The following is a 113,775-nucleotide window of genomic DNA, read 5'->3' on the forward strand; positions in this document are numbered from 1 at the left end:
GTGCGTGGAGTTCGTGCCGTAGATGAACGACACGTCGCGGAACTCGACCTCGCCGCGCGCGTGAGCGAGCGGCTTGCCGCCGCCTTCCGGCTCGGCCGGCTCGTCGATCAGGCCGAAGATCAGCTCGGCCGCGGTCATGCCGCGCTGCAACGGCTGGTTCACGTCCATCAGATGCTTGAGCGGCGAGATGATCAGGAGCATCGACGTGACGAACGCGACGAAGCCGCCGACCGTCGTCTGATCCGACGACGACTGCACCACCGCGATCGTGATCACGACCGCGAGCGCGATCGACGCCAGGAACTGCGTCAACGGCTGCGCGAGGCCACCGGAGACCGTCATGCGCATCGCGTAGCCGCGCAGGCGCCGGCTCATCGCGGTGAAGCGGTCCGTCTCGTATTGCTCGCCGTTATGCACCTTGACGACCTTGTAGCCGCCCACCGTTTCTTCGACGATATACGACAGCTCGTTGGTGAGCAGCTGATGCTCGCGGTTCAGTCGCCGCAGCCGGCGATTGATCTTGCCGACCAGCCAGCCGATGCCTGGCAGCAGCACCGCGACGATCAACGTCAGACGCCAGTTCAGATAGAACAGATAGCCGAGCAGGAAGATCACCGTCAGCGAGTCGCGCACGAGCGTGACCATCACGCTCAGCAGCACGTTCAGGATCTGATTGACCTCGAAGACGATCGCGTTGATCACCGTGCTCGCGGTTTCGCGCTGGAAGAACGCGACGCTCGTGTGGATCATGCGGTCGAACATCTTCAGACGCAGCTCGAGCAGGATCTTGTTCGACACGTACGCGAGCAGATAGCCGGACGCGTACTGTGACACGCCGCGAATCAGCGCGAGGCCGATCACCGCGATCGGCACGAGCCACTTGGTCTTGTCGACTGCGTGCGAGCCGAAGCCCTTGTCGAGCAGCGGCTTGAGCAGCGCGGGAATGGCGGCGTCGGTGCCGGCGCTCACCGCCATCGCGATGATCGCGCCGACCCCGACCCACAGCAGCGGCTTGATGAAAGGCCACAGGCGCCGCAGGACGACGGCCGGCGACGACGCATCGCCTGCCCCCATGGGTTTGCTTAACGTTGGCTTCGCGCTCAAGGAATCCTCTGGAAATGCGGAACGGCGAGCACGCGGCGCATGATCGGGCGGCCACGTGAAATATCAAAAAAGAGCATTGTAATCGGTTGCAGATGACGGCCGGCGCTCGGCGCGCGACGGCATGCGCGCAACGCCTGGCGGATCGGCGCCGTGGTGTGGGGACGGATGAGATGTGTATACTCGCTGCTCGATTGCCGGGTCGCGACCCGCTCCGTCACTTCGTCCTCCACGCAACTCAGGTATGCAAGAAACCACTCTTGGCGTTGCCATCATCACCCGGAACGCGGCGGCGCGGCTGGCCGAATGCCTGCAAGCCGTGGCCTTTGCCGACCAGATCGTCGTGATCGACGGCGGCAGCACCGACGGCACCGCCGACATCGCCCGCGCGCACGGCGCTCGCGTCATCGAACAGACGGACTGGCCGGGCTTCGGCCCGCAAAAGAACCGCGCGGTCGATGCACTGACCACCAGCTGGATCCTGTCGCTCGACGCCGACGAAATCGTCACACCGGAACTCGCCGCATCGATTCGCGCGACGCTCGCCGCGCCCGTCGCCGACGTCTATGCGGTGGACCGTCTGTCGAGTTTCTGCGGCCACTGGGTCCATCACAGCGGCTGGTATCCGGACTGGATTCCGCGCCTCTTCAAACGCGGCACCGCGCGCTTCTCCGACGACCTCGTGCACGAGCGCCTCGTGTTCGACACGCCCGCGCAACGCCTGACCGGCAAGCTGATGCACTACTCGTACGAGGACTACGAGGGTGTGCTGCGCAAGCTCGACGCGTATTCGACGGCCGGCGCGCGGCAGCGTTACGAGGCCGGGCAGAAAGGCAGCATTCGCCTCGCGCTCGGGCGCGGCCTGTGGGCGTTCGTGCGGACTTATCTGCTGCGGCGCGGTTTTCTGGATGGCCGCACCGGGCTGATGATCGCGCTGTTCAATGCGGAGACCGTGTACTACCGGTTTCTGAAGCTGGCGCGCCTGGAAAAAACGGGCGGGCGGTAAGGCTAGCCGGTACACGCGGCACTGGCCCATCCATACCGCGGACCTCGCTCAATACACGATTTCGATCGAGCTTCCCGCAAACTCGCCGCGCAGCGCGGCGAGCAGTTCATCGGTCGGCTTCACGCGCCACGCGTCGCCCAGACGCATTTCGCCTTGCGCATGCTCGCTGCGATAAACGACCTGCACCGCGAGCCCGTTCGGAATCTGCACCGCTTGACGCTGACGGCCGCCGTCGCCGCCGAAGCCGCCACGCCCACCGCCATTGCCGCGCGGCGCGGCCGCCGGCGCGGCTGTGGCGGACGGCTCGTCCTTGCCGGCGGTGTGCGCTTCGAGCACCCGGCGCAATGCCTGCGCGTCCGCGTTGCCGTTCATCTGCACCTTCAGCGAATCCGCGTAACGGCAGCGCGCGCGGCCGAGATCCATCACCGTTTCGACCGTGAAGCGGATGCCGCCCGTGAACGCGTCGTTGCGCGCCTGGCCCTGCACGACCAGCAGCTCGTCTTCCTTGAACAACTGCTTGTGCTCTTCGAAGACCTCGTTGAACACCGTCACTTCGCACTGGCCGGTGCCGTCGTCGAGCAGCGCGATCAGCATCTTGCCGCGCTGGGTCATCTGCGTGCGCAGCGACACGATCACGCCCGCGACCAGCTTGTCGCGCCCTTCCTTCAGCTCGCCGATCTTCTGGCGCACGAAGCGACGCACTTCGTCCTTGTATGCATCGAACAGATGGCCCGACAGGTAGAAACCGAGCGCGGCCTTCTCTTCCTGCAGCTTGCGCTTTTCCGGCCACTCCGGTTCGTCGACGAGTTCGTGGCCTTGCGACGGCGCGTCGCCCATGTCGAACAGGCCAGCCTGCAGCGCATTGGCCGCCGCCTGCTCGGCCGCTTCCATCGCGAGCGACACCGACGCGATCAGCTGCGCGCGGTTCAGATGCAGCGTGTCGAACGCGCCGGCGCGAATCAGCGCCTCGATCGTGCGACGATTGACGATGCGCCGATCGACGCGGTTGCAGAAATCGAAGATGTCGATGAAGCGGCCTTCCTCGCGCGCGCGCAGGATTTCTTCGATCGCGTTCTGGCCGCTGCCCTTGATCGCGCCGAGACCGTAGCGGATCGTGCGCGAGCGCTTGCCGTCGGCTTCGGCGACCGGCTCGAAGCGATACGCGGACAGGTTCACGTCCGGCGGCAGCACGGCCATCTTGTTCGCGAGGCAGTCTTCGAACAGGATCTTGACCTTGTCCGTGTCGTCCATCGCGAGCGACATGTTGGCCGCCATGAATTCGGCCGGATGGTGCGCCTTGAGCCACGCGGTGTAGTACGCAAGCAGCGCGTAGGCGGCCGCGTGCGACTTGTTGAAGCCGTAGCCCGCGAACTTCTCCATCAGGTCGAAGATTTCGTCGGACTTCTCGCGCGTGAGGCCGTTGGTGGCCGCGCCTTCCGCGAAAATTTCGCGGTGCTTGGCCATTTCCTCGGGCTTTTTCTTACCCATCGCGCGACGCAGCAGGTCGGCGCCGCCCAGCGAGTAGCCGCCGATGATCTGCGCCATCTGCATCACCTGCTCCTGGTAGACCATGATGCCGTAGGTCTCTTTCAGAACAGGTTCGACGCGCGGGTCCGGATATTCCACCACCTCGCGGCCGTGCTTACGCGCACAGAAGCTCGGGATCAGGTCCATCGGACCCGGGCGGTACAACGCGACGAGCGCGATGATGTCTTCGAAGCGGTCGGGCTGCGCGTCCTTCAGCATGCCCTGCATGCCGCGGCTTTCCAGCTGGAACACGGCGACCGTATTCGCTTTCTTCAGGATCGAGAACGACGCCGGGTCGTCGAGCGGCACCTGGGCGAGCGACCAGTCCTGCTTCGACGGATCGAGGCGGCGGATGTAGCGCTCGGCCCAATCCAGAATGGTCAGCGTGGTCAGGCCCAGAAAGTCGAACTTCACGAGGCCGACTGCTTCGACGTCGTCCTTGTCGTACTGGCTGACGACGCCGCTTTCGTCGCCCTGCGTGTACAAGGGGCAGAAATCGGTCAGCTTGCCCGGCGCGATCAGCACGCCGCCCGCGTGCATGCCGACGTTACGCGTCAAGCCTTCGACGCGCTGCGCGAGTTCGAGCAGCTGGTGCACTTCGTCTTCGTTGTCGAAGCGCTCCTGCAACAGCGGCTCTTCCTTCATCGCGTCGGCGATCGTCACGTGCTTGCCCGGCTTGAACGGGATCAACTTCGCGATGCCGTCCGTGAACATGTAGCCGAGATCGAGCACGCGGCCGATGTCGCGCACCGCCGCCTTCGCCGCCATCGTGCCGAACGTCGCGATCTGCGACACCGCGTTCGCGCCGTATTTCTCCTTCACGTACTGGATCACGCGATCGCGGCCGTGCTGGCAGAAGTCGATATCGAAGTCGGGCATCGACACCCGCTCCGGATTCAGGAAACGCTCGAACAGCAGGTTGTAGCGCAGCGGATCGAGATCGGTCACGCCGAGCGCATAGGCGACCAGCGAACCCGCGCCCGAACCCCGGCCCGGCCCGACCGGCACGCCGTTGTTCTTGGCCCAGTTGATGAAGTCCGCGACGATCAGGAAGTAGCCCGGAAAGCCCATCTTGATGATCGTGCCGCATTCGAATTCGAGGCGCTGGTAGTACGTCGGGCGTTGCGAGTCGCGCTCGGCCTCGTCCGGATACAACTGTTCGAGCCGCTTTTCGAGGCCCTCTTTCGACAGCTGCACCAGGTAGTCGTCGAGCGACATGCCGTCGGGCGTCGGAAAGAGCGGCAGCTTCGGCTTGCCGAGTTCGAGCGTCAGATTGCAGCGCTTGGCGATCTGCACCGTGTTCGCCAGCGCCGAAGGAATGTCCGCGAACAGCGTGGCCATTTCCTGTTGCGTGCGGAAATACTGCTCGGCCGTGAAGCGCTTCTGGCGACGCGGATTCGCGAGAATGTCGCCTTCGGAAATACACACGCGCGCTTCGTGCGCGGTGAAGTCGTCCGGCGTCATGAACTGCATCGGGTGCGTCGCGACGACCGGCAGTTTCAGCGATGCCGCGAGCGCGACCACCTGCTGCACGTACTGCTCGCCGCCAGGCTGGCCGTAGCGCTGCAGCTCGATATAGAAGCCGCCTGGGAACACCTTCGCCCAATGCTGCGCGTGGCGCTTCGCCGCCTCTTCGTTGCCGGCCGCCAGCGCGAGACCGATGTCACCCTGCTGCGCGCCCGACAGCGCGAGCAGCCCTTCGCCCAGACCGGATTCGAGCCAGCCGGCTTCGATTTCCGCGCGGCCGCGATACTGGTTCGTCAGCGAGGCCTTGCTGAGCAATTCGCAGAGGTTCAGGTAACCGCGGCGGTCCTTGACCAGCAGCAGCAGGCGGGAAGGCTTGTCGCGGTCGTCAGGATTGGTGATCCAGACGTCGCAGCCGGCAATGGGTTTGATCCCTTTGCCACGCGCTTCCTGGTAGAAACGGACGAGGCCGAACGCGTTGCCGAGGTCGGTAAGCGCGAGCGCGCCCTGACCGTCTTTGGCCGCCGCCGCGACGATGTCGTCGAGACGCACGATGCCGTCGGCAATCGAGAATTCGGAGTGAACGCGGAGATGAACGAAGCGGGGATCTGACATGGGCGACATTGTAACTCCACCCTTCCGCGGATTTCAGGTCAAAACGGCGCGTTGGCCATCCGGCCAGGACGAGGTCGGAGCGAGCGCTGTTTGCGCTAGCGCAACTCGTTGGCCATTCGGCCAGGTCGGGGAAAATGCCGGGTTGAGGGATAATAGGGGTTTCGCCTCTCTCGACGTGGCCATTTAACCGGCAAACGCACGGCAAACGCACGGCAAACGCACGGCAAACGCACGGCAAACGCACGGCAAACGCGCGCGAACCCGCGCGGCAAACCCCGGGTCTCATACGGGGCGCAACAGCGGCGGCACATCCCGCCGCCCCTCGCCACGCCGGCCATCTTTACCGCAGAACACACATGAGTATCGTCAATCTCGCCGCGTATCAATTCGCAACCATCGAAGACACCGCCGCCTGGCGCCCGTTCGTCACCGAACGCTGCAATGCGCTCGGCCTGCGCGGCACCATCCTGCTCGCGCCGGAAGGCATCAACCTGTTCATCGCCGGCACGCGCGAGAGCACCGACGCATTCATCGACTACATTCGCCACGACGCGCTGTTCGAAGGCAAGTTCGCGAATCTGCAGTTCAAGGAAAGCCTGTCGGACAAGCAGCCCTTCACGCGCATGCTGGTCAAGCTCAAGCGCGAAATCATCACGATGAAAAAGCCGGCGATCCGCCCCGAGCTCGGCCGCGCACCGTTCGTCGACGCGCCGACGCTGAAGACCTGGCTCGACCGCGGTCACGACGACGAAGGCCGTCCGGTCGTGATGCTCGACACGCGCAACGCGTTCGAAGTCGACGTCGGCACGTTCGACAACGCGCTCGACTATCGGATCACGAAGTTCAGCGAATTCCCCGAGGTAATCGAGAACAACCGTGCCGATCTCCAGGACAAGACGGTGGTGTCGTTCTGCACGGGCGGCATCCGCTGCGAGAAGGCCGCGATCCATATGAAGGAGGTCGGCATCGAGAACGTGTACCAGCTCGAAGGCGGCATCCTCAAATACTTCGAGGAAGTGGGCGGCGCGCATTATCACGGCGACTGCTTCGTGTTCGACTACCGCACCGCGCTGAATCCGCAACTCGAACCGACCGCGACCGCGCAATGCTTCGGCTGCCGCGCGGTGGTCACGCCCGAGCAACAGCAATCGCCGATGTACGTCGCGGGCAAGACCTGTCCGGCGTGCCACCCGGACAGCAAGGCCGCGTGCGCCGCGTAATGACAGCCGGGGGGCTCCGTGACGCGGGCGCCTCACCTGTCGTCCCCAAACCATGACCTATCGCGGACGCTTCGCGCCGTCGCCGACCGGCCCGCTGCATTTCGGCTCGCTGGTCAGCGCGCTCGCGAGCTGGCTCGACGCGCGCGCGCAGCGCGGCGCGTGGCTCGTGCGCGTCGAAGATATCGACGGACCGCGCACGGTGCCGGGTGCCGCCGAGGACATCCTCGCGACCCTCGAACGCTTCGGCATGCGCGCGGACGAAACGCCGGTCTGGCAAAGACAGCGCATGGCGCGCTATCAGCACGCGCTGGAGCAGTTGAAATCGACCGGTCTCGTCTATCCGTGCGGCTGCACGCGCAAGGAAATCGCCGATTCGCTGCTGCACGCGCACGCGCGCAACACTACACTCGCCTACCCCGGCACCTGCCGCACGGGTCTGCATGGCAAGCCGGCGCGCGCGTGGCGCCTGCGCGTACCCGACGGCGAGCCCGCCGTGATCACGTTCGACGACCGCTGGCAGGGTCCGCAGACGCAAAATCTCGCGACCGAGGTCGGCGATTTCGTGCTGCGCCGCGCGGACGATCAGTGGGCATATCAGCTGGCGGTGGTGGTGGACGATGCGGACGCGGGCATCACGCACATCGTGCGCGGCGCGGATCTGATGGATTCGACGGCGCGGCAGATTTATCTGCAGCGTTGTCTGGGTGTGGCAACGCCCGAGTATCTGCATGTGCCGGTCGTCACCAACGAGCACGGCGAGAAACTGAGCAAGCAGAACGGCGCGACCGCGCTCGATAGCGACAAGCCGCTCGAAGCACTAGGCGCGGCGGCACGGCATCTGGGGCTGAAGTTGGGAAGCGAGCCGCCCACGACGCTGGAGCAGTTCTACAGCGCCGCGACCGCGGCCTGGGCAAAACGGATGAACATTCGCGCATCCCGATGATGCGCACGCGTGAAGCCTGCTGCGTTTTCCGAGACATCGAACCGCGCGGCCCCACCGTTTTTACGCTCGAGGCGTTGCACCCCGAGCTCTGAACCCGACAGCCCGTCTTACGACGACGAAGGCGTCTTCCTCGGCATTCCGAAGCCACCGAGCAACGCTGCCAGTGGCCGCTTCGGCGCCGTCTTTTGCGGCGCGGAGTTCGACGCGGCCGTCTCCTCGATCTTGCGCACCGATGCCGGCGACGGCTCGTACGGCTTCAGGAAGAAATCGTCGACCGGTTGCGCGCGATGATGATGCGCACGGTCATACGAACCCGACGCCCCGCCCGTGCGACGGCGGCTGCGCTCGTCGCGCGATTCGCTGCGCTCGCGGCGCGGCGGACGGTCCTCGTGATGATGGCGCACCGGCGCCTCGACGGTCAGGCGCTGCAAGTCGAGCGGACGCTTGATCAGCTTCTCGATGTCGGCCAGTTGCTTGCGCTCGTTCGGGCTGCACAGCGACAGCGCGTCGCCCGATGCGCCCGCGCGGCCCGTGCGGCCGATCCGGTGCACGTAGTCTTCGGCGTTGAACGGCAGGTCGAAGTTGATCACGGTCGGCAGTTCGACGATGTCGAGACCGCGCGCGGCGACATCCGTCGCGACGAGCGCCTCGACTTCGCCGCGCTTGAACGCATCGAGCGCCTGCATGCGCTCGCTCTGCGTGCGGTCGCCGTGAATCGCGGTCGCGACCACGCCGTCGCGTTCGAGACTGCGCGCGAGCCGGCTCGCGCCGATCTTGCTGTTGCAGAACACGAGCACCTGCTTCAGGCCACGCTCGCGAATCAGCTGCACGACCGCGCCGGTCTTGTCGCCCTCGGCGACTTCGTAGACGATCTGCGTGACATTGGTCGCGGTCGAGTTGCTGCGCGCGACTTCGATGGTCTGCGGGTTGCGCAGATACGTCGCGGCGAGCTTCTTGATTTCGCCCGAGAACGTCGCGGAAAAGAGCAGCGTCTGGCGCTCTTTCGGCAGCAGGTTCAGGATGCGCTGCAGGTCGGGCAGGAAGCCCATGTCGAGCATGCGGTCGGCTTCGTCGAGCACGAGCATCTGCACCTGGCCCAGGTTCGCGGTTTTCTGCTGCACGTGATCGAGCAGACGACCCGGCGTCGCGATCAGGATTTCGACGCCGCGGCGCAGCTGCTCGGACTGCGGATTCATGTCGACGCCACCGAACACGACCGCGCTGCGCAGCGCCGTGTGCTTCGCGTAGGCCTGCACGTTCGCGGCGACCTGGTCGGCCAGTTCGCGGGTCGGCGTGAGGATCAGCGCGCGTACCGGATGGCGCGCCGGCGACGCGCTCGTACTGGCCTGCGGCAGCAGGCGCTGGATGATCGGCAGCGAGAAGCTCGCGGTCTTGCCGGTGCCGGTCTGCGCGGCGCCCATCACGTCACGGCCCGCCAGCACGACCGGGATCGCCTGCGCCTGGATCGGCGTGGGCGACGTGTAGCCCGATTCCTTGATGGCCTTCAGGATGTCGGGCGCGAGGCCGAATTGATCAAAAGTCTCGGTACTGGGCGTGACGGCTGTGTCGGACATGGTGGCTTTCGCTAAAAAGGCGCGTGGCGCGATGCGCGCGGCAGCGGTCGGGACCGCTGAGGGCATCAGGATGAAGGCGGAGCCACGTCGTTCCGCGCGAGACCCGTCTGAGTTCGGATAATGCGGCCGGCTCCGGCTGGCGGAAGCATCCGCCGAAAGCCGAGTATTGTAGCACTTCAGCAAAAACGCTCGTGACGGCTGGCCGGCCGGCGGCTCGCGGCCGTTGCTTCGGTCGCAGCGTAGTGCGCACAGACGACAGTGGCGTGACAGCCGGGCCCTTCGGCGGGCGGCGCGCGGCGTTCGTCAGCCGTCCCGGCGCCCGCACTGGCCCCATTGCGAACGGTCGCCCGCCCCCGCTCACGTCAGATCGCCCCTCACCACGTCTCGCGCATCACCATCAGCCGCATCTCGGTCATGTCCTCGATCGCGTAGCGCACGCCCTCGCGCCCGAGCCCCGAATCCTTGACGCCGCCATACGGCATGTTGTCGACGCGGAACGACGGCACGTCGTTGATCACGACGCCGCCCACTTCGAGCGCATCCCACGCGCGATGCGCATGCGCGAGCGAATCGGTGAACACGCCGGCCTGCAGGCCGAAGTCGCTGTCGTTGACCTGCGCGAGCGCCGCCTCGAAATCGTCGAAGCGCTCGAGTATCGCAACCGGCCCGAACGCCTCCTTGCGATACAGATCGGTGTCGCGCTTCACGCCTTCCAGCAGCGTCGCCTCGAACATCGCGCCGTCGACCTTGCCGCCCGCGACGATCTGCGCGCCCGCCTGCACCGCCCCCTCCATCCAGCCAGCGAGCCGCTTCGCTTCCGATTCGGAGATCATCGGCCCGACGAAGGTCTCTTCGTTCTTCGGATCGCCCATCACGAGCGACTTCGTCTTCGCGATCAGCTTCTCGCGCAGCGCGTCGTAGACGCTCGTGTGCGCGAGAATCCGCTGCACGCCGATGCAGCTCTGCCCCGACTGATAGAACGCGCCGAACGCGAGCCGGTCGACCACGTAGTCGAGCTTGCCGCCCTGGTCAGCGTCGACGATCGCCGCCGCGTTGCCGCCCAGCTCCAGAATCACCTTCTTCTTGCCGGCTTTGCGCTTCAACTCCCAGCCGACCGCGGGCGACCCGGTGAACGACAGCAGCTTGAAGCGCTCGTCGGTCGTGAACAGGTCGGCGCCGTCGCGATGCGCGGGCAAAATCGAGAACGCGCCCTTCGGCAGATCGGTTTCCGCGAGAATTTCGCCCATGATCAGCGCACCGACCGGTGTGCGGCTCGCCGGTTTCAGCACGAACGGCACGCCGGCCGCGATCGCCGGCGCGACCTTGTGGGCGGTCAGGTTCAACGGAAAATTGAACGGCGAGATGAACGAGCACGGCCCGATCGGCACGCGCTTCACATAGCCGTGATACCCGTTCGCGCGCGGCGAAATCTGCAGATTGATGATCTCGCCGTCGATCCGCACGCTCTCCTCCGCGGCGACCTTGAACGTATCGATCAGGCGCGTGACTTCGCCCTTCGAATCGTTGATCGGCTTGCCCGCCTCGATGCACAGCGCGAGGGCGAGTTCGTCGTAGCGCTCGCGAAAGCGCTTCACGCAATGTTCGAGCACCGCCTGGCGCTTGAACGGCGGGTACGCTCGCATGGCCGGCATCGCATCGACCGCCAGACCGATCGCCTTGTCGATCGCGGCCGCGTCGGCCATTGCGACGCGCGTGGCGACTTCGCCGCTGAATTTGTCGGTGACTTCGAGGTCGGTGTTGGCGGCCACCGGCTCGTTGGCCAGGTAGTACGGATAGGTTCTCTGCAACATGTCGCACTCTCCTTGATTCGATGCACGGCTGCTCAAAGCCGCGCGGACAGCCGCTTGATCTCGCGATTGAGCACGCGCTCGTTGTCCGAATAGTCGATCGGCACGTCGATCACGTGCACGCCGGGCGTCGCGAAGCACTCGCGCAACAGCGGCGCGAACTGCTCGGCCGCCTCGATCCTATGCCCCTGCGCACCATAACTCTGCGCATAGGCGACGAAATCCGGGTTCGCAAGCGTCATGCCGTAGTCCGGGAAGTTCATGTTCTCCTGCTTCCAGCGGATCATGCCGAACGCGTCGTCGCGCAGAATCAGGATCACCAGATCGAGCTTCAGCCGCACCGCCGTTTCGAGCTCCTGCGAGTTCATCATGAAGCCGCCGTCGCCGCACACGGCGATCACCGTGCGCTCCGGATGCACGATCTTGCTCGCGATCGCAGACGGCAGCCCCGCGCCCATCGACGCCAACGCGTTGTCGAGCAGCAGCGAATTCGGCTCGTGCGCGCGGTAGTAGCGCGCGAACCAGATCTTGTACATGCCGTTATCCAGACACACAATGCCGTCGACCGGCGTGGTCTCGTACACGTCGTTGACGATCCGCACCGGGTACATCGGGAAGCGATCGTCGTGCTGGCCCTTCACCAGATGCGCCTCGAAGTGCTCCTTGATCTCCTTGAAGCGCGTGAAGTCCCAATGCTCCTGACGTGTCTTCAGGCTCTCCTTGAGCTGCCACACCGCGTTGGCGATATCGCCGACCACTTCGATCTGCGGGAAATACACCGGATCGACTTCGGCGCCGAGGAAGTTCACGTGGATCACGGTCTTCTCGCCCGCCTCGCCGCTGCGCATGAAAAACGGCGGCTTTTCGATCACGTCGTGACCGACGTTGATGATGCAGTCCGCGAGCTCGATCGCGCGGTGCACGAAGTCGCCGTCGGACAGCGTCGCGTTGCCGAGCCACATCGGATGCGATTCGTCGATCACGCCCTTGCCCATCTGCGTGGTGAAAAACGGAATGCCGATCTGGTCGACGAACTCGCGCAGCATCTTCGTGGTGGTTTTGCGGTTGCCGCCCGCGCCGATCATCAGCAGCGGATGCTTCGCGGCGGTGATCGCCTCGACCGCGCGCGCGACCGCTCTCTCCTCGGCGACCGGACGGCGGCTGTAGCTCTTCGGAATCGGCTTGCCGTCGCCCTCTTCGTGCGCGACGTCCTCGGGCAATTCGAGGTGGGTGGCGCCGGGCCGCTCCTCCTCGGCGCGGCGCACCGCCTCGCGCACCGTCGCAGGAATGTTGCCGATCGACACGATCTGCCGTGTGTACTTGGTGAGCGGCTCCATCATCCGCACCACGTCGACGATCTGGAAGTGCCCCTGCTTGCTCGACTTGATCGGCTTCTGGCCCGTGACCATCAGCATCGGCATGCCGCCCAGCTGCGCGTAGGCGGCCGCGGTCACGAAGTTGGTCGCGCCGGGGCCGAGCGTCGCCAGACATACTCCCGTGCGGCCGGTGAGCCGCCCGTAGGTGGCGGCCATGAAGCCGGCCGCCTGCTCGTGGCGCGTGAGGATCAGACGGATTTTCGAGCGGCGCAGCGACTCCAGCAGATCGAGATTTTCTTCACCGGGGATGCCAAACACATACTCGACACCTTCGGCTTCCAGCGATTTGACGAACAGGTCCGATGCTTTCATTGAGGGTCTCGCTTGATGACTCGGGGAACGGACAATCGAAGACGACAACGACGGCTGCGCGCGAAACACCGCTCCGCGCGCGCGGCATGGCAAACGGCATGGCGAACGCCATGCCGGACAGCTTACTACTCGAACGGAAACGATGCGCGCGAGCGCACGAGGCGGCGCGGGACAGGAAGCCAGGCGCGAGAAGAAGAGGCGGCGGTATGGAATGAAGCCGCCGCATGCGGTGCACGTGTCCGCCGATCAGCAAATCAGCGAATCACGGTCACGCAGTCGGAGAGAATCGGCGGCGCGTTCTCGCCGCTCGTCAGGTCATATAGATTGGCGCGCGGACCCTTGGTCCACCAGGTGTAGCTGCCGGCCTGGTACTTCGCACCGGACCCCGAGATCGTGTTGACGAACAGCATCGACGCGCCTTTCACCGGCAGCACGGCGAAGCTCTGGCCGTTCTGCGCGTTCCAGTAGGTGACTTGCAGGATCTTGCCGGTCGCGCAGGTGTATTTGCGCGTCTGATGGTTCTTGCCCTCGATGTGCTTGAATTGCAATGGCGCGGCCGATGCGCCGCCGGAAGATGCCGCCAGCCAGGCCACCGTCCATGCTGCCGTCGAGAGGATTGCAACACGCCATGTCTTCATCGAACACCTCGATTGTTGCGGGGGTCAGGCAGGGAGGGCAACACCGGCCGCGACGCCGGTCACAGCCGAGTCACGGCCGAGTCACGGCCGAGCCACGGCCGAGTCACAGGCAGCTCATGGGCGATTCACGGACAGCTCAACGACGCTTCAAGGATCGATCACGCCGGCACACGCATCGGTCGGCGCAGCGGCGACGTGGCCGACCACCGGCACGATCTTCAGTCCCGCCGAAGCGATCCGGCACGGCGCGGCCGCGAGCCCGCAGCCGCTGATGCCGGCGCACAGCGCGAACGCCACGCCGAGTGCGCCGACCCGGCGAAGCGCGCCGCGCCATGGATTGCTGCGAGATTCAAGCGCCATACGATCCTCCTCCGATCTCTTTGCTTCGATAAGCCAGAAACGAATGCGGTGGGCTCTTTCGTGTGCGTCCCGCACACTTTTGCGCCGCGCCTCGCCGCCTGCCCGTTACTTCGCCGACACCGGCCGCACCGCTGCCGCTGCCTGCCTGGCACGCGAGCGCGCTTCCCCGATGTTCCCGCCGGTCGCGAGCGCGACGCCCATGCGACGTTTGACGAAGCTTTCCGGCTTTCCGAACAGGCGCAGATCCGCATTGGGCACCGCAAGTGCGGCCGCGACGCCTTCGAACGCGATGCCGGCCTCGTCGCGACCACCGTAGATCACCGCCGACGCGCCCGCCGCCCGCAACGACGTATCGACCGGCAGGCCGAGGATCGCGCGCGCATGCAGTTCGAACTCCGAGAAGCGCTGCGAGCACAGCGTGACGAGCCCCGTGTCGTGCGGACGCGGGCTGACTTCCGAAAACCATACGTCGTCGCCGCGCACGAAAAGTTCCACGCCAAACAGGCCGCGGCCGCCGAGCGCCGCCGTCACCTTGTGCGCGATCTCGCGCGAACGCTCGAGCGCGAGCGGGCTCATCGGCTGCGGCTGCCACGATTCGACATAGTCGCCCGCGACCTGCACGTGGCCGATCGGATCGCAGAAGTACGTGCCGACCGCGCCGCTCGCCGGGTCGATCGCGCGCACGGTGAGCTGCGTGATTTCATATTCGAAGTCGATGAAACCCTCGACGATCACGCGCCCGAAATTCACGCGGCCGCCCGCCATCGCGTACTGCCAGGCGGGTTCGACGTCGGCGTCGCTGCGCAGCACCGACTGCCCCTTGCCCGACGACGACATCACCGGTTTCACGACGCACGGATAGCCGACCTTCGCGATGCCCGCGCGCAGCTCGTCGAGCGAATCGGCGAATGCGTACGGCGAGGTCGCGAGGCCAAGCTCCTCCGCAGCGAGGCGGCGGATGCCTTCGCGGTTCATCGTCAGTTGGGTGGCACGCGCGGTCGGGATCACCTCGGCAAGCGCCTCGGTTTCGATCGCGGCGAGTTCGTCGGTGGCGATCGCCTCGATTTCGGGGACGATCAGATGCGGGCGCTCCTGCTCGACCAGCGCGCGCAGCGCGGCGCGGTCGGTCATGTCGATCACATGCGCGCGATGCGCGACCTGATGGCCCGGCGCGTTCGGGTAACGGTCGACGGCGATCACTTCGACGCCCAGCCGTTGCAGCGCGATGATCACTTCCTTGCCGAGTTCGCCGGCGCCGAGCAGCATCACGCGCGTCGCGGATTCAGAAAGGGGCGTGCCGATCCGTTGGCCGATCTGCATGGGAACTCCAGATAAAAGTCGGGATGAGGGTGGGATTGGATAGACCGCGATGTTAACATGCGGGCCCCTTGCCGCGCGGCGCTCAGGGTGCGCTTTGGGTGCGCTCGCGAGGCCGTGGCGGTCGAGCGGAACCGTGCCGCCGCGTCGACGTTCGCAGCCGCGATCACGTCACCGCGAGCATCGCTCGCGCACGACAAGCTTAGTACGTTACCCTTACGCCTTCGCCAGTTTGAACAGGAACGACGCCATGCTCATCCGCTCCCGCCCGCGACCTCTTGCGCGCATCATTCCGTGCCTGCGCACGGCCGTCGCCGCGTTGAGCATCGCCGCGCTGCTCGGTGCGTGCGCGATCCCGAAGCATCCGGACTCGTCGGCGCCGCCGCCTGATCCGTTCAATCCCGCCGCCGCGCAACTGCTCGACGACACCAGCTGGGTGCTGAGCTCGTGGAAGAACGCCGACGGCACGGCGCGCGCGGTGCCGTCGAAAGATCAGAAGCCGCTCACGCTGACGTTGTCGACCGAAGGCGGCCGGCGCCACGCGAGCGGCTTTTCCGGCTGCAACCGCTTCATGGGTTCGTACACGCTGAAGGACGGCAAGCTGAGCTTCGGTTCCCTCGCCGGCACACGCATGGCGTGCGTCTCGCCGGGCGGCGACATCGAGAAGCCGTTCCTCGACGCGCTCGAGCGCATCGATCGCACCGGCGTGCAGATGCGAGCGCCGCAGCAGATGCAGCTGATCCTCGACAACGGCGACACCCTGATGTTCGATCGCAGCGACAAGTGATGCGAGTTTGCGCCGCGTTCGTGATTCGCGCCGGCCTTCGAAGCCGCGCGCTGCGCCGTTTAAACTCGACGGATTGCGCTTCTCGCGCGCTCCGTCATTCGTAGATGTCTGGTATGCACACGGTAGTTTTCGGCTGGTTCGGCGGGTCGGCCGTCTGGTTCATTCCTCTTTTGTGGCGCCTCGTGAAGTCGATGCTGCCGGGCGGCGCGGGTCTGCGCGGCCCCGGCACGATCCGGCTGTGGCTCGGCTTCGTCTGCGTGCTGATCGCGAGTTGCACGCTCGAGGGCTCGCTGATCGGCATCGCCGGCATCAATGGTTTCGGTCATGCGCTCGCCGCGGGGCTTGGACATCTGCTCGGCCATGTCGGCACGCCGCTCGCGGCGCTCGCGCTGCTCGTGATCAGCCTGCCGTGGCTCGTCGACTTCCGCTGGAGCGACGTCGCCGTTTGGGCCGACGGCGCGTTCGGCCTCGGTCTATCGCGGGGACTCGCGAAGCGCGACGAGGATGCGCGCCGCCACCGCAGCGTCGACGACGGCGCGCCGTCGCATGTGTCGCCTGCTACCAACACGATGGCGCCACGCAATAACAAGGGTCGCTACGCGCGGCCGACGGTGTGGCGTCCGCCCGCGAGCGGGCGCGGCGCGGGCTCCGCCGCTGCTGCCGGCACCGCGGCGACTGGCATCGCGGGTAGCAAGGACGCTTCCGCCCGTGGCGCCGGCGCAAGCTGGCGAGCCGATGCGGCCGCTGACGCGGCGCGCGGGCCGGTCAAGCAGACCGAGCCGGTGCAACGCACGGGGTCGAGCGCGTCGCCGCGCCCGGCAACGTCGACGGCAACGCAGGCGCTGCATGCGGACAAGGCTGCGGACAGATCCGCCGCACCATTCGTGCCGACCGAGCCGATCGCGCCGGCCGGGTGGCTGCGCACCACGGAGCCGCGCGCGGCGACGGCGGCGGCATCGCTGGGTGCGGCGGGTGCATCGGCCGCATCGGGCATGTCGGCTCGTGATGGTGCTGCGCAGATCGGGCGGCGTTCGGTCGGAGATCAGCGTGCGGCCGCGTCGTTCGGCTCCAGTGCCGCGTTGGCGGCGACGGCCGCCAACGCGGCCGGCGTGTCGGCGCGAGCGGCACAGGCAATGGCGGGCCGCGCCGCCGCGTCGGGCGCCGGTATCGGCATCACAGCGGGATCGATGAATGCCGCGGGCCGCGCAAGCCGCCCGTCGTCGCTGCCACGTCCGGCCGACGGCAGCGCGCCGCTCAATCGCGGCGCGACCCCCCGTCAACCATTCCCGGCCGCTTCGCGCGCCAACAGCGTGACCTCGCCGTCGACCGTGCGCCGGCCTACACCGAACTTCACTGGAACGATGACGAACGCGTCGACGGTCGCGCCGCCCGCGAGCGTCGAGGAAACGCTGCGCAGCATCGCGGAAAACGCCGCGCGCTGGACCGACATGGCCGGCGTGAGCCTGGCGCGCAGCCGTGGCGCCGATAGCGCGAAGATTGGCGATGCGGAGCGTGCGTCGACGACGTTCGATGTGCCACCGGCGCAGCGGGACGTGCTACCTGTCGAAAACGGCGAGACGGTTGCGGCGCCGCAGGCGCAGAGCGTGGAGAGTTCGGCGCGGATGGTGTCGCCGGCGCAGTCGCAGCAAGAGACCGCATCGGTCGAGTTGCCGGCTGAGCGTGCGGTGGCCGAGTCCGAGAGGTCGGTCGAGGGCGGCAACGAAGCGGTTGCGCAATGGCCGACCGAACCGCCCGTCATTCATGCGCCGCTTACGGCTGCGCCGCAGACGACGACTGCAACCGAGTCGGTGGCCGACGTGGCTGCTGCGGCTGTCGAATCCGCGGTTGTCGAGCCATCGGCATCCGCTGTGGCTGAGCCTGCCGCCACCGAACCCGCCGCAAGCGCGCCGCAACATGAGTCGCCGACGGCGACGCCATTCGAGCGCTTCGCAGCCAGCCTACGAGACGATGCTTCGCAAGAAGACGCACCGGCGGTCCAAAACGATTCGACGCAGACAGCAACAAACACCAGCGTCCCGGCATCGCAGAGGGAGGAATCCGCGCGAACCGTCGAACCGGCCAGCGCCGACACCGCGACGCCTCCGCGAGCGCTGGCTCCGGCAGCCGAAATCGTCATCGACAAGACGCTCGTGCCTTGGGAGAGCAAGCTCGGCCCCGCCGCGGCTCAACGCGCGGCCGCGTCGGCGAACTCGCCGCAGACGGAGGCCGCCGCGCCGTCGAGCGCAAGCGTGCCGCCGTGGTCCGGCGCGACGGTCTCGGAGCTCGCCAGCGAACGTGCGCAGTCAGGTGAGCCCGCGACGTCGCAAGCCCCTGCCCTGCCCGCTGTGAACGAGCCCGCGAACGAGCCCGCGACCCCCCCCGCAAACGACTCGCCGTCGTCGACTTCGACGAGTGCGGCGAACCTCGCTATGCCGGCAACCGCACCGGCCGTCGTCTCGAACGTAGTCCGTTTCCCGGGCTTCGCCGCGCCGGCGACCAGCATCGAGCCTTCGGTCGGCGCAAGCGCAACGCCTGTCGCGAACACGCCGGCCGCCGAACCGTCGCCCGCTCCGTCGCCCGCTCCGTCGTCTTCGCCCGCGCTAACACCGCAACCGCAGGTTCAATCCGCCGACCAACCCACTGCCGAGCCCGCCGCCCGCCCGCCGCTGCCCGGCCACGCGCCGGTCAACGGCTTCGAGTTCCATGCGCCGGCCGCATCGATGGTCGAACTGCCGACGCTCGATCTGCTCGCCCCCGCCGATGCCGACATCGAACCGATCCCGGATGAAAAGCTCCGCGAAACCGGCCTGCTGATCGAGCAGCGCCTGCAGGAATTCAAGGTGCCGGTGACGGTGGTCGGCGCATCGGCGGGTCCGGTCATCACACGCTTCGAAGTCGAACCGGCGCTCGGCGTGCGCGGCAGCCAGATCGTCGGTCTGATGAAGGACCTGTCGCGCGGTCTCGGTCTCACGTCGATCCGCGTGGTCGAAACGATTCCGGGCAAGACCTGCATGGGCCTCGAACTGCCGAACGCGAAGCGCCAAACGATCCGCCTCTCGGAAATTCTCGAGGCGAGCGTCTACCAGAACTCGCACTCGCGACTCACGCTTGCGATGGGCAAGGACATCACCGGCCATCCCGTCGTCGCCGATCTCGCGAAGGCGCCGCACATGCTGGTGGCCGGCACGACCGGCTCGGGCAAATCGGTCGCGATCAACGCGATGATCTGCTCGCTGCTGTTCAAGGCGACGCCAGAGGAAGTGCGCCTGATCATGATCGACCCGAAGATGCTCGAACTTTCGGTTTATGAAGGGATTCCGCATCTGCTCGCGCCGGTCGTCACCGACATGAAGCTCGCGGCCAACGCGCTGAACTGGTGCGTCGGCGAAATGGAAAAGCGCTACCGGCTGATGTCGGCCGTCGGCGTGCGCAATCTCGCCGGCTTCAACCAGAAGATCCGCGACACCGAGACGAAGGGCAAGAAGCTCGGCAACCCGTTCTCGCTGACGCCCGATGCGCCCGAGCCGCTGGCGCCGCTGCCGCTGATCGTCGTCGTCATCGACGAGCTCGCCGACCTGATGATGGTCGCCGGCAAGAAAATCGAGGAGCTGATCGCGCGGCTCGCGCAGAAGGCGCGTGCGGCCGGCATCCACCTGATCCTCGCGACGCAGCGGCCGTCCGTCGACGTCATCACCGGTCTCATCAAGGCGAACATTCCGACGCGCGTCGCGTTCCAGGTGTCGTCGAAGATCGACTCGCGCACGATTCTCGACCAGATGGGCGCCGAGTCGCTGCTCGGCCAGGGTGACATGCTGTTCCTGCCGCCGGGCACCGGCTACCCGCAGCGCGTGCACGGCGCGTTCGTCGCCGACGAGGAAGTGCATGCGATCGTCGAATATCTGAAGCAGTTCGGCGAGCCACAATACGAGGAAGGCATTCTCGACGGCCCGGCCGCCGATGGCGGCGCGGCCCAGGACCTGTTCGGCGAAGCGCCGGATGCGGAAGCCGATCCGCTGTACGACGAAGCGGTCGCGTTCGTCGTACGCACGCGGCGCGCGTCGATCTCGTCGGTGCAGCGGCAGTTGCGCATCGGCTATAACCGCGCGGCGCGGCTCGTCGAGCAGATGGAGACGGCCGGCCTCGTGTCGGCGATGAGCATCAACGGCAGCCGCGAAGTGCTGGCGCCGGGGCCGGCGGAATGAGCGCCCGGTGAATCGCTAACCGGGTCGGCGATGATCCGGAAGAAAAAACGGACAGCCTCACGATGTGAGCTGTCCGTTTTTCATTTACCCGCGCGTGCCGCGCATCACGACGGTGATACCAGCTTGAAGTCGACCGGCGAGCCGAGGTCGAAATGCTGCTTCGGATTTGGATCGAGCAGCCCCGTCTGCGGATCGCGCTTGAACACATAGACCGTGTCGCTCAGCTGATTGCCGACGATCAGCCAGTTGCCGGTCGGATCGATGGTGAACTCGCGCGGTGATTTGCCGAGGCTCGACTGCCGGCCGATCTGCTTCAGGTGTCCAGTGGCGGGATCGACCGAGAAGATCACGATCTCGTTCGCGTCGCCGCGATTGGACGCATACACGAAGCGTCCGTCCGGCGACATATGGATCGCCGCCGCGCCCACCTTCCCCTTGAAGTCAGGCTCGCTCAATGGCAGCGTCTGCACGAGCTTCAGCCTGCCGTCGTGGTAGTCGAACGTGCTGACGGTCGCCGCGAGTTCGCTCGTCAGATACGCGTGCTTGCCGTCCGCGCCAAAGATCAGATGGCGCGGACCCGTGCCGGCCTTCTGCTGCGTGTAGCCCCAGTCCGTCGCGATGAATGGGCCCGCGCCGGCGCTGCTCTGCGGCGCGTAGCGGTACGAGTACAGCTTGTCGGCGCCGAGGTCCTGCGCGAACAGATAGCGGCCGTCAGGCGAGAACACGGTCGAATGCACGTGAGAGTTGTCCTGCCGCCCTTTCACCGGACCGCCGCCCTCGTGATGCACGGTCTGCACCGAGGTGCCGACCTGGCCGTTCGCCTGCAGCGGAAACACCGCGAAACTGCCGCCCGGATCGGGCGCGACCGAATAGTTCGCGCCCAGCAGATACTTGCCGTCCGCCGAGATGCTCAGATAGCACGGATCATTGCCGTCCGACGACACCTTGTTCAGAAACGTCAGCTGCCCGCGCGCGGCATCGAAGCCGAACGCGCTGATCCCGCCGCGCTGCGTGGCCGGGCCGTTGTCACCGGGCAGTTCGTTGACCGAATAGACGAAGCGGCGGTCGCGGCTCACGACCAGAAACGACGGATTGACCGTCTGCGCGACCGACACCTGGGTCGCCGCGCCCGTCTTCGTATCGAAGCGAAAGACGTAGATGCCCTCGCTCTTGCCGCTGGTGTAAGTACCGACCAGCATCGTATAGACGCCGTCCGCGGGGACCGGGCCAGAATCTTGCGCATACGCGTGCGAAGCAACAATCGAAACCATGAGCGCGAAACCTTTTATTATCGAACGGGCGGCGCGGTCAGCGCCACGCGGACGGGAACCCTGAAAGGCAACACTGGCAAGAACAGAAGTAAAAACGGAAGTCGGAACTGGGCGCACGGCAATACGCCCGACGGCACGGCGACTGTGAAGCATGAGACCTCCTCGACATCGGTTGTCTGGTACGGGCTCGCGTATGAGCCGGGGTACGAGCGGTTGTAACGGAGTCTGGTCTGCCGCGCCGCGAATCGAGCGTCGTTCCACGTTGTTGTTGTCGAAGTCAGTATAAGAGCGTCAGGTCGGATCATGCAGTGAATCTACCGCTGCGGCACGGTCTGCGCCAGCGGCTTGGGTCCCGCGCGGCGGGACGTTTTTCAATCGTTTTCTCAATCGCGCATCACGCGTCTCAACCACGGAGTCTCCATGAACGTCACTCTCAGCCTGGGCCCGCTCGTTTCGCTGATCGCCGGCATCCTGATCCTGATCATGCCGCGCCTGTTGAACTACATCGTCGCGCTCTACCTGATCATCATCGGCATCATCGGGATCTTCGGCGTGGGCTCGTCGCATCTGTGAGCGACAGGCGCCGCGACGCCGGGCGCGAGATTTGCGTCCGGTATCGAGGTGGTTTCGCACGAAGGGAAGGTTCGCTGGGTGCCAGCGCCACTCGCCCGTGTGAGAGCGCGGTAAATGTCACGCCATGACATATGCGGGAAGCGGGCATCGCGCGCAAGATGGACGCGCGCGACCGCCCGCGCCACGCGAACGATCGACCTGACGCGACGCGGCGTGAAGATACGGATAGGAAATGCGAAGGCGCGGTACGAAGGGATGCGGCGAATGGCCGGCGCGGATACGCCAGGAACCTGCGCTACGAACGCTCGGCCCTACCGCTCAACCGTTCGCCAGCTGTTCGAGCCGCAGGCGCCCCTGCAATGACAGCGCGCCGACCGCATAATGATCGGCATCCTGCTGATAGCGCCGGAAGCAGGCCCGCTCGACCAGGAAGGAGGCGGCAGCCAGCATGCCGTTGCGGCTCAGGCCGAGCCGGCCATGATCGAGCGGCAGCATGGAGTCGCCGGCAAGCTGGCTGGCGGCCGAGAGAATCGTGATGCAATCGGATTTCGAAGGGTTCAGCATGGCTTTCGTCCTCGGAAACGGCGTCTGCAACCGCCATGAGCAAGGCCGATTCGCAGTCCGGCAGCTCGCTGGACATCGGCATGAAATTTGATTGTATGCATGGATTTGACAATTTTCCAACCCGCGTTTTGCCGCACTGTGCGGTGAACCAAACACTGCCGATCGTGGTCCGGTAATAACGCCCACTCGAAGCGCGGCTGCTGTGGCCGTCCGTAATAACGACTCGTTTTCCGACACGCTTTCCATGCCTGCACACATCGAAGACTACGCACTCATCGGCGATGGCCATACCGCCGCGCTCATCTCCCGCGAGGGTTCCGTCGACTGGCTCTGCTGGCCGCGCTTCGACTCGGGCGCCTGCTTCGCCGCGCTGCTCGGCTCGCCCGACAACGGCCGTTGGCTGATCGCCCCCGCCACCGAGGGCGAGCACGGCGCGCCGACCATCACGCGGCGCTATCGCGGCGAAACGCTGATCCTCGAAACCGACTTCGAAACGCCCGACGGCGCCGTCACGCTGATCGATTTCATGCCGCCCGGCAACGGCTGGTCGGAGCTGATCCGCATCGTCGTCGGCAAACGCGGCACCGTGCGCATGAAGATGGAACTCGTGCTGCGCTTCGACTACGGTTTCTCGATTCCGTGGGTCGACAAGCTCAAGCACGACAGCGGCATCAAGGCGATCGTCGGTCCCGACAACGCGGTGCTGCGCACGCCGGTCGAACTGCACGGCGAAGACATGAAGACCATCGCGGAATTCACGGTAACCGAGGGCGAGCGCGTGCCGTTCTCGCTCGCGTACGCGGCGTCGCATCTGCGCATTCCGCCCGCGCGCGATCCGCACACGTCGCTCGCGCGCACCGAAAACCACTGGCTCGAATGGGCGGCGCGCGGCACCGTCGAAGGACGCTGGGCCGGGCCGATCCGCCGCTCGCTGATCACGCTGCGCGCGCTCGCCTACGAGCCGACCGGCGGCATCGTCGCGGCGCCCACCACGTCGCTGCCCGAGCGGCTCGGCGGCACGCGCAACTGGGACTACCGCTACTGCTGGCTGCGCGACGCGACCATCACGCTGCTCGCGATGATGCGCGGCGGCTACTACGACGAAGCGCGCGCCTGGCGCAGCTGGCTCGGCCGCGTGATGGCGGGCGCGCCGGACCAGTTGCAGATCATGTACGGCATCGGCGGCGAGCGGCGCCTGCCCGAATCCGAAATCGACTGGCTGCCCGGCTACGAGGGCGCGAAACCGGTGCGCATCGGCAACAATGCGGTCGGGCAGCGTCAGCTCGACGTCTACGGCGAGGTGATGAACGCGCTGCATCTGGCGCGCGTCGGCGGCCTGCAGGCGGACGTCACCGCGTGGAGCGTCCAGCGCGCGCTGCTCGAGCACCTGAGCACGATCTGGCGCGAACCCGACGAAGGCATCTGGGAGACGCGCGGCGGCCCCGAGCATTTCACGTTCTCGAAGGTGATGGCGTGGGTCGCGTTCGACCGCGCGATCCGCTCGGCCGAAATGTTCAAGCTCGACGGCCCCCTCGACGAATGGCGCGCGACGCGCGACACGATCCACGCCGAGGTCTGCGAGAAGGCGTGGAATCCGCAGCTCAACGCGTTCTCGCAGTACTACGGCAGCGATCAGCTCGACGCGAGCGTGCTTCTGATGCCGCTGGTCGCCTTCCTGCCGCCGCAGGATCCGCGCATCAAGGGCACGGTCGAGGCGATCGAGCGGGACCTGATGCACGGCGGCTTCGTGCTGCGCTACCGCACCACGGAATACGACGACGGCTTGCCACCGGGGGAAGGCACCTTTCTTGCGTGTTCGTTCTGGATGGTGGATAACCTTGCGCTGCAGGGACGCGTGCAGGAAGCAACCGAGATGTACGAGCGGCTGCTCGCGCTGTGCAACGACGTCGGCCTGCTGTCCGAGGAGTACGACCCGGTCGATAAACGTCTCGTCGGCAATTTTCCGCAGGCGTTCTCCCACGTGGCGCTCGTGAACACCGGACTGAACCTGATGAAGCACGAGCAGGAGATGGCGCAGGCGACCGGCCATCCGGCGCATGACGGCATCCGCGCGATGGAGCTCGAGGTTCAGGCAAGCCCTGATAGCGGCGAAGCAGCATCGCCATTAGCATGACGCAGTGACAATTTGCGTACACTGAATGCGAATATTGTTGCATTGCACAAATTTGCCTTATTCGATATTATCGATCTGACTGTCGGCCGACAATAATGTGCCTACAACCACAATGGCCCGCCGCAACGCCTCACGCGTGTTTGCGAAGCCCCATGCGAACCGCTTAAAACGGAGCAAACATGCTCTATCAATTTCATGAATTCCAGCGGGCGATGTTGAGCCCCCTCACCGCCTGGGCTCAGGCCGCATCGAAATCATTTGCGAATCCGGCCAGTCCGCTAGCCTATGTTCCGGGCGCCACGCGCCTTTCCGCCGGCTACGAACTGCTTTACCGGCTCGGCAAGGACTACGAAAAGCCCGAGTTCAATATTCACCAGATTGTCAAAGACGGCCATAACATTCCGATCGTCGAGCAGACGTTCATCGAAAAGCCGTTCTGCCGCCTGATGCGCTTCAAGCGCTTCGCGGACGATAGCGAAGCTGTCAGCCAATTGAAAGACGAACCGGTCGTGCTCGTCTGCGCACCGTTGTCAGGACACCACGCCACACTGCTACGCGATACCGTGCGCACGTTGCTGCAAGACCACAAGGTCTACATCACCGACTGGCTCGACGCGCGCATGGTGCCGCTAGAAGCCGGCTGGTTCGGTCTGAACGACTACATCGCGTATATCCAGGAATTCATTCGCCATATCGGCGCGAAGAATCTGCACGTGATCTCGGTGTGCCAGCCGACCGTGCCGGTGCTCGCCGCCATTTCGCTGATGGCGAGCCGCGGCGAGGACACGCCGCGCACGATGACGATGATGGGCGGCCCGATCGACGCACGAAAGAGCCCGACCTCGGTCAATTCGCTGGCCACGCAGCACTCGTACGAGTGGTTCGAGAACAACGTGATCTTCACGGTGCCGCCGAACTATCCCGGCGCGGGCCGCAAGGTCTATCCCGGCTTCCTGCAGCACACCGGTTTCGTCGCGATGAATCCGGAGCGTCATGCGGCGTCGCACTGGGATTTCTACCAGAGCCTGCTGCGCGGCGACGAGGACGACGCCGAAGCGCACCGCCGCTTCTACGACGAGTACAACGCGGTGCTCGACATGGATGCCGATTATTACCTCGACACGATCCGCGTCGTGTTCCAGGAGTTCCGTCTTGCCGAGGGCACGTGGGTCGTCAACGGCGAACCGGTGCGGCCGCAGGACATCACGACGACCGCGCTGTTTACGATCGAAGGTGAACTCGACGACATTTCCGGCGACGGCCAGACTTACGCGGCGCACGACTTGTGCAGCGGCATTCCGACGAAGAACAAGCGTCACTTCACTGCGGAGAAATGCGGCCACTACGGCATTTTCTCGGGCCGCCGCTGGCGCACGATCATTTACCCGCAATTGCGCGACTTCATTCTCGAGCACAACAAGGCAGCAAAAACGGCGAAAGAAAAAGTCGAAGCCTGAGCATCAAACTTGCACTAGCATATAAAAAGCCAACGGTCCCGTTCGAGGCCGTTGGCTTTTTTATCGCGCTTTGTTCGTGATACTGATTTTTTGCCACGGCCATGATCACCGCGGCACTGCCCGTTACTTTCTCAACAAATACGCGAGCAGCAGTTCGGTATTCATCTGAATCACCTCGCTGCGTTCGGCGGCGCTGCTGAAATCGCGGCCGAGCGTCGCCTCGAGCGTGAAACGGTTCGACACGATGTAGTAGCCCATGCCCGAGAGCGTCACGTAAAAGCGCAGCGGGTCGATGTTCGTGCGAAACAGCCCCGCGCGCTGCCCACGTTCGAGAATGCCGCCGAGCGTGGCGACGATCGGCGAAATCATTTCGCGTATGCGCGTGGACTTCTGCATATAGCGTGCTTCATGCAGATTCTCGTTGTTGATGAGCCTCAACAACTCGGGATGATCGCGGTAGTAGTCCCACACGAAATGCGCGAGACGCGTAACCGCCTCGACCGGCGCGATTCCGTTGAGTTCGAGCGTGCGTTCCGCTTCGTTGAGCGCGCTGAACGCGTGCTCGAGTACCGCGGTGAATAGCTGCTCCTTGCTACCGAAGTAGTAATAGAGCATTCGTTCATTGGTTTCCGCGCGGCGAGCGATCTGATCGACCCGCGCGCCGAACAGCCCTCCATTTGCAAACTCTTCCGCCGCCGCGAGCAAGATGCGGCGCCTCGTGCCTTCAGGATCTCTTTTGATTTTCGGCTGATTCATGGTGGCATCGTCTTCGTGAGCCGCGTTCTCCGGATCGCGCCGCCGGCCTCTCCTCGAGCCTTTTTGTGGCGGCGTTTAGCGGGCGCGTCATGGTTGGGAAACACACCCTTTTCTGCGGTCTTTCGAATGAAGCGCTTCGATTATGGCACATGGATTGCGAATGGCAATCCGGGAAATCGGCGATAATGTGCTATTTAGTTCAGGTCGTGCGATCGCACGGCAAACCCCCGCGCCGCAACCGTGACAGACGTCAAAACACTCGCGGATCGCATCGAAGATCTGCTGCCCCAAACGCAATGCACGAAGTGCGGTTATCCCGCATGCCGTCCGTATGCCGAAGCCATCGCCAATGGCGAGGCGAACTATAACCAGTGCCCGCCCGGCGGCGCCGAGGGCATCGCGCGCCTCGCCGCGCTGCTCGGCAAACCGGTGATTCCGCTCAATTCGGCCAATGGCGTCGAACGTCCGCGTCCGTTGGCGGTTATCGACGAGCAGGTGTGCATCGGCTGCACGCTGTGCATGCAGGCCTGTCCGGTCGACGCGATAGTTGGCGCACCGAAACAGATGCACACCGTGGTCGCCGAGCTATGCACCGGCTGCGACCTGTGCGTGCCGCCCTGCCCGGTCGACTGCATCACGATGCTCCCCGTGACCGGCGAGGCCACCGGCTGGGATGCATGGAGCCAGAGCCACGCGGACGCGGCGCGGGCGCGTCATAACCGCCACGAGACCCGTCTCGCGCGCGAGCGCGACGCCGCCGAAGCGCGCGCTGCGGCGCGGCGAGCCGCAAGCGCGCCGCCGGCTGCGCCGGACGCGGTTGCGGCAAACGCCGCGACAGTGCCGTCCGAGGCTCCCGCCGCCCCGATTGCGGACGACGCGGAAGCGAAGAAACGCGCGATCATCCAGGCCGCGCTCGAACGCGCGCGCAAGAAGAAGGAAGACTTGGCCGCGAAAGGCGAGGGACCGCTGAACACCGAGAACGTCAGCGCCGACGTGCAGGCACAGATCGACGCCGCCGAAGCGCGCCGCCGTCGTCTCGGTCTTGCCAGCGGTGGCGACACGCCCGGCTCGGAGCAGCAGTCCGACGAGTCAAATGAGTCAAACGAGTCCAATCCACCGTCCAACTCGCCGCCAACCGCGCGCTGACCGCGCCGACGCAACCCGGCCCACTCACACGGACCCGCTCCGCATGAACGCGAACAAACGCCGCGCGATCTACGAAACGCTTCAGAGCCTCAATCCGCATCCGACCACCGAACTCGAGTACACGACGCCGTTCGAACTGCTGATCGCGGTGCTGTTGTCTGCGCAGGCGACCGACGTGTCGGTCAACAAGGCGATGCGCAGGATGTTTCCGCTCGCGAACACGCCGCAGAAGGTGTTCGACCTCGGCGAGGAAGGCGTCGCGAGCTATATCAAGACGATCGGTCTGTATCGCACGAAGGCGAAGAACGTGATCGCGACCTGCCGCATTCTGCTCGACCAGTATGGCGGCGAGGTGCCGGAGGATCGCGAGGCACTCGAAGGGCTGCCCGGTGTCGGCCGCAAAACGGCCAACGTGATCCTGAACACCGCATTCGGCCATCCGACCATTGCGGTCGACACGCACATTTTCCGCGTCGCCAACCGCACCGGCCTCGCGCCCGGCAAGGACGTGCGCGCGGTCGAAGCGGCACTCGAAAAATTCACGCCCGCCGAATTCAGGCAGGATGCGCACCACTGGCTGATCCTGCATGGACGCTACGTGTGCAAGGCGCGCCGCCCCGAATGCTGGCATTGCGCGATCGAGCCGCTGTGCGAGTTCCGGCCAAAGACCCCGCCACCCGATCTATAAGGCCGGCCCAGCTCGAAACCCAAGGCCGTGCAGCGCGCCTGCGGCCCACGCGGCCGCCGCGTAAAATAGTGCCTTACGCGCAGCGCGCACTGCGGACCCGCACCGTCGCGCTCCGCGCCTCCACTCCCACGCACCGGTTCCACGATGTTCAATCCCAGCCGCGACGAAGTTCGCCTCTTTTTCACCGACACCTGGCGCAAACAGCGCCAGGGCGAGATTTTGACGCCGCTCGAGGCGATCGCCGCCGACTGGATCGTCGAGCATCCCGAATATCACGCCGATCTCGCCGATGGTCCCGCCGCCCAGGCGCGGGACTATTCGCCGGAGCGCGGCCAGACCAATCCGTTCCTGCACCTGTCGATGCACCTGGCGATCTCCGAGCAGTTGTCGATCGATCAGCCGCCCGGCATTCGAGCCGCGCATGAGCGGCTCGCCGCGCGCCTCGGCTCGACGCACGAGGCCCAACACGCGATCATGGACTGCCTCGGCGAAACCATCTGGGAAGCGCAGCGCACCGGCACGCCGCCGGACACGGACGCGTATCTGCAGCGCATCGAACGGCGCGCGACGCGCGACTGAGGCGACTGGAAACGCCGGCGCGGCACGACGCCAGCACGCCGAGGTACGACGCCCTCAAAGCAAAACACCCCGCCAAGGCGGGGTGTTTTGCTTTTGAAGCTTAGGCGCGAAACCGGCGCCCGACGCTTACTTTTTCTGCACGAGATCGCCTGGCAGCGATTCGATGTAAGCGGCGATGTCCTTCATGTCGCCTAGCGACAGGCTCTGCACCTGTGCCTGCATGATCGCGTTGTTGCGGCCGAGGTGTGGATTGCCAGTACCCATCTGGTACTGACGCAGCGCCCAGTAGACATAGTCGGCGTACTGACCGGCCAGCTTCGGATACTCCGGGCTCACCGGCTTGTTCAGGTTGGGCCCGTGGCAGGCCGCGCAGTTGTGGCTGTCGGCGAGCACCTTACCGTTGCCGGCGTCGGCCGCGTGGGCTGCGTTCGCTGCGGCCAGACCGATTACCGCCGCCGCGCCGACCGCCTTGAATACCGTGTGGAGTGCCTGTTGGGGCTTGATCATGAAATCTCCTATCCCGCGAATTGGATGTGCTGGTGACCGACGCCGATCACTTGTCGGGATTGTTTTTCGAAGCGGCAGTTTGCGCTGCGTAGTACGCGGCGACATCGGCAATGTCCTGATCCGACAGCGTCACCGCGATCGCATGCATCGTGGCGAAATGGCGGTCGCCCTTCTTGTAGGCGCGCAGCGCGTTTTCGAGGTACGCCTGATTCTGGCCACCAAGCTTCGGCACGCGGAAAACCTCTGGATAAGCCGTGCGGTATTCGGGGATGCCGTGGCAGCCGATACACATCGCGACCTTGTCCTGGCCCGCCTTGGCATTGCCTACGACATCCGCTGCCTGCGCATTGGCCGCATACCCCGCGAGCACCGACAGCGCTGCGATCACGACGTGTTTGCCGACGAATTTATTCATAGATGTAACCTGGCTTGAGGGGAAACGGGTGCCCACAAAGGCAGCGGTCCGCGCCGTTCTTCTTGTAGGGTAGCCACGCAGGCCAAAAAAATCGGGCTAATTGTACCGCGCCGCCGCGCCGAACGTCCACCGGACACGGGGGCCGCGCAACGCCCGCCGGGACGGGCGCCACGCCATGACCGCGGCGGCTTCGCAACGACGCCACAGCGGCACCGCCGCCGCGTCACTGCGCGGCTGACACCATACGTGAGCCGGTTTCAGGCCAACAGGCCTTCTGACTTATACTGGGTTTTTTCCCGCACAAGAGCATCTCGTCATGCGTTTCGAAGGCTCATCGCAGTACGTCGCCACCGACGACCTCAAGCTCGCGGTCAACGCCGCGATGACGCTCAAGCGTCCGCTGCTGATCAAGGGCGAACCCGGCACCGGCAAGACCATGCTTGCCGAGGAAGTCGCCGCCGCGCTCGGCATGCCGCTCTTGCAATGGCACATCAAGTCGACCACCAAGGCACAGCAGGGGTTGTACGAATACGACGCGGTGTCGCGTCTGCGCGATTCGCAGCTCGGCGACGAGCGCGTGAAGGACATCCGCAACTACATCGTCAAAGGCGTGCTGTGGCAGGCGTTCGAATCGGACGAGCAGAGCGTGCTGCTGATCGACGAGATCGACAAGGCCGACATCGAATTCCCGAACGACCTGCTGCGCGAACTCGACCGCATGGAGTTCTACGTGTACGAGACGCGCGAGCTGGTGCGCGCCAGACATCGCCCGCTCGTGATCATCACGTCGAACAACGAGAAGGAGTTGCCCGACGCGTTCCTGCGCCGCTGCTTCTTCCACTACATCAGGTTTCCGGATGCGACGACGATGCAGCAGATCGTCGACGTGCACTACCCCGGCATCAAGAAGGATCTGCTCGCCGCGGCGCTGCAGAGCTTCTTCGAGCTGCGCAACGTCGCGGGGCTGAAGAAGAAGCCGTCCACCTCCGAACTGCTCGACTGGCTCAAGCTGCTGCTCGCCGAAGACATTCCGCCCGAAGCACTGCGCTCGGCCGATCAGAAGCAGATCGTGCCGCCCCTGCACGGCGCGCTGCTGAAGAACGAACAGGACGTGAGCCTGTTCGAGCGGCTGCTGTTCATGAACCGCAACAACCGTTGAGCCGGCGCCGCGCCGCAGGACATCCAGCATGCTGATCGACTTTTTCTACTCGCTGCGCGCCGCCCGCCTGCCGGTCTCGGTGAAGGAATACCTGACGCTGCTCGAAGCGCTGAAGGCCAACGTGATCGCGCCGTCGCTCGACGAGTTCTACTACCTCTCGCGCATCACGCTCGTGAAGGACGAGCAGTACTTCGACAAGTTCGACCAGGCGTTCGGCGCCTTTTTCAACGGTGTCGCGGCGACCTCGGAGCTCGCGTTCGAGATTCCGCCCGACTGGCTGAAGAAGAAGCTGCAACGCGACCTGTCGCCCGAGGAAAAGGCGCAGATCGAGGCGATGGGCGGCATCGACAAGCTGATGGAGCGCCTGAAGGAACTGTTCGACGAGCAGAAAGAGCGCCACGAGGGCGGCAACAAGTGGATCGGGACGGGCGGCACGTCGCCGTTCGGTCACGGCGGCTATAACCCCGAAGGCGTGCGCATCGGCGGCGACGCGGCCGGCAATCGCACGGCCGTCAAGGTATGGGAAGCGCGCGCGTATCGCGACTACGACGACCAGGTCGAAATCGGCACGCGCAACATCAAGGTTGCGCTGCGACGGTTGCGCCGGTTCGCCCGCGAAGGGGCGGCGGAAGAACTCGACCTGCCCGACACGATCCGCAGCACCGCCGCGAACGCCGGCTGGCTCGATCTGAAGATGGTGCCCGAGCGGCACAACAACGTGAAGGTGCTGATGCTGCTCGACGTCGGCGGCTCGATGGACGATCACGTGAAGCGCACCGAGGAGCTGTTCTCCGCCGCGAAGGCCGAGTTCAAGCACCTCGAGTTCTACTACTTCCACAACTGCGTGTACGACTTCCTGTGGAAGCACAACCGCCGCCGCCACGCCGAGCGCACACCGACGTTGGACGTGCTGCACAAGTTCACGCCCGACTACAAGCTGATCTTCGTCGGCGACGCGACGATGAGCCCATACGAAGTGTTGCAGCCCGGCGGCTCGGTCGAGTACAACAACGCCGAGGCCGGCGCGGTGTGGTTGCGCCGGCTCGCCGATCACTTCCCGCACTTCGCGTGGCTGAACCCGGAACCGGAAGCGCTGTGGCCGTACCGGCAGTCGGTCAGCGCGATCCGCGAAGTGCTGGGCCACCGCATGTATCCGCTGACGCTCGCGGGCCTCGAGACGGCCATGCGGGTGCTGAGCAAGTAACGCCCGCCGTTCCAGAATCCACGTCCCGACGCTTCAACTTCCACAACAAGAAAGCCTTCGCATGAGTTCGTCCCCGTCGCCCCAGCTGTCCCCCGCCGCCACGTCGCCCAGGCGCTTCAATCCGCTCGCCGATACGTCGCTGTCGACGATCGTCGCGGGCTTCGTCGCGGCGATGACCGGCTACACGAGCTCGCTCGTGCTGATGTTTCAGGCGGGCCAGGCCGCGCATCTGAGCGACGCGCAGATTTCGTCGTGGATCTGGGCGCTGTCGATCGGCATGGGCCTGTGCACGATCGGCCTGTCGCTGCGCTTTCGCGCGCCGATCGTGATCGCGTGGTCGACGCCGGGCGCGGCGCTGCTGGTGTCGTCGCTGCCGCATGTCGTGTATGCGCAGGCGATCGGCGCATTCATCTTCTGCGCGGCGCTGCTGACGCTGGTCGGCGTCACCGGCTGGTTCGACGCGCTGATGAAGCGGATTCCGTCCGGCCTTGCGGCAGCGCTGCTCGCGGGCATCCTGTTCGAGATCGGCATCGAGATTTTCCGTGCCGCGCAGTACCAGACCGCGCTCGTGCTGACGATGTTCTTTACCTACCTGATCGTCAAACGGTTCGTGCCGCGTTATGCAATTCCGACCACGCTCGTGGCAGGCACCGCAGCCGCCGGCGGCCTCGGGCTGCTCGACTTCAGCCACTTTCACGTCGCGCTCGCGCACCCGGTGCTGACGATGCCGTCGTTTTCGGTGGCGGCTTGCGTGAGCATCGGCATTCCGCTGTTCGTGGTCGCGATGGCCTCGCAGAACGTGCCGGGCATCGCGGTGCTGCGCGCCGACGGCTATACGACCCCGTCCGCGCCGCTGATCGCGACGACCGGCGTCGCGTCGCTGCTACTCGCGCCGTTCGGTTCTCACGGCATCAATCTTGCCGCGATCACGGCGGCGATCTGCACCGGCCCTGAAGCGCACGAAAACTCCGCCAGGCGCTACACAGCGGCCGTATGGGGCGGCATTTTCTATCTGCTCGCGGGCGTGTTCGGCGCGACGATCGCCGCGCTGTTCGCGGCGTTCCCGAAGGAGCTGGTCGTGTCGGTAGCGGCGCTCGCGCTGTTCGGCTCGATCATGAGCGGGCTCGCCAACGCGATGCAGGATACGAGGCAGCGCGAGGCGGCGCTCGTCACGTTCATGGTGACCGCCTCGGGACTCACGCTGCTGTCGATCGGCTCGGCGTTCTGGGGGCTCGTCGCCGGCGTGGTGACGCAAGTCGTGCTGAACGCGCGCCGCGTGTGAACGGATCGCCACGCCCGGCTGTCCATACGCGGTGTTCATACCGTCCTCGGCGATCCGCCATAGAATAGACGTATCCGGCAGCGTTTCCCAAGCCATCGTGGGACGCGCTGCGGCTTGACCCGCGGCCGCCGGCGCCGGCTGATTCCTCCTGCCGGCGCGGCGGCGTCCTCACTTCTCCTGAACCATGGCGCACACGCGCCCTGAAGGCCCGAACATGACAACCGCACTCGACCAACTCAAGCAATACACCACCGTGGTGGCCGACACCGGCGACTTCCAGCAGCTCTCGCAGTACAAGCCGCGTGATGCGACCACCAATCCGTCGCTGATTCTGAAGGCCGTGCAGAAAGACGACTACCGGCCGCTGCTCGAAAAGACCGTGAAGGCGCATGCGTCGAAGCCGGCCGGCGCGATCATCGACCAGTTGCTGATCGCCTTCGGCACCGAAATCCTGAAGATCATCCCGGGGCGGGTGTCGACCGAAGTCGACGCGCGCCTGTCGTTCGACGTCGAAGGCTCGATCGCGAAAGGCCGCGAGCTGATCGCGCTGTACAAGGAACACGGCATCGAGCGCGACCGCGTGCTGATCAAGCTTGCGTCGACGTGGGAAGGCGTGCGCGCGGCCGAGGTGCTGCAGAAGGAAGGCATCCACTGCAACATGACGCTGCTGTTCTCGCTCGTGCAGGCCGCCGCCGCCGCGGAAGCTGGCGCGCAGCTGATCTCGCCGTTCGTCGGCCGCATCTACGACTGGTACAAGAAGAACGCCGGCAGCGCGTGGGACGAAGCGAAAGACGGCGGCGCCAACGATCCGGGCGTCAAGTCGGTGCGCCGCATCTACGCGTACTACAAGAAGTTCGGCTACAAGACCGAGGTGATGGGCGCGAGCTTCCGAACGACCTCGCAGATTCTGGAACTGGCCGGCTGCGATCTGCTGACGATCAGCCCCGACCTGCTGCAGAAACTGCACGAGAGCACCGACAAGGTCGAACGCAAGCTGTCGCCGGAGACATCGCACGACGCGGACATCGAGCGCGTGCCGGTCGACGAGAAGTCGTTCCGCTTCCTCCTCAACGACGAAGCGATGGCGACCGAGAAGCTCTCCGAAGGCATCCGCACGTTCGCCGCGGACGCGGTGAAGCTGGAAAAGCTGATCGACACGCTGCGCTGAGGCGCCGGAGGCCGCGGGCGTGGCTGGCTGAGTGACGCTCACGCTCGCCGCGCGGCTCCGCGCGAGTCCCATCCATGACAGGCGGCGCTGGACCTCACGGTTCAGCGCCGCTTTTCGTTTACGCTGCGTCGCCACTGGCGACATAGCGTCACAAGCGACGCGCCGCCACCGACTACAATCGACTCCACGCCCCTCCCGCCGCCGCTGGCGAGGAACGACGGCGCCCGCCCAACGCCTGACCATGGAGACGATCATGTACGTTCAGCCCTATGTGTTCTTCAACGGCCGTTGCCAGGAAGCGCTCGATTACTACACCGACAAGCTCGGCGCCCAGGTGACCTTCAAGATGCTGTTCAAGGAAGCGCCGCCGGACGCGCACAATCCGCCACGCCCCGAACTCGCCGACAAGATCATGCACGCGAGCGTGCAGCTGGGCTCGAGCACGTGGATGGCTTCCGACGGCAACTGCGATCCGGCGGCCGGCCCGTTCAATGGCTTCAGTCTGTCGCTGACCGTCGATGACGGCGCGTCGGCGGAAAAATGCTTCAACGCGCTCGCCGATGGCGGCCAGGTCGTGATGCCGTTCCAGCAAACGTTCTGGAGCAAGGGCTTCGGAATGGTGGTGGACCGCTTCGGCATGATGTGGATGGTCACGCTGCCGCCGCAGGTTTGAGGCTTAGGGGCAGGCCAGCGCTAGCACCTACCTGCCACGCGTCGCCCGCTCGTGCCGCTCGATGTTCCAGTTCGGCTCGGTCTCCAGCAATAGCGCGCGCAACCGGTCTACCTGCTCCGCGAGCCGCTGACCGAGCCAGTACGGCCCTTGCCAGTCGGGCGGCAACGCGGTGGCCACGTCGCCGTGCCCCTTCGCGAGCGGCGCCGCGGCCGGAATGCCAAAGCGCGACGGACGGCCAAAACGCAGCCCGCGCGCGGTGGACAACAGGATCGCCCGCACGGCGCGCACCTCGGCGCCGCAATGCGCTGCATAGGCGGTCCGCGCGGCGGCATCGGCGTTCATCAGCGGCCCCGTGGCAAGCAGTTCCAGCGAGCTGAGCACCGAGCGATGCAGCCGCTGGATCTCCTCGAGCCTCGACTGCGGCACGTCGATTTCCTTCGCGACCGACGGCATCAGCGAGCGCAGTTGCACGAGCCGCTTGTTGATCCGCAGGAAGCGCTTGATCTGCTCCTCCTCGGTGATCGTTTCGCCGTCGAGCAGCCGCGCGTAGATGCCCGCGCATTCGCGCAGATTGGCGGCGAGGCCGTAGCGCCACGAATACGTCGCGTGCAGCGGAAACGCGAACGAAAACGCCAGCGCGATGACGATACCGATCAGCACGTTCAGCGTGCGCCACAGGCCGACGTCGATCAGATTGTCGCCGTGGCCCGCGACGATGCACATCGTGATGGCGGTCAGGAGCCCGATATAGCCGGACGAGCCAATCGCGAACCACGCGCAGATCGACGCGATGATCGCCTCCAGCACATAGGTGAGCGGCAGCGAACCGATGAAGTGCTGTTGCACGATCAGCAGGAGCCCGATCGATGCCCCGAGCAGCGTGCCGGCCGCGCGTTCGGCCGCTTTCTTGCGGATATTGCCGTGATGCTGCAAGCCGCCGATCACGACCAGCAGCGTTACCGACGACCAGATGCCGTGCGGAATATCGATGCCGGTCGTCGCGAGAATCGACACCAGCATCGCGAGGCCGACGCGCAGGCTATGCAGCACCTTGGCGTGCCGGTAGCGGTAGTACGGCGACGTGACCGCGCGCACCATCCGGCTGAGCGCCGCGCGGCGGGAAATCAAAGTGGGAGTATCGGCAGCAGCCATGGCGGCGGGCGGCGAACGCGTGAAAGGACGGTTCCGCTATCCTGCCCTGGAGTGCCCCGCAAACACAAACGCCCGCCAACTTCCGTCGGCGGGCGTTGCGTGTTTCAGAACGTGATTTGCAGCTGGAATCAGCCTTCGACGATGTCCAGGTAGTCCTCCGGATGCGTACGGTCCTCGGCGCGCTGCATGCCCACCGCGCGCACGACCAGGCTCACGACGACCGACACCACCAGGTTCACGACCAGCGACCACACGGCCGCATAGCCCGGAATCGCCATGCCGAACAGATGGATCGTGAAGATCGAGCTCGCGAGGTTCAACGAAATCGCCATCCACGTGCCGGTCGCGATACCTGCCGCCCAGCCGAGCAACAGACCCCGGTAGTCGAGCACGCGCGTGTAGAGACCCAGCACGATCGCCGGCAGCGTCTGGATGATCCAGATCCCACCGAGCAGTTGCAACTGGATCGCGTACGTGAGCGGCAGACCGAGAATGAACGCCACCGCGCCGACCTTGACGATCAGCGACACCAGCTTCGCGACGTTGGTCTCCTGCTCGTGCGTCATGTTGCGGTTGACGAACTCCTTGTGCACGTTGCGCGTGTACAGATTCGCCGCCGCGATCGACATGATCGCCGCCGGCACCAGCGCGCCGATACCGATCGCCGCGAACGCGACGCCGACGAACCACGACGGGAAGAAGTGCAGGAACAGCGCCGGCACTGCGAAGTTCGGGCCGAAGGCCTTGAAGTACGGCGCGAACTCCGGCATGTCCTTCACGCCGGCCGCGAGCGCCATGAAGCCGAGCAGCGCGAGCAGGCCGAGCACCAGCGAATACGCCGGCAGCAACGCCATGTTGCGGCGGATCGTGTTGCCCGACTTCGACGACAGCACCGCGGTGATCGAGTGCGGATACAGGAACAGCGCCAGCGCCGAACCCACCGCGAGCGTCGCGTACGCGCTATAGCCGTTCAGGCTCGACACGTCCGGCGACTTCAGCAGCAGCTTGGCCGGCGGGACCGCGCCGAAGATATGGCCGAAGCCGCCCAGCTGCGGCGGAATCACGATGATCGCGGCGAAGATCGTCACGTAGATCAGGATGTCCTTGACGACCGCGATCATGGCCGGCGCGCGCAGGCCCGACGTGTACGTGTAGGCCGCGAGGATCGCGAATGCGATGATCAGCGGCAGATCGCCGACGAAGCCGGTCGTGTCGAAACCGAGCGCGCCGATCACCACTTCGATACCGACCAGTTGCAGCGCGATGTACGGCATCGTCGCGACGATGCCGGTCACCGCGACGGCAAGCGCGAGCATGCGGCTGCCGTAGCGGGCCGACACGAAGTCCGCCGAGGTCACGTAGCCGTGCCGCTTCGCGACGCTCCACAGCTTCGGGAACACGACGAACGCGAACGGATAGATCAGGATCGTGTACGGCAGCGCGAAGAAGCCCGTTGCGCCCGCACCGAACACGAGCGCCGGCACCGCGATAAACGTGTAGGCGGTGTACAGGTCGCCGCCGAGCAGGAACCACGTGACGATCGTGCCGAAGCGCCGGCCGCCGAGACCCCACTCTTCGATATGCGCGAGATCGCCGCGCCGCCAGTGGGCCGCGACGAAGCCGAGAATCGTGACGCCGATGAAAAACAGAACGAAGACGAAAGTTGCAATGGGGTTCATCGTTGCGCGCCCCCGTTCGTGCGACCCGTATAGCGGGACCTGGTCTTCGAATAGACGAACGCGGTGATGACCGCGCTGATCAGCACCCACAGCAGCTGATACCAGTAGAAGAACGGGAAATCGAACAGCTGCGGCTCGATCCGGTTGTAGGACGGCACCCAGATCATCGCGATCCACGGTAGCAGCAATAGCCAGAGCCAGTGCTTGCTGGCTTTCTTCACGTCGGCGTCGTGAGCCATGACGTCTCCTGTTTCCTATTTAGAATTTATCTGCCCGCGGTCGACGGGAGGTGGGACTCAGCGGGTGGTCGTCCCGCGGTCAGCCACGGGCTCCCCGAAAGCTTCGAAAGAGTATAGGAGTGGCGAACTCCCGGTCAAGCAGGGACGACCCGAGGCGCGTCGGGTCCAACAACGCGACGAAAGCGCCAACGATGCAGGCTGGATGACGTTGCGGCGTAGACGTGAAAAAAATACCGGAAGCAAAGCGGCCATGCCGACCGCTACGCCGGTACGGCCGCTTCATTCTCCGTGCGCTGATCAGATCGCAAACGATGCGCCCGTCTGCCCGGTCGATTCGCGCAGGCCCTTGATCCATTTGCGCGCCGGCAAGCCGAGCTCGGCTTCGATCAGCTTCGCGCGCGCCTCTAGCGCGGTGAACGGCACGTCGAGCGCGGGGCCCGAGAAGGCGATCGCGATACGGTTGCCGTCGTGCACTTCGGGCAGCGCGACGACGCGACCGTCGAAGGCTTCGTTCAGACGCTTCATGTTGCGCACGAAGCTCGGATGATCGCCGAACAGATTCACCGTGACGATGCCCGCGTCGGTCAGACACGCACGTGCCGCACGGTAAAAGCCGACGCTGTCGAGTACTGGGCCACGCGCGGTCGCGTCGTAGACGTCGATCTGCAGCGCGCCGATGGTGCCGTGGTTCGCGCTCTCGTTGACGAAGTCCCACGCGTCGCTTTCATGCACGCTCAGACGCGCGTCGTCGGGCGGCAGTTCGAACATCGTGCGCGCGGCCACGACGACCGCCGGATTCAGTTCGACGGCCTCGACCTTCGCGCTCTTCAGGAAGCGGTGCGCGAACTTGGTCAGCGACGCGGCGCCGAGCCCGAGCTGCACGATGCGCTTCGGCGTTTCGAGGAATAGCAGCCAGGCCATCATCTGCTGCGCGTATTCGAGTTCGATGTGATCGGGCTTGCGCAGACGCATCGCGCCTTGCACCCATTCCGTGCCGAAATGCAGGTAGCGCACGCCGCCCTCTTCGGAGAACGTCACCGGTGCGAAGCGCGGCTTGCGCGGCGCTTCGATTTGCGGCGCGTCGTGTGCGTCGTGCTCGACGGTGCCGCTCGCGTTGCGCGTGGATTTGGGCGCCTTTTTGTGGGCCATTTGCTGTTTACCGCCGATGGCTTGGGCGTCGCGGTTACGGAAAGCGCGCGCCTCGGCCGAAGCGCGCTTGATCAGATTCGTCATGTAGGGATGTCGCGCGACAGGCGCAATATTTTTGGTCGAACGAGAGCATAGCATTCGCTGCGGTTCGCTCATTCAAATCGACCGCTCACAAACTGCTTTCAACGAACTCACTTTTGCGGCCGCTGGGTCGCGACCAACCTGCGCCATTACGCCACGCGCAAACGATTCACGTGGCGCTTTATCGCCGTTTTCCGTCACCAGCCGCAGCTTGCAGCGCATTTCCTCCTGGTGCAGCGCCCGGCGAGATCATCTATTCCGAGGGCTACTCGGGTGAGCCCGTGGTCTTTCTGATCACGGAAGGCAAGGTCGAACTTTCCACTCGCTGCGACGACATGAAGGTCGTCGATTCGTTCGATGTACTCAACCCGATCGCGCAGGGACTGCAAAAGGATGCGACGGGGAATGTGCTCGTCGAGGGGCATACCGACAGTGTGCCGATTTCGACCGCGAAGTATGTGTCCAACTGGGAGCTGTCGTCGGCTCGCGCGGGCGCAGTGGTCAGGTATCTTGTCGAGCGCGGGATCGAGCCGCATCGGCTGGCCGCGATCGGACGGGCGGACAATTTTCCGCTGGTCGCCGGCAATGACGCGGCGGCAAGAGCGGCCAACCGGCGGGTCGCGATCGTCGTGCAGTATTGAACGCGTTCGCCGGTAGCATTGGCCGCCCTTCCCTACTACGAGCCGCCCGCCGGCGGCTCGTCTTCACATCACCTCACTTCACGCATCACGTCATTCGACGCGTACCGCCCCAAGCGCCTCGTTCAGCGTGCGGCTCGGCCGCATCACCTCTTCGAGCTTGTTGAAGTCCGGCTTGTAATAGCCGCCGATGTCCGCCGGCGCGCCCTGCACCGACGCGAGCTCCGCCACGATCACCTGCTCGTTGGCGGTCAGCTGCGTCGCGAGCGGCGCGAACTGCGCGGCGAGCGCGGCGTCGTCCGTTTGCGCGGCCAGCTCCTGGGCCCAGTACATCGCCAGATAGAACTGGCTGCCGCGATTGTCGAGCTCGCCCGTCTTCGGGCTCGGGCTGCGATTGTTGTCGAGCAGCTTGCCGGTTGCGGTGTCGAGCGTCTTCGCGAGGATCTTCGCCCGGTTGTTGCCGGTCTTGATGCCCAGTTCTTCGAGCGACGCCGCGAGCGCGAGGAACTCGCCGAGCGAGTCCCAACGCAGATGGTTCTCTTCGACGAGCTGCTTCACGTGCTTCGGCGCCGAACCACCCGCGCCGGTCTCGTACATGCCGCCGCCCGCCATCAACGGCACGATCGACAGCATCTTCGCGCTCGTGCCCAGCTCCATGATCGGGAACAGGTCGGTCAGATAATCGCGCAGGATGTTGCCGGTGACCGAGATCGTATCGAGCCCGCGCACGACGCGCTCGAGCGTGTAACGCATCGCGCGCACCTGCGACATGATCTGGATGTCGAGGCCCGTGGTGTCGTAATCCTTCAGGTAGGCCTCGACCTTCCTGATCAGCTCCGCTTCGTGCGGGCGATACGGGTCGAGCCAGAACACCGCGGGCATGCCGGAATTGCGCACGCGCGTGACCGCGAGCTTGACCCAATCGCGGATCGCCGCGTCCTTCACCTCGCACATGCGCCAGATGTCGCCCTGCTCGACGTTCTGCGTGAGCAGCACCTCGCCGCTAGCCAGATCGACGATGCGCGCCTCGCCGTCTTCCGGCACTTCGAAGGTCTTGTCGTGCGAGCCGTATTCTTCCGCCTTCTGCGCCATCAGGCCGACGTTGGGCACGGTGCCCATCGTGACCGGATCGAACGCGCCGTTGGTCTTGCAGAAGTTGATGATCTCCTGGTAGATGCGCGCGAACGTGCTCTCCGGGATCACCGCCTTGGTGTCTTTCGGACGGCCGTCGGCGCCCCACATCTTGCCGCCGAGGCGAATCATCGCCGGCATCGACGCATCGACGATCACGTCGTTCGGCGCGTGCAGGTTCGAGATGCCCTTCGCCGAATCGACCATCGCCAGTTCCGGACGATGCTCGTGGCATGCGTGCAGGTCGCGGATCACCTCCTCGCGCTGCGATTCCGGCAGCGTCTCGAGCTTCTCGTACAGATTGACGAGGCCGTTGTTGACGTTCACGCCAAGTTCCTCGAACAGCTTGCCGTGCTTCGCGAACGCGTCCTTGTAGAACACCTTCACCGCGTGGCCGAAGACGATCGGGTGCGAGATCTTCATCATCGTCGCCTTCACGTGCAGCGACAGCATCATGCCGGTCTTGCGCGCATCTTCCATCTGGTCTTCATAGAACGCTAGCAGCGCCTTCCTGCTCATGAACATGCTGTCGATGATCTCGCCGTCCTGCAGAGCGACCTTCGGCTTCAGCACGATCGTCTTGCCGTTCTTCGTGACGAGTTCCATCTTTACGTCGCGCGCGCGATCGAGCGTCATCGATTTTTCGCCGTGATAGAAGTCGCCGTGCCGCATGTGCGCGACGTGCGTGCGCGACGCCATGCTCCATTCGGCCATGCTGTGCGGGTGCTTGCGGGCGTAGTTCTTCACCGCTGCCGGCGCGCGACGGTCCGAGTTGCCCTCGCGCAGCACCGGGTTCACCGCGCTGCCGAGACACTTCGAGTAGCGCTGACGGATCGCCTTCTGTTCGTCGGTCCTCGGATCTTCCGGATAGTCGGGCACCTTGTAGCCCTTCGCCTGCAGTTCCCTGATCACGCTCGTCAGTTGCGGCACCGATGCGCTGATGTTGGGCAGCTTGATGATGTTGGTGTCGGGTAACGAGGTCAGGCGACCGAGTTCCGCGAGGTTGTCGGGCACCCGCTGCGCTTCGGTCAGAAACTCGGGAAACTCACCGAGGATGCGGCCCGCGACCGAGATGTCGCTGGTCTCGACCTCGATGCCGGCCGGCCTGGTGAAGGTGCGGATGATCGGCAGGAACGCGGCCGTCGCAAGCAGCGGCGCCTCGTCGGTGAGGGTGTAGATGATGGTCGGTTGCTGGGTCGTCATTGCTAGGCTCTGGGCGGGCGGTTGAGAGGCATCTCGCACGTGATACGGGCAGGATGCGCAAACGTCGATCAGGAAAACGACAACGCTAGGACACAAACGCTGTGCGTGGCGGATGGCGACGCGGGGCCCTGGAACGCCAAAGCGGAACGATTAAGCGAACACGGCGGACTGCGTCGCGCAGCGGGTCGCACGGTTGGATTCTGCCTCATTTTTGGGCTGCCAGGAGAATTCGGAATGTGAACAACGGGAGCACGCATGGACACGGCAGAGCAAATGACGATCGCGGCTGACTGGATACGCGAAGCCGACGGCATTCTGATCACGGCAGGCGCAGGCATGGGCGTCGATTCCGGACTACCCGACTTTCGAGGCGATCACGGATTCTGGGCGGCTTATCCGGCGTTGAAGGCCGGCGGAATCAATTTCTATGACATTGCCAATGGAACAGCCTTCCTGCGTGATCCGGTCCGCGCATGGGGTTTCTACGGCCATCGGCTCAACCTGTACCGGCGCACCGTCCCGCACGCGGGTTTCGAGATCTTGCGCCGCTGGGCATCGGCGAAAAGAAGCGGCGGGTTCGTATTCACCAGCAATGTGGATGGCCAGTTCCAGAAGGCCGGCTTCGCCGACGATCGCCTGTTCGAATGCCACGGATCGATCCATTTCCTGCAATGCGGACAGTCCTGCAGTACGCCTGAATAAATCAGAACCCGAATTTTCATCCGTCGCCCGTTCCTCTCCCTGTTGTCGCCTGCTAGCGTGGCAGTCCCGACAGCTACGGAGAAGTTCGGAATGTCGTATCAACAGGATGCGGACGGCGTGCGCGTGGTGCTCAGCGCGCCGCAACTGGCGGCGGTACTGGCAAGGCAGTCAATCACCCAAACCGAAATGCTTTCCAACCGGCTATGGGGCGGGTTGCAAATCGTCGGTGGCGTGCTGGAAATGGTCGGCGCAAGTGCGTTGTGTGTGATCCCGGAACCGACCATGCTCACCAAGGCAGGGTGTGTCGTGTTCGGCGTACATGGTTCTGGTACGGCGGCGGCTGGTTTGCGTCAGGTCTGGACGGGCCAGGACACGGCCACATTGACACAGCAGGGCACGACGAAGCTGGCCGAGGCAATGAAGGCAAGTCCTGACATGGCCAACAATATCGGCCTGTCACTTGACATGGTCGTGCCGTTCAGCTTTGCCGGGTCAATCAAGGCGATGCGGGCTGCGCGTATCACGATGGGCGAGATCAACCTGAACATGCATGAAGCGAAGACGCTTCGCGGGGTTGGCGGGCATACACTTTTGAAGCATGTGGGAAAGGATGAGGCCTGGTTGCGACAAAGACTGAAAGATGAGCCGCGGATAAAAGCGGCGACATCATTTAAAGACCAGAAGACTGCCGAGAAAGCCATTTCGGAAGTGATGATGGGCGAAACTACCCGCATCAGATCCTGGTCTCAGTCTACGACGAGTGCTCCGTTGCGTTTAACAAGGTACATATCTGGGGACGTGGGTTACGGGGTTTGTCAGGAAGACAGGACAATTTGCGAAAGGAAACAAGGTTTTGGTGGTACTTAAGCGGGAGATATACAATGGAATGCCCTATTACGTCCTGACGGCGTTCATCGACTTATGAGACGCAGTTATGAATGAAAATCCGCTGTACCCCGAACTAAACCAGCTCTTTGGTGTGTACCTTAACGAGGATTTTTCGTACTGGGGTAACACCATCAAAGTGATCATAGGTTGCTACAGAAGAGATAGTTCACAAGAGAGTTTAAGGAACATACTTGTTGAAATTGAAAACTTCGAGAGAGAGAACTTTAGCAATCTGGACGATGCATTCGAAGAGGCGTATGGCTCCCAGTTCGGCCCGGAGTTGTGGGGTTACACCACTGCTTCCTTCCTTGACGAATTGAAGCGGCTACTGAGTGAGTAGGCAATTGCTCGGGACAGACTATAAAGAAGGCCCGCCATTGTCGCGGGCATTTTCACGCACGCGCCCCTCAACACGCAGACAGGGAGTGAAGGCTTATCGTATGGTTGACGGTGAGGAATATGGCAATCTGACGGGGTTGATTCGCTCTCGTTTCCACGAAGATTTTGACCTTTTCGGAAACTCAGTAGAAGAACTCGTTTCTTCCTATACCGCGAAAATGTCAACGACTGACATTGACGCGCTCATGTCTGACATAGATTCATTCAAAGCCGACTATCCAGAGACGTTGGACTCAAAGTTCAAGGAGCGGTTTGGCCGCCAGTTCGATCCTGTTTTGTGGGGCTACACGACGGCTTCCCTCCTTGATGAAGTAAAACGGTTACTGAGTGAGTAGGCAATTGCTCAGGAGCGGACCCGCGACGAGACACTGACGTCAGTCGCACTATCACGCATGCCAAGCGTGCGAACATTCGCACCGGTACAATCCTCCGATATCGATGTTCCCGCAGATCTGCCAAACCAAGCCGGAGCGTGTGATGGACGGCGATACCAGCAAAGCCCAATCCGACTGGATTTCCCGTTCGGAATCGACCCACGGAATCGAACGCATCGAAGCGTTTTTCCACGGCAACGCGTACTCCATGCATCGGCACGACACCTACGCGATCGGCGTGACCCTCGCCGGCGTTCAGTGCTTCCATTACCGGCGCGGTTTGCGCACCAGCCTGCCCGGGCAGACCATGGTCCTGCATCCCGACGAAGTGCACGACGGTCAGGCCGGCACGAACGAGGGATTTCGTTATCAGATGATTTACGTGCAGCCCGCTGCAATCCAGGAAGTCCTCGGCGGCCGCCCCCTGCCGTTCGTCGAAGGCGGCGTCACGACCGATCCGCGCCTGTTCGAAGCCACGCAGACAGCGCTGCGCCAGATGCGTGGCGACGCGGAGCCGCTCGAACGTGACGACGCGCTCGCCGGTCTCGCGCTCGCGCTGGATAACGCCTCGGGCGCGCGGCAGACGCGCAAGTCCGCGGATTTCGCGGCAGCGCAGCGAGCACGCGAATATCTGCACGCATCGTGCACGCACACCGTCACGCTCGATGAACTTGCCCTCGTCAGCGGGCAGGACCGCTGGAGCCTGTCGCGCGATTTCCGAACTTTTTACGGCACCAGCCCCTATCACTACCTGGTCATGCGCCGGCTCGAAGCCGCGCGCGCGATGATGCTGCGCGGCGTTTCCCTCGTGGACGCGGCGGCGGCAGCCGGCTTCGCCGACCAGAGCCACATGACCCGACATTTTCGCCACGCGTACGGAATCCCGCCCGCACGTTGGCTCGCGATGACGAGCGATCGGCGCGCCGGCTAACGCAAGCTTGCACGATCGTTCAAGACACTCGCCGGCGGCGGGACTATGCTCTGTTCCAGGTATCACCCGAATGGAGCCACCATGCACAGCGATTCCCAGCCGACACCCGAGCAACGCGGCCAATACAAGACCATCAACCTGCTCGACAAGATCAGTCAGATCGACGACCACTGGCAGCCGCGCGTCGTGGCTGAAATGAATGACTATCAGTTCAAGGTCGTAAAGATAGCCGGCGATTTCGTCTGGCATCGGCATGCCGATACCGACGAGACGTTCATCGTCCTCGCAGGCCGGTTGCGCATCGACTTCCGCGACCGCTCGATCGAACTGTTTCCCGGAGAAATGGCGGTGGTACCAAAGGGAGTCGAGCACAAGCCGTATGCCGAGTCCGAGGTGAAGCTGCTGCTCATCGAACCGCGCGGCGTCGTCAATACCGGCGATACGACCACCGAAAGAACGGCCGAAAACGACGTATGGATCTGAGAGCCGCCATGCAAACGCCGCGGCCGATCGTTCGCGAAGCCGTTTTCCCCGCCGACACCCACAACCTCGTCGCCGTGATCCGCGAGTATGTCCGCTGGCTGGATATGGATCTGTCGTACCGTGGATTCGATGCAGAAATGGACGCGTTCGAACACGTTTATACGCTGCCATCCGGCATGTTCTTCGTCGCCGACGCCGGCGGCGAGCTCGCCGGTTGCGCGGGGCTGCTGCGCCATACGGCAGAGACTGCGGAAATCAAACGGCTCTATGTTCGTGAAGCATTCAGAGGGTTGTCGCTTGGCGAAACGCTGGTCACATCGGTGATCGGGAAAGCGAAGACATTGGGATTCTCGACGCTGGTTCTCGACACGGTTCCGCAAACCCGTTTTGCACAGCGCATCTACGAGCGGTTAGGGTTCGTCGAAACCGCGCCCTACTACGAGAATCCAGTCGAAGGCACACGGTTTCTTGCGCTCGATCTATGACCGCGAATGGCATCCTGTCGGTCGATCAGACCCAGGTTAGCCGTCGCCATATGTCCAGCTTTTGAGCGTATGAAACCGAGGCATGGGCGGGACTGCTCGATGGCAAACGGACAAGCCGATATTGCACTCCCCGCTCGCCCAACGCTTTCATCCCGATTTTGGCCGCCGTCCCCCCGTTGAAGGCGATGGTAGCCAGTTTCGGCAGCGTATCGATCAGAGCGATCAGATCGTTGCTGGCATGGTCGCGAATCCGGCTATCCAGGCTTCCTGCTCGACGAGCCTCAGCAACGACATCCCATAGTCCGATATGGTGTTCGAGCAACGTCTCGAGACGCGTCGAATAGACCATGCCAACCAGATCCCGTTCTATCGCTTCACCGACCAGTAACCAGAATTTGTTCTGCGGGTGTGCGTAGTATTGGCCGTGAGCCAACGACACCTCGCCCGGCAAGCTACCGAGGATCAAGACCCGCGTATCAGCGGCGACGACAGGCGCAAAGCAACGCTTGAACGACATCAGCGGCTCCGCTCGTCGGCGCTGCGCGGCACGCTGTGCGCACGCGACGCGGTGTGATCGAGCGGACGACCGTGCTCGCGCACCCGCGCGTGCGCGATATGCGCCGCGCCGGTGCCTGACGCGGCAGCGTGCGCGCGAGCGGCCGCGTCCAACGCACGCAAATGCTCCCACAGTGCCGGCAACATGCATTCGGTCACCATCAAAGGCGCGCCATGCCGCTCGAACACCGAGCGACGCGCCACCAGCGCATGCGGCGCATGCCGATCGCCGCCGTCGATTTCATGCGCGGCCAACCGATACAACGGATGCCGCTGCCCCACCCTGCGGCTCACCAGCGACGAACGCGCGACGCTGCTATCGCTATACAGCAACTCCGCGAGCGGCCGGGTGCGCAGCCAGCGCGTCGCCTGCCAGACGCCGACGCTCGCGGCACGCGGCGTCACGCTATGCGCGGCGACGAACGGCACGCCATCGACCGACAGCACCACTTCGCGCACCCACACCGGCGCGCGCGGCGCGAGTCCGAGCGCGGCGGCTTCGTCGGGCCACGGCAGCGCGACGGCTTCGCGAGTCACGCGCACCGCGACCGCGCCGAGCGCGCGCAGGTGCGCGGTCAGTGAACCGCCGCGGGTCAGCCAGTCTTTCTGGGCGGCGCTGAAAGTGGCCAAAGGCGCGACGCGCCAGTGGGCGTCGGCAGGATCGAAACGGATAGGCATGGTGTCGGATTATAGCGGCGTGCTCCGACGGTAATTTTTCGCGGCAACGACCGCGGCGATCGTGCGCGCGGCTTCAGCCAGGGGAGCCGACGCAAACCAGAAGGCAAAAAAAAAATGCGCTGCCGAAGCAGCGCATTTCTCAACTACCGGGCGTCAATCCAGCAACGACATCAACGCTTTCGGCTCACGCTCAACCCGCGCGCGACAGCAGCAACGCATTGGTCCGCTTCACGAAGCTCGCCGGATCTTCCAGCGCGCCGCCTTCGGCGAGCAGTGCCTGATCGAACAGCAGATGGCACCAGTCGTCGAAATTCGCGCTATCGGCATGCAGACCCTTCACGAGGGCGTGCTCCGGATTCACTTCGAGAATTGGATGGAACTCAGGCGCCTGCTGGCCCGCGGCCTTCAGCATGCGCTGCAGGTAGCCGCTCATTTCGCCGTCGTCGGCAACGAGGCACGACGGCGAGTCGGTCAGGCGGAACGTCAGACGCACGTCTTTCGCCTTGTCCTTCAACGCTTCCTTCATCTTCTCGACGAGCGGCTTGAACGCTTCGCCGATCTTCTCCTGCACCTCTTTTTCCTCGTCGTTCAGCGCGCCGAGATCGAGGTCGCCGCGCGCGACGCTTTGCAGCGGCTTGCCGTCGAATTCGTTGAGGAACGACAGCATCCATTCATCGACGCGATCGGTCAGCAACAGCACTTCGACGCCCTTCTTGCGGAACACTTCGAGATGCGGGCTGTTCGACGCGGCCTGCCACGTGTCGGCGGTCACGTAGTAGATCTTCGTCTGCTCGGGCTTCATGCGAGCGACGTAGTCGGCCAGCGACACGGTCTGCTCGGCCGTGCCCGTATGCGTCGTCGCAAAGCGCACGAGCTTCGCGACGCGCTCGCGATTGGCGAAGTCCTCGCCGATGCCTTCCTTCAGCACCTGGCCGAATTCCTTCCAGAAGCCCGCGTACTTTTCCTTCTCGGCGTCGTTGTCCGCGTTGGCCAGTTCTTCCAGCATCGACAGCGCGCGCTTGGTCACGCCTTCGCGGATCGCCTTCACGTCGCGGCTTTCCTGCAGGATTTCGCGCGACACGTTGAGCGGCAGATCGGCCGAATCGACCACACCCTTCACGAAGCGCAGGTACGTGGGCAGCAGTTGCTCGGCGTCGTCCATGATGAACACGCGCTTCACGTACAGCTTCAGGCCGCCGCGCTGCTCGCGGTTCCACAGGTCGAACGGCGCGTGCGCCGGCACGTACAGCAGTTGCGTGTACTCGCTGCGGCCTTCGACGCGGTTATGCGTCCACGTCAGCGGGTCTTGATGATCGTGCGAGATGTGCTGGTAGAACTGCTTGTATTGCTCGTCGGTGATGTCGTTCTTCGAACGGGTCCACAGCGCGCTCGCCTGGTTGACGGTCTCGTCCTCGTCCTTCGTGACCATCTCGCTCTTTTCCGCGTCCCACTCTTCCTTCTTCATCAGGATCGGCAGCGCGACGTGGTCCGAGTACTTCTGGATGATCGACTTCAGCCGATACGACGACAGCAGTTCGTCCTCATCGGCACGCAGATGCAGCGTGATGGTCGTGCCGCGCGCGGCGCGCTCGATCGTCTCGACCGCGAAATCGCCTTCGCCCGCGCTTTCCCAGCGCACGCCTTCCGAGGCCGGCAAACCGGCGCGGCGCGTCTCGACGGTGATCTTGTCCGCAACGATGAAGCCCGAGTAGAAGCCCACGCCAAACTGGCCGATCAGCACCGCGTCCTTCTGCTGGTCGCCCGACAGCTTGCCGAAGAATTCCTTGGTGCCCGAACGCGCGATCGTGCCGAGGTGCGCGATCGTCTCGTCGCGGCTCATGCCGATGCCGTTGTCGTCGATCGTGATGGTGCGCGCGGCCTTGTCGAACGACACCCGAATCCGCAGGTTCGGATCGTTCTCGTACAGCGCGCTGTTTTCGATCGCCTCGAAGCGCAGCTTGTCGGCCGCGTCGGACGCGTTCGAAATCAGCTCGCGCAGAAAGATTTCCTTGTTGCTGTACAGCGAATGGATCATCAGTTGCAGAAGTTGCTTCACTTCTGCCTGAAAGCTCATGGTTTCTTGTGCCATGGTCGGACTTCCTCTCTGTTGCGAATTGGGGGATGAGCGGCGGCCGAAGCGGATTCCAACCGCGGTTCGGGCTCGCCGTGCCGGAGCGCCGGAACGCCGGATCGTCCGCGCAAATGGGGACGCTCCGGCGCGGTTTCAAGAGGCCCGGCGCGCGACGCCGTCGAGATAACGGCTTAGGAACGCCGGTAATTCAGGATCGCCGCAATTGGCGATGTTGAAGCGCATCCACGTGCTCGGCGACTGCTGCGGCGAAAACAGCCCGCCCGGCGTCAGCAGATAGCCGGCTTCGTGCCCGGCCGCGGCGAGCGCGCCTGCGTCGACGCCGGTGTCGGCCCACAGGAACATCCCGGCCGTCGGCGTCAGAAACAGCTTCATGCCGGTCTTCTCGATCATCCGCACGGCCTTCTCGCGCACGCCGTCGAGCCGTGCGCGAATGCGCTCGACGTGCCGCCGGTAGTGGCCCTCGGTCAGGATCTTGTAGATCACGCGCTCGTTCAACTCCGGGCTCGTCATGCCGACCAGCATCTTCTGATTGGCGACCACCATCGCGACCTCTGCCGCGCACGCGATGAAACCGACGCGCAGATTCGGCGCAAGCGTCTTCGAGAAACTGCCGAGGTAGATCACGCGCTTTAGCTGATCGAGGCTCGCGAGCCGCGTACCGGCGTAGCTGGGCGGGCACAGGTCGCCGTAGATGTCGTCCTCGACGACGATGAAGTCATACGCCTCGGCAAGCCGCAGGATGCGGAACGCCTGCGCGGCGCTCAGCGAGGTGCCGGTCGGGTTCTGCAGCACCGAGTTGATCACCAGCATTTTGGGGCGCCATTCCTGGACCAGCGCTTCGAGCGCGTCGAGATCGGGGCCGTCCGGTGTGTACGGCATGCCGACGAGCCGCGCGCCCTGCGACGCGAAGCAGCCGAACATCTGGAACCACGCCGGATCGCCGACGATCACCGCATCACCCGGCTTCACGTAGATGCGCGAAATGAGGTCGATCGCCTGGGTGACGCCCGACACCATCACGATCTGCTCGGGCGACGCGCCGATCTCCAACTCCTCGAGCCGCGTCTGCAACTGCTGACGCAGCGGCAGGAAACCTTGCGCGGTGCCGATGCCGAGCATCTGCATGCCGCTTTGCCGGCCGAGCGTGCGCAGCGCGTTGGTGATCAGGTCGCCGTCGAGCCAGCGGGCCGGCAGATAGCCGAGGCCCGGGCTGCGCTCGGGCCGCGCGCCGGTGTGCAGCATGTTGCGCAGCAGCCAGACGACGTCGATATTGGCCGGCGCGGGCAGCGTCTCGGCGCGCGGGTGCAGCTCGGAGACCGTCGCCGCGCCGCCCTGGCGCTCGCGCACATAGAAGCCGGAGCCGCGCCGCGACTCCAGAAAACCCTGCGCGACGAGCCGCTCGTACGCTTCGACCACCGTGAAGCGCGACACGCCCTTGTCGAGCGCGAGCTTGCGGATCGACGGCATGCGCATGCCGGGGCGGAACACGCGCTCCTCGATGCGGCGCCGCGCCCATTGGACGAGCTGTTCGACCAGCGTCAACGACGCGGTGTCGTGCGGGGCGGGAATCTGGGTAAGCGGGACGGACATGACGGACTCCAACTGTACCGAATAGTATCGCGCCGATTGTACCGTTACTGTGCAGGTCACGGCCGTTACACTTGAATCCAGCGAGGCTGGTGACACCATGTAAATCCATACGTATGGCCGGCCGATCCGGCAAACGGTTATGCTTACGGCCCCGGCAGCGCTGCCCACAAGCGTGGCGCGCAACTGGCCCTTGCACAGAACAGCGTTTTCCGTCGATCCGCCATGACCACCCTGACAGCCCAATCGCTCAGTCTCGATCACCTCGTCGTCTCCGCGCGCACCTTGGACGAAGGCGTCCAGTACGTCGCCGATACGCTCGGCGTCGCGCCGGCCGGCGGTGGCGCGCATCCGCTGATGCGGACCCACAATCGCCTGCTCGGCCTGTGGGGCGGGGTCTACCTGGAAGTGGTCGCCATCGATCCGCACGCCGCGGCCGAGGCAACCGATGGCACCGCGCCGCGCCCGCGCCTGTTCGCGCTCGACGACCCGGTGACGCAGGCGCGACTGGAAAACGGGCCGTATCTGTCGCATTGGGTCGCGCGCGTCGAGCGGCCGAAGCATCTGGCGACGTGGCAAGCGCAGTATCCGCAGCGCATCGCGCCGGTCGTGCCGATGACGCGCGGCGATTTCACGTGGGGCCTGACGGTGCCCGACGACGGGTCGTTCCCCGCGTGGCAAGGCGCCGGCGACGGCGTGCTGCCCTCGCTGATCCAGTGGGACTCGATGCGGCATCCGTCGCAGTCGCTGGCGCCGACGAACCTCGCGCTGAAAGCGTTGAAAGCCGTGCATCCGCGGCCAGAGCTGATTGGCGAGCAACTGCGCTGGCTCGGCGCCGCGCACCTGCTCGACGTACAGCCGACCGACGGCGCGGCGGCGCTCGTCGCCGAATTCGAAACACCCGAGGGTTCTCGAACCCTCGGATAAACAGCGCGTGGTTGGGCAACCCCCGTGGCAACCCCGGTGGCACCCCAGCGGCAATGGTTGGCCAGTCGCGCGATAATTGAAATTTTGACCGGTTCCAGAAATACCAGAGGAGATCATGGACCAAAGCGACCTGAAAGCCCCGACGTGGCAATTGTCCGAACGCGCGCGCAAGCTCACGAGCTCCGCGATCCGCGAGATCCTGAAGGTCACGGAACGGCCCGAAGTCATCTCCTTCGCCGGCGGCCTGCCCTCGCCTGCCACCTTCCCGGCCGAGCGCATGCGCGAGGCGTCCGACCGCATCCTGCGCGACACGCCCGCCGCGGCGCTGCAGTACAGCGCGACCGAAGGTTATCTGCCGCTGCGCGAATGGGTCGCGCAACGCTACTCGATCAACGGCGCGCAGATCCGTGCGTCGCAGGTGCTGATCACGACCGGCTCGCAACAGGCGCTCGACCTGCTCGGCAAGGTGCTGATCTGCGTCGATAGCCCGGTGCTGGTCGAAACGCCGACCTACCTCGGCGCGCTGCAATCGTTCTCGATGTACGAGCCGCACTACGTGCAGGTGCCGACCGACGAGCAGGGCCTGATCCCCGAGGGCCTGAAGCCGGAACTGACCAATGGCGCGCGTCTGCTGTACGCGCAGCCGAATTTCCAGAATCCGACGGGCCGCCGTCTGCCGGTCGAACGCCGCCGCGCGCTCGCCGAGTTCGCGAAGACCGCGCCGTTCCCGGTGATCGAGGACGATCCCTACGGCGCGCTCGACTACGCGGGCGAACCGCTGCCGACGATGTTGTCGATGGCGCCCGATCACATCGTCTATCTCGGCTCGTTCTCGAAGGTGCTCGCGCCGGGTCTGCGCGTCGGTTTCATCATCGCGCCCGAGGAACTGATCTTCAAACTCGTGCAGGCCAAGCAGGCCACCGACCTGCACACGCCGAGCTTCACGCAGCGCATCGTGCACGAGGTGGTCAAGGACGGCTTTCTCGACACGCACGTGCCGACGATCCGCGAGCTGTATCGCAACCAGTGCGACGCGATGCTCACCGCGCTCGAGCGCTATATGCCCGATGGCGTCAGCTGGAACCGTCCGGAAGGCGGCATGTTCATCTGGGTCAATCTGCCGGCGGGCATCGACACCATGAAGCTGCTCGAGGAAGCGGTCGCGCAGAACGTCGCGTTCGTGCCGGGCGATCCGTTTTTCGCGAGCGAGGCGCAGCACAACACGCTGCGTCTGTCGTTCGTCACGGTGCCACCGGCTAAAATCGACGAAGGCGTGGCGCGTCTCGCCGCACTCGTGCGCGCGAAAATCTGAACGGCGTTAGCCGCACTGCCATCGGGGTGAAGCTTGCACGCGCGTTGCGTGCGGACTTCGCCCCGCCTGCATTCATGCAATCTCACCGAAACGAGGACACGATATGGCTCAATCGAATGTGTACGACAAGCTCAAGGAACTCGGCATCGAATTGCCGGCGGCGGGTGCGCCGGCAGCGGCCTATGTGATGAGCGCGCAAAGCGGCAACACGGTGTACCTGTCGGGCCACATCGCCAGGAAGGACGGCAAGGTGTGGGTCGGCAAGCTCGGCGCGACGCTCTCCACCGAGGAAGGCAAGGCCGCCGCGCGCTCGATCGCGATCGATCTGCTCGCCACCTTGCATGCGCACGTCGGCGACCTGAACCGCGTCACGCGCGTCGTCAAGCTGATGAGCCTCGTCAACTCGACGCTCGAGTTCACCGAGCAGCATCTGGTCACCAACGGTGCGTCCGAGCTGATCGCCGACGTGTTCGGCGAACGCGGCAAGCACGCGCGCTCGGCGTTCGGCGTCGCGCAGATTCCGCTCGGCGCGTGCGTGGAGATCGAGCTGATCGCCGAGGTCCAATAGCATCGACGCGATGTGACAATGCGTGCGGTGTCGCGCGAGATCGGCACCTGATTCACGCCGCATTGCGATTGAAACGCGCCGACCGGTGTCACGCACCGGCGGCGCGTTTTTCTTTTATGGCGACGGTGGATCGCCGCCGCGCAGGCGGATAGAATCCGCGAACTCCCTCAACGTCCATTGCGCCGGGGCCTGTCGATGTCCGCTCACACCGTTCGTTTCAAACAGGTCGACGTGTTTACGTCGACACCGTTCAAGGGCAATCCGCTTGCCGTCGTGTTCGATGCCGACGCGCTCGATACCGCGCAAATGCAGGCCATTGCGCGCTGGACCAATCTGTCCGAAACCACGTTTCTGCTAAAGCCGACCGACGCGGCCGCCGACTATCGCGTGCGCATCTTCACGCCGGGGGGCGAGTTGCCGTTCGCGGGTCATCCGACCTTGGGCACCGCGCATGCTTTGCGCGAAAGCGGCTACCAGCCGAAGCAGGCCGGCAAGCTGATCCAGCAATGCGGCGTGGGTCTCGTCGAACTCGAAGCGCTCGACGGCGGCGACAACATGCACGGCGCATGGGCGTTCGCCGCGCCGCCCGCGCGCGTGACACCGCTCGCCGAGCATCGTTACGAAGCGCTGTCTACGGCTTTACGTAGTCAGGCGATCGACTTCAGCGCGCCGCCATGCGCGGTCGACAACGGTGCGCCGTGGCTCGTCGTGCGGGTCGATTCGGCACGCGCCTGCCTCGCGCTCGAACCCGACGCGGCGGCGCTCGCCGAGCTCGTGCATTCGGTCGACACGCACGGCGTCGCCGTGTATGGACCGCACGACGCCGACGGCCCCGCGACGTTCGAGGTCCGTTGCCTGATGGCGGGCGGCGGCTTCGGTGTCGGCGAAGACCCGGTGACGGGCAGCGCCAATGCCGCGCTCGCGGGTCTGCTGAACCTGCAGCACCGTCGTCCCGCCGCGCGCTACACGGCGCGTCAGGGCACCGCGCTCGGGCGCGCGGGCCACGTGTCGGTCCACTACGACGATGCGCGCGGCAAGATCTGGATCGGCGGGCCTTCGGTGACGATCGTCGACGGCACGTGCCGGCTCGCGTAAGCGAGCTGCGGCTTCGCGCGCACGCCACGGCGACACGCCACATGCCGCCGCTTCACACCACAAAAAGCCGCAGCGCGATGGCGTCGCCATACCTGGTTCTCCGAATTCATCGTGGCCGGATTGCAAAAGCCCTGCCAGAAACTGCCGAGTGGCAGGCACCGTTGCCGATGAAGTCTTCGACAAATCACGGACCGGCCGCGTCATAAGACCGGCGATGCAGGCCACGTGAACAGCCGCACCCGGGCCCCCGCCGCGCGAGCGTATACCCCATGCCCGGAAGCTTCCTTAATCCAGTGGCATTCAGTAATATCGAACCGTATCCGATGACCTGTGGACGGTCCGGCGCGGCGCCACGCCCTCTCATCCTGCGCAGCAGCTTTGGCATCTTGGTCACCATGCAGCCATCCATCTATTTCGCGCAGTCGATGCCCATGCGTTTGCAAGCGGCCCGCACCCAGCCAAGGCCCGCGCGATGACTCAGTCCCGCTTCTCCGAGCCGCGCGAAGCCAGGCCGCGACGCGATCCATTGGTCACGCGCCGGCGCGCATTGCTCGTCATTCCCGCCCTCGGGGTACTCGTACTGATCCTGCTGTGGACCGTGATCTTCGCGCGGCTGTCGGTAGAAAGGGACGCGACGTACCGCGAAGCGATGGCGTCTTCCGCAATACTTTCCGCGGCGCTCGAGCAGCACACCATCAAGGCGATTCACCAGGTCGATCAGATCACGCGCTTCGTCAAGTACGAGTTCGAAAAGACGCCCAATCATTTCGATCTCGCGAGCACGGTCGAAAAAGGCGTCGTGCAAAGCGAAACGCTCGTGCAGGTGTCGATAATCGACGAGCACGGCAGACTGATCGCCAATACGGCCGAACTCAACCCCGCTCACATCGACTTGTCGGACCGCGAGCACTTCAAGGTCCACGAGCACGAAAACGACGACCAGCTGTACATCAGCAAGCCCGTGCTCGGCCGCGTGTCGGGTCACTGGACGCTGCAGATGACGCGGCGTCTCAATCATCCGGACGGCTCGTTCGCGGGCGTCATCGTGGTCTCCGAAGACCCGAGCTACTTTACGTCGGACTTCTACAACAACGCGGCGATCGGCCGCGAAGGCGTGATCGCGGTGATCTCGGACAGCGGCACCGTGCTCGCGCGCCGCACCGGCAACGCCAGCAGGACGAGCAGCACGTTCACCGCGAGCGGCACGTATCCGACCTCGGAGCATGTGTCGGGCACCTACGTCGATTCGATCGACAACGTCACGCGCATCGTGTCGTACCGGCACATCGACGGCTATCCGCTCGGCGTGCTCGTCGGTCTTTCGCAGGGCGAAGAATTCGCCGATTACAACCACACGCGCAACGTCTATCTGTTGATGGCGGGCTTCATCTCGCTCGCGATGCTCAGCTTCTTCGCGGTCGCGACCGGCCTGATAGGCAAACTGCTAGGCCGCGAGCGCGAGATGACGCAACTCGTCGAATACGATCTGTTGACCGGCCTGCGCAATCGCTACGCGACGCTGCAGGCGCTGCGCCATGACGTCGCGCAGCCGTTCAACCTGGGTCGCCTCGCGATTCTTTTTATCGACCTCGACAACTTCAAGACCGTCAACGACACGCTCGGCCACAACGCCGGCGACATCGTGCTGCAGATGACAGCCTCGCGCCTCGCCACCGCGGTCGGCGACGACGGCGCGCTGAGCCGCATCGGCGGGGACGAGTTCGTCGTCGTGATCAAGGGCGACGATGTCGAAAAGCGCGCGGTCGCGCTCGCCGAAGCCGCCGGCGAAGCGTTCTCGAAGCCGTTCGAGGTGCGCGGCAGCGCGTTCGTGCTGCATGCGAGCATCGGCATCGCGCTGTACTCGGTCGCCAACGAAAGCGAGATCGACCTGCTGAAGAAAGCCGACCTCGCGATGTACAGCGCGAAGGACGCCGGCAAGAACTGCTACCAGTTCTATTCGCCGCATCTGTCGCATCGCGCCGACCATCTGATGAAGTGGGAGCAGCAGTTGCGCGTCGCGCTGGCCGAGGGGCAACTGTTCCTCGCCTATCAGCCGAAGATCGATCTGAAGCGCCGCTGCATCACCGGCTTCGAAGCGCTCGTGCGCTGGAACCATCCGCAGCACGGACTGATCCCGGCCAACGAGTTTATCCCCGTGGCCGAGTCGACCGGCCTGATCGTGCCGATCGGCGACTTCGTGATCGAGACCGCATGCCGTCAGCTCGCGCAATGGCAGCAGCAGGGCTACGACACGCTATCGCTCGCGGTGAACATTTCGGCGGTGCAGTTCTGGCGCGGCGACCTGTTCGAAACGGTCTCGCGCGCGATCGAGGAAACCGGCATCTCCGCCCGTCGCCTCGAACTCGAAATCACCGAAACGACGATGATGGAATTTCCGGAAGTGGTCTCCGAAAAAATCTTCGCGCTGAAGCGTCTCGGCGTACGCATCGCGCTCGACGACTTCGGCACCGGCTACTCTTCGCTGTCCTATCTCAACCGCTTTGCCGTCGATACGCTGAAGGTGGACCGCTCGTTCGTCCAGGCGATTCCGGGCGACCGCAGCGTCTGCGTGATGGTCACCGCGATCGTCAACCTCGCGCGCTCGCTCGGGCTCACGGTGGTGGTCGAAGGCACTGAGACCGAAGAGCAGATTGCGTGGCTGGCCGCGCTCGGCCATATCGAGGCACAGGGCTTTCTGTTCTCGCGGCCGGTGCCAGTGGAGGCGATCCCGGCACTGCTCGAGCGCTTCGGGGTATGCGGCATGAACAGCGTCGGCGGCCGCCGCGTCGCGCACGAAGCCCACAGCGCAAGCAGCCTATCCAGCAACAATTAAAGGACGGGCGCCCGCATGGCGGGGCCCGCGCAGCGCCGATGCAGACCATCACGAGCGATGAGGCTGCCCGCCGCGGGCAACGGGAACCGCTATGGACGCTGTTCCGGGTCGTGTGCGGCCTGTCGGCGCTGTCGTGGGGCGGTCTCGCGTTGATGGCGCAGCTCGAGCATCATTACGTGGAACGCGAGGGGCGGCTCTCGCGCGTGGCGTTCTCGGACCTGATCGCGCTCGCGTGGATGGTGCCGGGACCCGTCGGCTGCAACGTCGCCGTGCAGCTCGGGCACGCGCTGCGCGGACGCGCGGGCGCATGGGTCGCCGGGGTGGCGAGCGTACTGCCCTTCTTCACGCTGATGACGCTGTTCGCGATCTTCTATCGCACGCCCATCGTGCACACGATCGCGTCGCAAACCCTGCTGCATCACTTCAGCGTCGTGCTCGCGACGCTGATCGCGCTCACCTGGTACAAGCAAACCCGCGCGCTCGTGCGGGGCAAGCTCGAATGGACGGCGGCGCTGCTCGGCAGCATCGCGCTGCTCTATGCGCACAGCGCCGCGGCGTATGTGGTGATGCTCGGCGCGGCCTTCGGCGCCGGCTGGTTCGCGAGTCGGGAACGCGACTCGCGACTCGCCGTGTCGCTCCAGCGCGGCGACTGTCGGCTGCTGGCCGCGCTCGGCGTGCTGCTCGTGCTGTTTGCGCTGCCGCTGCCGCATTGCTATGACCTCGCGCTGCTGTGGCCGCGCCTCGCGGGCGCCGGCATGACGCTGTTCGGCGGCGGCTTCTCGGCGTTGCCGGTGCTGAAGACGCTGTTCGTCACGCCGGCGGTCGGCGTGTCCGATAACGACTTCACGCTCGCGTTTACGCTGTCGCCGTTGTCCCCGGGACCCCTGCTGAACGTGGTCCCGTTCTTCGGTTATCTCGTCGATGGCTGGCTCGGCGCGCTGATCGCGACGCTCGCGCTATTCGTGCCGTCAGGCTGCCTCGTCGTGCTCGCGCAGCGGCATCTGCATCAGTTGAAGGTGAACCCGCGCTTCGAGCACGGCATGAGGATTCTGCGCGCGGTCACGACCGCGTTTCTCGCGGTCGCGGTACTGCGCATTGCGGTGCGCGTACCGCTGGAGCCGATCTATCTGCTGACCGCGACGTTCTCCGCGATGTGCTTCGCGAAGCTGAAGGTGCCGGTGTATGCCGTGTATGGAACGGTGGCGGTGGCGTGCGGTTTGTGGCTCGCGTACGGCGCCACGACGTGATGCGTCGCGGGCCGCGCGAAGCCTGCTGCGCCGTTGGCGATCCGGCGATCCGGCGATCCGGCGATCCGGCGATCCGCCGATCAGAACCCGCGCGACAGCACAGCGAAGCCGATCGTCACGACGCCCAGCACGAGATTGATCAGCACGAGACGGCGGACCGTGCCGACCGCCTGCGCGCCATCTGGCCACTTCTGCGCCTGCACCGCGCGGCGAATGCGCGGATATACGGCGAAGCGGATATGCCCGAAGATCAGCATCATCACGATGCCGAGACCGGCCATCGCATGCAGCGGCCAGCTAGCATGAGCGCCGCCGAATTGCATCAGCAGGAAGCCGCCGCTGATCAGGATCACGAGCACCGACACCCCGACCCAGTTGAAGAAGCGGCCAAATACCGACTCCCACAGCGGCAGGCGCAGTTGCGGCGACAGATCGCCGAGCGCAGGGCGCAGGCAGAAATGCGCGAACACCATACCGCCGACCCACACCGCCACCCCGAGCAGATGCAGAAAAAGCGCGACTTCGACAGCCTTGTTCATGTAGTTTTCCTCTCCCGACGACGCCACACCGTTTAGGACACGCGATCCCGCTCAGCACCAACTGAGCGCGTTCGACCATACGTGATGCAGGCAGTTCCGGGTATCGACGTCTATTGCGTCGTGTTTTGTCGTTGTGATCGCGGCCCGTTCATCTGGCCGCGACGCCGCCGCGCCCCGTTTGCTTCCACGCCCTTCGCGCGACGGACTCTGCTGCGACAGACCGCGAGCGCCCCGCATGCTAGCAGGCGCCCTCGGTTTTGCAGCGTCAAACTTCGTTAAATCGACTCCACTAGGCCGGCAGCACCGGACGCATGCCGTCGAGCTTCAGCTTGCTGGCGGGCGCGCGTCCCTTGCGCGCACGCTTGCCGACATGCGCCGCAAGCTCGGCGCCGGCCAGCTTCTCCTCGTCGACGCGGCCGCCACGACGCGTGCCGATCAGCATCACGCCTGCTTTGTTGATCGCGAGCGCCTGCACGAGCGTTTCGTTGTCGTCGAGCGCCATCAGCGTGACGCCACGGCCGCCGCCCGACAGCGTCTTCATCTCGTCGAGGCCGAACACGAGCAGACGTCCGCCCGACGACAGACACGCGACCTGCGCCGCGTCCGGCAGCATCGGCATCGGCGCGAGCGGCGCGGCGCCGGCGTCGATCGTCATGAACGACTTGCCGGCCTTCACGCGGCTCACCATATCGCCGACCTTCGCGATGAAGCCGAAGCCGTTGCTCGACGCGAGCAGCAGCGCCTGTTCCGCCGACGCCGCGTAGTAGTGCATCAAATGACTGCCCGATTCGAGCTCGATCAGCGACGTGACCGGCACGCCGTCGCCGCGTCCGCCCGGCAGTTGAGCCACCGCGACCGAATAGACGCGCCCGTTGCTACCCCACGCGATCAGCGTATCGGGCGTGCGGCATTGGAACGCCGCGTAGAGGCCGTCGCCGGCCTTGAAGCTGAAGCCGGCCGTATCGAGCCCGTGGCCCTTCAGCGCGCGCACCCAGCCCTTTTGCGACACCACGACGGTGACCGGCTCGTCGACCACGCGCGCTTCGAACGTCGCGCGCTTTTCCTGCTGGATCAGCGTGCGGCGCTCGTCGCCATACTGTTTCGCGTCGGCTTCGATTTCCTTGATCAGCAGGCGCTTCATCGCCGGTTCGCTGCCGAGCAGCTCTTCGAGCTTGGCCTTCTCGTCGCGCAGCTCGGCCAGTTCCTTCTCGATCTTGATCTTCTCGAGGCGCGCCAACTGACGCAGCCGGATTTCGAGGATGTCCTCGGCCTGGCGATCCGTGAGACCGAACGCGGCCATCAGCGCGACCTTCGGCTCGTCCGATTCGCGAATGATGCGGATGACTTCGTCGATATTCAGGAAGACGATCATCCGGCCTTCGAGAATATGGATGCGGTCGTCGACCTTCGACAGACGATGCCGCGTGCGGCGCGTCACCGTCGCGAAACGGAACGCGATCCACTCGTGCAGGATTTCGCTCAAGCCCTTCTGACGCGGCCGGCCATCGCCGCCGACCATCACCATGTTCAGCGGTGCGTTCGATTCGAGGCTCGTATGCGCGAGCAGCGTGTTGACGAAGTCGGTCTGATCGATGCGGCTCGACTTCGGCTCGAACACGAGACGCACCGGCGCGTCCTTGCCCGATTCGTCGCGCACCGCGTCGACGAGCCCGAGCAGCGTCTGCCGCGTCTGCAACTGCTCGGGCGTCAGCGTCTTCTTGCCGAGCTTGATTTTCGGGTTGGTCTGTTCTTCGATTTCCTCGAGCACCTTCTGCGCGGCCGTATTCGGCGGCAGTTCGGTGATCACGAGTTGCCACTGGCCACGCGCGAGATCCTCGATCTTCCAGCGCGCGCGCACCTTCAGGCTGCCGCGGCCGGTTTCGTACGCGGTGGCGATTTCCGCCTCGCTCGAAATGATCTGGCCGCCGCCGGGGAAGTCCGGACCGGGCACGTGCTGCATCAGCTCCGCATGCGAGAGCTTCGGATTGCGGATCAGCGCGACCGCCGCTCCTGCGACTTCGCGCAGGTTGTGCGACGGAATTTCCGTCGCGAGGCCGACGGCGATGCCCGATGCGCCATTGAGCAGCACGAACGGCAGACGCGCCGGCAGCACCTTCGGCTCTTCGAACGAGCCGTCGTAGTTCGGCATGAAGTCGACCGTGCCCTGGTCGATTTCGGCGAGCAGCAGCTTTGCGATCGGCGTCAGGCGCGCTTCGGTGTAACGCATCGCCGCCGCGCCGTCGCCGTCGCGCGAGCCGAAGTTGCCCTGGCCGTCGATCAGCGGATAGCGCATCGAAAAGTCTTGCGCGAGACGCACGAGTGCGTCGTACGCGGACTGGTCGCCGTGCGGGTGATACTTACCGAGCACGTCGCCGACCACGCGCGCCGATTTGACCGGCTTCGCGTTGTCGCCGAGGCCCATCTCGTTCATCGCGAACAGGATGCGGCGCTGCACCGGCTTCTGCCCATCGCAAACATCGGGCAGCGCGCGGCCCTTGACCACGCTGACCGCATACTCGAGGTACGCGCGCTCCGCGTAGTTGCCGAGCGTCAGCACGTCGCTGTCCGACGGCGGCTCGTTGAAAAGGTCGAGAGTGTTATCGTCGTCCATCTAGATTCCGTGTCCGTGTTTGGCTTGAAGTGTCGTATGCCGCATTGAGGCGCAATGCGCTCAGATGTCCGCTTCCACTTCGTTGCCCTTCTCTTCGAGCCAGCTGCGGCGCGACGCCGCTTCGCCCTTGCCCATCAGCATCGTCATGCGCGCGACGGTCGCATCGTAGTCGAGTTCGCCGAGCGCGACCGGCTGCAGGCGGCGCGTGTCGGGATTCATCGTCGTGTCCCACAGCTGCTCGGCGCTCATTTCACCGAGCCCCTTGAAGCGGCTGATCGACCACTGGTTGTCGCGCACGCCGTCCTTGCGCAGCTTGTCGAGAATCGCCTCGAGCTCGCCTTCGTCGAGCGCATAGAGCTTCTGCGCGGGCTTCTTGCCGCGCGCGGGCGCATCGACGCGAAACAACGGCGGACGCGCGACGCACACATGACCGCGCTCGATCAGTTGCGGGAAATGCTTGAAGAACAGCGTGAGCAGCAGCACCTGGATATGCGAGCCGTCGACGTCCGCATCCGACAGAATGCAGATCTTGCCGTAGCGCAGATTCGACAGATCGACCTTGTCGTCCGGATTATGCGGATCGACGCCGATCGCCACTGAAATGTCGTGCACCTCGTTGTTCGCGAACAGGCGATCACGTTCGGTTTCCCATGTGTTCAGCACCTTGCCGCGCAGCGGCAGGATCGCCTGGTATTCCTTGTCGCGGCCCATCTTCGCGGAGCCGCCCGCCGAGTCGCCCTCGACGAGGAACAGCTCGTTGCGGCCGATTTCCGTCGATTCGCAATCGGTCAGCTTGCCGGGCAGCACGGCAACGCCCGAGCTCTTGCGTTTCTCGACCTTCTGCCCCGCGCGCGTGCGCGCCTGCGCCTGCTTGATCACGAGGTCCGCGAGTTTCTTGCCATGCTCGACGTGCTGGTTCAACCACAGTTCGAGCGCCGGCCGAGCGAACGACGACACGAGCTTGACCGCATCGCGGCTATTCAGGCGCTCCTTGATCTGCCCTTGAAACTGCGGATCGAGCACCTTCGCCGACAGCACGAACGACACCCGCGCGAACACGTCTTCGGCGAGCAGTTTCACGCCCTTCGGCTGCAGGTTGTGCAACTCGACGAAGCTCTTGACCGCCTGATAAAGACCGTCGCGCAAGCCCGACTCATGCGTGCCGCCCGCGGGCGTAGGAATCAGGTTCACGTACGACTCGCGCGTGAGCGGCCCTTCCTCGCTCCACGCGACGACCCACGCCGCGCCCTCGCCTTCGGCGAACGTCTCTTCGCTCGAACGCGAGCTTTCCGCGTAGCGCTCGCCCTCGAACAGCGGAATCAGCAGATCGCTGCCGTTCATGCCTTCGAGCAGATAGCCGCGCAGGCCGTCTTCGTATTTCCAGCTTTGCCGCTCGCCGGTTTTTTCGTTGACGAGCGTGACCTCGACGCCCGGCAACAGCACCGCCTTTGAGCGCAACAGACGCTGCAATTCGCCGAGCGGCAGGTTCGGCGAATCGAAGTACTTCGGATCGGCCCACGCGGTCACGCGCGTGCCGGATTTCTTGTCGGCCTTGGTGGCGGCACGCACTTCGAGCGGCTTCGCGACGTCGCCGTGCGCGAAGCTCAGTCCGGCGACCTTGCCGTCGCGCCACACGGTGACGTCGAGCCGCGTGGACAGCGCGTTGGTGACCGACACGCCGACGCCGTGCAGACCGCCCGAGAACGTATAGGCGCCGCCGGCGGCCTTGTCGAACTTGCCGCCCGCGTGCAAGCGCGTGAAAACGATTTCGACGACCGGTACGCCTTCGTCGGGGTGCAGGCCGAACGGAATGCCGCGGCCGTCGTCGTCGACCGAGACCGAATGGTCCGCGTGCAGCGTGACCGTGATTTGCCGGCCGTAGCCGCCGAGGGCTTCGTCCGATGCGTTGTCGATGACTTCCTGAATGATGTGCAGCGGATTCTCGGTGCGGGTGTACATGCCGGGTCGTTGCTTGACCGGCTCCAGACCCTTCAACACCTTGATCGACGCTTCGCTATACGCGGCGTTTGGCTTTTTCGTAGACATGATTGACTCGGTGCGTCGGTTCATCGTTGTCCACAGGTCCTGTGGACAGGGCCGTGGACAATGCGTTGAGTATTCAAAAAAAGCGAAACGAAACAACGGGGTTAGGTGGAGCGCCCGCGATGCGGGCAAGCTGTTTTGTCGCGCGGCTTCCGTTGGCGCGCTCGAATGCCGGACATGGACGCACAACCCGCCGGGGAAGCCTGTTCGCGGGGTATTGTACTGATTTCGATCACCGCGGCAATTGACCCCGCGCTGAATTGGCCGACTGGACAAGGCACGGCGGGCGTTGGGGGACATGCAATGGAGGATGGACGGCTCGCAGGACGGCGGCGCGATAGGTATCGGCGGAAATGCACGGGCGCGCGCCGGCTGAATTTCGGTGCCGTGCGCGGCGGCGCTTTCTGTTGTTTTTGTGCCGGCCGCGCACGCCGCGTTACTTGACGCGGTTTTCCAGCTCGTCCCAACGTTCGAGCGCGAGCATCAACTCTTCGTCGATCTCGGCATAGCGCTCGGTCAGACGCGCGCCTTCGCGTGCATCTTTCGCGAACACCGAGCCGTCTTCGAGCTGCGCGCCGATTGCCTTCTGTTCGGCCTCGAGGTCGGCAATCATTTTCGGTAGCGCCTCCAGTTCGCGCTGCTCCTTGAACGACAGCTTCGCGCTGCGCTGCGCATTGCGGCCCGACGCGCTGTCCTTCGGCGCCGCTTCTTTCGGCGCTTCCTTGCTCGATTCTTTCTGCGCTTCGAGCGCGAGTTGCTCCGAGCGATCGCGCTGCGTCTGCCAGTCCGTGAAGCCGCCGACGTATTCGCGCCACTTGCCGCCGCCTTCCGAGGCGATCACCGACGTCACGACGTTATCGAGAAACGCGCGGTCGTGGCTGACGAGCAGCACCGTGCCGTCGTAGTCGATCAGCAGTTCTTCGAGCAGTTCGAGCGTCGGAATGTCGAGGTCGTTGGTCGGTTCATCGAGCACCAGCACGTTGGCCGGGCGCGCGAACAGGCGCGCGAGCAACAGCCGGTTGCGCTCGCCGCCCGACAGCGACTTGACCGGCGAACGCGCGCGCTCCGGTGCGAACAGGAAGTCGCCGAGATAGCTCATCACGTGCTTCTTCTGGCCGTTGATTTCGACCCACTCGCTGCCGGGGCTGATCGTGTCCGCGAGACTCTTTTCCAGATCGAGCGCCGCGCGCATCTGATCAAAATACGCGACCTGCGGATTCGTGCCGACGCGCACGTTGCCCTCGTCGGGCGCGAGTTCACCGAGGATCAGCTTCAGCAGCGTGGTCTTGCCCGCGCCGTTCGGACCGATGAAGCCGATCTTGTCGCCGCGCATCACCGTGGCCGTGAAGCGGTCCACCACCGCGCGCTCGCCATAGCGCTTCGTCACGTCCGTCAGTTCCGCCACGATCTTGCCGGACTTCTCGCCCTGACCGACGTCGAGCTTCACGTTGCCCTGCCCGTTGCGGCGCTCGGCGCGCTCGTTGCGCATCTGCACGAGGCGCGCGATGCGGCCGACGCTGCGCGTGCGGCGTGCCTCGACGCCCTTGCGAATCCACACTTCTTCCTGCGCGAGCAGTTTGTCGAACTTCTCGTTCTCGATGCGCTCGACTTCGAGCTGCTGCGCCTTGCGCGTCTGGTACGCGGAGAAATTGCCCGGATACGACAGCAGCCGCCCGCGATCGAGCTCGACGATGCGCGTCGCGACGCGGTCGAGAAACGCGCGATCGTGTGTGATGAACAGCAGCCCAGCGCGCAGCGACACCAGCAGATCTTCGAGCCAGCGGATGCCGTCGAAGTCGAGATGGTTGGTCGGCTCGTCGAGCAGCAGCACGTCGGGCTGCACGACGAGCGCGCGCGCGAGCGCGGCGCGCTTCTGCATGCCGCCCGACAGCGAGCCGACACGGGCTTCGCCGTTCAGGCCGATCTGCTGCAGCGTGGTCGCGACGCGCGTGCTCCAATTCCATGCGTCCGCGGCGTCCAACGACGATTGCAGCGTGTTCATGCGCGCGAGCAGCGCGTCGTGTTCGGCGCCCTCAGGCGTGTCGGCGAGTTGATGCGCGACCGCGTCGTATTCGTCGAGCAGCGCGCGCGCCTCGGTGAGTCCGGCGGCGACCGCGTCGAACACGGTGTCGTCGGCGTTGAACTCGGGCTCCTGCGGCACGTAGACCGTGCTCAGATGCTGCTGACGCGTGACGAGGCCGTCGTCGGGTTTGGCCAGATCGGCGACGATTTTCAACAGCGACGACTTGCCCGCGCCGTTGCGCCCGATCAGCCCGACGTGCTCGCCCGCTTCGAGCGAGAAATCCGCGTGGTCGAGCAGCGCGACGTGACCGAACGCGAGCTGCGCTCCGGTAATGGTGTAAAGCGACATGGGAATGGGAGAAGACGGCGATGAGTCGGAACTGCTCATTGTACCGGGCGCAGGGCCGGTCGCAGGTATGCCGGGCGGGAACATCCGTGCGATGAAGCGCGCAACGCAGCGTGCAACGCTATCGGCGCGCGCCGGCCCGGCCTTTCAAGCAGTTGCTTACTTGACGTGCACCGTGATCGTCTTGCTCATCTCCGGCCCATACGAGCGATGCTCGCCGTCGCCGAATTGCAGCGTCAGCGTATGGTCGCCCGGCGGCAGCGTCAGATCGGCTTCAGTCTGGCCTTTGCCGAAGTGCAGCGACTTGTCGGTCGCGGGGACGACCTCGCCCTTCGGCAGCGGCTTGCCGTCGATCAGCAGGTGATGATGCCCGGTGCCGTCCGTCAGCGTGCCGGCGGGCGCGATCTTCATGCCGTCAAGGCCAAACACGACGTGCACCGGATTGGTGACGGTGGCGCCGTCCGCCGGTTGCACGAAGGTCACGCCCGCCGCCTGCGCCACACCTGACCCGGCGAGTAGCCCAGCCGCCGCGACGCCGACCAACCATCTGCTTTTAAACATCGTCTTCTCCTTTGGAAACGAAACCCGGCGATGCGGCGCCGCCAGCGGCCTCTCCGAGACCGATCGTCGCAATACGTGCGAAGCGAGCGCCGCATCTGTCCAATCAAATAGCTTGCAGGCCAAAGCGTACACGGCTTGTGTGACGATGCCCGTCGCGCGAACCCGGGCTCGCCGCAGAGCGTTGGGGCGGCGCCGCATCGGTCGTCTGCGGCTGATTTGACAAATTCCGGTAATATTGCGGGTCGCCGCGCCGCCCCATAAAGGGGCAGAGCAAGCCGGCCATTGCATTGAACGAGAGAGCGTGTCGTGAGCGAAGTAATCGAAGTGACGGAATTCAAGAGCTGGGTCTGCCTGATTTGCGGTTGGATCTACAACGAGGAAGACGGTCTGCCCGAAGAAGGCATCGGACCGGGCACGCGTTTCGCCGACATTCCGGAAGACTGGCGCTGCCCGCTGTGCGACGTGGGCAAGGCGGAGTTCGCGGTGGTGGAGTTTTGACAGTGAGATGAGCTTGGGGCGATAGGCGCGGTTGCGTGCGCTTCGCCAGATGCTCAGGTGGTTTGCGCGGCCCGGCAGGCGATGTCTGCGGGGCCGTTTGTTTTTGCGGGATTTGTGCGAGGCGCGGGCGGCTGCCGGCTTGGCTCTCCTTTTGCCCGCGCCGGTTTGATATACTCTGCGCTCGGTGGTCAGTCTGGACTCACCGAGTCCTCGCCGACCTGTCCGGCCCGGTCCTCTCCCTGTAGTTCAATGGATAGAACAAGTGCCTCCTAAGCGCTAGATACAGGTTCGATTCCTGTCAGGGGGACCAGATAGCTTCCCGGCGTTGCTCAGAAAAGTATTGAACATGGGCCCAATCTGCACTGACGAGTCGCCGCGAACGTGAGACGGTGCGGAGGCAGCGCGCAGAAATTCAGCGAGCTTCACCTGTTGCGGTTCGTCCCTCGCCAAAGTGGTCGGGCTGGCAGTGACGATGCGTTTGCGGCCAGCGCGTACCTCACTACTCCCGGCGTCGCAGCAATATTCCGCTCGAGCATAGACCACACAAAGGTTGCCGGCTCTCGCCTGGATATCGATTGCCACTAGCCCATCCATTCGTGCCCGCTCTAGCGGTACTCGTCAATCTCCACCGTGCCGCTCAGCGCTTCTGGCAGTTCGTCCTCGTTGCCGTCGCCGGACAGCAGTTCGGAAAGCTCGTCTGCGCGTACCGCCAGCATCGCTTTCTCGATCTCCCTGTCGTATCGGCGGTTGTTCCGATCATGCCGGGCGTGCGCCTTACGCGCGTACTTCTGAACGAAGCAACCACGCTCGCCAGCGAGGCGGTCCCGCTTTCGTTTTGCGATCACGGGAGCCGAGGGCCACATGTTCCGCCGTCGGTCTCATGGACCTCAAGCGAGTCACACTCAATCGCGAGTTCGGCACCCAGAGTGGAATAGATGAAAGCAAGCAGTGCGGCTTTCTTGTCGGTAAGTCGCTCTCCAGCTTCGAGCACAGCACTGGCCCGCGCGTGCTTCGCGTCGTCCGGGGCAACGATGTGAATGCCGTAGACGATATTCAGCAAGCCAAGATGCTCAACCGAAACACACGTCACGCCGTTGAACGTGACCAACGCGCGCCTGTTGGCAAGGTACAGGCCTAGCGTCAGCGTCCGGGGCTCGGTATTCGGGCCAATGACCACGCTGTCCAGATACCAATCGTGGAAATAGCCCCACGCCTTCAATATTTCATCCGTCATATCGATTTACCAAGGGAGCAAGGAGACCGGCGCGCCCTCGTCGCGGATGTAGCCGTCCCAACCGTGCGCGTGCGGATTTGGATTGCCGTGGTGCGCTTCAAGGTCAAAGTCCGCTAGCGGCGTGCCATTCGGCCCGAACTGACGCAACTGCGGCATCGTCCCCGGCATACTGGAGATCCACGTCCCCGGCGTGCCTTTGAACGGCATCCCGGCAACTTCATCTGCTGCGCCACCCGGCATGTCGGGCTGATAGTCGAACGCCTGCGCATCGCCAGGCGGCGTTGATACCGGCGTAGCGATGGTTCCATCCGGAAGCACGTCACCGGGGCGGGCGAACCAGATGGCGAGATCATCGTCGGCGGCCAGTCGCGGAAGTACTGGACGCTGGAATGAACGCCCGGCACTCACCACAGGCAGAGCGCGCCTGAATAGCTGCGACGGCGTGACGGTCGCGTAGTACGGCCAGACCTTCTGCTCAATAGGCGCACCGCCTCCGCGCGACGTACGCGGCGTGGCACGACTGCGATCACATCGCCACGTTCGACGGCGTTCTGTAGCGCCCGGGCGGTCTGCTCTGGAGCAGCGCTACTCGCGTATGCACCACTGCGCGCGTTGCGCATGAATTCGACGAGCCGCGCCAGCTGACGTGTGTCGCGCGTGAGTTCCCGCAATCCTGCCGAGGTAATGAGCTGGCGGCCGGCGCGCGCCTCGTTGCTCAGGGCATTTCCGTGATACTCATGTCGCGTGTAGAGCGTGCAGCGCCGATGCGTTCCGACGTCGAAGTCAATCGCCATCTGTCTGTAATCCCATCAACTTGTGCCTCCTCCAAAAGCGATTTGAAGAGGCTATGTAGCACAAAGCCGGGAACGGAGCGACAGATCCGACACAATCGTTGACACTCGTCCCTGCGCCGGTCCGCCATGCGTCACCACGCACGGCCGTGCGCGCGCCGAAGCGCCGAAAAGGCCGGACGAAAAACCGGACTTGCAAGGATTCCTGCAAGGAGGAGACGAGTCTAGATGCTGCTGAATGCGGAGCAGCACTGAGGCGGCGAAGCGGCGAAAAACTACTCTCTTATGTGACGCCGGATATGAAGCGGCCCCGCTTTAGGGGGCTATACAAGCAAATCAATCGCCCCGCGATCGATTGCGCCGCATCCAGGTCACACAGGAATCGCACCCGTTTTTCCTCAGGAGACCGATTCGAGGGGCACAGGTGGGGGGCACAAAAAATCGAAAACTCCCCGCAAACACCGCCAGCCTTGACGTATGAATTCTGTCAGGGCGACCAACCGCCACCAGTGCTCTTAAAAGCCCCGCACACCTTCGCTGCGGTGCTTTTCGTTGCCGATCCGCCTTCCAGGCGAACCACCCGTTCGACAACCCCGGAAAATCAGGCCGCTCCCGGAAATCTCAGATCGCTATAATCTGCGAGCCGACTTCGAAACGTTTCCGAGGACCGACATGGATCAAGCGCTTGAATGCGTTACCGCGTTGAATTTTTGTGAGCAGGCCTATCTCGCCGCAAATCCGGACGTCGCTGAGGCCGTCAGGCTCGGCGCATTACGATCGGGAAGATCGCATTTCGAAGTTTTCGGAAGCGCCGAAAGTCATCGCAGGCAAGATGCACTGATGGCGGCCCAATCCAGGCAGGAACGAAGAAAAAGAATAGCGTCTGTCCTTCGCACTGATATGCCATTTAGTGACGACGGAAAATTTTTCGATTTTTTGTCGCCCGATCTGCGCTCCCACTTCGACATTTACGACTCGGAACTGGCCGGCAGCAATCTGTACGATCAGGATGCACTGAGTATGATCGAGCGCCATCCGTCGGGGATCATTCTGGATTGTGGGGCCGGCAGCCGTCCCGCAATCTACGAAAACGTGATCAATTTCGACATCACCAACTATCCATCCACCGATGTGCGAGGTGTCGGCGAAGTTCTGCCATTCAAAGATGCATCGTTCGATGGCCTTCTGTCGTTGAATGTCCTCGAACATGTGAAGGACCCATTCACTGCCGCCAAAGAGATTCTTCGCGTGTTGAAGCCAGGAGGCGATCTGGTCGTGGTGGTTCCGCTCACTCAACCTACTCACGGCTACCCGCATCACTACTACAACATGACAGCCGAGGGGATTCTCAACCTGTTCGGATCTGCGATCAATGTCGAACGTGTGTACGTACCGGAATCGACATCGGCCATCTGGTCGATTTACTGGATCATGAGCGAATGGGCCGATGGTCTCGACGAGAATGCGCTGAAGGAATTCAAGGCGCTCACGGTCGAAGAAATTCTGCAAGGGCCGCCGACGTTGCTGGATCGATCGTTTGTGAAGCAGCTAAGCGCGAAAAAGAATCTCGACATTGCGAGTTCGACGACGGTGATCGCGAAACGCGTTTGAGACGACGCCAGTCCAGCGGTTCCATTATTTTTGCATCGGCCGACGGACACTTTGCTCGTATATCGAAGGGTCGACGACGTTCATCTGATCCTTTGGGCGTTCACCAAAAACTCGCTCGAAGTCCTCGGGACCCAGAATGTCAGCAGCGTCGTGGAGAAAAGACGAATAGGCCTGGTTCAGCTCCGAGGCGGACGGAACATCGCCGCCCTGCGGGGCAGGTTGCAAACGCTCGACCCGCACCATAAATGCGCGTCGATGATTCATCAACGACTTGATTTTCGCATCCGCGTCGGGACCCTTCAAAGTCGCCTGAAGATGCTCCTGAAAATCGTCGACATCGGATTCCTGATGTCCTGGCTTCATCGCGTCACTCCCGCTTGGTGTCGAGCACTGAATCTTCTTGCTCGCCCATGCAGCATGCTGCTTGCCGTATGGTCCGAAGATCGCGATGCTCAACCAGTAGCCCCTGGACTTGCGGACGGTAGCTGGAGCCGCTCCACCGCTGCCGGTCGCCCAAAGAATCTGGTTTGACAGCTGATGGCATACACCATCGCGACCATAGCTGAATATCGTTCCACGAGCGGCCGGATCGATGTTCGAGTCCACATCGGGCTTACATAGACAACTAGCATAAAGCAGATTTGCCGCGCCGGAAGCCAAAAAACCATCCGCACTGACCGGCGTCCCACCTCGGGCGTGGAAGCTGCCCCAGCTGTACCAATAGTGCTCGCCCGCGATCAGGACGTCCGCCAGCGCTGGGTAAATCTTCACGCGGCTGTCGTAGGTCGTCACCCATGTATGGTCGACCACGGAATCCTGGAAATACGCCGGAACGGACCACGCGAACAATGTAACGGCGCTCATTGCTTCACCTTTTCGTCCGGTCGCGTCACAGCGCTGTCGCGCGATTCTCGCCCGATAAGCCGGTAAGAACTTTACTCACCTCAAAGGTTATACGCGCTCAGCGGTATTACGCGGAAAAACATGGACGAGCCAGCCATGCTCGGCAACGATGCCGTCGGTATGAAACGCGACGACGCCCAGCGCGGCGAGCGCGCGCAACAGGCCATCAAGCCGGCCGCTGCGGAATATTCAGGCCGCGCACCACCGCCGGACGCTCGACGAACGCCGCCAGCACGCGCCGCACGTTCGGGAAGTCCTGAATGCCGACCAGTTCTCCCGCCTCATAGAAGCCGACCAGATTGCGCACCCACGGGAAGATCGCGATATCGGCGATCGAATACTGATCGCCCATCACCCATGTGCGTCCTTCCAGGCGCTGCTCCAGCACGCCGAGCAGCCGCTTCGATTCGGCGATGTAGCGATCGCGCGGACGCTTGTCCTCGTACTCCCTGCCGGCGAATTTGTGGAAGAACCCGACCTGGCCGAACATCGGACCGATGCCGCCCATCTGGAACATCACCCACTGGATCGTCTCGTAGCGCCCGGCGGCGTCCCGCGGGATCAGCCGGCCGCTTTTGTCGGCGAGATAAATCAGGATCGCGCCCGATTCGAACAGCGGCAGCGGTTTGCCGTCGGGACCGTTCGGATCGAGGATCGCCGGAATCTTGTTGTTCGGGTTCAACGACAGAAACGCCGGCGTCATCTGATCGTTGGTATCGAAGCGCACCAGATGTGGCTCGTACGGCAAGCCGGTTTCCTCGAGCATGATCGAGATTTTTACGCCATTGGGCGTCGGCAGCGAATAGAGCTGAATCCGGTCCGGATGCTCGGCCGGCCATTTCTTCGTGATCGCGAAAGCGGATAAATCGGTCATGGGTTCGGGTCGCCCTATGGGACAGAAATTGCAAGACCGCCCAATATAAACCGACTCGCCACAACGCGTGCGAGGCCGCGTGAAGACCCTACAAACGCTGCGGCAACAGCGCCGTTCGCGATCGGCGGTTCACCACAAGTCCTTCGTCGCCGTACCCGCGCGCACGTTGAAGCCCTCGCGCCACAGCGCCGCGCCGACCGTCAGCAGCAGCGTCTTTTCAGCGCTGTCGAGCAGTTCCCACGCGGCCGCGAGCCACGTCGCGAAGTTCGCGCAGGTCGCTTCGAGATCGGGCGGCGCCTTGCCTTCCAAATACTGCCGTTCGAACATCGAAAGTATCTTTTCGGGTGTCATGGGCGTGACCTCCTGATGGGACTGCGCCAAGTCTAAAGGGCCCGCAGCGCGTGCGGAATGCCGATCATCGCGATCACGGGTTACTCCCAGGCCGGCCGCCGCGCCAACGTCAGCCGTGACCCAGCTGGTGAAATCGGACGCGTCGTGTCCGACCTGCGCCGTACAAAAAACAAAGGCGCCGCGACGATCGCGACGCCTCCGCCGTTACGGCAACCTGCATCGAACGGGTTCAGTGACGACCGCGCTTTGCATCGTCCCTGGCGTCTTCCTTCGCATCGCCATAGGCCTTCTGCACCTTGCCGGCGCCCTGCTGCAGGTCGCCCTTGAGTTCCTTCGCAGGGTCCTTCGTGGCCTTGCCGACGGCCTCGTTGACCTTGCCCTTGACCTGCTCGCCAACGCCCTTCACTTGATCCTTGTTCATGCTCGGCTCCCATATGCGTAGTCGACGGAAATGCCGGCGCGGTATCGCGCCGGTGTGTGGGAAGCAGCAACGGCTGTTCCCGGGAGCTGCTGCGCGCGCCGGGCCGCGACACCGACGAACGCCGACGCGCGATCGGGCAAATTTTTTATCAAAAGGCCTAAAGTCTCGCCGCGCACCGCCGTAAATGCGCTCAGGGAGGAGTCATGGACCGCACGGAGACTACGATTTCGGGATCATCGCAAGCTGCGTTGATCGATCACGACATCGCGCACATCGCGCGGGTGATGCACGTATCGCTGCGCGGCGATTTCGGCGGTCCGATCCTGCCAGCCACCTATTGGCGCAAACGACTGACCGCGCTGGTCGACAGCGGCCAGCTTTCTACCGCCCAATTGGACAAAGTCGATAGCCTGCTGCTGCAACTCGATCGGCTGGCCTCGACGCCGCTGCCCGAATGGGAACGCTTCGCGCCCGCGCCGACCTCGCGATTCGAGCCGGCTGGCCCGGTGAAGAAGGTGAAGTCGGCCTGACCGCATCAGCATCCGCCCCACCCGCTGCACCCGCACGCGTGGCGCCAGGCCGGCACGCGGCTCGTCTTGCGCGCCGCAAAAAAAGCGGCCGGGCACGAGGTCGCGGTCGCCAACACACGTCGCAACGCCGGAAACCAGCGTCACGGGACAAGCGTCTATCCGCATTCGTCACCGGCATGTTTCGCCGCAGACAAACGCAGCGGCGCGATGTATCGCGAAAATTTCCTGATCAATCGGCGCCGACAATAGGGAAAGGGGACGACCTTAGGTCATAATGTCCGCAAAAATTCCCAGCAAGGACGCCACGTGACCCTCGCCGCCCCGTTCGACCTGCTCAAGCAGGCGCGCGCCCGTTTCACCCAACGCGAAATCGCAGCCCATGTCGGCAAGGACATCAAGACAGTGCGTCGCTGGGAAAAAGGTGAAACGCCTTGTCCCGCGATGCTGGAACCCGCGTTGCGCGATCTGCTGCGGCAAGGCGCGCGTGAGGCGCAACACGCGGGCGACGCGGCGCGCTTCCGCTTCATCGATCTGTTCGCGGGTATCGGCGGCATTCGCATGGGCTTCGAGGCGCACGGCGGCGAATGCGTGTTCACCAGCGAGTGGAACGAGTTCTCGACGCGGACTTATCGCGAGAACCACGGCGACAACTCCGCGAGCGGCGGCGCGCACGCGCTGATCGGCGACATCGTCACGTTTCCCGCCGAGGACGTGCCGAGCCACGACGTGCTGCTCGGCGGCTTTCCGTGCCAGCCGTTTTCGATCGCCGGCGTCAGCAAGAAAAACGCGCTTGGCCGGCCGCACGGCTTCGAATGCACGACCCAGGGCACGCTGTTTTTCGACGTCGCGCGCATCATCGCCGCGAAGCGCCCCGCCGCGTTCCTGCTCGAAAACGTAAAGAACCTGCTGTCGCACGACAAGGGCCGCACCTTCGACGTGATCCTGCAAACGCTGCGCGACGAGCTCGGCTACGAGGTGCACTACCGCGTGATCGATGGCCAGCATTTCACGCCTCAGCATCGCGAGCGCATCATCGTGGTGGGCTTTCGCGGCAAGACCGGGTTCACATGGGACGACCTGCGCCTGCCCGAACAGGGTCCGCGGCTCGGCGCGATCCTGCATCGCACGGACGGCACGGAACCGGTGCTGCCGTGGGACCACGACCGCTTCTTCGATCACGCCGCGCGCCGCGTGCAGCCGAAGTACACGCTCACCCCGAAGCTGTGGGCGTATCTGCAAAACTACGCGGCCAAGCATCGTGCGGCGGGCAACGGCTTCGGTTTCGGCATGGCCTATCCGGACAGCGTGACGCGCACGCTGTCGGCGCGCTATCACAAGGACGGCTCCGAAATTCTCGTCTATCAGGGCGAGGCGCTGCGCCCGCGTCGCCTGACGCCGCGCGAATGCGCGCGACTGATGGGCTTTCCCGACACCTTCAGGATTCCGGTCAGCGATACGCAGGCCTACCGGCAGTTCGGCAATAGCGTCGTGATGCCGGTGATGCGCGAAGTGGCGCGTATCATGCTGCCGCATGTGCAAACCCTGCTTGCCCACCCGACCCGCGATGCGTCGAAACACTCCCTGCCGCTCCACGCGTGAGCGGCCGCGCGACCCGTTGGCCCGCTGACGATGGTCGATATCGTCGATAGCGCGACGCGCAGCCGGATGATGTCCGGCATTCGCGGCCGCAACACCAAGCCGGAGATCCTGATCCGCAGCCTGCTGCATCGGCGGGGCCTGCGCTTCCGGCTCGACGCGCGCGATCTGCCCGGCCGCCCCGACATCGTGCTGCCGCGCTATCGCGCGGTGGTGCTCGTGCATGGCTGCTTCTGGCATGGCCACGACTGTCATCTGTTCAAATGGCCCCAGACGCGGCCCGACTTCTGGCGCGACAAGATCGGCCGCAATCGCAGCAACGACGACAAGGTGCGCGCCGCGCTGCTCGCGAGCGGCTGGCGCGTCGCGGTCGTGTGGGAATGCGCTTTGCGGGGCGCGAATCGCGATATCGCGGGCGTGATCGAGCGGCTCGTCGCGTGGATCGGAAGCGACGCGCCGGAGTTGGAGGAACGCGGCTGAAAACCACGCGCGACCTGCCCGGCTCGCGCGAGTCTCGCGGCCGCTGGTGCTACACTCGAAAAGCTCACCCGGCGCGCTTTCGAGCTGCCTCGAGGCACGCTTCGGCGGCGTTTTCCGGGTGCTTCCAGGCGCTTTCGCGGCACGTCCTCACGCGCTTCGGCATGCCACGAGATGCGCCTCGCCCGCCGCGACATCGCGAACTCCGACGATCCCAGAACCAATCAACAAGGGAGGCACATCATGGCTGACTTCCGTCTCTGGTCCGACGATTTTCCCACCAACGGCTTCATGCCGAGAGCCCACGAGTACAACGACAAGGCGTTCGGCGGCGATGGCGAAAACATCTCGCCGTCGCTGCAATGGGAAGCGCCGCCCGCGGACACGCAAAGCTTCGCGCTCACCGTTCACGATCCCGACGCGCCGACCGGCAGCGGCTTCTGGCATTGGGTCGTCGTGAACATTCCGGCCGACGCGCGCTCGCTGCCGCGCAACGCCGGCAAGGCCGACGGCTCGCTGCTGCCGCAGGGCGCGATGCAGGTGCGCAACGACTATGGGACGGTCGGCTTCGGCGGCGCCGCGCCGCCGCGCGGCGATCGCACGCATCGCTATATCTTCCGGCTGCATGCGCTGAAAGTGCCGCATCTGCCGGTCAGCGCGGAAACCACCAACGCGGTCGCGCGCTTCATGACGCACCTGAACGAAATCGATTCGACGACCCACACGGGCCTTTACGAACTCAAATAACGCACGCGCGGCGCCGGCGCCCGGTAACGCCGGCGCCGCGCCGACCGATACGCCCCGCAGCGGCCAGCGCGTGAGCCGCGCACAGGCGCGCCAACATCTCCGACAAATCAAACAATCGATGCACGCACCCTCCCCGCGCACGGACGGCTCGACGTCCTCCACTTCCCGCTTCGAAGGCAAGGAACTGGGCCTACCGGTCCCACAACGCTACTGGGCGATGCTCGTCATCGCGCTCTCGCTGACGCTCGCGGTGCTCGACAGCGCGATCGCCAACGTCGCGCTGCCGACGATCGCGCGCAACCTCAATGCGAGCGCCGCCGCGTCGATCTGGGTCGTCAACGCGTATCAGCTCGCGATCACGATCTCGCTGCTGCCGCTCGCGTCGCTCGGCGACCGCATCGGCTACCGGCGCATTTATCTGTCGGGCCTGATCCTGTTCACGATCGCGTCGTTCGGTTGCGCGCTGTCGAACTCGCTGGCGACGCTCGCGCTCGCGCGAGTGATCCAGGGCTTCGGCGCGGCCGGCATCATGAGCGTGAACACCGCGATCGTGCGCATGATCTATCCGCCCAACCAGCTCGGGCGCGGCGTCTCGATCAACGCGATGGTGGTGGCGGTGTCGTCGGCGGTCGGGCCGACGGTCGCCTCGGGCGTGCTCGCGATCGCGAGCTGGCCGTGGCTGTTCGCGATCAACGTGCCGATCGGGATCGCGGCGATCGTCGGCGGCTTCAAGGCGCTGCCGATGAACCCCGGCCACGAATCCCCGTACGACTATCTGAGCGCGGTGATGAATGCGTTCGTGTTCGGCCTGCTGATTTTCGCGGTCGATGGCCTCGGCCACGGCGAGCGTTTCGGCTACGTGACGCTCGAGGCGCTCGGAGCGCTGGTCATCGGCTACTTCTTCGTGCGTCGCCAGCTGACGCGGCCCGCCCCGCTGCTGCCGATCGACCTGCTGCGTATTCCGGTGTTCGCGCTGTCGATCGGCACGTCGGTCTGCTCGTTCTGCGCGCAGATGCTCGCGTTCGTGTCGCTGCCGTTCCTGCTGCAGGAAACGTTCGGCATGTCGCAGGTCGAAACGGGTCTTTTGATGACGCCCTGGCCCGCGATCATCATCATCGCGGCGCCCATTGCCGGCGTGCTGTCGGACAGGATATCGGCCGGCTGGCTCGGCGGCGTCGGGCTCGCCGCGATGACCGTCGGCCTGCTGCTGCTCGCGACGCTCGGGCCTCACCCGGACGCGCTGCAGATTTCGTGGCGCATGGCGCTGTGCGGCGCGGGCTTCGGCATCTTCCAGTCGCCGAACAATCGCACGATGCTGTCGTCCGCGCCGCGCGAACGCAGCGGCGGCGCGAGCGGCATGCTCGGCACCGCGCGCCTGACCGGGCAAACGCTCGGCGCGGCGCTGGTCGCGCTGATCTTCGGCGTCGCGCCGCAGAGCGGGACGATCATCGCGCTGTACGTGGCCGCGGGGTTCTCGGCGATCGCGGCGGTCGTCAGCACGATGCGGGTCGTGCAGAAGGCGGCGCAGCCGGCCTGAGGGCTGTGGCCGTTACGCGCGCAAGACATGCACGATAAAAGGCGCGCATCGCACGAGGCGATGCACGCCTTTTTGCTTTGATCTTCCCTGTCACTCCATGCACGACGTGAGCGGCACAGGCGCCGCCCGCCTGCGCGGGCCGCGCCTGTCGGCTCAGGGCGATGCCGTCACGTCAGCGAGCTTTACCGCTTTGGCCGTCACCGAAGACGCGGTCGCGACGTGGCGCAGATCATCGAGCAACGTATCGCGCCACACTGACAGGTTGCTCTCGCGCATCGGCTCCATCATGTCCGCATGACGCGCCTGACGTTCGGCGAGCGGCATCGCTAATGCGCGCTCGAGCGCTTCGGCCATCTGCGACAGATCGAACGGATTGACGACGAGCGCGCCCGGCAACTGCTCGGCCGCGCCCGCGAATTGCGACAGCACGAGTACGCCCGGATCGGCCGGATCCTGCGACGCGACGTACTCCTTGGCCACCAGGTTCATGCCGTCGCGCAGTGGCGTCACATAGCCGACCTGCGACTGGCGGAAGAGCGCCATCAGCAGATTGCGCTCGTACTTGCGGTTCAGATACTGGATCGGCGTCCAGTCGAGCTGCGCGAACCGGCCGTTGATGCGGCCCGCCTCGCCTTCGAGCGTTTGCCGGATGCGCTGATAGGTCTGCACGTCGGCGCGGGTCGGCGGCGCGATCTGCACGAGCGACACGCGGCCGTGCCAGCCGGGCGCGTTCTGCAACAGCCGCTCGAATGCCTGGAAGCGCTCGACCAGCCCCTTCGAATAATCGAGCCGGTCGACGCTCATGATCAGCTTGCGCCCGCGCATGCCGTCGCGCAGGCTGCGCACCGCCTTGCGGTCGGTGAACTGCTCGGCGGCCTTCGCGATCGCGTCGGGATAGATGCCGATCGGGTACGCGCCGACCTTCAGGAAGCGGTCGTACGCGTGCACCATGCCGTCTTCGCTCGACGTGCCATGGTGACCGCGCTCGATATAGTCGACGAACGACTGGCGATCCGCCTCGGTCTGAAAGCCGATCACGTCGTAGCTGCACATCGCCTTGACGAGTTCTTCATGCGGCGGAATCGTGCGCAACACTTCGGGCACCGGAAACGGAATGTGCAGGAAGAAGCCGATCGGGTTCTTCACGCCGAGCTCGCGCAGGCAGCGCGCGAACGGCAGCAGATGGTAGTCGTGCACCCAGATGATGTCGCTGGGCTTGAGCAGTTCCTTGAGCTGCTTGGCGAGCGTCGCGTTGACGCGCTGGTAGCCCGCGTAGTCCTCGCGGTCGTAGCGGGACAGGTCGTTGCGATAGTGGAAGGTCGGCCACAACGTGGTGTTCGAAAAACCGCGGTAGTACTCGTCGTAATCGCGCTTGGTGAGGCCCACAGTCGCGTAGGTGACGTTGCCCTGCTTCTCGATCACGGGCGCGGATGGCTCGCTGACCGTTTCGCCGCTCCAACCGAACCAGACGCCGCCGGTCTCCTTCAGTGCGTCCAGCACGCCGATCGCGAGCCCGCCCGCCGCCGGACGCGCTTCCTGAATCGGTGCGACACGATTCGATACCACGATCAATCTGCTCATTAGTGCTCCATTGTTTCGTTGTATGCGGAATTGCGCCAAAACGGTGCACGCAATCATCGTGCCGATATATGAGATATCAGAAATAAACTTGTATGAAAATGTGACAAACGAGCGAATCCCCGCAATCATCACGGATTGCGAAGAACATTTTTCTGTTAAATCCGACGAATGCGAAGGTCTTTCTTACCGGTATCCCGGTCGCCGGGATACCCCCGCCCGGGTGCTACGCTGCCTCAGGCATCCTGCTCCGAGCCCAGATCGCGCTGGTATTCGAGGCCTTCCTGACGCACCCCGCCCTGGTTGTGCTCGCCGTCCGGCGGCGTATGCGGGGCGATCCGATTCTGCGCGGCCGGGTCCGGCGACACCACCGGCTCAGTCTCGACCTCGGCCGGCCGTGGCCCGCGCTTGGAGTGCCGCGCGGAACGTCGCAATGCGGGGTGTCTCATGATCGTGCCTCCGGGGGAAGCCTGCCGCTTGTCGCGGCATCCCTACAGTCTAGGGGGCGAAACCGTAAACTGCCGGTAAAACATGCGCCGGCTTTGTAACAAATACAGCAATGTTCTGCACCGACCCAGGGCATGGCGCCTTGCAGTGCGGGATGTGGTTCCATCGAGTGCGCGACAGGGCGCCGACATCGACGGTCGTATCAACATTGCCGCGGTCGCGACGGAGGTCGGTGGCCTGAGGCGTTTGCGTCGGCTGCGGCGGCGGATCGCCGATCGGCGGCGTGACCGGTTCGACGGGTTCGATCGGATCGGGTGTCGGGCCGGGGATCGTGTCGGGTTCGGCCGGGTCCGGCGGCGCGATGGGAGGTGCAGTGGGCGGCTCGACCGGTTCGGGCCGATGAGCGTGCAACCGCCTGGACGGCGCGGAAACGGCGGCGTAATGCGGCAGGTGCGGCATGTCGGTGACCTCGTTTTGCGTTCCACCGGAGCGCAGCAAGGCTTGTGCCATTCGGGTGCCCGCCCGGAAGCCCGGACGGGCGGATACTGGGGACGCGGATGACGTGCGAACGAGGCGCGGATCAGGCGTCCGCGCCGCCGAGTGCGCGTGATTCGTCGGTGGGATCGCCGTCGTCGCGCGCATCGTTGCCGTACTCGACGAGCCGGTTGTAAAGCGTCTTCAGGCTGATGCCGAGAATTTCCGCGGCGCGCGTCTTCACGCCGCCGCATTGCTCGAGCGTCGCAAGAATCAGCTGACGGTCGGCTTCCGCGAGCGAGGTGCCGAACGGGATCGTGATCGCGGTGCCGGCCGCGGGCTTCGACAGCGTGATTTGCAACGGCACCGTCGCCGTGCTATCCGAATCCCCGCTCGACATGATGTGCGCGCGCTGCACGTAGTTCTTCAGCTCGCGCACATTGCCCGGCCACGGATACGACAGCAGCATGTCCTTCACCGCGACAGGGAAATGCTTCTTCGTGCCGTGACGCTCGTTGAGCTCATCGAGGAACGATTGCGCGAGCAGCTCGACGTCCTTGCCGCGATCGCGCAGCGGCGGCAGGCTGATCGGAAACACGTTCAGCCGGTGGTACAGATCGAGCCGCAGCTTGCCTTCGAGCACCGCCTGCTCGGGATCGCGATTGGTGGCCGCGATCAGACGCACGTCGGTTTCGATTTCCTTGGTCGTGCCGACGCGCATGAACATGCCGGTCTCGAGCACGCGCAGCAGCTTTACCTGCAGCTCGATCGGCATCTCGGTGATTTCGTCGAGGAACAGCGTGCCGCCGTTCGCGCGCTCGAAATAGCCCTTGTGCTGCCGGTCCGCGCCGGTGAACGAACCGCGCTCGTGGCCGAACATTTCCGATTCGATCAGATTCGGCGAAATCGCGCCGCAGTTGACCGCGAGGAACGCGTGCTTGCGGCGCAGGCTCAGCTCGTGCAGCGTCTGCGCGGCAACTTCCTTGCCGGTGCCCGATTCGCCGACCAGCATCACCGAGGCCGCCGTCGGCGCGACGCGGCTGATCTGGTCGTAGACTTCCTGCATCGCCGGCGAATTGCCGAGCATCAGACCGAAGCGGCCCATGCGGCGCAACTCGCCGCGCAGCGTGCCGATTTCGGCCTTCAGGTCGCCGGCGCGCGGCAGGCGCGACAGGATCGACTTCACGCGCTGCATATTGATCGGCTTCACGAGGTAGTCGGCCGCGCCCATTTTCAGTGCGCTGACCGCCGACTCGACCGTCGCGTGGCCGGTGATCACGATCACTTCGACGCCGGAGCGCGGATCGAGATCTTCGAACAGATCGACCCCGCTGCCGTCGGGCAGCTTCAGGTCGGTGAAAACGACGTCCGGCATCTGCCGGATCAGTTGAATACGCGCTTCGCGCAGATCGCCCGCGGTGGCGGTGGTCAGCCCGTCTTCCCCGATGACGGCGGAAAGTGCCTCGCGGGTACCTGCGTCGTCATCGACAATGAGTACATGTGGCATCGCGTTTCGAAAGCCTGCAAGCGTGGGTCAGAAAATATGCGGAACATGCCAATGGGCATGCGGCTGGGTCGGGTCGGCTGCATGACGCGGAATCGATTGCGTTCCGTTCCGCCGACCATTTGATGAAAAATTGCAACAATAACGGCCAAATTCGCGCCAACTTCCACGTCATTGTTGTCCATTTACCTATTATACGGCTTTACAAGTTTAACAATCCCGTTCCAAGCGCCGGCGGCACGCCGCGTTGCATTCGAGCGAACCGCGTCAGCCGCGCGGAAACGGCCATGCGCGGGGTTCGCCGTTGACCTGCCCCGAGCCGTTGGCGCTGTGCGAGGCAGGCGCCAGCTCGGTCGACAAAGTCGCCGGCGCCGCCACCGCGCCGCCCTCGTTTTCCCAGCGGCTCAGCTCGCGCGCCGGTGAGACCTGGCCCGTGCGCTTGTGTTGCACGTAGCGAACCGCCAGGAAGCCGCCGATTGCCATCAATGCGCCAAAAAAACCAATGGTGGGTCGTGTCATCATGAACTCCTTGGATCGTGATGCGGATGAATGCAGCCGTGCCAAGCGTGCGCCGCGTCTAACGCGCGACCAGCACGCCGAGCAGAAAACCGGTGCCCGCCGCGAGCGCGAGCGAGCGCCACGGGTTATGGCGCACATAGTGCTCGGCGCTGACCGCCGCCCCGCGATACCGGCGATGCACGTTGCGTTGCGCATCGCCGAGCGTCGATTGCAGCGTTTCCACGTGCGTGCCGAGCCGGTCGCGCAAGGCGCCGACGCCTTCGCCCGGCACGTTGGCGGCGAGCCGCAGCATTTCCTCCGAGTCCCTCAGCAGCACCCGAAGATCCTCGACGATCTTCTGTCCGCCGAGTGCAAGTTGTTGTGTGGTGTCAGTCATCGTTCACTCCTCGTCTGATTCGGCGTTCGTGCGTTGCCGCGGAATCGGTGCGTCGACCGGTGCAACAGTTCGGGCTTCGGGCGCACGATGCGGGTTGGCGGTTTGCGCTGGCCGGCGGCGCTGCGACGTAGCCGTCAAACCTCGCACGACTCGATCAAACGGTCAATGATGCAATGCATGTGCCCGGTATATTTACCGCTCCAGCGCGCTGATAAAGCCAATCTCGCGCACTTTCGACCGATTGCGCGCACGGCTATTTCAGCGGCTGCCAGTTCGATTGCCGGAATCAGTGTCGAAGTGGTTAAATCGTCTTTTATGAGATAGTGGCTGTACGGTCTATCGCATTCAAGGCCTGCGCGCCGCAACACGAACTCCATTTGCACAGGACTTCCCTTTTTATGGCGTCAATCGATCTGGACTCGCGCACCGTGTCCGCCGGTGGCAATGCTTCGCCACAAGCGAAGCAGCGCGTCGCGGACGCCGTCGCGGGACTGAAATCGTACGGGCTGCTGTACGGCTCGTCGCCGGTAATGCTCGATCTGTACGAACAGATCGAACGCGTCGCGGATACCGACGCGACCGCGCTGATCATCGGCGAATCGGGCACCGGCAAGGAGCTGATCGCCCGCACCATTCACGAGCGCAGCGGCCGCAAGGACGGCGCGTTCGTCGCCGTGAACTGCGGCGCGATTCCCGATGAGCTGATCGAAGCCGAACTGTTCGGCCACGAAAAAGGCAGCTTCACCGGCGCGGTCCAGGGCCGCGTCGGCTACTTCGAACATGCGAACGGCGGCACGCTGTTTCTGGACGAAATCACCGAAATGGCGCCGGTGCGCCAGGTCAAGCTGCTGCGCGCGCTCGAAACCGGCACGTTCTATCGCGTCGGCGGCAACGAGTTGATCAGCGGCAACGTGCGCGTGATCGCCGCGACCAATCGCGACCCCGCGGTAGCCGTCAAGGAAAACGGCTTGCGCGAGGATCTGATGTACCGGCTCGCGGTGTTTCCGCTGCGCGCGCCGCCGCTGCGCGAGCGCGAAAACGATCGCGAGCTGCTCGCGCAACACTTCCTCGCGCAATTGAATCAGCAGGAAGGCACCAACAAGAGCTTCAGCAAACGCTCGATCGAAACGCTGCGTTCATGGTCGTGGCCGGGCAACGTGCGCGAGTTGAAGAACGCCGTCTATCGCGCGTTCATTCTCGCGGAAAAGACGGTTGAATTGCCGCATCCGCATCTTGCGTCGCGAGTCAAGAAAGCGGTCACTCAAGGCGACACGATGAGCGTGTGGATCGGCACGCCGCTCGCCGACGCGCAGAAGCAGATCATTCTCGGCACCCTCAAGTATTGCGGCGGCGACAAGCGACGCGCTGCCAAAGCGCTCGGCGTGAGCCTCAAAACGCTGTACAACCGGCTGAGCGCATACGGCGACGAAAGCGGGGAAGACGAAGCCGACTCATAGGCACGGTGCAACGCGAGCCGTGCGCCGATGGCGGCGGCCAGCTGTTGCGCTGTTCGTCATGATCCTTTCGCCGCGCGTTTCGCGGCACCGAATTCACCTGCTCTACGTCTCACGCCGACGGCAAATTCACCTGATGTCCTCAATACCTGGCACAGCCAGGTAAGCCCGCCCATGCGACAGAAAACATCGCAGCGCACGATGTTTTGCAATTTCTTGCATTTTTTCGCTGCCAATTACAAAACGCATCCTGCACAATGCGGCTGCATAATGAACGACGTGTCCTTCGTTTACACGCGCGAAGCGTGAACGCAGGCACCTGTACGGGCAGGGACGGGAGAAATGCAAAAGAACATGGTGTGGGCTGTCAACGCGAAGTCCGTTGTCGCTGGCAAACGCCCCCACGTAACGGCGCTGATCGCGCTGGCGCTGGCGGTTTCGTCGGCATTGAGCGGCTGCAGTTCGTTGTACACGGAAGGCGCGGTCGCTGGCGCCGGTGTCGCGGGCGCCGCGGTCGCCAACAAGGTCACCAGCAATGCGGCGGTCGCGACCGGTATCGGTCTTGGCGCGGTCGCCGCCGCGCGCGCCGGTGTGCAGTACTCGGAGCGCGTAGTTCACACGAATACGCAGAACAGCATCGCGCAGGCGGCCGGTCCGCTCGAGGTCGGCGCGGTCGCCCCGTGGAGCATCACCCACTCTTTCCCGATCGAAGACGACGAACACGGCCGCGTGACCGTCAGCCGTCTGATCAGCACCGGCCAGCTCGACTGCAAGGAAATCGTCTTTTCCGTCGATCAAAACGCAACGCGCGACAAGCCCGCGAGCAGCGCGTTCTACATCGCATCGGTTTGCCGTGATGGTAAGGACTGGCGTTGGGCGTCCGCCGAACCCGCCACCGAGCGCTGGGGTGCGCTGCAATGAAATTGCGTTCGCTTGGCGTTCCGATGGGTGATCGGATGCGGCTCATCGCGGCCGGCGCGCTATGCGTCGGCGCGAGCCTGCTGGCGAGCGGCTGCGCGTCGATCGGCGCGGCGAGCGGCGCGGCGGCGGGTATCGCATCGGGCCTCGTGACCAGCAATCCGGCCGTCGCGCTCGGCGTCGGCGTGGCCGTGCAGGCCGCGACCGACGAAGCGGTCGCGCGCTACATGCGCAGCATGCACAAGGATCAGCAGGATCTGATGGCGGCGCTCGTCGGCACAATGCCGGTCGGCGAAACGAAACCGTGGTCGGTCAAGCACACCTTGCCGATCGAAAACGGCCATGGCGAGGTGCGCGTGACCCGCGCGTTCAGCTCGGCGCTCGCGCTGTGCAAGGATTTCGTGTTCTCGGTGCAGGACGGCGACGGCCCGAACGCGCCCGAGAGGTGGTTCACGGCGAGCGCGTGCCAGCAGGACAAGGGTTGGAAGTGGGCGACGGCCGAGCCGGCGGTTGCACGCTGGGGCAATCTGCAATAAAAAAGCGGCGAGGTTTTCCTCGCCGCTTTTTTGTCTGAACCGCAGTCGTTTCCGCGGCAACCCAGGCTTAAGACTCCACGTCTTCCAGACTGAAGATTTCGGTCTGGTCGTTATACGAAAAGATCTCGCCGTAACGGCCCCAGTTGATGACCGCGTCGAGCGTCTCTTCCGCCGCGCTGTCCGACAGGAAGTCCTCGAGCTCCTGCTCGAAACGCACGCGCGGCGCGCGATGTCCGGGCCGCTCGTTCAACACCTTCTTGATCCGCGCCGCGAGCGGCACGTGCCGCAGCAGATGCTCGGCGAACATCATCTTCCGTTCCTGCGTGCCGAACTCGGAGAACACGCGCGCCGGCGGCGTCAGGAAAATGTCGCCCTCGCGCACGTCGGCGAAACCGAGGTGCTGCAGCACTTCAGCGATCGGGAATAGATCGTCGACCTCCAGATGCAGCGAGCGCGCGATTTCCGGCATGTCCGCGCGGCCGTGATACGGCGCGGCGGCGAGCGTTTCGATCAGACCGGCCATCAGGTTGGTCGACACGTGCGGCAGCCAGCTACCGAGCTCCAGCCCCTTCTTGGTCTTTTCGTCGGTCTGACGCGCGGTCATCTTCGCGTAGATCTCGTCGACGAGGCGGCGGAATGCCGGGTCCAGACGGTTGCGCGGATGCTTGAACGGCACCTTGATCTCGGCGATCACGCGGCCCGGGTTCGACGACAGCACCAGAATGCGGTCACACATGAACACCGCTTCCTCGATGTTGTGCGTCACGATCAGCACCGCCTTGATCGGCATGCGCCCCTGCGTCCACAGATCGAGCAGGTCGGTACGCAGCGTTTCGGCGGTCAGCACGTCGAGTGCGGAAAACGGCTCGTCCATCAGCAGCAGCGTCGGATCGACGACGAGCGCGCGCGCAAAGCCGACGCGCTGGCGCATGCCACCCGACAACTCGCGCGGATACGCGTTTTCGAAGCCGTCGAGGCCGATCAGGTCGATCGCGGCGAGCGCGCGCGTGCGCCGCTCCGACGCACCGACGCCTTGCGCCTCGAGACCCGCTTCCACGTTCTGCAGCACGGTCAGCCACGGAAACAGCGCGAAGGTCTGGAACACCATCGCGACACCCTTGGCCGGGCCTGCGAGCGGCTTGCCCATGTACGTGACTTCGCCGTCGGTCGGCTCGATCAGACCGGCGATGATGCGCAACAGCGTCGACTTGCCCGAGCCCGAACGGCCAAGCAAGCCGACGATCTCGCCCTCGCGCAGCGACAGATTCGCGTCGTCGAGGACGAGCAGTTCGCCCTGCGTCTTGTTGAAGCCGCGGCACACGTCCTTCACGCGCAGGATTTCCTCACCGAGGCGCGGGGGCTTCGGCGGCGTCTGGATCGGCGCGGCGGTCATAGCAGCTTTAGGATTTTGCATCGCGTTAAGCCTTCATTTCTCAATCTAGACGGAGCTTGCCTTCGGCGTAGGCGTACATCGGACGCCACAGCAGACGGTTGAACAGGGTCACGAATAGGGACATCACGGCGATGCCCACGATGATCTTCGGATAGTCGCCCGCCGCGGTAGTCTGCGCGATATAGGCGCCGAGGCCATGCGCGGCGACCTTGGTATCGCCCCACTGCACGAACTCGGCAACGATGCTCGCGTTCCACGCGCCGCCCGACGCGGTGATCGCACCGGTCACGTAGTACGGAAAAATGCCCGGCAGCATCGCCTGACGCCACCACTGCCAGCCGCGAATGTGGAAATTCTTGGCCGCCTCGCGGTAGTCGTTCGGATACGAGCTTGCACCTGCAATCACGTTGAACAGGATATACCACTGCGTGCCGAGCACGATCAGCGGCGACAGCCAGATGTCCGGATTCAGGTGAAAGCGCACGATCGCGATCACGAACACCGGGAACAGCAAATTCGCCGGGAACGCCGCGAGGAACTGCGCGAGTGGCTGCATCTTTTCCGCGAGCGCGGGGCGCAGGCCAATCAGCACGCCGACGGGCACCCAGATCACGGAAGCGATCGCGATCAGCACGACCACACGCAGGAGCGTGATCAGGCCCAGCACCAACACGTGGCCGATCTCGTCGAGCGTCACGCCGGTCCGCACATACAGGAACACGCGGTACACCACATACACCGTGGCGAGCAGCACGATCGCCGCCCAGATGAAGTCGCCGAGCTTCGAGTTCTTCTCGCGCTGCGGGATGTGAAAGCGCGGCGCGCTGAACGCCGGCAGTTGGAAGCGCACCCGAGCCGCGCGCGCGAACATCCAGCCGAGCGGCACGAGCAACCGGTGAATCAGCCGCGTGCGGCGGATCAGGTCGAGCAGCCACGATTCCGGCGCATCGCCCGAACTCGTGAACTCCATGCGGAACTTGTCGGCCCACGCGACGAGCGGACGGAACAGCAACTGGTCATAGGCGAGAATCACGACCGTCATCGCGAGGATGACCCAGCCGATCGCGTGCAGGTTCTTGTCGCTGATCGCCTGCGCCAGGTAGGCGCCGATGCCCGGCAGCGTAACCGTATGATTGCCGACCGTGATCGCTTCGGAAGCCACGACGAAGAACCAGCCGCCCGACATCGACATCATCATGTTCCAGATCAGGCCGGGCATCGAGAACGGCACTTCGAGTTTCCAGAAGCGCTGCCATGAAGTCAGATGAAAGCCGCGCGAGACTTCGTCGAGATCGCGCGGCACCGTGCGCAGCGACTGATAGAAGCTGAACGTCATGTTCCACGCCTGGCTCGTGAAGATCGCGAAGATCGCGGCGAGTTCGGCGCCGAGCACGCGGCCCGGGAACATCGCGAGGAAGAACGTCACCGTGAACGAGATGTAGCCGAGCACCGGCACCGACTGCAGGATGTCGAGAATCGGCACCAGCACGAGACCGGCGCGGCGGCTCTTGGCGGCCAGCGTCCCGTAGACCAGCGTGAAGATCAGCGACGCGACCATCGCCGCGAGCATGCGCAGCGTGGTGCGCATCGCGTACTCGGGCAGGTTGGCCGGATCGAGCGAGATCGCCTGCGTCTTTAGCGTCGACATCGGCGCGAGCGTCTCGTGAAAGCCGATCGACGCCATCGCGATCAGGCAGATGATCAGCGGGAACGCGACGAAGTCCCAGCGGTTGGGCAACACGCGCCATGCCGACGCATTGGCGGTGCGGTTCAGGTTGAAGCTGAAATCCATCAGATGCCCTCCCTCTTCAAACAGGCATTCGAACGCTCGAAGGAGGCCGCGGCTGCTCCGCGGCGGTCTATGGGTCGGTCCGGAAAGCGGAAATCAGGCATGGCAAAACGCGCGTGCGTGGTAAATCGTTAGCGTTGGAGACACATGGGCCGGCAATGGGCAGGTTCGTGAACGCGTCGCCCACGACCACAACCATCACGCCGAACTCCTGTCGCCGCGGGCGCCGCCCGAGGGCTGGCGGGCTTTCCTCGTTTTGGACGGCACGACACTACACCATCCTATGTTTCAGGCACAACCTTTCGCCGAAAATTGCGATACGGCCTCGCGAGGCCGTGGCGTAAGGCTTCAGCAAGCCCCGGCACGCGTCGCCGCGCCGCACTGTACTCTGCTGCCCGGTGCTTCAGCGTGACACGTCGCGGGGCCGTCTCGCGGCGTGGCGTGCAAGCCACATCGGCGCGTCGCCCCGGCCGTCGTCGCTCGATCGCTTCATTGGCCCGCACAGCTATCAAGAAAGCGGCGCGGCTGCCGTTAAGAATCGGATCGGCGCGGCATATGCAGGCGGCATCCCAGCAATAACGGTGGCATCGTGCCCCGCGACGGTTAAAATCGGGAAACGACGTACCTGTTTATCAGCGGATCATCCCGGGCATGGCGACGGCGCAGCGCACCTCGCTCGCGACGGGACGAAACCGCAGCTGATGCAGATAACGACACAGCGTTGAGAGCGCGCTGCCCACGAACGAGCAAGTTGCATGTCACAGCCAGACGGATCAGAGGGTCGATGAACAGGACAACCTTGCGCCAGGTAGCCGGGCCGGTCAGCTTCGTGCTGATCGTACTCGTCTGCTGGTTCGTGGCTGGCATGGTCGCGGACCGGATGGTACAGCAAGAGCTGGACGCGGCGTTGCACACGCAGCGGCAAATGTCCACGTCGATCGTCGACAACATGGCTGAAGTGATTGCCAGCGACCTCGCGATGTCCCGCGCCATCCCCGCAACCATGGCCGAAATGGACGTGGTGCAGCGTGCCCTCGTGCAATCGCAGAATTATGCCGTGAACAGCGAGGCGGCGGAACCCGCTTTGCGAGCCGCCTTGCTCAAGGATCCGAAGATGGCCGGGGTCAGCAGGTTCCTGCACGAAGCGCAGGGCTTCTCCGGGCTCGATCAGGTATGGATCGTCAACGCGAACGGCATCTGTGTTGCGTCGAGCGGCACGATGTCGAACCCCGAGGGTGCGCAGCAATCGTTCGTCGGCGTGGACATGCGCGCGCGCGGCTATCTGACCAACGCGCTGCTCGGCGCATTCTCCGAAGCCTACGGCGTGGGTCGCGCGAGCGGCGAGCCGGGCATCTTCATCGCCGCGCCGGTGTACGCGGACGGGCTGCTGGTCGGCGCGGTGGTCGCGAAGGTCGGCATCGCGCGGTTGCGCCACTGGGTCGCGCACGCGGGCACCTTCGTGTCCGACGACAACGGCGTCATCATCATGGCGCACAACAGCGCGCTCGAAGGCCACGCGTTGCCGAACTCGCGCGTCACGCTGATGAGCCCCGCCGAGCGGCGCATCATCTACCGCCGGGAGACGTTCCCCGACATGCTGATCCGCGAAGACACGCAAGTGCGTGAGCAGGCGCCGTGGGTGCCGGCGTCGGTCGCCGCGCAGCTGTTCGGCATGATCGAACAGCCGGCCCCGGCGCTCTATCAGAACCGCGGCGGCCTGAACTCGGGGCTCTCCGCGCACCTAGTCGATCCGCTCGCCGCGTGGCCGGAGCTGCTGCGCAACCACAAGCGCGACCACCTGCTGGTGTTCCTGACGCTGGCCGGCACCGTCGCGCTCGCGTGGGTGATCACCGTGTCCTACGTGCGCGAGCGGCGCCACCATCGCGCGACACGCGATCTCGCCGAGCAGTTGCAGTCGGCCAATACGCTGCTGTCGGCGGAGGCGCGGCACGATGCGTTGACCGGCGCGCTGTCGCGGCGCTATTTCCTCGACCTGCTACGCCACGAGATCGATCGCGCGCACGCGGGGCGCGAGCCGCTGTGCATGGCGATCGCCGATCTCGACCACTTCAAGCAGATCAACGACCGCTTCGGCCACGCCGCCGGCGACCGCGCGCTCGAACATTTCGTCGATACGTGTCGCGCCGAGCTGCGTGGCTCCGACGCGGTCGGCCGGCTCGGCGGCGAAGAGTTCGGCCTGCTGCTGCCGGCCACCGATCTGACGGGCGGGCGCGAAGTCGTCGAGCGTCTGCGGCTGCGGTTGAAAGCGGTGCCCTCGCCGAAGCTGCCGGCCTCGGCGGGGCTGAGCGTGAGCATCGGCATCACCGAACTGTCGCCCGACGATCTGCCCGAGCGTCTCATGAGCCGCGCCGATACCGCGCTGTATGCGGCGAAGACCGGCGGGCGCGACCGCACCGAAGCACTGCCGCCCGACGATACGGCGCCGCCTACGCGCACCGCGGTGAATGCCTGGTGAATGCCTGGTGAATGCCAGGTGAATGCCTGACGCTCGCCGAAAGATTCAGCGCGCGACGGTATCGCCCTCTCCGCTCAGCCAACCCACGCCGACACCCTGCCCCGCGCTGAAAACGACGCCGAGCCTCCCGCAACGAAGCAGGTATCATCAATCCTGATATCGGATTGTCACTACCGCACTAACGGGAGATTCGCATGAAGGGAAATCTGGTGATCGTCTGTCGCGATCACGACGCTGATGCTTTCGACCATCTGCTCGCCGAATACGGCGCGTTCCAGACGCGTCTGTCGTCGACCGCGTGGTATCTGAAACTGGAGGTCGCGCCGGAACTGATTCAGGAGGAAATACTCGCGCGCCTCGGCAAATATACGACGCACTATATCTTCGAGGCGGAATCCGTGACGTGGAATACCGTCGATAGCGAAACGGCGAACGCGTTGAATACGCTGTTTTCGGACTGAGCTCTCGCCGCTCGCGATGCCGACGCCTCGCGCGCGCATCGCGACGCCAACACCCCTGCTTCTACCAGGCGTTTTCCGAGGCGGTCGCGACCCGCGGCAGCACGTCGAACGGAAAACTCATCAACACCCGCAAACCGCGGCCGCCATGATTGCCGATTTCCCATTCACCGCCCGCGCGCCGCACGAGCCGCTCGACGATCGCAAGGCCCAGCCCGCTATGGCCGTTGCCGCCTCGCGCCGGATCGAGCCGCACGAACGGCCGGCTCGCGTTGATCAGGTCCTGGGCGGCGATGCCCGTGCCGCTGTCGCTAATTGATAGCGTAAAGCTCTGCGGTGTGCGCGCGGTCGCGACGACCACCGGCGGCGCGCCATACGCATGCGCGTTGTCGATCAGATTCGACAGAATCCGGTCCAGCGTGGCCGCCGGCAGCAGAAATGACGGCCCGGCGTTCAGTTCCGTGTGCACGGTCGACGCACTGCTGGCCACCGCCCGATAGCTGCGCACGACACGCTCGCACTGCGCATCCACTTCCACGGGTTCGCTGCGGTCCGCGCCGTCGTGCGCGAACAGCAGGAACTGCTCGACGATATGCGTCATCGAATCGACGTCGCGCACGACGCCGTCGCGCGTCTTCGCGTCGTCCATCATTTCGGCGCGCAGCCGCAGACGCGCGAGCGGCGTCTTCAGGTCATGCGCGACACCGGCAAGCATCACCGCACGATCGTTCTCGGTGCGCGCGACTTCCTGCACCATCTGATTGAAGCCATGGGTGAGTTGCCGCAACTCGCGCGGCCCGCGCTCGGGCACCGGCGGCACCGGCAGCCCGCGACCGAAGCGCGCCACCGCCTGCGCGAGCAAGCGCAGCGGCCGCTGCAGCGCCCACGCGGCGAACAGCGCCGCCATCACCGCAAACGAGAAAATGATGACGAGCCACAAGACCGTGCGGTCGAGCGAGCGCGGCATGCGCAGCGGCTGCACCGGCACGACGATCCAGTTCTGATCGGTCACGGCGCGCACCCATAGCATGGGCGGAGCGCCGGGCGGACCGACGCGCACCTGGGTGTCGGCCGGCATGCGGTCGCGCACGTCCTCGACGAAACGCGCGAGCGGCGGCGGCATGTTAGCGCTGGCCGCCGGCACGTCCGGGCTCGCCGGGTCGACCAGCTTCACACGCGACGGCAGCGGTTGATCCGGTGTGCGGGCGACGTGCTGACGCACCGCGTCGACGAGGAAGGTCGCTTCCTCGACCGCGTAGCGCGTTTGCAGTTGCGAACGTTCGAGTCGCATCAGCGCATACCACGCGAAATGCGACAGCAACAGCACCGCGACGACGAGCAGCGCGAGCCGCCCGAACAGCGAATCAATGGGCCGACGCATGCTGCTCGCCGTCCGGCACGAACACGTAACCACGGCCGCGCACGGTCTGGATGAAGCGCGGCGTGGATGGATCGGTTTCGAGAATGCGACGCAGGCGCCACACCTGCACGTCGATGCCGCGGTCGGTGCCGTCGTACTCGGGACCGTGCAGCAGTTCCAGCAGGCGCTCGCGCGTGAGCGTGCGCATCGGGTGATTGACGAAAATCTTCAGCAGCGCGAACTCGCTGCCCGACAGCGCGAGCGGCTTGTCTTCGAGATGCAGCGTGCGCGACTGGAAATCCAGCGTGAAGCGGCCGAAGCTGAACGGCTCGCGCTGCTCGGGCGCGGCCGCCGACGGCAGCGTGCGGCGCCGCCGCAGCACCGCCTGCACGCGCGCGAGCAGTTCGCGCGGATTGAACGGTTTGCCGAGGTAATCGTCGGCGCCGAGTTCGAGCCCGACTATACGATCGACGTCGTCCGCACGCGCGGTCAGCATGATGACGGGGATATCGTCGCCCGACGCACGCAACTTGCGCAGCGCGGTGAGGCCGTCCACGCCGGGCATCATCAGGTCCAGCACGATGAGGTCGGGGCGCTCGCGCTCGAGGCGCCGTTCGAGCGAGCCCGCGTCGTGCAGCACCGAAACTTCGATGCCCTGACGGGCGAGATAGTCGCGCAACAGATCGCGCAGTTCGACGTCGTCGTCGACGACCAGGATTTGAGTAGCCATGGAATGAAGTTTAACGCGCAGCCAAAAGGGATTTCGTTTTCCAAACGGTCTGAAGGGTTACCGGGTGTTACGGTGAAAGCCACACGTAATTGCTGGTAATAGCGGCGTCCGGGCGCGTAACACAGCGGCGCACGCAGTTCTCTACGCTGTGCCTTACCGAGTGCAGGCAGTCCAAAGACCGGTTGCTTCGTCGGCTATTCCATTACAAGGAGCCTCATATGTCCACCAAAAAGATGTCGCGCGTTCTCGCCGTTGCTGCCACCGCTCTCGCCATCGGCGCTGGCGCCGCTTACGCCGCCCAACCCGCCGAGCAGGCGCACGGCGGGCCCGGCGGCTGGCATGGCCACTTCATGAAGGAACTGACCCAACTCCACGACCGGCTGAAGCTGAACGCGGATCAGGAAAAGCTGTGGCAAAACGCGCTCGATACGATGAAGCAGAACCGCGAAGCGATGCGCGCCAACCACAAGCAGGTTCAAGATCAGTTCAAGGCCGCACAGCAACAGCCGATCCTGGATCTGAACGCGATGGCCGCGACGCATCAGCAGATCGAGCAGAAGGACGCGCAACTGCGTCAGCAAACCACCGACGCGTGGCTGAAGTTCTATAACGGCCTGAACGACCAGCAGAAGACCACCGTCAGCACGGCGCTGAAGCAGCGCTTCGCGCGGATGGAGCAGCGTCACGAGAAGATGCGCGAGCGCTGGGAGCATCACAAGGGCGCGGCGTCGGCGCCGGCCGCCAATCAATAAGCGGCGCATTCGCGAGGCGGGCCAGGGAGGGCGCCGCGCTAATAGAAAAACGCCACGGAAGAGGTTTTCCGTGGCGTTGCTGTTTGGCGCTGCTCGCTGCCCGATCGGCGGCCCGCGCGAATCAACCGCCTGAATCAGCCGTTCAACTGACCCAGATCGAACAGCAGCACTTCCGCGTCGTCGCCCTTTTCCAGCGTCACCGTGTCGACGTCGCTGAGCTTCGCGGCATCGCCCGCCTCGAGCACCGTGCCGTTCACGCTCAGCGTGCCGCGCGCGACGTGCAGATAGCCGAGGCGCCCCGCCGGCAGCGCGAACGTCGCGTGTTCGGCGCCGTCGAACAGTCCCGCGTAGATCGACGCGTCCGCATGGATCGTCACCGAGCCGTCACGGCCGTCGGGCGACGCGATCACGCGCAGGCGGCCGCGCTTGCTGTCGGCGTCGAAGCGCTTTTCCTCGTAGCCGGGCTGGTCGCCCGCGCGGCGCGGGATGATCCAGATCTGCAGCAAGTGCGCGAGTTCGTCGCGCGACGCGTTGAACTCGCTATGCTGCACTCCGGTGCCCGCGCTCATGCGCTGCACGTCGCCGGGACGGATCGTCGAGCCATTGCCCATGCTGTCGCGATGCGCGAGCGCGCCTTCGAGCACATACGTGACGATCTCCATGTCGCGATGCCCGTGCGCGCCGAAACCCTGACCGCCGGCGATGCGGTCTTCGTTGATCACGCGCAGCGGCCCGAAGTGCACGTGCTCGGGGTCGCGGTAATCGGCAAACGAGAAGCTGTGATACGAGTCGAGCCAGCCGTGGTTGGCGTGACCGCGTTCTGCGGAGCGGCGAATCTCGATCATGGAAAGTCTCCCGGTAAGTAGTCAATCAGAGCGATGTTGGGAATGTAGGGGTTGCGCCCCCCCATAACAATCGTGCGCAACCGCACCGCAGCGTTCCATCGCTGCATGCAATCGCGCGACCGGCGAGCCCATCGCGCGGAAAGCCCGGCGCCCGGATGCCCCGCGCCCGGCAGCCCGGCGCCCGGCAGCCCGGCGCCCGCAAAACCGCGCCGGCGTCGCGCACGCACAACGCGTTGCACGGCGTCTTGCCGCTCGATGCCGCGCTGCGCTGGCAGCTTGCCGCTCTTCGGGTAAAATACCGCGCTTTTCAAGCCGCGTGGACGTCCCGCGGGACGTGCAGGCCGCGCCGGCAAGCCTCGGCGGGCGGGCCGCAACCGGTGCGCGACGGGCTTCGACTCGGCACCAGACCGTGCGAGCCACGCCCGATAAGCACCGAACGCGCCGCACCGGCGCGCCACGTCGGACGAACCCGCCCGCGCAAGGACGACCAGAGCGCGGCGACGATCCCTGCGGCACGTCAATTTTGACCGCCTAGAATACCGACCGTCGGCCCTCGGCCGGTGCTCGTCGAGTCGTGTCATTACGACGATCAGTTTGATTCAGGAGAAACATGAAGAAGTTCGCACTGTGCGTGGCTCTGGCAGTCACGGCCACCGGCGCGATGGCGAAAGAATGGAAAACGGTGCGCATCGGGGTCGACGCAAGTTATCCGCCATTCGAATCGAAGTCGCCTGATGGCGACATCGTCGGTTTCGATGCCGATCTGACCCGCGCGCTGTGCGCGAAGATGAACGTGAAGTGCGTGTGGGTCGCGCAGGATCTCGATGGCATCATCCCGGCGCTGAAAGCTCGCAAGTTCGACGCGATCATTTCCTCGCTGAGCGTCACCGACAAGCGCCGCGAGCAGATCGACTTCTCCGACAGGATGTTCGACGCGCCCGCCCGCATGATTGCGAAAACCGGTTCGCCGCTTCTGCCCACCCCTGAATCGCTGAAAGGCAAGCACGTCGGCGTCGAGCAGGGTTCGACGCAGGAACAGTACGCGAAGACCTGGTGGGAGCCGAAGGGCGTGCTCGTCGTGTCGTACCAGAATCAGGACCAGGTGTACGCGGATCTCGCGTCGGGCCGCCTCGACGCCGCGCTGCAGGACGAAGTGCAGGCCGACGCCGGCTTTCTGAAGACGCCGCGCGGCAAAGGGTTCGCCTGGGCCGGTCCGGAAGTGAAGGATCCGCAGACGATCGGCGAAGGCACCGCGATCGGTCTGCGCAAGGGCGATGCCGAGCTGAAGGCGAAGTTCAATCAGGCGCTCGCCGAGGTTCATCAGGACGGCACGTTCAAGAAGCTCGAAAAGCAGTACTTCGATTTCGACATTTATCCTGGCCGTTGAGCGAAACAGGCAGGATACTGCGTGGTAAGCCGGCCCGTGCCGGTGGCGGTGAAAGCGGCAACGAAGGTGGCGACACCAGGCAGTAGATTCAAAACAATCCGAGACGAAAGTCCCACAAGCGCGCTGCAGGAGCACCAACGTTTCTGCAGCATGATTTGCACAGCGGCACGCTGTGCGCCGCGGATCACGGCGAGCCAGGCGCTCGTCCCCGACGCGGCGCTACGCGGGCCGCGTCTTTCGCGGTGCGCGAGAAGCGCATCGTCGTGGACTACCTATGTTCCTTCAAGGCTACGGCCCGCTGCTTCTCAGCGGCACCTGGCAAACCGTCAAGCTGGCGGTGTTCTCGCTCGCGCTCGCGTTCGTGCTCGGCCTGCTCGGCGCGGCGGCGAAATTGTCGAAGAACCGTCTGTCGAACGGCATCGGCACGGTGTATACGACGCTCGTGCGCGGCGTGCCCGATCTCGTGCTGATGCTGCTGCTGTTCTATAGCATCCAGATCTGGCTGAACAACCTGACCGACGCGCTCGGCTGGGAGCAGATCGACATCGACCCGTTCGTGGCCGGCGTCGCGGTGCTCGGCTTCATCTACGGCGCGTACTTCACCGAGACGTTCCGCGGAGCGTTTATCGCGGTGCCGCGCGGCCAGCTCGAAGCGGGCGCCGCCTACGGCATGACGAGCTGGCAGGTGTTCTCGCGCGTGATGTTCCCGCAAATGATGCGCTTCGCGCTTCCGGGCATCGGCAATAACTGGCAGGTGATGGTCAAGGCGACCGCGCTCGTGTCGATCATCGGTCTCGCCGACGTCGTCAAGGCCTCGCAGGACGCCGGCAAGGGCACCTTGCGGTTCTTCTTCTTTACCCTGCTCGCGGGGGCGATCTATCTCGTCATCACCACCGTGTCGAACTTCGTGCTGATGTACCTCGAAAAGCGTTACTCGACCGGCGTGCGAAAGGCGGATCTATGATCGAGATCATTCAGCAATACTGGCGCAACTATCTGTTCACCGACGGCTATCGCTTCACCGGCGTCGCGATCACGTTATGGCTGCTGGTCGTGTCGATCGGCCTCGGCTTCTGCCTGTCGGTGCCGCTCGCGGTCGCGCGCGTGTCGAAGAAGAAATGGCTCGCGGGCCTCGTGTGGCTCTATACGTATATCTTCCGCGGCACGCCGCTCTACGTGCAGCTGCTGCTGTGCTACACGGGTCTCTACAGCCTCGAGATCATCCGCAACAACGAGCTGACCAACGCGTTCTTTCGCGACGGCATGCACTGCACGCTGCTCGCGTTCACGCTGAATACCTGCGCGTACACGACCGAAATCTTCGCGGGCGCGATCAAGGCGACGCCCTACGGCGAGATCGAAGCGGCGCGCGCGTACGGCATGTCGTCGTTCACGCTGTACCGGCGCGTGATTCTGCCGTCGGCGCTGCGCCGCGCACTGCCCTACTACAGCAACGAAGTGATCCTGATGCTGCACGCGACCACCGTCGCGTTCACGGCCACGGTGCCGGATATCCTGAAGATCGCGCGCGACGTGAACTCCGCGACGTATCAGTCGTTCAATGCGTTCGGCATCGCCGCGCTGCTGTATCTGTGTATTTCTTTCGCGCTCGTGTGGCTGTTCCGCCGCGCCGAGCGTCGCTGGCTCGCTTACCTGCGGCCGCAAGGCAAGTAACTGCGCGTCCCTGGACAAGCAAGCTCGTTAAGGATCCTGATGAACTCCAAGAAGCAGAAGCTCTTCGTCGACGAGCTTCACAAAAAGTACGGCGACAACGAAGTCCTCAAGGGCGTGTCGCTGAAAGCCAATGCCGGCGACGTGATCAGCGTGATCGGTTCGTCCGGTTCGGGCAAGAGCACGATGCTCCGCTGCATCAACTTTCTCGAACAGCCGAACGCGGGGCGCATTTTCGTCGACGGTGAGGAAGTGCGCACGCAGACCGCCAGGGACGGCGCGTTGCGCGTGTCGGACCCGAAGCAGTTGCAGCGTGTGCGCACCAGGCTTTCGATGGTGTTCCAGCACTTCAACCTGTGGTCGCACATGAACGTGCTCGAGAACATCATCGAGGCGCCGGTGCATGTGCTCGGTCTGAAGCGCAAGGAAGCCGAGGACCGCGCGCGCGAATATCTGGAGAAGGTCGGTCTCGCGCCGCGTCTCGAGAAGCAGTATCCGTCGCATCTGTCGGGCGGCCAGCAGCAGCGTGTCGCGATCGCGCGGGCGCTGGCGATGCACCCCGACGTGATGCTGTTCGACGAGCCGACCTCCGCGCTCGACCCGGAGCTCGTCGGCGAAGTGCTGAAGGTAATGCAGAAGCTCGCCGAGGAAGGCCGCACGATGATCGTCGTCACGCACGAAATGGGCTTCGCGCGCAATGTGTCGAACCACGTTATGTTTCTGCACCAGGGCCGCGTCGAGGAAGAAGGCCATCCCGACGAAGTGTTCAGGAACACGAAGAGCGAACGTCTGAAGCAATTCCTGTCGGGCAGTCTCAAGTAATAAAATTACCCCGCGACTTATGATGCGAATGGCATGGAAAATGTAGTCAATGTAGTTTTACAAGGCGCTTACGAGCGCCTTTTTCGTTTTTACCATGTCCTACCGCCCGGCCATTCGAACGACGAAAAAGCGCCGAAAATCCCACAAAACGGGCCATTCAGGCCGAGTTTTCGCCCTACACTGCCACTTTTTACTCGTCAATAGTGGCAATCCTTAATCCGACCGCTTCCAGGCCGCGATTCCCTTGCCGAACAAGGCTTTGCGCCTTTTCCCGAGAAACTGCTTCGGGCGCCGGCCCACATTCGTATTGCAATTTGGCGACACCCCTTGTGGACGGTACTAATTTCTTCTTCCAGTTAAAGTTATTTTTGATAAATTGGTAACCAAAGTAGCAAAACAAAGTTGATTAAAAGTAGTTTCACTTCAAAACACAGAGGAGAACCGGTCGGCGTGGGATCGGCATGATGCAAAGATAGCTCGACGCTACATGTCATGACAGGAGAATCCCTATCCACCCGCCACTCTCCCTGGTACCGCTTTCTGTTCGGTGCTTATCGCGTCCGAACACCACTCGCAGTACTGGGTTTCTTTTTTGACAGGGTATGGAGGAGAAGATGAAGAAAGCTTTGCTCGTCGCTGCGCTGATGTCGGCCGGCGTTGTTGCACACGCTCAGAGTAGCGTCACGCTGTATGGCCGTTTGGATGCAGGTCTCGAGTACATGTCGGGCGTCCCGACCGGCGCTAACGCCAACGGCGCGGCCAACACCAGTTCGAACCGCTTCAAGGCGGAAAGCGGCGACTGGGGCACCAGCCTGTGGGGCATGAAGGGTGTCGAGGACATCGGCGCCGGCAACAAGATCCTGTTCCAGTTGGAAGGCTCGTTCAACACGATGACGGGCGCAGGTCCCGGCGGCGGCGGTCTCTTCAATCGCTGGGCAACGGTCGGTATTTCGAACAACCAGTACGGTACGTTCACGATGGGCCGCATGCTCTTCATCTCGAACGGCGTGTGGGACTTCGACCCGTTCGGTCAGTCGGACTGGTCGTCGGCATCGCTGGTGCGTGGCCGCAACTGGCCGCAGTCGAGCAACAACTTCGCGTACCAGTCGCCGAAGATCGCAGGCTTTGACTTCTACGGTCAGTACGCGCTGTCGAACGCGACGAGCTGGAACGGTAACGGCACGACGCCGCAAGGTCGCGAAGCTGGTGCGCAGATCACCTACACGACGTCGCTCTTCCAGGTCCGCGGTCTGTACGATGAAATCCGCAACCCGGCGAACGGCGGTCTGTACGGTCCGCACCTCGACGTGATCAACGCGGGCAATGCGGCTGGCGGCGTATTTTCGGCATCGCGCGAGTACTCCGCTCTGCTGAACGTGTTCCTCGGCCAGTTCAAGATTCAGGCTGCTTACCAGGCAGTCCGTTCGGCAGGCGCAACGGGGGTTCTGCCCGGTCAGCCGACCACGCTCGATCACGAATGGGGCGGTGTGACGTGGCAGGCAACGCCGGCTGCAGCGCTGATCGCGGCGGTCTACCACGTGAACGGCAACAACGGCGCGGGCAATGCGACGATCTACACGATCGGCGGTTCGTACAACCTGTCGAAGCGCACGCTGCTCGACCTGCAAGCCGCGACGGTGCGCAACAGCCGCAATGCTAACTTCGGTCTGAACGCGAACAATGCGGGCTTCGCCGCTGCAACGGACAACCCGCTGCAAGGCCGCCAGCAAAGCGGCGTGTACGCAGGTATCCAGCACTCGTTCTAATCGAACGGTGCGCCCCGAGGGTCATCCCTCGGGGTGCAATACAGGTTTCTTCGAGAGAATCTTTTTCACGCTGCTGCGAGAGGCGCGTATCGGTGCGATATCCGCAAGGGTATTGCACCGTTTTTTATTCGGCGCACGGTCTTTGCCGTTGCGCGCACCGGGCCGGTGCGTGATTGCACAGCTTATACGGCCGCTTCGTTCTCTTCGCCGGTACGGATACGGATGACGCGCTCGACGTCCGCGACGAAGATCTTGCCGTCGCCGATCTTGCCGGTACGCGCCGCGCCGATGATCGCGTCGATGACCTGATCGCACTGGCTGTCCGCGACCACGACTTCGATCTTCACTTTCGGCAGAAAGTCGACCACGTATTCCGCACCACGATAGAGCTCGGTATGCCCTTTCTGGCGGCCGAACCCCTTGACCTCGGTAACGGTCAGGCCGGTGAGGCCGACTTCCGCGAGGGCCTCGCGCACTTCGTCGAGTTTGAACGGTTTGATGACTGCGGTGATGCGCTTCATGGCGAACCTCGTCTCTTGATGGGAAGAGTGAAAAGGAAAAGGATGATTTTTATTCTACGCCGCGCCGGATGCATTGCGGCATCCGCGCGCGGGTGCCGTCTTTCACTCCACCGGTTCGGTGTAGCGCGACGTGATCGGATAACGCCAGTCGCGGCCGAACGCGCGATGCGTGACGCGAATGCCGATCGGCGCCTGACGGCGCTTGTACTCGTTGATCTTGATCAGGCGCGTGACGCGCTTCACGTCGTCGACCTGATAACCCGCCGCGATGATCTCCGCGAGCGAACGGTCCTCCTCCATATACATGCGCATGATCGCGTCGAGTACTTCGTATTCGGGCAGGCTGTCCTGGTCGGTCTGGTTCTCGCGCAGCTCGGCGGACGGCGCGCGCGTCAGAATCCGCTCGGGAATCACGTCGCGCGTCGCAAACGTGGTGGCCGCGTTCCGATAGCGGCACAGCCGGTACACGAGCGTCTTCGCGATGTCCTTGATCACCGCGAAGCCGCCGGCCATGTCGCCGTACAGCGTGCAATAGCCGACCGCCATCTCGCTCTTGTTGCCGGTGGTCAGCACGATCGAGCCGAACTTGTTCGACAGCGCCATCAGCAGCGTGCCGCGAATGCGCGCCTGAATGTTCTCTTCGGTCGCATCTTCGGCGCGGCCCGCGAACTCCTCGGCGAGCGAGCCGCGGAACGCGTCGAACATCGGCGCGATCGCGATCTCGTCGTAACGCACGCCGACGCGGCGCGCCATCTCGGCGGCGTCGCTGGTCGAGATATCGGCCGTGTAGCGCGACGGCATCATCACCGCGCGCACCTTGTCGGCGCCGAGCGCATCGCATGCAACGGCCAGCACGAGCGCCGAATCGACGCCGCCCGACAGACCGATCAAAGCACCAGGAAAACCGTTCTTGCCGATGTAGTCGCGCACGCCCATCACGAGCGCCGCGTAGACCTGCGCTTCGATCGACTGCTCCGGCGCGATCGCGGCCGGCAGCGGCGTGCCAGCGTCGAACTCGACGATCGCCGTGGCTTCCTCGAACTGCGCGAGCTTCGCGACGAGTTCGCCCCGCGCGTCGAGCACGAACGAACCGCCATCGAACACGAGTTCGTCCTGGCCGCCGACCATGTTCACGTAGACCATCGGAATACCGGTTTCGCGAATGCGCGCGCGCAGGATGTCGAAGCGCACTGCTTCCTTGTTCAGGTGGTACGGCGAGCCGTTCGGAATCAGCAGCACCTGCGCGCCCGCGGCCTTTGCCATCTGCGCGGCCGACGCATGCCACGCGTCCTCGCAGATCACGACACCGTACTTGACGCCGTCGAGTTCGAACACGAACGGCTGCGGGTCGGAGGCGAAGTAGCGTTTCTCGTCGAACACTTCGGTGTTCGGCAGATCCTGCTTGCGATAGGTGCCCTTCACTTCGCCGTCGACGATCAGCGACGCCGCATTGAACGTATCGACTGGCGGCACGCCGCGCTCGATCGGCGCGTTTGCATTACCATGGCCGTTCGCCGGGCGGTGCGCGAGGTTGTCCGACCCGTCGCGCAGCGGATGGCCGACGATCACATGCAGACCGGTGAACGGCTTCAACTGTGCGGCGAGATCGGCCAACGCGGCCGCGCTGGCGGTGTAGAACGCGGGGCGCAGCAGCAGGTCTTCGGGCGGATAACCCGACAGCGCGAGTTCAGGCGCGACCAGCAGCTTCGCACCATCGCTGTGCGCGGCGCGCGCGGCGGCGACGATCTTCGCGACGTTGCCGGCGAAGTCGCCGACGGTGACATTGATTTGAGCAAGAGCGATTCGGGTCTTCATGGCAGGATCGACAGGCAAGCCTTCACGGCTCGCGGTACCGCGGCTCGATGGCTCGACGGGATTGAACAAACCGGATAAACGAACTCAACGAACGACGTGGCAGCGTCAGTTTCACAGCGCCGCGCCGGTCATTGCATACAGTCACTCAGATTGAACCAGCAACGTATCGATTATCGCACGGGCATTCTGGCCTCGCCCTCCGAGGTGGACGCCGCCGAGTGGAACGCCCTCCTCGCCGCGCAGGCGCAGCCCACGCCGTTTTTGCGGCACGAGTTTCTGAGCGCGCTCAACGCGACGCAATGCGCGGTTCCCGACACCGGTTGGGCGCCGCAATTCGTCACGCTGACTGACGCGCGCACGGGCATGCTCGCGGCGGCGGCGCCCGTCTATCTGAAGGGACACTCGTACGGCGAGTACGTGTTCGACTGGGCCTGGGCCGACGCGTACAAGCGCAACGGCCTGCCCTATTACCCGAAGCTGCTGTGCGCAGTGCCCTTCACGCCGGTACAGGGCAACCGGCTGCTGTCGGCGAACGAGCATGCATTGCGCCATCTCGCGGCCACGTTGATGGCGTTCGCCGAGCAGGCCGAGGTGTCGTCGCTGCACGTGCTGTTTCCGACGCAGAGCGAAGCGAACGCGCTCACCGATATCGGCATGATGCAACGCGAAGGCGTGCAGTTTCACTGGCTCAACGACGGCTATCGCGACTTCGAAGACTTTCTGTCGACGCTCGAACAGAAGAAGCGCAAGAACATCCGCGCCGAACGGCGCAAGGTGCACGAGGCCGGCATCACGATGCGAAGGATCCGCGGCGCAGACATCGAGGATGCCGACTGGCGCTTCTTCAGCAAGTGCTATCGGCAAACCTATCGCGAGCATTTTTCGAGTCCGTATCTGAACCTCGATTTCTTCCGGATGATCGGCGCGTCGATGCCGGAGAATCTGCTGCTCGTGATCGCCGAATATGAAGGCAAGCCGATCGCGAGCTCGCTCGTCGTCTATCAGCGCGACGAGAAAACCGGCGGCACCTTGTATGGCCGCTACTGGGGCGCGCTCGAACACGTGCCGTGCCTGCACTTCGAAACCGCGTACTATCAGCCGCTCGAATTCTGCATCGAAGAAAAGCTCGGCGCATTCGAAGGCGGCGCGCAGGGCGAGCACAAGATGGCGCGCGGCTTTCTGCCCACGGTCACGCGCTCGACGCATTGGCTCGCGCATCCGGCATTCGCCGATGCGGTCGGCCATTTCCTCGATAACGAAAAAAACAGCATCCACGCGTACGTGGACGAGCTGCGCGAACACAATCCGTTCAAAGGCTAGAAGCGCGGTTATGGCGTGGTTTCTCTATCTGCTCGAATGCTCGGACGGCAGCGTCTATACCGGCATCGCGACCGATGTCGCTGCTCGCTTCGACAAACATCTGAGCGGCACGGGCGCGCGTTATACGCGCTCGCGCAAGCCGGTGCGGGTGCTGGCGTCGTTCGAGCTGGCGGACCGGTCGAGCGCGTCGAGCGCCGAGTATTGGGTCAAGCGGCTCACGGCGGCCGATAAACGGGCGCTGGCGGCCGGGGTGTTCACGCTGCAGTCGGTGTTGCCGGTTGCAGCGGTGAATGACGTCGCGGAAGACGGCGAGCGTTCGGACGGCTGAGTCGTGCTACCCCCTCGCCTCCCGCATCCTCTCCGTCAGCAGCCGATGCACCCGCGCCAGCTCGCCCACCACATCTGCTTCCAGCGACGTCAATTGCGCGCGAGCGGGTAACTCGAGCCGCACCGGCCGTAACGTGCGGTTCAGCGCGGCCTCGATCGCCGCGCTGACCGCCTCGACCCATTCGTCGAGTTCGCTATGCATGTCGCGACGGTTCGCAGTGAGGCGCAACTGCGTCGCGGTGCCGGCCATCCGTCGCAGCAGGCTCAGCACCGTCAGCGTGACCGTATCGGCCATCGAGTCCTCGAGCTTTTCGAGCCGCACGCGGCCGATCGCTTCCTCCGCGTTGTTGCTGGTGAGGCCCGCGGCGCGGCGCAATTGCTCGATCTCCTTGCCGCCATGCCGAGGCGCGTCGAGCGACGCGCGCAGATACGCGAGATTCGCGCGCACCGCGTCGCCGAGATAGACGCGCACATCGAGCTTCTCGCGCGTCGGCCATAGAAGGAACGTCGCGAGCAGCGCGAGCACGCAGCCGAGCACGTTGTTGCCGAGCCGCGTCAGCGCGAACGCCAACTCGTTGGCGCCCGGCGTCGCGAAGTCGGCGACCAGCACGAAGGTCGGCGTCAGGAACAGCACGAACAGGCTGTAACTGACGGGGCGCAGCGCCATCGTCGCCATCACCAGCGGGAACACCGCGAGCGCGATGCCGAGCGGCGAATGAATCGCATAGCCGATCGCCGCCGCGAGCACGCCGCCGACGATACTGCCCATCGCGCGTTCGATGCTGCGCGGCCAGGTCGCGGCGATCGACGGCTGCAGGATCAGCAGCGTGGCCATCGTGGCCCAATAGCCGAACGGCAGACCGAGCGCGCGAATCACGACGAAGCCCGCCGTCGTCGTCACGCCGACACGCGCCGCATGGCGCAAGCCGACCGACTGCCACGACAGGTTGGCGTTCAGCGTCGACCACGCGCGCGCCGTATAACGCGCGACGCACGCGCTCCACGGCTCGACGTGCACCTCACGCGGCGCGAAATCGACGAGCTCGAAACCGGATTGCAGCTTCACCGGTTCGAGCAACGCGCTTTCGAGCCGATGCGCGAGACGCCGCAGACGCGCCTGCAGGTCCGCGAGACGTTCCCAGCGCGCGTCGCCGGTCGCGCTGCCGATGTCGCTGAGCACTTCGCCGATCGCATTGAGCGAGCGCACCGCGCGTTGCGTGCGGCGCGAATCGTCGGGCACTTTCGCGCCCGCGCCCGACACCGCGATCAGATACGCGAACAGCGCTTCGCCATCGGTCAGCAGGCCGAGCAACGTGTCGTAGACGGCCGCCCCGCCCGCCTTCGATGCGGGCACGTTCGCGAGCGCATCGCGCGAACGTTCGAGCGACGCGCGCGCATCGGCGCGAAAGCGCGTGGCATGCGTGGCCCATTCGCGCGGCGCGGCACGGCCGCCGACAAGCCGCGCGCTGTCGAACGCGACATCGGCGAGGCGCAGATACACCGCGCGCAACGACGCGCGGCTCGCGCCGAATGGATGAATGCGCCACACCGTCAAGCTCAGCACGATCGCGAACAGACAGCCGACCAGATAGACGCCGAGAAACGCGACACCCGCGCGCGCGTCGTGCATCGGCCGATCGACCATCACGATGCAGGCGGTCGCCGCGAGGATCGTCACCTGCGACGTGGCCGCGCCCCAGATGCGGCCGAACGCGCCGAGCGTCGTGAACGCGAGCACCGCGAGCGCGGCCCACGCGGCACCCGAGGCGGACGCGAACGCGGTCATGCCGCCGCACAGCGTCGACAGCAGCGCGAAGCTCATCATCGACATGAAGCGCGCGCGGTTCGAGCCGGCGGCATCGGCGAGGCAGGTCCAGAACGCGCCGATCGCCGCCCACGCAAACACCGGATCGTGCAGCACGTTGCCGAGCGCGAGCATCGCCGTCGATGCGCACGCCGCCCTCAAGCCCTCCGACAGATTCGCCTCGCTCGCCGCGAACGACACCATCCAGACCGGCCGCTTGCGATAGATCGCGGTGACGACCGAATGCAGCCGGGTCGACCAGCGCGGCGATGTCGAGTGGGGCTTGCTGCGGTTCATCATCCGGACCGTGGTTCTTGAAGTGATGGAAACGCGCGTTGATGCCGTGAGTTCGCGCGCGAGGTCGTGCGGCGAATGATAAGGGTTTACACCTAAATATAAAAATGCGTTCCGTTCATCGGAGCGATGCATTCAGGTTATGCGCGCGAGACGGCACGTGCCAGACGAAGATCGCGGCGCTTGTTGCACGGTAGTCGAATGCCGCGCAAATCAGATGAAAAAACCGCGCGGTCCTTGCGGACTCGCGCGGTTTTCGTACTGCATGCAGCAAGCGGATGAACCGCGGCGCGCTTACTTCTTGTAGTTCGCCACGCCTTCGCTGATTTCCTTGTGGGCGGCATCGACGTCGGCCCAGCCTTCGACCTTGACCCACTTGCCCTTCTCGAGCGCCTTGTATTGCTCGAAGAAGTGCTTGATCTGGTCCTTCAGGTAAGCGGGCACGTCGTCGACCGACTTCAGGTTCGCCGTCATCGGGCAGATCTTGTCGTGCGGCACGGCGATCAGCTTCGCGTCGACACCGGACTCATCAGTCATCTGCAGCATGCCGAGCGCGCGGGCACGCACGACCGAGCCTGCCAGCAGCGGGAACGGCGTGATCACCAGCACGTCGACCGGGTCGCCGTCGCCCGACAGCGTCTGCGGAATGAAGCCGTAGTTGGCCGGATAGCGCATGCCGGTGCCGATGAAACGGTCGACGACGAGCAGGCCCAGGTCCTTGTCGGCTTCGTACTTCACCGGGTCGCTTTGCGCCGGGATTTCGATGATGACGTTGAAATCGTGCGGAAGGTCTTTGCCTGCGGGAACGTGATTGAAGCTCATGAGCGCTCTCTGAAGGGGATGGAAATCGGAAGGCGGCGAACGGCGCGCGGGCTGCGGATGCGGTGCGAACTGTGTGCGAACCGCGAACGTCGGGCACTGAAACCCTCTCGCCCCGAACGACGGGGCCGCGCACCGGACCGTACGGAATGCGCCATTATAGCCAATCGGCAGGTGGCATCCGCGGTCGGATCGGCGCGATAATCGGCTGGCGTCTCGCTTCGCGTCTCTACCGTTTTGTGTCTCCCCTTCGAACCCGCGCCGCCGCACGCCGGCCGCACGTCATCAAGGAGCATGCATGGAAGAAGCACGGCATTTCATCGGCGGCGAGTGGTGCGCCGCTTCCGGCGGCGAATCGATCGCCGTACTCGATCCCTCGGACGGCCAGCCGTTCACGCGCATCGCGCGCGGCACCGAGGCCGATATCGACACCGCCATGCACGCGGCGCGCGCAGCGTTCGACGGCGCATGGGGCGCGCTGAGCGCCGCCGAGCGCGGCCGCGTGCTGTACCGGCTGTCGCTGCTGGTGGCAGCGCGCCAGGAAGACCTTGCACGGCTCGAAGCGCGCGACACCGGCAAACCGCTCAGGCAGGCGCGCGCCGACGCCGCCGCCCTGACCCGCTACTTCGAGTTCTACGCCGGCGCGGCCGACAAGCTGCACGGCGAAACCCTGCCCTACCAATCCGGCTACACGGTGCTGACGATCCGCGAGCCGCACGGCGTGACCGGCCACATCGTGCCGTGGAATTACCCGATGCAGATCTTCGGGCGCAGCGTCGGCGCGGCGCTCGCGACCGGCAATGCATGCGTCGTCAAACCGGCCGAGGACGCGTGCCTTTCCGTGCTGCGCGTCGCAGAGCTCGCCGCCGAGGCCGGCTTGCCGGCCGGTGCGCTGAACATCGTGACCGGCTATGGACACGAAGCGGGCGCCGCGCTCGCGCGTCATCCGGGCATCGATCACATCTCCTTCACGGGCTCGCCCGAAACCGGCAAGCTCGTCACGCAGATGGCCGCCGAAAACCACGTGCCGGTCACGCTCGAACTCGGCGGCAAGTCGCCGCAAATCGTGTTCGCCGACGCCGATCTCGACGCCGCGCTGCCGGTGCTGATCTCCGCGATCGTGCAGAACGCCGGGCAAACCTGCTCGGCGGGCAGTCGCGTGCTGATCGAGCAGGCGATTTACGAGCCGCTGCTCGACAGACTCAGCAGCGCCTTTCAGGCGTTGCGCGTCGGGCCGTCGAATGCCGACCTCGACTGCGGACCGCTGATCAGCGCGAAACAGCAGCAACGCGTGTGGGACTTTCTGTCGGACGCGCAACACGACGGCATCGCGATGGCCGCGCACGGCGAGGTGATTCCCGAAGCGCCTGAAAGCGGCTTCTATCAGGCCCCGACCTTGCTGCGTGACGTGCCCCCGAGCCACCGCCTCGCGCGCGACGAAGTGTTCGGTCCGGTGCTCGCCGCGATGTCGTTCCGCGACGAAGCCGAAGCGCTCGCGCTCGCGAACGGCACGCAGTTCGGGCTCGTCGCCGGCATCTGGACACGCGATGGCGCGCGCCAGATGCGCCTCGCCCGACGCGTGCGCTCGGGCCAGGTATTCATCAACAACTATGGCGCGGGCGGCGGCGTCGAATTGCCGTTCGGCGGCGTCAAGCATTCGGGACATGGCCGCGAGAAAGGCTTCGAGGCGCTGTATGGCTTTACGGTGCTGAAGACGATCGCGATCCGGCACGGCTAGCGGGTGCCGTAGGGCTCGCTCGCGATCGGCGCGAGCAGCACGTTACACGCAACAACGCATCGCTCTATCCATCACAAACAACGGAGACATCATGCGGTTGACAGGTAAAACGGCCATCGTCACGGGCGGCGGTTCGGGTTTCGGCGAAGGCATCGCAAAGACCTTTGCGCGCGAAGGCGCGAACATCGTGGTCAACGACCTCAACGGGCCGGCCGCCGAACGCGTCGCGAGTGAGATCGCAATTGCGGGCAGCAAGGCGATCGCGGTCTTCGGCAACGTCGCGCAACGCGACGACTGGCGCACGCTGCGCGAGGCCGCGCTGGCAGACTTCGGCAGCGTGCAGATCGTCGTCAACAACGCGGGCACCACGCATCGCAACAAGCCGGTACTCGAAGTGACCGAGGCCGAGTTCGACCGCGTCTATGCGGTGAACGTGAAGAGCATCTACTGGAGCGTGCAGGAGTTCGTGCCGTATTTTCGCGAGCAAGGCGGCGGCAGCTTCATCAATATCGCGTCGACGGCGGGCGTGCGGCCGCGGCCCGGGCTCGTCTGGTACAACGGCAGCAAGGGCGCGGTGATCGTCGCTAGCAAGTCGCTCGCCGTTGAGCTGGGGCCGGAGCGGATTCGCGTGAACTGCGTGAATCCGGTGATCGGTGAGACCGCGCTGCTGTCCGAGTTCATGGGGGTCGAGGATACGCCGCAGAACCGGCAGAAGTTCCTGGCAGGGATTCCTCTCGGGCGGTTTTCGACGCCGCAGGATATTGCGAATGCGGCGCTGTATCTGGCTTCGGATGAGGCGGAGTTTATTACCGGCGTGTGTCTCGAAGTGGATGGGGGGCGCTGCGTGTAGCGGTAGATGAAGCGCTGCGCACGCACTGCGTGCGCGGTCAGTGTTTTCCCCCAATATCGATTCGTCCTGCAAAAGACCTGGCGCGGATAGAATCGTTCGGCGGCGGCACTTCAATTCCATAAAAATGAGGAGACATAGTCATGGCTAGTCCTGCAAATCCGCTCCACCATCCCGGCGCTGGCGCGCCGCCTTCGACGTTCGAAGAGGCGACTTATCGCAAGGTTACCTGGCGGCTCGCGCCGCTATTGATGCTCTGCTACATCGTTGCCTATCTGGACCGTGTGAACGTCGGCTTCGCGAAGCTGGGGATGAGCACCGATCTTGGCTTGAGCGATGCGGTGTATGGCTTCGGCGCGGGGATTTTCTTCATCGGCTATTTCATCTTCGAAGTGCCGAGCAACGTGATCCTGCATAAGGTCGGCGCGCGTGTCTGGATCGCGCGGATCATGATTTCGTGGGGCGTGATATCCATGCTGACGATGTTAGTCACCACGCCGACGATGTTTTATGTGATGCGCTTTTTGCTTGGACTTGCAGAGGCGGGGTTCTTTCCTGGGATTATTTTGTATCTCACCTACTGGTATCCGGCGCATCGGCGTGGACGGATGACGACCTGGTTTATGACGGCGATTGCGTTGTCGGGGGTGATTGGTGGGCCGGTGTCTGGGTACATCCTGAAGAACTTCAACGGCGTGAACGGGTGGCACGGGTGGCAGTGGCTGTTTCTGCTCGAGGGGGTGCCGTCGGTGCTGGTTGGGATCATCGTGTTCGTGATGCTCGATGATCGGATTTCGAAGGCTAAGTGGCTGACCCGGGAAGAGCAGCAGTTGCTTGAGAGTCAGGTGTCGGCTGAGGAAGCGACCAAGCACGATATGCCGATTCGGCAGGTACTCACTAGCGGGCGGGTGTTGATGTTGAGCCTCACGTACTTCTCGTTTGTGATGGGGCTTTATGGGGTGAGCTTCTGGTTGCCGACGATTATCAAATCGACCGGCGTTACCGATGCGTTTTTGATTGGGCTGCTATCGGCGGTGCCGTTTGCGGCGGCTGTTGTGGCGATGGTGTTTGTGGCGCGGAGTGCGGATC

At 64.4% G+C, this 113,775-nt stretch carries 101 protein-coding genes, 1 tRNA gene and 4 pseudogenes (2 of these 106 only partly in view); 56 read left to right on the forward strand and 50 right to left on the reverse strand.

Annotated features, from left to right (window positions below; all coding sequences use genetic code 11):
- Positions 1–1,104, reverse strand: partial view of a lipid A export permease/ATP-binding protein MsbA gene (msbA, locus tag HDG34_RS09230; RefSeq protein ID WP_090803670.1) — the 5' portion only. 690 nt of this gene lie to the left of the window's left edge; 1,104 of the gene's 1,794 nt are visible here — the first part of the coding sequence; it begins with the start codon at positions 1,102–1,104; the stop codon falls past the left edge of the window.
- A gap of 241 nt (positions 1,105–1,345) precedes the next feature.
- Here msbA and HDG34_RS09235 point away from each other — a divergent pair, with 241 nt between their 5' ends.
- Complete coding sequence (locus HDG34_RS09235; RefSeq protein WP_184059418.1) at positions 1,346–2,107, forward strand: glycosyltransferase family 2 protein; 762 nt, start codon at positions 1,346–1,348, stop codon at positions 2,105–2,107.
- Between the two features lie 48 nt (positions 2,108–2,155).
- On the opposite strand, the gene dnaE is transcribed toward HDG34_RS09235, so the two are convergent.
- Positions 2,156–5,722: a DNA polymerase III subunit alpha gene (gene dnaE / locus HDG34_RS09240; protein ID WP_184059420.1), complete on the reverse strand. Its 3,567-nt coding sequence runs from the start codon at positions 5,720–5,722 to the stop codon at positions 2,156–2,158.
- 347 nt (positions 5,723–6,069) lie between these two features.
- Between dnaE and HDG34_RS09245 the strand changes: the two genes are divergently transcribed.
- Both HDG34_RS09245 and gluQRS read left to right on the forward strand, forming a co-directional pair.
- The gene (locus HDG34_RS09245; protein ID WP_184059422.1) at positions 6,070–6,933 is read left to right on the forward strand and encodes a sulfurtransferase; all 864 of its coding nucleotides are present in this window, start codon (positions 6,070–6,072) and stop codon (positions 6,931–6,933) included.
- A 52-nt stretch (positions 6,934–6,985) separates the two neighbouring features.
- On the forward strand, positions 6,986–7,876 hold the full coding sequence (gene gluQRS / locus HDG34_RS09250; protein WP_184059424.1) for a tRNA glutamyl-Q(34) synthetase GluQRS: 891 nt from the start codon (positions 6,986–6,988) through the stop codon (positions 7,874–7,876).
- 107 nt (positions 7,877–7,983) lie between these two features.
- On the opposite strand, the gene HDG34_RS09255 is transcribed toward gluQRS, so the two are convergent.
- The 6 genes from HDG34_RS09255 to purT all read right to left on the reverse strand — a co-directional run bounded on the left by HDG34_RS09255 (position 7,984) and on the right by purT (position 15,264).
- On the reverse strand, positions 7,984–9,450 hold the full coding sequence (locus HDG34_RS09255; RefSeq protein WP_184059426.1) for a DEAD/DEAH box helicase: 1,467 nt from the start codon (positions 9,448–9,450) through the stop codon (positions 7,984–7,986).
- Between the two features lie 374 nt (positions 9,451–9,824).
- On the reverse strand, positions 9,825–11,261 hold the full coding sequence (locus HDG34_RS09260; protein WP_184059428.1) for an aldehyde dehydrogenase family protein: 1,437 nt from the start codon (positions 11,259–11,261) through the stop codon (positions 9,825–9,827).
- A 32-nt stretch (positions 11,262–11,293) separates the two neighbouring features.
- Positions 11,294–12,946 carry an acetolactate synthase large subunit gene (locus HDG34_RS09265; RefSeq protein WP_184059430.1) on the reverse strand — a complete coding sequence of 551 codons (1,653 nt, stop codon included), beginning with the start codon at positions 12,944–12,946 and terminating at the stop codon, positions 11,294–11,296.
- 254 nt (positions 12,947–13,200) lie between these two features.
- Positions 13,201–13,584, reverse strand: coding sequence for an MliC family protein (locus HDG34_RS09270; protein WP_184059432.1), 384 nt, complete (start codon positions 13,582–13,584; stop codon positions 13,201–13,203).
- 147 nt (positions 13,585–13,731) lie between these two features.
- Entirely contained in the window at positions 13,732–13,944 is a 213-nt protein-coding gene (locus tag HDG34_RS09275) for a DUF6726 family protein (RefSeq protein ID WP_090803657.1), read from the reverse strand.
- Between the two features lie 105 nt (positions 13,945–14,049).
- Positions 14,050–15,264 carry a formate-dependent phosphoribosylglycinamide formyltransferase gene (gene purT, locus HDG34_RS09280; protein ID WP_184059434.1) on the reverse strand — a complete coding sequence of 405 codons (1,215 nt, stop codon included), beginning with the start codon at positions 15,262–15,264 and terminating at the stop codon, positions 14,050–14,052.
- Positions 15,265–15,511: 247 nt separating this feature from the next.
- Here purT and HDG34_RS09285 point away from each other — a divergent pair, with 247 nt between their 5' ends.
- Positions 15,512–16,048 carry an META domain-containing protein gene (locus HDG34_RS09285; protein WP_184059436.1) on the forward strand — a complete coding sequence of 179 codons (537 nt, stop codon included), beginning with the start codon at positions 15,512–15,514 and terminating at the stop codon, positions 16,046–16,048.
- A gap of 113 nt (positions 16,049–16,161) precedes the next feature.
- Positions 16,162–20,250 (forward strand): DNA translocase FtsK, encoded by a 4,089-nt coding sequence (locus HDG34_RS09290; RefSeq protein WP_184059438.1) that lies wholly within the window; start codon positions 16,162–16,164, stop codon positions 20,248–20,250.
- A 104-nt stretch (positions 20,251–20,354) separates the two neighbouring features.
- Here the strand turns inward: HDG34_RS09290 and HDG34_RS09295 are convergent, their stop codons facing one another.
- A complete protein-coding gene (locus tag HDG34_RS09295; RefSeq protein ID WP_409259292.1) occupies positions 20,355–21,674 on the reverse strand; it encodes a lactonase family protein in 1,320 nt (439 codons plus the stop codon).
- 267 nt (positions 21,675–21,941) lie between these two features.
- Here HDG34_RS09295 and HDG34_RS09300 point away from each other — a divergent pair, with 267 nt between their 5' ends.
- Complete coding sequence (locus HDG34_RS09300; RefSeq protein WP_013088853.1) at positions 21,942–22,094, forward strand: DUF3096 domain-containing protein; 153 nt, start codon at positions 21,942–21,944, stop codon at positions 22,092–22,094.
- A gap of 318 nt (positions 22,095–22,412) precedes the next feature.
- Here the strand turns inward: HDG34_RS09300 and HDG34_RS09305 are convergent, their stop codons facing one another.
- Complete coding sequence (locus tag HDG34_RS09305) at positions 22,413–22,658, reverse strand: hypothetical protein (protein WP_090803648.1); 246 nt, start codon at positions 22,656–22,658, stop codon at positions 22,413–22,415.
- A 35-nt stretch (positions 22,659–22,693) separates the two neighbouring features.
- Here HDG34_RS09305 and HDG34_RS09310 point away from each other — a divergent pair, with 35 nt between their 5' ends.
- The 3 genes from HDG34_RS09310 (at position 22,694) to HDG34_RS09320 (ending at position 26,249) form a co-directional block, all read left to right on the forward strand.
- A complete protein-coding gene (locus HDG34_RS09310; RefSeq protein ID WP_184059442.1) occupies positions 22,694–22,834 on the forward strand; it encodes a hypothetical protein in 141 nt (46 codons plus the stop codon).
- Positions 22,835–22,902: 68 nt separating this feature from the next.
- Positions 22,903–24,792, forward strand: a complete 1,890-nt coding sequence (locus HDG34_RS09315) for a glycoside hydrolase family 15 protein (protein WP_184045804.1) — start codon at positions 22,903–22,905, stop codon at positions 24,790–24,792.
- 179 nt (positions 24,793–24,971) lie between these two features.
- Positions 24,972–26,249: a polyhydroxyalkanoate depolymerase gene (locus HDG34_RS09320; protein WP_184059444.1), complete on the forward strand. Its 1,278-nt coding sequence runs from the start codon at positions 24,972–24,974 to the stop codon at positions 26,247–26,249.
- A 123-nt stretch (positions 26,250–26,372) separates the two neighbouring features.
- Here HDG34_RS09320 and HDG34_RS09325 read toward each other — a convergent pair whose 3' ends face one another.
- The gene (locus tag HDG34_RS09325; protein WP_013088849.1) at positions 26,373–27,005 is read right to left on the reverse strand and encodes a TetR family transcriptional regulator; all 633 of its coding nucleotides are present in this window, start codon (positions 27,003–27,005) and stop codon (positions 26,373–26,375) included.
- A gap of 240 nt (positions 27,006–27,245) precedes the next feature.
- Here HDG34_RS09325 and rsxB point away from each other — a divergent pair, with 240 nt between their 5' ends.
- The 3 genes from rsxB to HDG34_RS09340 all read left to right on the forward strand — a co-directional run bounded on the left by rsxB (position 27,246) and on the right by HDG34_RS09340 (position 29,418).
- Positions 27,246–28,151: an electron transport complex subunit RsxB gene (rsxB, locus tag HDG34_RS09330; RefSeq protein ID WP_184059446.1), complete on the forward strand. Its 906-nt coding sequence runs from the start codon at positions 27,246–27,248 to the stop codon at positions 28,149–28,151.
- Between the two features lie 43 nt (positions 28,152–28,194).
- On the forward strand, positions 28,195–28,839 hold the full coding sequence (gene nth, locus HDG34_RS09335) for an endonuclease III (RefSeq protein WP_184059448.1): 645 nt from the start codon (positions 28,195–28,197) through the stop codon (positions 28,837–28,839).
- Between the two features lie 144 nt (positions 28,840–28,983).
- Positions 28,984–29,418, forward strand: coding sequence for a DUF1841 family protein (locus HDG34_RS09340; protein WP_184059450.1), 435 nt, complete (start codon positions 28,984–28,986; stop codon positions 29,416–29,418).
- 126 nt (positions 29,419–29,544) lie between these two features.
- Here the strand turns inward: HDG34_RS09340 and HDG34_RS09345 are convergent, their stop codons facing one another.
- On the reverse strand, positions 29,545–29,925 hold the full coding sequence (locus HDG34_RS09345; RefSeq protein ID WP_184059452.1) for a c-type cytochrome: 381 nt from the start codon (positions 29,923–29,925) through the stop codon (positions 29,545–29,547).
- A gap of 46 nt (positions 29,926–29,971) precedes the next feature.
- Positions 29,972–30,340 carry a c-type cytochrome gene (locus HDG34_RS09350; RefSeq protein WP_184045800.1) on the reverse strand — a complete coding sequence of 123 codons (369 nt, stop codon included), beginning with the start codon at positions 30,338–30,340 and terminating at the stop codon, positions 29,972–29,974.
- Positions 30,341–30,656: 316 nt separating this feature from the next.
- Here HDG34_RS09350 and HDG34_RS09355 point away from each other — a divergent pair, with 316 nt between their 5' ends.
- The 5 genes from HDG34_RS09355 (at position 30,657) to HDG34_RS09375 (ending at position 35,826) form a co-directional block, all read left to right on the forward strand.
- Positions 30,657–31,499, forward strand: coding sequence for a MoxR family ATPase (locus HDG34_RS09355; protein WP_090803635.1), 843 nt, complete (start codon positions 30,657–30,659; stop codon positions 31,497–31,499).
- A 28-nt stretch (positions 31,500–31,527) separates the two neighbouring features.
- On the forward strand, positions 31,528–32,703 hold the full coding sequence (locus tag HDG34_RS09360; RefSeq protein WP_184059454.1) for a VWA domain-containing protein: 1,176 nt from the start codon (positions 31,528–31,530) through the stop codon (positions 32,701–32,703).
- 61 nt (positions 32,704–32,764) lie between these two features.
- Positions 32,765–33,985, forward strand: coding sequence for a benzoate/H(+) symporter BenE family transporter (locus HDG34_RS09365; RefSeq protein ID WP_184059456.1), 1,221 nt, complete (start codon positions 32,765–32,767; stop codon positions 33,983–33,985).
- A 214-nt stretch (positions 33,986–34,199) separates the two neighbouring features.
- Positions 34,200–35,153 (forward strand): transaldolase, encoded by a 954-nt coding sequence (gene tal / locus HDG34_RS09370; RefSeq protein ID WP_184059457.1) that lies wholly within the window; start codon positions 34,200–34,202, stop codon positions 35,151–35,153.
- Positions 35,154–35,406: 253 nt separating this feature from the next.
- A complete protein-coding gene (locus HDG34_RS09375; RefSeq protein ID WP_090805641.1) occupies positions 35,407–35,826 on the forward strand; it encodes a VOC family protein in 420 nt (139 codons plus the stop codon).
- Between the two features lie 27 nt (positions 35,827–35,853).
- On the opposite strand, the gene HDG34_RS09380 is transcribed toward HDG34_RS09375, so the two are convergent.
- The 4 genes from HDG34_RS09380 to HDG34_RS09395 all read right to left on the reverse strand — a co-directional run bounded on the left by HDG34_RS09380 (position 35,854) and on the right by HDG34_RS09395 (position 40,129).
- A complete protein-coding gene (locus HDG34_RS09380; protein WP_184059459.1) occupies positions 35,854–36,978 on the reverse strand; it encodes an FUSC family protein in 1,125 nt (374 codons plus the stop codon).
- A 128-nt stretch (positions 36,979–37,106) separates the two neighbouring features.
- Positions 37,107–38,657: a monocarboxylate uptake permease MctP gene (gene mctP, locus HDG34_RS09385; protein WP_184059461.1), complete on the reverse strand. Its 1,551-nt coding sequence runs from the start codon at positions 38,655–38,657 to the stop codon at positions 37,107–37,109.
- Positions 38,654–38,896, reverse strand: a complete 243-nt coding sequence (locus HDG34_RS09390; protein WP_184059463.1) for a DUF3311 domain-containing protein — start codon at positions 38,894–38,896, stop codon at positions 38,654–38,656. The genes mctP and HDG34_RS09390 overlap by 4 nt, the downstream gene beginning before the upstream one ends.
- Positions 38,897–39,193: 297 nt before the next feature.
- Positions 39,194–40,129, reverse strand: a complete 936-nt coding sequence (locus HDG34_RS09395) for a spermidine synthase (protein ID WP_090803626.1) — start codon at positions 40,127–40,129, stop codon at positions 39,194–39,196.
- A 344-nt stretch (positions 40,130–40,473) separates the two neighbouring features.
- Between HDG34_RS09395 and HDG34_RS09400 the strand changes: the two are divergent.
- Positions 40,474–40,767: pseudogene (locus HDG34_RS09400) on the forward strand (flagellar motor protein MotB); the annotation flags it as partial.
- Between the two features lie 90 nt (positions 40,768–40,857).
- Here HDG34_RS09400 and HDG34_RS09405 read toward each other — a convergent pair.
- Positions 40,858–43,098, reverse strand: coding sequence for an NADP-dependent isocitrate dehydrogenase (locus HDG34_RS09405; protein WP_184059465.1), 2,241 nt, complete (start codon positions 43,096–43,098; stop codon positions 40,858–40,860).
- A 255-nt stretch (positions 43,099–43,353) separates the two neighbouring features.
- Between HDG34_RS09405 and HDG34_RS09410 the strand changes: the two are divergent.
- The 7 genes and pseudogenes from HDG34_RS09410 to HDG34_RS09440 form a co-directional block, all read left to right on the forward strand.
- Positions 43,354–43,785 (forward strand): annotated as a pseudogene (locus HDG34_RS09410) (SIR2 family NAD-dependent protein deacylase); the annotation flags it as partial.
- A gap of 105 nt (positions 43,786–43,890) precedes the next feature.
- Positions 43,891–44,725 (forward strand): annotated as a pseudogene (locus HDG34_RS09415) (RNase A-like domain-containing protein).
- Between the two features lie 9 nt (positions 44,726–44,734).
- Positions 44,735–45,028: a contact-dependent growth inhibition system immunity protein gene (locus HDG34_RS09420; protein WP_184059469.1), complete on the forward strand. Its 294-nt coding sequence runs from the start codon at positions 44,735–44,737 to the stop codon at positions 45,026–45,028.
- An 85-nt stretch (positions 45,029–45,113) separates the two neighbouring features.
- On the forward strand, positions 45,114–45,422 hold the full coding sequence (locus tag HDG34_RS09425; protein ID WP_311734847.1) for a contact-dependent growth inhibition system immunity protein: 309 nt from the start codon (positions 45,114–45,116) through the stop codon (positions 45,420–45,422).
- Between the two features lie 142 nt (positions 45,423–45,564).
- A complete protein-coding gene (locus HDG34_RS09430) occupies positions 45,565–46,392 on the forward strand; it encodes an AraC family transcriptional regulator (RefSeq protein ID WP_184059471.1) in 828 nt (275 codons plus the stop codon).
- 81 nt (positions 46,393–46,473) lie between these two features.
- Positions 46,474–46,875 carry a cupin domain-containing protein gene (locus HDG34_RS09435; RefSeq protein ID WP_090803614.1) on the forward strand — a complete coding sequence of 134 codons (402 nt, stop codon included), beginning with the start codon at positions 46,474–46,476 and terminating at the stop codon, positions 46,873–46,875.
- Positions 46,866–47,360, forward strand: a complete 495-nt coding sequence (locus tag HDG34_RS09440) for a GNAT family N-acetyltransferase (protein ID WP_260321103.1) — start codon at positions 46,866–46,868, stop codon at positions 47,358–47,360. The genes HDG34_RS09435 and HDG34_RS09440 overlap by 10 nt, the downstream gene beginning before the upstream one ends.
- Positions 47,361–47,385: 25 nt before the next feature.
- Here HDG34_RS09440 and HDG34_RS09445 read toward each other — a convergent pair whose 3' ends face one another.
- From HDG34_RS09445 to HDG34_RS09460, 4 genes are all read right to left on the reverse strand, one after another.
- Entirely contained in the window at positions 47,386–47,877 is a 492-nt protein-coding gene (locus HDG34_RS09445) for a DNA-deoxyinosine glycosylase (RefSeq protein ID WP_184059473.1), read from the reverse strand.
- Complete coding sequence (locus HDG34_RS09450) at positions 47,877–48,593, reverse strand: chorismate lyase (RefSeq protein ID WP_184059475.1); 717 nt, start codon at positions 48,591–48,593, stop codon at positions 47,877–47,879. The genes HDG34_RS09445 and HDG34_RS09450 overlap by 1 nt, the downstream gene beginning before the upstream one ends.
- A gap of 190 nt (positions 48,594–48,783) precedes the next feature.
- Positions 48,784–50,682 (reverse strand): molecular chaperone HtpG, encoded by a 1,899-nt coding sequence (htpG, locus tag HDG34_RS09455; protein ID WP_184059477.1) that lies wholly within the window; start codon positions 50,680–50,682, stop codon positions 48,784–48,786.
- Between the two features lie 135 nt (positions 50,683–50,817).
- Positions 50,818–52,275, reverse strand: coding sequence for a PLP-dependent aminotransferase family protein (locus tag HDG34_RS09460; RefSeq protein WP_184059480.1), 1,458 nt, complete (start codon positions 52,273–52,275; stop codon positions 50,818–50,820).
- A 231-nt stretch (positions 52,276–52,506) separates the two neighbouring features.
- Between HDG34_RS09460 and HDG34_RS09465 the strand changes: the two genes are divergently transcribed.
- The 6 genes from HDG34_RS09465 (at position 52,507) to HDG34_RS09490 (ending at position 60,254) form a co-directional block, all read left to right on the forward strand.
- Positions 52,507–53,199, forward strand: coding sequence for a VOC family protein (locus tag HDG34_RS09465; protein ID WP_184059784.1), 693 nt, complete (start codon positions 52,507–52,509; stop codon positions 53,197–53,199).
- Positions 53,200–53,314: 115 nt separating this feature from the next.
- The gene (locus HDG34_RS09470) at positions 53,315–54,511 is read left to right on the forward strand and encodes a PLP-dependent aminotransferase family protein (protein ID WP_184059482.1); all 1,197 of its coding nucleotides are present in this window, start codon (positions 53,315–53,317) and stop codon (positions 54,509–54,511) included.
- A gap of 103 nt (positions 54,512–54,614) precedes the next feature.
- The gene (locus tag HDG34_RS09475; RefSeq protein WP_184059485.1) at positions 54,615–55,079 is read left to right on the forward strand and encodes a RidA family protein; all 465 of its coding nucleotides are present in this window, start codon (positions 54,615–54,617) and stop codon (positions 55,077–55,079) included.
- 195 nt (positions 55,080–55,274) lie between these two features.
- Positions 55,275–56,174, forward strand: coding sequence for a PhzF family phenazine biosynthesis protein (locus HDG34_RS09480; protein WP_184021471.1), 900 nt, complete (start codon positions 55,275–55,277; stop codon positions 56,172–56,174).
- Positions 56,175–56,646: 472 nt separating this feature from the next.
- Entirely contained in the window at positions 56,647–59,007 is a 2,361-nt protein-coding gene (locus HDG34_RS09485; protein ID WP_090803602.1) for an EAL domain-containing protein, read from the forward strand.
- A 38-nt stretch (positions 59,008–59,045) separates the two neighbouring features.
- Positions 59,046–60,254, forward strand: coding sequence for a chromate transporter (locus HDG34_RS09490; RefSeq protein WP_184059487.1), 1,209 nt, complete (start codon positions 59,046–59,048; stop codon positions 60,252–60,254).
- A gap of 80 nt (positions 60,255–60,334) precedes the next feature.
- Here HDG34_RS09490 and HDG34_RS09495 read toward each other — a convergent pair whose 3' ends face one another.
- From HDG34_RS09495 to HDG34_RS09515, 5 genes are all read right to left on the reverse strand, one after another.
- A complete protein-coding gene (locus tag HDG34_RS09495; RefSeq protein ID WP_184059489.1) occupies positions 60,335–60,793 on the reverse strand; it encodes a CopD family protein in 459 nt (152 codons plus the stop codon).
- Between the two features lie 289 nt (positions 60,794–61,082).
- Positions 61,083–63,404, reverse strand: coding sequence for a DNA topoisomerase IV subunit A (gene parC, locus HDG34_RS09500; protein WP_184059490.1), 2,322 nt, complete (start codon positions 63,402–63,404; stop codon positions 61,083–61,085).
- A gap of 60 nt (positions 63,405–63,464) precedes the next feature.
- Entirely contained in the window at positions 63,465–65,450 is a 1,986-nt protein-coding gene (locus HDG34_RS09505; protein WP_184059492.1) for a DNA topoisomerase IV subunit B, read from the reverse strand.
- A 433-nt stretch (positions 65,451–65,883) separates the two neighbouring features.
- Positions 65,884–67,818: an ATP-binding cassette domain-containing protein gene (locus HDG34_RS09510; protein WP_184059494.1), complete on the reverse strand. Its 1,935-nt coding sequence runs from the start codon at positions 67,816–67,818 to the stop codon at positions 65,884–65,886.
- A gap of 156 nt (positions 67,819–67,974) precedes the next feature.
- Positions 67,975–68,376, reverse strand: coding sequence for a DUF4399 domain-containing protein (locus HDG34_RS09515; RefSeq protein ID WP_184059497.1), 402 nt, complete (start codon positions 68,374–68,376; stop codon positions 67,975–67,977).
- A gap of 306 nt (positions 68,377–68,682) precedes the next feature.
- On the opposite strand from HDG34_RS09515, the gene HDG34_RS09520 reads away from it, so the two are divergent.
- Together HDG34_RS09520 and HDG34_RS09525 are read left to right on the forward strand one after the other, a co-directional pair.
- The gene (locus HDG34_RS09520) at positions 68,683–68,874 is read left to right on the forward strand and encodes a rubredoxin (RefSeq protein WP_090803595.1); all 192 of its coding nucleotides are present in this window, start codon (positions 68,683–68,685) and stop codon (positions 68,872–68,874) included.
- Positions 68,875–69,109: 235 nt separating this feature from the next.
- Positions 69,110–69,184, forward strand: a tRNA-Arg gene (locus HDG34_RS09525).
- 295 nt (positions 69,185–69,479) lie between these two features.
- On the opposite strand, the gene HDG34_RS09530 is transcribed toward HDG34_RS09525, so the two are convergent.
- From HDG34_RS09530 to HDG34_RS09545, 4 genes are read right to left on the reverse strand one after another with little or no spacing between them, the layout of a single operon-like run.
- Complete coding sequence (locus HDG34_RS09530) at positions 69,480–69,719, reverse strand: hypothetical protein (RefSeq protein WP_184059499.1); 240 nt, start codon at positions 69,717–69,719, stop codon at positions 69,480–69,482.
- Entirely contained in the window at positions 69,716–70,108 is a 393-nt protein-coding gene (locus HDG34_RS09535; protein ID WP_244144823.1) for a hypothetical protein, read from the reverse strand. The genes HDG34_RS09530 and HDG34_RS09535 overlap by 4 nt, the downstream gene beginning before the upstream one ends.
- Positions 70,109–70,114: 6 nt before the next feature.
- On the reverse strand, positions 70,115–70,516 hold the full coding sequence (locus HDG34_RS09540; RefSeq protein ID WP_184146123.1) for a hypothetical protein: 402 nt from the start codon (positions 70,514–70,516) through the stop codon (positions 70,115–70,117).
- Positions 70,513–70,902: a hypothetical protein gene (locus tag HDG34_RS09545; RefSeq protein ID WP_184059503.1), complete on the reverse strand. Its 390-nt coding sequence runs from the start codon at positions 70,900–70,902 to the stop codon at positions 70,513–70,515. Before HDG34_RS09545 ends, HDG34_RS09540 begins: the two co-directional genes overlap by 4 nt.
- A 669-nt stretch (positions 70,903–71,571) precedes the next feature.
- Between HDG34_RS09545 and HDG34_RS09550 the strand changes: the two genes are divergently transcribed.
- Entirely contained in the window at positions 71,572–72,510 is a 939-nt protein-coding gene (locus tag HDG34_RS09550; RefSeq protein WP_184059505.1) for a class I SAM-dependent methyltransferase, read from the forward strand.
- A 24-nt stretch (positions 72,511–72,534) separates the two neighbouring features.
- On the opposite strand, the gene HDG34_RS09555 is transcribed toward HDG34_RS09550, so the two are convergent.
- The 4 genes from HDG34_RS09555 to HDG34_RS09570 all read right to left on the reverse strand — a co-directional run bounded on the left by HDG34_RS09555 (position 72,535) and on the right by HDG34_RS09570 (position 75,059).
- Complete coding sequence (locus tag HDG34_RS09555; protein ID WP_184059507.1) at positions 72,535–73,374, reverse strand: hypothetical protein; 840 nt, start codon at positions 73,372–73,374, stop codon at positions 72,535–72,537.
- Between the two features lie 205 nt (positions 73,375–73,579).
- Complete coding sequence (locus HDG34_RS09560) at positions 73,580–74,287, reverse strand: glutathione binding-like protein (protein WP_184021434.1); 708 nt, start codon at positions 74,285–74,287, stop codon at positions 73,580–73,582.
- A 129-nt stretch (positions 74,288–74,416) separates the two neighbouring features.
- Positions 74,417–74,638 (reverse strand): hypothetical protein, encoded by a 222-nt coding sequence (locus HDG34_RS09565; protein WP_184059510.1) that lies wholly within the window; start codon positions 74,636–74,638, stop codon positions 74,417–74,419.
- 229 nt (positions 74,639–74,867) lie between these two features.
- The gene (locus HDG34_RS09570) at positions 74,868–75,059 is read right to left on the reverse strand and encodes a CsbD family protein (protein ID WP_090803583.1); all 192 of its coding nucleotides are present in this window, start codon (positions 75,057–75,059) and stop codon (positions 74,868–74,870) included.
- Between the two features lie 203 nt (positions 75,060–75,262).
- On the opposite strand from HDG34_RS09570, the gene HDG34_RS09575 reads away from it, so the two are divergent.
- The 5 genes from HDG34_RS09575 (at position 75,263) to HDG34_RS09595 (ending at position 79,946) form a co-directional block, all read left to right on the forward strand.
- Positions 75,263–75,589, forward strand: coding sequence for a hypothetical protein (locus HDG34_RS09575; protein ID WP_184059513.1), 327 nt, complete (start codon positions 75,263–75,265; stop codon positions 75,587–75,589).
- Positions 75,590–75,895: 306 nt separating this feature from the next.
- Positions 75,896–77,188, forward strand: a complete 1,293-nt coding sequence (gene dcm / locus HDG34_RS09580; RefSeq protein WP_184059515.1) for a DNA (cytosine-5-)-methyltransferase — start codon at positions 75,896–75,898, stop codon at positions 77,186–77,188.
- Between the two features lie 30 nt (positions 77,189–77,218).
- On the forward strand, positions 77,219–77,665 hold the full coding sequence (locus HDG34_RS09585; RefSeq protein ID WP_184045730.1) for a very short patch repair endonuclease: 447 nt from the start codon (positions 77,219–77,221) through the stop codon (positions 77,663–77,665).
- Positions 77,666–77,905: 240 nt separating this feature from the next.
- Positions 77,906–78,409 carry a YbhB/YbcL family Raf kinase inhibitor-like protein gene (locus HDG34_RS09590; RefSeq protein WP_018419796.1) on the forward strand — a complete coding sequence of 168 codons (504 nt, stop codon included), beginning with the start codon at positions 77,906–77,908 and terminating at the stop codon, positions 78,407–78,409.
- Positions 78,410–78,527: 118 nt separating this feature from the next.
- Positions 78,528–79,946: an MFS transporter gene (locus HDG34_RS09595; protein WP_184059517.1), complete on the forward strand. Its 1,419-nt coding sequence runs from the start codon at positions 78,528–78,530 to the stop codon at positions 79,944–79,946.
- A gap of 153 nt (positions 79,947–80,099) precedes the next feature.
- Here HDG34_RS09595 and otsA read toward each other — a convergent pair whose 3' ends face one another.
- The 4 genes and pseudogenes from otsA to HDG34_RS09615 form a co-directional block, all read right to left on the reverse strand.
- Positions 80,100–81,527 (reverse strand): alpha,alpha-trehalose-phosphate synthase (UDP-forming), encoded by a 1,428-nt coding sequence (gene otsA, locus HDG34_RS09600; RefSeq protein ID WP_184059519.1) that lies wholly within the window; start codon positions 81,525–81,527, stop codon positions 80,100–80,102.
- A gap of 233 nt (positions 81,528–81,760) precedes the next feature.
- Positions 81,761–81,973 carry a hypothetical protein gene (locus HDG34_RS09605; RefSeq protein WP_026225665.1) on the reverse strand — a complete coding sequence of 71 codons (213 nt, stop codon included), beginning with the start codon at positions 81,971–81,973 and terminating at the stop codon, positions 81,761–81,763.
- Between the two features lie 200 nt (positions 81,974–82,173).
- Positions 82,174–82,421 (reverse strand): annotated as a pseudogene (locus HDG34_RS09610) (hypothetical protein).
- A 130-nt stretch (positions 82,422–82,551) separates the two neighbouring features.
- Positions 82,552–83,952, reverse strand: coding sequence for a sigma-54 dependent transcriptional regulator (locus tag HDG34_RS09615; protein ID WP_184045722.1), 1,401 nt, complete (start codon positions 83,950–83,952; stop codon positions 82,552–82,554).
- Between HDG34_RS09615 and HDG34_RS09620 the strand changes: the two genes are divergently transcribed.
- Complete coding sequence (locus HDG34_RS09620) at positions 83,946–84,257, forward strand: hypothetical protein (protein ID WP_184059521.1); 312 nt, start codon at positions 83,946–83,948, stop codon at positions 84,255–84,257. The two genes, HDG34_RS09615 and HDG34_RS09620, sit on opposite strands and share 7 nt — an antisense overlap.
- On the opposite strand, the gene HDG34_RS09625 is transcribed toward HDG34_RS09620, so the two are convergent.
- Together HDG34_RS09625 and HDG34_RS09630 are read right to left on the reverse strand one after the other, a co-directional pair.
- Positions 84,217–84,468, reverse strand: coding sequence for a hypothetical protein (locus HDG34_RS09625; RefSeq protein WP_018419790.1), 252 nt, complete (start codon positions 84,466–84,468; stop codon positions 84,217–84,219). The genes HDG34_RS09620 and HDG34_RS09625 overlap by 41 nt on opposite strands.
- A gap of 58 nt (positions 84,469–84,526) precedes the next feature.
- Positions 84,527–84,844 (reverse strand): YqjD family protein, encoded by a 318-nt coding sequence (locus HDG34_RS09630; protein WP_184059523.1) that lies wholly within the window; start codon positions 84,842–84,844, stop codon positions 84,527–84,529.
- A gap of 398 nt (positions 84,845–85,242) precedes the next feature.
- Between HDG34_RS09630 and HDG34_RS09635 the strand changes: the two genes are divergently transcribed.
- From HDG34_RS09635 to HDG34_RS09645, 3 genes are all read left to right on the forward strand, one after another.
- On the forward strand, positions 85,243–86,301 hold the full coding sequence (locus HDG34_RS09635; protein WP_184059525.1) for a sigma-54-dependent Fis family transcriptional regulator: 1,059 nt from the start codon (positions 85,243–85,245) through the stop codon (positions 86,299–86,301).
- A gap of 339 nt (positions 86,302–86,640) precedes the next feature.
- Positions 86,641–87,219, forward strand: coding sequence for a hypothetical protein (locus tag HDG34_RS09640; RefSeq protein WP_184059527.1), 579 nt, complete (start codon positions 86,641–86,643; stop codon positions 87,217–87,219).
- Entirely contained in the window at positions 87,216–87,752 is a 537-nt protein-coding gene (locus tag HDG34_RS09645) for a hypothetical protein (protein ID WP_090803568.1), read from the forward strand. The genes HDG34_RS09640 and HDG34_RS09645 overlap by 4 nt, the downstream gene beginning before the upstream one ends.
- Before the next feature lie 67 nt (positions 87,753–87,819).
- Here HDG34_RS09645 and HDG34_RS09650 read toward each other — a convergent pair whose 3' ends face one another.
- Together HDG34_RS09650 and HDG34_RS09655 are read right to left on the reverse strand one after the other, a co-directional pair.
- Positions 87,820–89,166, reverse strand: coding sequence for an AAA-associated domain-containing protein (locus HDG34_RS09650; protein ID WP_026225663.1), 1,347 nt, complete (start codon positions 89,164–89,166; stop codon positions 87,820–87,822).
- A 19-nt stretch (positions 89,167–89,185) separates the two neighbouring features.
- Positions 89,186–90,937 carry an ABC transporter permease subunit gene (locus HDG34_RS09655; protein ID WP_184059529.1) on the reverse strand — a complete coding sequence of 584 codons (1,752 nt, stop codon included), beginning with the start codon at positions 90,935–90,937 and terminating at the stop codon, positions 89,186–89,188.
- Between the two features lie 781 nt (positions 90,938–91,718).
- Here HDG34_RS09655 and HDG34_RS09660 point away from each other — a divergent pair.
- Both HDG34_RS09660 and HDG34_RS09665 read left to right on the forward strand, forming a co-directional pair.
- Positions 91,719–93,410: a sensor domain-containing diguanylate cyclase gene (locus HDG34_RS09660; protein ID WP_184059531.1), complete on the forward strand. Its 1,692-nt coding sequence runs from the start codon at positions 91,719–91,721 to the stop codon at positions 93,408–93,410.
- Positions 93,411–93,604: 194 nt separating this feature from the next.
- Entirely contained in the window at positions 93,605–93,871 is a 267-nt protein-coding gene (locus HDG34_RS09665) for a hypothetical protein (RefSeq protein ID WP_018419782.1), read from the forward strand.
- A gap of 61 nt (positions 93,872–93,932) precedes the next feature.
- On the opposite strand, the gene HDG34_RS09670 is transcribed toward HDG34_RS09665, so the two are convergent.
- Entirely contained in the window at positions 93,933–95,249 is a 1,317-nt protein-coding gene (locus HDG34_RS09670) for an ATP-binding protein (protein ID WP_184059533.1), read from the reverse strand.
- A complete protein-coding gene (locus HDG34_RS09675; protein ID WP_090803560.1) occupies positions 95,233–95,958 on the reverse strand; it encodes a response regulator in 726 nt (241 codons plus the stop codon). Before HDG34_RS09675 ends, HDG34_RS09670 begins: the two co-directional genes overlap by 17 nt.
- A 218-nt stretch (positions 95,959–96,176) precedes the next feature.
- Here HDG34_RS09675 and HDG34_RS09680 point away from each other — a divergent pair, with 218 nt between their 5' ends.
- Positions 96,177–96,710, forward strand: a complete 534-nt coding sequence (locus tag HDG34_RS09680) for a periplasmic heavy metal sensor (protein WP_090803559.1) — start codon at positions 96,177–96,179, stop codon at positions 96,708–96,710.
- 134 nt (positions 96,711–96,844) lie between these two features.
- On the opposite strand, the gene HDG34_RS09685 is transcribed toward HDG34_RS09680, so the two are convergent.
- Positions 96,845–97,555: a pirin family protein gene (locus HDG34_RS09685; RefSeq protein WP_018419778.1), complete on the reverse strand. Its 711-nt coding sequence runs from the start codon at positions 97,553–97,555 to the stop codon at positions 96,845–96,847.
- Positions 97,556–98,165: 610 nt separating this feature from the next.
- Between HDG34_RS09685 and HDG34_RS09690 the strand changes: the two genes are divergently transcribed.
- The 5 genes from HDG34_RS09690 to HDG34_RS09710 all read left to right on the forward strand — a co-directional run bounded on the left by HDG34_RS09690 (position 98,166) and on the right by HDG34_RS09710 (position 103,201).
- Positions 98,166–98,942 carry an ABC transporter substrate-binding protein gene (locus tag HDG34_RS09690; RefSeq protein WP_184059535.1) on the forward strand — a complete coding sequence of 259 codons (777 nt, stop codon included), beginning with the start codon at positions 98,166–98,168 and terminating at the stop codon, positions 98,940–98,942.
- A gap of 274 nt (positions 98,943–99,216) precedes the next feature.
- On the forward strand, positions 99,217–99,906 hold the full coding sequence (locus tag HDG34_RS09695; protein WP_184007926.1) for an ABC transporter permease: 690 nt from the start codon (positions 99,217–99,219) through the stop codon (positions 99,904–99,906).
- Complete coding sequence (locus HDG34_RS09700) at positions 99,903–100,616, forward strand: ABC transporter permease (RefSeq protein WP_018419774.1); 714 nt, start codon at positions 99,903–99,905, stop codon at positions 100,614–100,616. Before HDG34_RS09695 ends, HDG34_RS09700 begins: the two co-directional genes overlap by 4 nt.
- Positions 100,617–100,655: 39 nt before the next feature.
- The gene (locus tag HDG34_RS09705; protein ID WP_184059537.1) at positions 100,656–101,435 is read left to right on the forward strand and encodes an ABC transporter ATP-binding protein; all 780 of its coding nucleotides are present in this window, start codon (positions 100,656–100,658) and stop codon (positions 101,433–101,435) included.
- 614 nt (positions 101,436–102,049) lie between these two features.
- Positions 102,050–103,201, forward strand: coding sequence for a porin (locus HDG34_RS09710; RefSeq protein WP_184059539.1), 1,152 nt, complete (start codon positions 102,050–102,052; stop codon positions 103,199–103,201).
- Positions 103,202–103,383: 182 nt separating this feature from the next.
- Here the strand turns inward: HDG34_RS09710 and glnK are convergent, their stop codons facing one another.
- On the reverse strand, positions 103,384–103,722 hold the full coding sequence (glnK, locus tag HDG34_RS09715) for a P-II family nitrogen regulator (RefSeq protein WP_013088783.1): 339 nt from the start codon (positions 103,720–103,722) through the stop codon (positions 103,384–103,386).
- Positions 103,723–103,824: 102 nt separating this feature from the next.
- On the reverse strand, positions 103,825–105,537 hold the full coding sequence (locus HDG34_RS09720; RefSeq protein ID WP_184059541.1) for an NAD+ synthase: 1,713 nt from the start codon (positions 105,535–105,537) through the stop codon (positions 103,825–103,827).
- Positions 105,538–105,687: 150 nt separating this feature from the next.
- On the opposite strand from HDG34_RS09720, the gene HDG34_RS09725 reads away from it, so the two are divergent.
- Together HDG34_RS09725 and HDG34_RS09730 are read left to right on the forward strand one after the other, a co-directional pair.
- On the forward strand, positions 105,688–106,857 hold the full coding sequence (locus HDG34_RS09725; protein WP_184045694.1) for a GNAT family N-acetyltransferase: 1,170 nt from the start codon (positions 105,688–105,690) through the stop codon (positions 106,855–106,857).
- Between the two features lie 10 nt (positions 106,858–106,867).
- Positions 106,868–107,185 (forward strand): GIY-YIG nuclease family protein, encoded by a 318-nt coding sequence (locus tag HDG34_RS09730; protein ID WP_090803545.1) that lies wholly within the window; start codon positions 106,868–106,870, stop codon positions 107,183–107,185.
- A gap of 6 nt (positions 107,186–107,191) precedes the next feature.
- Here HDG34_RS09730 and HDG34_RS09735 read toward each other — a convergent pair whose 3' ends face one another.
- Together HDG34_RS09735 and ppa are read right to left on the reverse strand one after the other, a co-directional pair.
- On the reverse strand, positions 107,192–109,288 hold the full coding sequence (locus HDG34_RS09735) for an FUSC family protein (RefSeq protein WP_184059544.1): 2,097 nt from the start codon (positions 109,286–109,288) through the stop codon (positions 107,192–107,194).
- Positions 109,289–109,576: 288 nt separating this feature from the next.
- Positions 109,577–110,104 (reverse strand): inorganic diphosphatase, encoded by a 528-nt coding sequence (ppa, locus tag HDG34_RS09740; RefSeq protein WP_129958864.1) that lies wholly within the window; start codon positions 110,102–110,104, stop codon positions 109,577–109,579.
- Positions 110,105–110,399: 295 nt separating this feature from the next.
- On the opposite strand from ppa, the gene HDG34_RS09745 reads away from it, so the two are divergent.
- The 3 genes from HDG34_RS09745 to HDG34_RS09755 form a co-directional block, all read left to right on the forward strand.
- On the forward strand, positions 110,400–111,839 hold the full coding sequence (locus HDG34_RS09745; protein ID WP_184059546.1) for an aldehyde dehydrogenase family protein: 1,440 nt from the start codon (positions 110,400–110,402) through the stop codon (positions 111,837–111,839).
- A gap of 91 nt (positions 111,840–111,930) precedes the next feature.
- Complete coding sequence (locus tag HDG34_RS09750) at positions 111,931–112,689, forward strand: SDR family oxidoreductase (RefSeq protein WP_184059548.1); 759 nt, start codon at positions 111,931–111,933, stop codon at positions 112,687–112,689.
- A gap of 140 nt (positions 112,690–112,829) precedes the next feature.
- Positions 112,830–113,775, forward strand: the 5' portion of a protein-coding gene (locus tag HDG34_RS09755; RefSeq protein ID WP_184059550.1) for an MFS transporter. It continues 374 nt past the right edge of the window; the window shows 946 of its 1,320 coding nt (coding positions 1–946); it begins with the start codon at positions 112,830–112,832; the stop codon falls past the right edge of the window.

The sequence above is a fragment of the Paraburkholderia sp. HC6.4b genome, from assembly GCF_014200875.1.
Taxonomy (GTDB): Bacteria; Pseudomonadota; Gammaproteobacteria; order Burkholderiales; family Burkholderiaceae; genus Paraburkholderia; species Paraburkholderia tuberum.

What these genes read in the sequence shown, in the direction of transcription:
- HDG34_RS09685 (WP_018419778.1), bottom strand. Translation starts at nt 97,555, where the DNA reads ATGATCGAGATTCGCCGCTCCGCAGAACGCGGTCACGCCAACCACGGC.
- HDG34_RS09575 (WP_184059513.1), top strand. Translation starts at nt 75,263, where the DNA reads ATGGACCGCACGGAGACTACGATTTCGGGATCATCGCAAGCTGCGTTG.
- ppa (WP_129958864.1), bottom strand. Translation starts at nt 110,104, where the DNA reads ATGAGCTTCAATCACGTTCCCGCAGGCAAAGACCTTCCGCACGATTTC.
- HDG34_RS09680 (WP_090803559.1), top strand. Translation starts at nt 96,177, where the DNA reads ATGTCCACCAAAAAGATGTCGCGCGTTCTCGCCGTTGCTGCCACCGCT.
- HDG34_RS09565 (WP_184059510.1), bottom strand. Translation starts at nt 74,638, where the DNA reads ATGACACCCGAAAAGATACTTTCGATGTTCGAACGGCAGTATTTGGAA.
- HDG34_RS09245 (WP_184059422.1), top strand. Translation starts at nt 6,070, where the DNA reads ATGAGTATCGTCAATCTCGCCGCGTATCAATTCGCAACCATCGAAGAC.
- HDG34_RS09535 (WP_244144823.1), bottom strand. Translation starts at nt 70,108, where the DNA reads ATGACGGATGAAATATTGAAGGCGTGGGGCTATTTCCACGATTGGTAT.
- HDG34_RS09405 (WP_184059465.1), bottom strand. Translation starts at nt 43,098, where the DNA reads ATGACGACCCAGCAACCGACCATCATCTACACCCTCACCGACGAGGCG.
- HDG34_RS09705 (WP_184059537.1), top strand. Translation starts at nt 100,656, where the DNA reads ATGAACTCCAAGAAGCAGAAGCTCTTCGTCGACGAGCTTCACAAAAAG.
- HDG34_RS09560 (WP_184021434.1), bottom strand. Translation starts at nt 74,287, where the DNA reads ATGACCGATTTATCCGCTTTCGCGATCACGAAGAAATGGCCGGCCGAG.
- HDG34_RS09695 (WP_184007926.1), top strand. Translation starts at nt 99,217, where the DNA reads ATGTTCCTTCAAGGCTACGGCCCGCTGCTTCTCAGCGGCACCTGGCAA.
- HDG34_RS09550 (WP_184059505.1), top strand. Translation starts at nt 71,572, where the DNA reads ATGGATCAAGCGCTTGAATGCGTTACCGCGTTGAATTTTTGTGAGCAG.
- HDG34_RS09300 (WP_013088853.1), top strand. Translation starts at nt 21,942, where the DNA reads ATGAACGTCACTCTCAGCCTGGGCCCGCTCGTTTCGCTGATCGCCGGC.
- HDG34_RS09350 (WP_184045800.1), bottom strand. Translation starts at nt 30,340, where the DNA reads ATGAATAAATTCGTCGGCAAACACGTCGTGATCGCAGCGCTGTCGGTG.
- HDG34_RS09380 (WP_184059459.1), bottom strand. Translation starts at nt 36,978, where the DNA reads ATGGCTGCTGCCGATACTCCCACTTTGATTTCCCGCCGCGCGGCGCTC.
- gluQRS (WP_184059424.1), top strand. Translation starts at nt 6,986, where the DNA reads ATGACCTATCGCGGACGCTTCGCGCCGTCGCCGACCGGCCCGCTGCAT.
- HDG34_RS09440 (WP_260321103.1), top strand. Translation starts at nt 46,866, where the DNA reads ATGGATCTGAGAGCCGCCATGCAAACGCCGCGGCCGATCGTTCGCGAA.
- HDG34_RS09670 (WP_184059533.1), bottom strand. Translation starts at nt 95,249, where the DNA reads ATGCGTCGGCCCATTGATTCGCTGTTCGGGCGGCTCGCGCTGCTCGTC.
- HDG34_RS09655 (WP_184059529.1), bottom strand. Translation starts at nt 90,937, where the DNA reads ATGGATTTCAGCTTCAACCTGAACCGCACCGCCAATGCGTCGGCATGG.
- HDG34_RS09345 (WP_184059452.1), bottom strand. Translation starts at nt 29,925, where the DNA reads ATGATCAAGCCCCAACAGGCACTCCACACGGTATTCAAGGCGGTCGGC.
- HDG34_RS09310 (WP_184059442.1), top strand. Translation starts at nt 22,694, where the DNA reads ATGAGCAAGGCCGATTCGCAGTCCGGCAGCTCGCTGGACATCGGCATG.
- HDG34_RS09260 (WP_184059428.1), bottom strand. Translation starts at nt 11,261, where the DNA reads ATGTTGCAGAGAACCTATCCGTACTACCTGGCCAACGAGCCGGTGGCC.
- HDG34_RS09430 (WP_184059471.1), top strand. Translation starts at nt 45,565, where the DNA reads ATGGACGGCGATACCAGCAAAGCCCAATCCGACTGGATTTCCCGTTCG.
- HDG34_RS09305 (WP_090803648.1), bottom strand. Translation starts at nt 22,658, where the DNA reads ATGCTGAACCCTTCGAAATCCGATTGCATCACGATTCTCTCGGCCGCC.
- HDG34_RS09730 (WP_090803545.1), top strand. Translation starts at nt 106,868, where the DNA reads ATGGCGTGGTTTCTCTATCTGCTCGAATGCTCGGACGGCAGCGTCTAT.
- HDG34_RS09700 (WP_018419774.1), top strand. Translation starts at nt 99,903, where the DNA reads ATGATCGAGATCATTCAGCAATACTGGCGCAACTATCTGTTCACCGAC.
- HDG34_RS09325 (WP_013088849.1), bottom strand. Translation starts at nt 27,005, where the DNA reads ATGAATCAGCCGAAAATCAAAAGAGATCCTGAAGGCACGAGGCGCCGC.
- HDG34_RS09665 (WP_018419782.1), top strand. Translation starts at nt 93,605, where the DNA reads ATGAAGGGAAATCTGGTGATCGTCTGTCGCGATCACGACGCTGATGCT.
- HDG34_RS09745 (WP_184059546.1), top strand. Translation starts at nt 110,400, where the DNA reads ATGGAAGAAGCACGGCATTTCATCGGCGGCGAGTGGTGCGCCGCTTCC.
- HDG34_RS09735 (WP_184059544.1), bottom strand. Translation starts at nt 109,288, where the DNA reads ATGATGAACCGCAGCAAGCCCCACTCGACATCGCCGCGCTGGTCGACC.
- HDG34_RS09285 (WP_184059436.1), top strand. Translation starts at nt 15,512, where the DNA reads ATGCTCATCCGCTCCCGCCCGCGACCTCTTGCGCGCATCATTCCGTGC.
- HDG34_RS09270 (WP_184059432.1), bottom strand. Translation starts at nt 13,584, where the DNA reads ATGAAGACATGGCGTGTTGCAATCCTCTCGACGGCAGCATGGACGGTG.
- dnaE (WP_184059420.1), bottom strand. Translation starts at nt 5,722, where the DNA reads ATGTCGCCCATGTCAGATCCCCGCTTCGTTCATCTCCGCGTTCACTCC.
- HDG34_RS09460 (WP_184059480.1), bottom strand. Translation starts at nt 52,275, where the DNA reads ATGTCCGTCCCGCTTACCCAGATTCCCGCCCCGCACGACACCGCGTCG.
- HDG34_RS09585 (WP_184045730.1), top strand. Translation starts at nt 77,219, where the DNA reads ATGGTCGATATCGTCGATAGCGCGACGCGCAGCCGGATGATGTCCGGC.
- purT (WP_184059434.1), bottom strand. Translation starts at nt 15,264, where the DNA reads ATGCAGATCGGCCAACGGATCGGCACGCCCCTTTCTGAATCCGCGACG.
- HDG34_RS09630 (WP_184059523.1), bottom strand. Translation starts at nt 84,844, where the DNA reads ATGACTGACACCACACAACAACTTGCACTCGGCGGACAGAAGATCGTC.
- HDG34_RS09645 (WP_090803568.1), top strand. Translation starts at nt 87,216, where the DNA reads ATGAAATTGCGTTCGCTTGGCGTTCCGATGGGTGATCGGATGCGGCTC.
- HDG34_RS09625 (WP_018419790.1), bottom strand. Translation starts at nt 84,468, where the DNA reads ATGACACGACCCACCATTGGTTTTTTTGGCGCATTGATGGCAATCGGC.
- HDG34_RS09450 (WP_184059475.1), bottom strand. Translation starts at nt 48,593, where the DNA reads ATGCCTATCCGTTTCGATCCTGCCGACGCCCACTGGCGCGTCGCGCCT.
- otsA (WP_184059519.1), bottom strand. Translation starts at nt 81,527, where the DNA reads ATGAGCAGATTGATCGTGGTATCGAATCGTGTCGCACCGATTCAGGAA.
- HDG34_RS09480 (WP_184021471.1), top strand. Translation starts at nt 55,275, where the DNA reads ATGTCCGCTCACACCGTTCGTTTCAAACAGGTCGACGTGTTTACGTCG.
- HDG34_RS09470 (WP_184059482.1), top strand. Translation starts at nt 53,315, where the DNA reads ATGGACCAAAGCGACCTGAAAGCCCCGACGTGGCAATTGTCCGAACGC.
- HDG34_RS09475 (WP_184059485.1), top strand. Translation starts at nt 54,615, where the DNA reads ATGGCTCAATCGAATGTGTACGACAAGCTCAAGGAACTCGGCATCGAA.
- HDG34_RS09515 (WP_184059497.1), bottom strand. Translation starts at nt 68,376, where the DNA reads ATGTTTAAAAGCAGATGGTTGGTCGGCGTCGCGGCGGCTGGGCTACTC.
- HDG34_RS09365 (WP_184059456.1), top strand. Translation starts at nt 32,765, where the DNA reads ATGAGTTCGTCCCCGTCGCCCCAGCTGTCCCCCGCCGCCACGTCGCCC.
- HDG34_RS09590 (WP_018419796.1), top strand. Translation starts at nt 77,906, where the DNA reads ATGGCTGACTTCCGTCTCTGGTCCGACGATTTTCCCACCAACGGCTTC.
- nth (WP_184059448.1), top strand. Translation starts at nt 28,195, where the DNA reads ATGAACGCGAACAAACGCCGCGCGATCTACGAAACGCTTCAGAGCCTC.
- HDG34_RS09435 (WP_090803614.1), top strand. Translation starts at nt 46,474, where the DNA reads ATGCACAGCGATTCCCAGCCGACACCCGAGCAACGCGGCCAATACAAG.
- HDG34_RS09485 (WP_090803602.1), top strand. Translation starts at nt 56,647, where the DNA reads ATGACTCAGTCCCGCTTCTCCGAGCCGCGCGAAGCCAGGCCGCGACGC.
- HDG34_RS09490 (WP_184059487.1), top strand. Translation starts at nt 59,046, where the DNA reads ATGCAGACCATCACGAGCGATGAGGCTGCCCGCCGCGGGCAACGGGAA.
- HDG34_RS09570 (WP_090803583.1), bottom strand. Translation starts at nt 75,059, where the DNA reads ATGAACAAGGATCAAGTGAAGGGCGTTGGCGAGCAGGTCAAGGGCAAG.
- HDG34_RS09295 (WP_409259292.1), bottom strand. Translation starts at nt 21,674, where the DNA reads ATGCTTCACAGTCGCCGTGCCGTCGGGCGTATTGCCGTGCGCCCAGTT.
- parC (WP_184059490.1), bottom strand. Translation starts at nt 63,404, where the DNA reads ATGGACGACGATAACACTCTCGACCTTTTCAACGAGCCGCCGTCGGAC.
- HDG34_RS09720 (WP_184059541.1), bottom strand. Translation starts at nt 105,537, where the DNA reads ATGAAGACCCGAATCGCTCTTGCTCAAATCAATGTCACCGTCGGCGAC.
- HDG34_RS09390 (WP_184059463.1), bottom strand. Translation starts at nt 38,896, where the DNA reads ATGGCTCACGACGCCGACGTGAAGAAAGCCAGCAAGCACTGGCTCTGG.
- HDG34_RS09355 (WP_090803635.1), top strand. Translation starts at nt 30,657, where the DNA reads ATGCGTTTCGAAGGCTCATCGCAGTACGTCGCCACCGACGACCTCAAG.
- HDG34_RS09265 (WP_184059430.1), bottom strand. Translation starts at nt 12,946, where the DNA reads ATGAAAGCATCGGACCTGTTCGTCAAATCGCTGGAAGCCGAAGGTGTC.
- HDG34_RS09510 (WP_184059494.1), bottom strand. Translation starts at nt 67,818, where the DNA reads ATGTCGCTTTACACCATTACCGGAGCGCAGCTCGCGTTCGGTCACGTC.
- HDG34_RS09750 (WP_184059548.1), top strand. Translation starts at nt 111,931, where the DNA reads ATGCGGTTGACAGGTAAAACGGCCATCGTCACGGGCGGCGGTTCGGGT.
- HDG34_RS09555 (WP_184059507.1), bottom strand. Translation starts at nt 73,374, where the DNA reads ATGAGCGCCGTTACATTGTTCGCGTGGTCCGTTCCGGCGTATTTCCAG.
- HDG34_RS09290 (WP_184059438.1), top strand. Translation starts at nt 16,162, where the DNA reads ATGCACACGGTAGTTTTCGGCTGGTTCGGCGGGTCGGCCGTCTGGTTC.
- HDG34_RS09235 (WP_184059418.1), top strand. Translation starts at nt 1,346, where the DNA reads ATGCAAGAAACCACTCTTGGCGTTGCCATCATCACCCGGAACGCGGCG.
- HDG34_RS09315 (WP_184045804.1), top strand. Translation starts at nt 22,903, where the DNA reads ATGCCTGCACACATCGAAGACTACGCACTCATCGGCGATGGCCATACC.
- HDG34_RS09640 (WP_184059527.1), top strand. Translation starts at nt 86,641, where the DNA reads ATGCAAAAGAACATGGTGTGGGCTGTCAACGCGAAGTCCGTTGTCGCT.
- HDG34_RS09495 (WP_184059489.1), bottom strand. Translation starts at nt 60,793, where the DNA reads ATGAACAAGGCTGTCGAAGTCGCGCTTTTTCTGCATCTGCTCGGGGTG.
- HDG34_RS09605 (WP_026225665.1), bottom strand. Translation starts at nt 81,973, where the DNA reads ATGAGACACCCCGCATTGCGACGTTCCGCGCGGCACTCCAAGCGCGGG.
- HDG34_RS09275 (WP_090803657.1), bottom strand. Translation starts at nt 13,944, where the DNA reads ATGGCGCTTGAATCTCGCAGCAATCCATGGCGCGGCGCGCTTCGCCGG.
- HDG34_RS09445 (WP_184059473.1), bottom strand. Translation starts at nt 47,877, where the DNA reads ATGTCGTTCAAGCGTTGCTTTGCGCCTGTCGTCGCCGCTGATACGCGG.
- htpG (WP_184059477.1), bottom strand. Translation starts at nt 50,682, where the DNA reads ATGGCACAAGAAACCATGAGCTTTCAGGCAGAAGTGAAGCAACTTCTG.
- mctP (WP_184059461.1), bottom strand. Translation starts at nt 38,657, where the DNA reads ATGAACCCCATTGCAACTTTCGTCTTCGTTCTGTTTTTCATCGGCGTC.
- HDG34_RS09320 (WP_184059444.1), top strand. Translation starts at nt 24,972, where the DNA reads ATGCTCTATCAATTTCATGAATTCCAGCGGGCGATGTTGAGCCCCCTC.
- HDG34_RS09635 (WP_184059525.1), top strand. Translation starts at nt 85,243, where the DNA reads ATGGCGTCAATCGATCTGGACTCGCGCACCGTGTCCGCCGGTGGCAAT.
- HDG34_RS09615 (WP_184045722.1), bottom strand. Translation starts at nt 83,952, where the DNA reads ATGCCACATGTACTCATTGTCGATGACGACGCAGGTACCCGCGAGGCA.
- HDG34_RS09255 (WP_184059426.1), bottom strand. Translation starts at nt 9,450, where the DNA reads ATGTCCGACACAGCCGTCACGCCCAGTACCGAGACTTTTGATCAATTC.
- HDG34_RS09545 (WP_184059503.1), bottom strand. Translation starts at nt 70,902, where the DNA reads ATGGCGATTGACTTCGACGTCGGAACGCATCGGCGCTGCACGCTCTAC.
- glnK (WP_013088783.1), bottom strand. Translation starts at nt 103,722, where the DNA reads ATGAAGCGCATCACCGCAGTCATCAAACCGTTCAAACTCGACGAAGTG.
- HDG34_RS09395 (WP_090803626.1), bottom strand. Translation starts at nt 40,129, where the DNA reads ATGACGAATCTGATCAAGCGCGCTTCGGCCGAGGCGCGCGCTTTCCGT.
- tal (WP_184059457.1), top strand. Translation starts at nt 34,200, where the DNA reads ATGACAACCGCACTCGACCAACTCAAGCAATACACCACCGTGGTGGCC.
- HDG34_RS09420 (WP_184059469.1), top strand. Translation starts at nt 44,735, where the DNA reads ATGAATGAAAATCCGCTGTACCCCGAACTAAACCAGCTCTTTGGTGTG.
- HDG34_RS09375 (WP_090805641.1), top strand. Translation starts at nt 35,407, where the DNA reads ATGTACGTTCAGCCCTATGTGTTCTTCAACGGCCGTTGCCAGGAAGCG.
- HDG34_RS09710 (WP_184059539.1), top strand. Translation starts at nt 102,050, where the DNA reads ATGAAGAAAGCTTTGCTCGTCGCTGCGCTGATGTCGGCCGGCGTTGTT.
- HDG34_RS09650 (WP_026225663.1), bottom strand. Translation starts at nt 89,166, where the DNA reads ATGCAAAATCCTAAAGCTGCTATGACCGCCGCGCCGATCCAGACGCCG.
- HDG34_RS09360 (WP_184059454.1), top strand. Translation starts at nt 31,528, where the DNA reads ATGCTGATCGACTTTTTCTACTCGCTGCGCGCCGCCCGCCTGCCGGTC.
- HDG34_RS09660 (WP_184059531.1), top strand. Translation starts at nt 91,719, where the DNA reads ATGAACAGGACAACCTTGCGCCAGGTAGCCGGGCCGGTCAGCTTCGTG.
- HDG34_RS09690 (WP_184059535.1), top strand. Translation starts at nt 98,166, where the DNA reads ATGAAGAAGTTCGCACTGTGCGTGGCTCTGGCAGTCACGGCCACCGGC.
- HDG34_RS09595 (WP_184059517.1), top strand. Translation starts at nt 78,528, where the DNA reads ATGCACGCACCCTCCCCGCGCACGGACGGCTCGACGTCCTCCACTTCC.
- HDG34_RS09340 (WP_184059450.1), top strand. Translation starts at nt 28,984, where the DNA reads ATGTTCAATCCCAGCCGCGACGAAGTTCGCCTCTTTTTCACCGACACC.
- HDG34_RS09505 (WP_184059492.1), bottom strand. Translation starts at nt 65,450, where the DNA reads ATGTCTACGAAAAAGCCAAACGCCGCGTATAGCGAAGCGTCGATCAAG.
- HDG34_RS09675 (WP_090803560.1), bottom strand. Translation starts at nt 95,958, where the DNA reads ATGGCTACTCAAATCCTGGTCGTCGACGACGACGTCGAACTGCGCGAT.